This is a genomic window from Paenibacillus sp. J22R232, assembly GCF_056269165.1.
In genome coordinates this window covers 173015-270617 of sequence record NZ_JBWDNK010000008.1, presented here as the reverse complement: position 1 = coordinate 270617, position 97603 = coordinate 173015, and the positions used below count along the sequence as shown (strand labels likewise).

General features: G+C 50.3%; 83 protein-coding genes and 1 pseudogene (1 of these 84 only partly in view). 57 read left to right on the top strand and 27 right to left on the bottom strand.

What is annotated here, in order from left to right; all coding sequences use genetic code 11:
* The 3 genes from AC0YN3_RS22595 to AC0YN3_RS22585 all read left to right on the top strand — a co-directional run.
* Window positions 1-588 (top strand): IMP dehydrogenase (locus AC0YN3_RS22595; protein ID WP_475777206.1); only part of this gene is annotated, 588 nt, incomplete at its 5' end.
* 265 nt (window positions 589-853) lie between these two features.
* Window positions 854-1537, top strand: a complete 684-nt coding sequence (msrA, locus tag AC0YN3_RS22590; protein WP_475777217.1) for a peptide-methionine (S)-S-oxide reductase MsrA — start codon at window positions 854-856, stop codon at window positions 1535-1537.
* A 96-nt stretch (window positions 1538-1633) separates the two neighbouring features.
* The gene (locus AC0YN3_RS22585; RefSeq protein ID WP_475777205.1) at window positions 1634-2551 is read left to right on the top strand and encodes an aldo/keto reductase; all 918 of its coding nucleotides are present in this window, start codon (window positions 1634-1636) and stop codon (window positions 2549-2551) included.
* A 111-nt stretch (window positions 2552-2662) separates the two neighbouring features.
* Here AC0YN3_RS22585 and hflX read toward each other — a convergent pair whose 3' ends face one another.
* The 3 genes from hflX to AC0YN3_RS22570 form a co-directional block, all read right to left on the bottom strand.
* Complete coding sequence (gene hflX, locus AC0YN3_RS22580) at window positions 2663-3928, bottom strand: GTPase HflX (protein WP_475777204.1); 1266 nt, start codon at window positions 3926-3928, stop codon at window positions 2663-2665.
* A 483-nt stretch (window positions 3929-4411) separates the two neighbouring features.
* Window positions 4412-7360, bottom strand: coding sequence for a DEAD/DEAH box helicase (locus AC0YN3_RS22575; RefSeq protein ID WP_475777203.1), 2949 nt, complete (start codon window positions 7358-7360; stop codon window positions 4412-4414).
* Window positions 7357-8559, bottom strand: a complete 1203-nt coding sequence (locus AC0YN3_RS22570) for an SWIM zinc finger family protein (protein ID WP_475777202.1) — start codon at window positions 8557-8559, stop codon at window positions 7357-7359. Before AC0YN3_RS22570 ends, AC0YN3_RS22575 begins: the two co-directional genes overlap by 4 nt.
* Before the next feature lie 171 nt (window positions 8560-8730).
* On the opposite strand from AC0YN3_RS22570, the gene AC0YN3_RS22565 reads away from it, so the two are divergent.
* From AC0YN3_RS22565 to AC0YN3_RS22535, 7 genes are all read left to right on the top strand, one after another.
* On the top strand, window positions 8731-10044 hold the full coding sequence (locus AC0YN3_RS22565; protein WP_475777201.1) for an ATP-binding protein: 1314 nt from the start codon (window positions 8731-8733) through the stop codon (window positions 10042-10044).
* A 125-nt stretch (window positions 10045-10169) separates the two neighbouring features.
* Window positions 10170-10400 carry a DNA-binding protein gene (locus tag AC0YN3_RS22560; protein ID WP_138755052.1) on the top strand — a complete coding sequence of 77 codons (231 nt, stop codon included), beginning with the start codon at window positions 10170-10172 and terminating at the stop codon, window positions 10398-10400.
* 141 nt (window positions 10401-10541) lie between these two features.
* Window positions 10542-10832, top strand: coding sequence for a hypothetical protein (locus AC0YN3_RS22555; RefSeq protein ID WP_475777200.1), 291 nt, complete (start codon window positions 10542-10544; stop codon window positions 10830-10832).
* 8 nt (window positions 10833-10840) lie between these two features.
* Window positions 10841-11926, top strand: coding sequence for a GerAB/ArcD/ProY family transporter (locus AC0YN3_RS22550; protein ID WP_475777199.1), 1086 nt, complete (start codon window positions 10841-10843; stop codon window positions 11924-11926).
* The gene (locus tag AC0YN3_RS22545) at window positions 11923-13407 is read left to right on the top strand and encodes a spore germination protein (protein WP_475777198.1); all 1485 of its coding nucleotides are present in this window, start codon (window positions 11923-11925) and stop codon (window positions 13405-13407) included. The genes AC0YN3_RS22550 and AC0YN3_RS22545 overlap by 4 nt, the downstream gene beginning before the upstream one ends.
* Entirely contained in the window at window positions 13400-14596 is a 1197-nt protein-coding gene (locus tag AC0YN3_RS22540; RefSeq protein WP_475777197.1) for a Ger(x)C family spore germination protein, read from the top strand. The genes AC0YN3_RS22545 and AC0YN3_RS22540 overlap by 8 nt, the downstream gene beginning before the upstream one ends.
* 210 nt (window positions 14597-14806) lie before the next feature.
* Entirely contained in the window at window positions 14807-14986 is a 180-nt protein-coding gene (locus tag AC0YN3_RS22535) for a hypothetical protein (RefSeq protein ID WP_475777218.1), read from the top strand.
* A gap of 95 nt (window positions 14987-15081) precedes the next feature.
* Here the strand turns inward: AC0YN3_RS22535 and AC0YN3_RS22530 are convergent, their stop codons facing one another.
* Entirely contained in the window at window positions 15082-15204 is a 123-nt protein-coding gene (locus AC0YN3_RS22530) for a hypothetical protein (protein ID WP_475777196.1), read from the bottom strand.
* A gap of 178 nt (window positions 15205-15382) precedes the next feature.
* Between AC0YN3_RS22530 and AC0YN3_RS22525 the strand changes: the two genes are divergently transcribed.
* Window positions 15383-16042 carry a polysaccharide deacetylase family protein gene (locus tag AC0YN3_RS22525; RefSeq protein WP_475777195.1) on the top strand — a complete coding sequence of 220 codons (660 nt, stop codon included), beginning with the start codon at window positions 15383-15385 and terminating at the stop codon, window positions 16040-16042.
* A gap of 142 nt (window positions 16043-16184) precedes the next feature.
* Here AC0YN3_RS22525 and AC0YN3_RS22520 read toward each other — a convergent pair whose 3' ends face one another.
* Together AC0YN3_RS22520 and AC0YN3_RS22515 are read right to left on the bottom strand one after the other, a co-directional pair.
* Window positions 16185-17195 (bottom strand): GtrA family protein, encoded by a 1011-nt coding sequence (locus tag AC0YN3_RS22520; RefSeq protein WP_475777194.1) that lies wholly within the window; start codon window positions 17193-17195, stop codon window positions 16185-16187.
* A gap of 36 nt (window positions 17196-17231) precedes the next feature.
* Complete coding sequence (locus AC0YN3_RS22515) at window positions 17232-18143, bottom strand: phosphodiester glycosidase family protein (protein ID WP_475777193.1); 912 nt, start codon at window positions 18141-18143, stop codon at window positions 17232-17234.
* Between the two features lie 299 nt (window positions 18144-18442).
* On the opposite strand from AC0YN3_RS22515, the gene AC0YN3_RS22510 reads away from it, so the two are divergent.
* From AC0YN3_RS22510 to AC0YN3_RS22485, 6 genes are all read left to right on the top strand, one after another.
* Window positions 18443-18742, top strand: coding sequence for a hypothetical protein (locus AC0YN3_RS22510; protein WP_475777192.1), 300 nt, complete (start codon window positions 18443-18445; stop codon window positions 18740-18742).
* Window positions 18743-19061: 319 nt separating this feature from the next.
* Window positions 19062-19451, top strand: a complete 390-nt coding sequence (locus AC0YN3_RS22505; RefSeq protein WP_475777191.1) for a hypothetical protein — start codon at window positions 19062-19064, stop codon at window positions 19449-19451.
* Between the two features lie 29 nt (window positions 19452-19480).
* The gene (locus tag AC0YN3_RS22500) at window positions 19481-19975 is read left to right on the top strand and encodes a GNAT family N-acetyltransferase (protein ID WP_475777190.1); all 495 of its coding nucleotides are present in this window, start codon (window positions 19481-19483) and stop codon (window positions 19973-19975) included.
* A 114-nt stretch (window positions 19976-20089) separates the two neighbouring features.
* Window positions 20090-21076, top strand: coding sequence for a cation diffusion facilitator family transporter (locus AC0YN3_RS22495; RefSeq protein ID WP_475777189.1), 987 nt, complete (start codon window positions 20090-20092; stop codon window positions 21074-21076).
* 216 nt (window positions 21077-21292) lie between these two features.
* Complete coding sequence (locus tag AC0YN3_RS22490) at window positions 21293-21718, top strand: helix-turn-helix domain-containing protein (protein WP_475777188.1); 426 nt, start codon at window positions 21293-21295, stop codon at window positions 21716-21718.
* 8 nt (window positions 21719-21726) lie between these two features.
* A complete protein-coding gene (locus AC0YN3_RS22485) occupies window positions 21727-23148 on the top strand; it encodes an MDR family MFS transporter (protein WP_475777187.1) in 1422 nt (473 codons plus the stop codon).
* 44 nt (window positions 23149-23192) lie between these two features.
* Here the strand turns inward: AC0YN3_RS22485 and AC0YN3_RS22480 are convergent, their stop codons facing one another.
* From AC0YN3_RS22480 to pyk, 5 genes are all read right to left on the bottom strand, one after another.
* Window positions 23193-23567, bottom strand: a complete 375-nt coding sequence (locus AC0YN3_RS22480) for a hypothetical protein (protein WP_475777186.1) — start codon at window positions 23565-23567, stop codon at window positions 23193-23195.
* A gap of 156 nt (window positions 23568-23723) precedes the next feature.
* Complete coding sequence (locus tag AC0YN3_RS22475; RefSeq protein ID WP_475777185.1) at window positions 23724-24020, bottom strand: hypothetical protein; 297 nt, start codon at window positions 24018-24020, stop codon at window positions 23724-23726.
* 191 nt (window positions 24021-24211) lie between these two features.
* Window positions 24212-25144 carry an NADP-dependent oxidoreductase gene (locus AC0YN3_RS22470; protein WP_475777184.1) on the bottom strand — a complete coding sequence of 311 codons (933 nt, stop codon included), beginning with the start codon at window positions 25142-25144 and terminating at the stop codon, window positions 24212-24214.
* A gap of 2 nt (window positions 25145-25146) precedes the next feature.
* Entirely contained in the window at window positions 25147-25647 is a 501-nt protein-coding gene (locus AC0YN3_RS22465) for a MarR family winged helix-turn-helix transcriptional regulator (RefSeq protein WP_475777183.1), read from the bottom strand.
* Window positions 25648-25933: 286 nt separating this feature from the next.
* A complete protein-coding gene (gene pyk / locus AC0YN3_RS22460; RefSeq protein ID WP_475777182.1) occupies window positions 25934-27349 on the bottom strand; it encodes a pyruvate kinase in 1416 nt (471 codons plus the stop codon).
* A gap of 105 nt (window positions 27350-27454) precedes the next feature.
* Here pyk and AC0YN3_RS22455 point away from each other — a divergent pair, with 105 nt between their 5' ends.
* The 5 genes from AC0YN3_RS22455 to AC0YN3_RS22435 all read left to right on the top strand — a co-directional run bounded on the left by AC0YN3_RS22455 (window position 27455) and on the right by AC0YN3_RS22435 (window position 33539).
* Window positions 27455-28237 carry a helix-turn-helix domain-containing protein gene (locus AC0YN3_RS22455; RefSeq protein ID WP_475777181.1) on the top strand — a complete coding sequence of 261 codons (783 nt, stop codon included), beginning with the start codon at window positions 27455-27457 and terminating at the stop codon, window positions 28235-28237.
* Between the two features lie 382 nt (window positions 28238-28619).
* Entirely contained in the window at window positions 28620-30533 is a 1914-nt protein-coding gene (thrS, locus tag AC0YN3_RS22450) for a threonine--tRNA ligase (protein ID WP_475777180.1), read from the top strand.
* A gap of 411 nt (window positions 30534-30944) precedes the next feature.
* On the top strand, window positions 30945-31772 hold the full coding sequence (locus AC0YN3_RS22445) for a MetQ/NlpA family ABC transporter substrate-binding protein (RefSeq protein ID WP_475777179.1): 828 nt from the start codon (window positions 30945-30947) through the stop codon (window positions 31770-31772).
* A gap of 74 nt (window positions 31773-31846) precedes the next feature.
* Window positions 31847-32875, top strand: coding sequence for a methionine ABC transporter ATP-binding protein (locus AC0YN3_RS22440; RefSeq protein WP_475777178.1), 1029 nt, complete (start codon window positions 31847-31849; stop codon window positions 32873-32875).
* Entirely contained in the window at window positions 32865-33539 is a 675-nt protein-coding gene (locus AC0YN3_RS22435) for a methionine ABC transporter permease (RefSeq protein ID WP_475777177.1), read from the top strand. Before AC0YN3_RS22440 ends, AC0YN3_RS22435 begins: the two co-directional genes overlap by 11 nt.
* A 76-nt stretch (window positions 33540-33615) precedes the next feature.
* On the opposite strand, the gene AC0YN3_RS22430 is transcribed toward AC0YN3_RS22435, so the two are convergent.
* On the bottom strand, window positions 33616-35067 hold the full coding sequence (locus AC0YN3_RS22430; RefSeq protein WP_475777176.1) for a DHA2 family efflux MFS transporter permease subunit: 1452 nt from the start codon (window positions 35065-35067) through the stop codon (window positions 33616-33618).
* Between the two features lie 281 nt (window positions 35068-35348).
* Here AC0YN3_RS22430 and AC0YN3_RS22425 point away from each other — a divergent pair, with 281 nt between their 5' ends.
* The 5 genes from AC0YN3_RS22425 to AC0YN3_RS22405 all read left to right on the top strand — a co-directional run bounded on the left by AC0YN3_RS22425 (window position 35349) and on the right by AC0YN3_RS22405 (window position 41467).
* A complete protein-coding gene (locus tag AC0YN3_RS22425; protein ID WP_475777175.1) occupies window positions 35349-36272 on the top strand; it encodes a PLP-dependent cysteine synthase family protein in 924 nt (307 codons plus the stop codon).
* A gap of 1 nt (window position 36273) precedes the next feature.
* On the top strand, window positions 36274-37410 hold the full coding sequence (locus AC0YN3_RS22420) for a bifunctional cystathionine gamma-lyase/homocysteine desulfhydrase (protein WP_475777216.1): 1137 nt from the start codon (window positions 36274-36276) through the stop codon (window positions 37408-37410).
* Between the two features lie 128 nt (window positions 37411-37538).
* The gene (locus AC0YN3_RS22415) at window positions 37539-38663 is read left to right on the top strand and encodes a copper amine oxidase N-terminal domain-containing protein (protein ID WP_475777174.1); all 1125 of its coding nucleotides are present in this window, start codon (window positions 37539-37541) and stop codon (window positions 38661-38663) included.
* Window positions 38664-38841: 178 nt separating this feature from the next.
* The gene (locus AC0YN3_RS22410; RefSeq protein WP_475777173.1) at window positions 38842-40482 is read left to right on the top strand and encodes an ATP-binding protein; all 1641 of its coding nucleotides are present in this window, start codon (window positions 38842-38844) and stop codon (window positions 40480-40482) included.
* 163 nt (window positions 40483-40645) lie between these two features.
* Complete coding sequence (locus AC0YN3_RS22405) at window positions 40646-41467, top strand: methyl-accepting chemotaxis protein (RefSeq protein WP_475777172.1); 822 nt, start codon at window positions 40646-40648, stop codon at window positions 41465-41467.
* Between the two features lie 65 nt (window positions 41468-41532).
* Here AC0YN3_RS22405 and AC0YN3_RS22400 read toward each other — a convergent pair whose 3' ends face one another.
* Genes AC0YN3_RS22400 through AC0YN3_RS22390 form a run of 3 tightly spaced genes read right to left on the bottom strand, consistent with a single transcriptional unit; the run spans window position 41533 to window position 43928 of the window.
* Window positions 41533-42492 carry a hypothetical protein gene (locus tag AC0YN3_RS22400; RefSeq protein ID WP_475777171.1) on the bottom strand — a complete coding sequence of 320 codons (960 nt, stop codon included), beginning with the start codon at window positions 42490-42492 and terminating at the stop codon, window positions 41533-41535.
* Entirely contained in the window at window positions 42485-43045 is a 561-nt protein-coding gene (locus AC0YN3_RS22395; protein WP_475777170.1) for an RNA polymerase sigma factor, read from the bottom strand. Before AC0YN3_RS22395 ends, AC0YN3_RS22400 begins: the two co-directional genes overlap by 8 nt.
* A gap of 58 nt (window positions 43046-43103) precedes the next feature.
* A complete protein-coding gene (locus AC0YN3_RS22390) occupies window positions 43104-43928 on the bottom strand; it encodes a hypothetical protein (RefSeq protein WP_475777169.1) in 825 nt (274 codons plus the stop codon).
* Between the two features lie 311 nt (window positions 43929-44239).
* Here AC0YN3_RS22390 and AC0YN3_RS22385 point away from each other — a divergent pair, with 311 nt between their 5' ends.
* The 5 genes and pseudogenes from AC0YN3_RS22385 (at window position 44240) to AC0YN3_RS22365 (ending at window position 47924) form a co-directional block, all read left to right on the top strand.
* Window positions 44240-45019 carry a Cof-type HAD-IIB family hydrolase gene (locus AC0YN3_RS22385; protein WP_475777168.1) on the top strand — a complete coding sequence of 260 codons (780 nt, stop codon included), beginning with the start codon at window positions 44240-44242 and terminating at the stop codon, window positions 45017-45019.
* A gap of 174 nt (window positions 45020-45193) precedes the next feature.
* Complete coding sequence (locus tag AC0YN3_RS22380) at window positions 45194-45928, top strand: ABC transporter ATP-binding protein (protein ID WP_475777167.1); 735 nt, start codon at window positions 45194-45196, stop codon at window positions 45926-45928.
* 13 nt (window positions 45929-45941) lie between these two features.
* Complete coding sequence (locus tag AC0YN3_RS22375) at window positions 45942-47183, top strand: ABC transporter permease (protein WP_475777166.1); 1242 nt, start codon at window positions 45942-45944, stop codon at window positions 47181-47183.
* 44 nt (window positions 47184-47227) lie between these two features.
* Window positions 47228-47422, top strand: a pseudogene (locus tag AC0YN3_RS22370) (AraC family transcriptional regulator); the annotation flags it as partial.
* Between the two features lie 118 nt (window positions 47423-47540).
* Complete coding sequence (locus AC0YN3_RS22365) at window positions 47541-47924, top strand: GNAT family N-acetyltransferase (RefSeq protein WP_475777165.1); 384 nt, start codon at window positions 47541-47543, stop codon at window positions 47922-47924.
* Window positions 47925-48247: 323 nt separating this feature from the next.
* Here the strand turns inward: AC0YN3_RS22365 and AC0YN3_RS22360 are convergent, their stop codons facing one another.
* Entirely contained in the window at window positions 48248-50407 is a 2160-nt protein-coding gene (locus AC0YN3_RS22360; protein ID WP_475777164.1) for an ABC transporter transmembrane domain-containing protein, read from the bottom strand.
* Window positions 50408-50849: 442 nt separating this feature from the next.
* On the opposite strand from AC0YN3_RS22360, the gene AC0YN3_RS22355 reads away from it, so the two are divergent.
* From AC0YN3_RS22355 to AC0YN3_RS22320, 8 genes are all read left to right on the top strand, one after another.
* Window positions 50850-51668, top strand: a complete 819-nt coding sequence (locus tag AC0YN3_RS22355) for a protein-glutamine gamma-glutamyltransferase (protein ID WP_475777163.1) — start codon at window positions 50850-50852, stop codon at window positions 51666-51668.
* Between the two features lie 215 nt (window positions 51669-51883).
* The gene (locus tag AC0YN3_RS22350) at window positions 51884-52759 is read left to right on the top strand and encodes a helix-turn-helix domain-containing protein (protein ID WP_475777162.1); all 876 of its coding nucleotides are present in this window, start codon (window positions 51884-51886) and stop codon (window positions 52757-52759) included.
* Between the two features lie 129 nt (window positions 52760-52888).
* The gene (locus AC0YN3_RS22345) at window positions 52889-53842 is read left to right on the top strand and encodes an ABC transporter permease (protein ID WP_475777161.1); all 954 of its coding nucleotides are present in this window, start codon (window positions 52889-52891) and stop codon (window positions 53840-53842) included.
* A gap of 22 nt (window positions 53843-53864) precedes the next feature.
* Window positions 53865-54758 (top strand): carbohydrate ABC transporter permease, encoded by an 894-nt coding sequence (locus AC0YN3_RS22340; protein ID WP_475777160.1) that lies wholly within the window; start codon window positions 53865-53867, stop codon window positions 54756-54758.
* A 59-nt stretch (window positions 54759-54817) separates the two neighbouring features.
* A complete protein-coding gene (locus AC0YN3_RS22335) occupies window positions 54818-56464 on the top strand; it encodes an extracellular solute-binding protein (protein WP_475777159.1) in 1647 nt (548 codons plus the stop codon).
* 154 nt (window positions 56465-56618) lie between these two features.
* Window positions 56619-57614 (top strand): N-acetylglucosamine kinase, encoded by a 996-nt coding sequence (locus tag AC0YN3_RS22330; RefSeq protein WP_475777158.1) that lies wholly within the window; start codon window positions 56619-56621, stop codon window positions 57612-57614.
* A complete protein-coding gene (locus tag AC0YN3_RS22325) occupies window positions 57599-58900 on the top strand; it encodes a 6-phospho-beta-glucosidase (protein ID WP_475777157.1) in 1302 nt (433 codons plus the stop codon). The genes AC0YN3_RS22330 and AC0YN3_RS22325 overlap by 16 nt, the downstream gene beginning before the upstream one ends.
* Window positions 58901-59071: 171 nt before the next feature.
* Window positions 59072-60058, top strand: coding sequence for an oxidoreductase (locus AC0YN3_RS22320; protein ID WP_475777156.1), 987 nt, complete (start codon window positions 59072-59074; stop codon window positions 60056-60058).
* 57 nt (window positions 60059-60115) lie between these two features.
* On the opposite strand, the gene AC0YN3_RS22315 is transcribed toward AC0YN3_RS22320, so the two are convergent.
* Window positions 60116-60538, bottom strand: coding sequence for a DUF4395 domain-containing protein (locus tag AC0YN3_RS22315; protein WP_475777155.1), 423 nt, complete (start codon window positions 60536-60538; stop codon window positions 60116-60118).
* Window positions 60539-60739: 201 nt separating this feature from the next.
* Between AC0YN3_RS22315 and AC0YN3_RS22310 the strand changes: the two genes are divergently transcribed.
* From AC0YN3_RS22310 to AC0YN3_RS22260, 11 genes are all read left to right on the top strand, one after another.
* The gene (locus AC0YN3_RS22310; RefSeq protein WP_475777154.1) at window positions 60740-63355 is read left to right on the top strand and encodes an SLC13 family permease; all 2616 of its coding nucleotides are present in this window, start codon (window positions 60740-60742) and stop codon (window positions 63353-63355) included.
* A gap of 18 nt (window positions 63356-63373) precedes the next feature.
* Complete coding sequence (locus AC0YN3_RS22305) at window positions 63374-65137, top strand: CHASE2 domain-containing protein (RefSeq protein ID WP_475777153.1); 1764 nt, start codon at window positions 63374-63376, stop codon at window positions 65135-65137.
* A complete protein-coding gene (locus AC0YN3_RS22300; protein ID WP_475777152.1) occupies window positions 65134-67518 on the top strand; it encodes a FecR family protein in 2385 nt (794 codons plus the stop codon). Before AC0YN3_RS22305 ends, AC0YN3_RS22300 begins: the two co-directional genes overlap by 4 nt.
* Window positions 67519-67540: 22 nt before the next feature.
* Window positions 67541-69007, top strand: coding sequence for an NHL domain-containing protein (locus AC0YN3_RS22295; RefSeq protein WP_475777151.1), 1467 nt, complete (start codon window positions 67541-67543; stop codon window positions 69005-69007).
* Window positions 69008-69045: 38 nt separating this feature from the next.
* Window positions 69046-69867 carry a class I SAM-dependent methyltransferase gene (locus tag AC0YN3_RS22290; RefSeq protein WP_475777150.1) on the top strand — a complete coding sequence of 274 codons (822 nt, stop codon included), beginning with the start codon at window positions 69046-69048 and terminating at the stop codon, window positions 69865-69867.
* A gap of 347 nt (window positions 69868-70214) precedes the next feature.
* On the top strand, window positions 70215-70820 hold the full coding sequence (locus AC0YN3_RS22285; RefSeq protein ID WP_475777149.1) for a TetR/AcrR family transcriptional regulator: 606 nt from the start codon (window positions 70215-70217) through the stop codon (window positions 70818-70820).
* Between the two features lie 224 nt (window positions 70821-71044).
* Complete coding sequence (locus tag AC0YN3_RS22280; protein ID WP_475777148.1) at window positions 71045-71821, top strand: ABC transporter ATP-binding protein; 777 nt, start codon at window positions 71045-71047, stop codon at window positions 71819-71821.
* Between the two features lie 35 nt (window positions 71822-71856).
* A complete protein-coding gene (locus AC0YN3_RS22275; protein ID WP_475777147.1) occupies window positions 71857-72882 on the top strand; it encodes an aliphatic sulfonate ABC transporter substrate-binding protein in 1026 nt (341 codons plus the stop codon).
* Between the two features lie 32 nt (window positions 72883-72914).
* Window positions 72915-73769, top strand: a complete 855-nt coding sequence (locus AC0YN3_RS22270) for an ABC transporter permease (protein ID WP_475777146.1) — start codon at window positions 72915-72917, stop codon at window positions 73767-73769.
* Window positions 73766-74587 (top strand): ABC transporter permease, encoded by an 822-nt coding sequence (locus AC0YN3_RS22265; protein ID WP_475777145.1) that lies wholly within the window; start codon window positions 73766-73768, stop codon window positions 74585-74587. Before AC0YN3_RS22270 ends, AC0YN3_RS22265 begins: the two co-directional genes overlap by 4 nt.
* A 33-nt stretch (window positions 74588-74620) precedes the next feature.
* Window positions 74621-75976 (top strand): LLM class flavin-dependent oxidoreductase, encoded by a 1356-nt coding sequence (locus AC0YN3_RS22260; RefSeq protein WP_475777144.1) that lies wholly within the window; start codon window positions 74621-74623, stop codon window positions 75974-75976.
* Between the two features lie 403 nt (window positions 75977-76379).
* Here AC0YN3_RS22260 and AC0YN3_RS22255 read toward each other — a convergent pair whose 3' ends face one another.
* The gene (locus tag AC0YN3_RS22255) at window positions 76380-76574 is read right to left on the bottom strand and encodes a sporulation protein Cse60 (protein WP_441946026.1); all 195 of its coding nucleotides are present in this window, start codon (window positions 76572-76574) and stop codon (window positions 76380-76382) included.
* Window positions 76575-77183: 609 nt separating this feature from the next.
* Between AC0YN3_RS22255 and AC0YN3_RS22250 the strand changes: the two genes are divergently transcribed.
* Both AC0YN3_RS22250 and AC0YN3_RS22245 read left to right on the top strand, forming a co-directional pair.
* Window positions 77184-78554 (top strand): asparaginase, encoded by a 1371-nt coding sequence (locus AC0YN3_RS22250; RefSeq protein WP_475777143.1) that lies wholly within the window; start codon window positions 77184-77186, stop codon window positions 78552-78554.
* 20 nt (window positions 78555-78574) lie between these two features.
* Complete coding sequence (locus AC0YN3_RS22245) at window positions 78575-80761, top strand: asparaginase domain-containing protein (RefSeq protein WP_475777142.1); 2187 nt, start codon at window positions 78575-78577, stop codon at window positions 80759-80761.
* A gap of 177 nt (window positions 80762-80938) precedes the next feature.
* On the opposite strand, the gene AC0YN3_RS22240 is transcribed toward AC0YN3_RS22245, so the two are convergent.
* The 4 genes from AC0YN3_RS22240 to AC0YN3_RS22225 all read right to left on the bottom strand — a co-directional run bounded on the left by AC0YN3_RS22240 (window position 80939) and on the right by AC0YN3_RS22225 (window position 84944).
* Window positions 80939-82768, bottom strand: coding sequence for an alpha/beta fold hydrolase (locus AC0YN3_RS22240; protein WP_475777141.1), 1830 nt, complete (start codon window positions 82766-82768; stop codon window positions 80939-80941).
* Between the two features lie 58 nt (window positions 82769-82826).
* Window positions 82827-83408 carry a TetR/AcrR family transcriptional regulator gene (locus tag AC0YN3_RS22235; RefSeq protein WP_475777140.1) on the bottom strand — a complete coding sequence of 194 codons (582 nt, stop codon included), beginning with the start codon at window positions 83406-83408 and terminating at the stop codon, window positions 82827-82829.
* 54 nt (window positions 83409-83462) lie between these two features.
* Complete coding sequence (locus AC0YN3_RS22230; RefSeq protein WP_475777139.1) at window positions 83463-84056, bottom strand: DUF6143 family protein; 594 nt, start codon at window positions 84054-84056, stop codon at window positions 83463-83465.
* 171 nt (window positions 84057-84227) lie between these two features.
* Entirely contained in the window at window positions 84228-84944 is a 717-nt protein-coding gene (locus AC0YN3_RS22225) for a peptidylprolyl isomerase (RefSeq protein ID WP_475777138.1), read from the bottom strand.
* Between the two features lie 743 nt (window positions 84945-85687).
* On the opposite strand from AC0YN3_RS22225, the gene AC0YN3_RS22220 reads away from it, so the two are divergent.
* Window positions 85688-89833 (top strand): glycosyl hydrolase, encoded by a 4146-nt coding sequence (locus AC0YN3_RS22220; protein ID WP_475777137.1) that lies wholly within the window; start codon window positions 85688-85690, stop codon window positions 89831-89833.
* A 73-nt stretch (window positions 89834-89906) separates the two neighbouring features.
* Here AC0YN3_RS22220 and AC0YN3_RS22215 read toward each other — a convergent pair whose 3' ends face one another.
* A complete protein-coding gene (locus AC0YN3_RS22215; protein WP_475777215.1) occupies window positions 89907-91748 on the bottom strand; it encodes an AbfB domain-containing protein in 1842 nt (613 codons plus the stop codon).
* A gap of 364 nt (window positions 91749-92112) precedes the next feature.
* On the opposite strand from AC0YN3_RS22215, the gene AC0YN3_RS22210 reads away from it, so the two are divergent.
* Window positions 92113-92895 carry a CPBP family glutamic-type intramembrane protease gene (locus AC0YN3_RS22210; RefSeq protein WP_475777136.1) on the top strand — a complete coding sequence of 261 codons (783 nt, stop codon included), beginning with the start codon at window positions 92113-92115 and terminating at the stop codon, window positions 92893-92895.
* A 272-nt stretch (window positions 92896-93167) separates the two neighbouring features.
* The gene (locus AC0YN3_RS22205; RefSeq protein WP_475777214.1) at window positions 93168-94331 is read left to right on the top strand and encodes an ATP phosphoribosyltransferase regulatory subunit; all 1164 of its coding nucleotides are present in this window, start codon (window positions 93168-93170) and stop codon (window positions 94329-94331) included.
* A gap of 122 nt (window positions 94332-94453) precedes the next feature.
* Here the strand turns inward: AC0YN3_RS22205 and AC0YN3_RS22200 are convergent, their stop codons facing one another.
* From AC0YN3_RS22200 to AC0YN3_RS22185, 4 genes are all read right to left on the bottom strand, one after another.
* Window positions 94454-94948, bottom strand: a complete 495-nt coding sequence (locus tag AC0YN3_RS22200; RefSeq protein WP_475777135.1) for a glutathione peroxidase — start codon at window positions 94946-94948, stop codon at window positions 94454-94456.
* Between the two features lie 133 nt (window positions 94949-95081).
* Entirely contained in the window at window positions 95082-95573 is a 492-nt protein-coding gene (locus AC0YN3_RS22195; RefSeq protein WP_475777134.1) for a hypothetical protein, read from the bottom strand.
* 108 nt (window positions 95574-95681) lie between these two features.
* Entirely contained in the window at window positions 95682-96662 is a 981-nt protein-coding gene (locus AC0YN3_RS22190) for an aldo/keto reductase (RefSeq protein ID WP_475777133.1), read from the bottom strand.
* A 55-nt stretch (window positions 96663-96717) separates the two neighbouring features.
* Window positions 96718-97170 carry a MarR family winged helix-turn-helix transcriptional regulator gene (locus AC0YN3_RS22185; RefSeq protein ID WP_475777132.1) on the bottom strand — a complete coding sequence of 151 codons (453 nt, stop codon included), beginning with the start codon at window positions 97168-97170 and terminating at the stop codon, window positions 96718-96720.
* A 205-nt stretch (window positions 97171-97375) separates the two neighbouring features.
* Between AC0YN3_RS22185 and AC0YN3_RS22180 the strand changes: the two genes are divergently transcribed.
* Window positions 97376-97603 carry the 5' portion of a DUF6953 family protein gene (locus tag AC0YN3_RS22180; RefSeq protein WP_475777131.1) on the top strand. It continues 9 nt past the right edge of the window, so 228 of the gene's 237 nt are visible here — the first part of the coding sequence; the start codon lies at window positions 97376-97378; the stop codon falls past the right edge of the window.

Genomic DNA, 97603 nt, shown 5'->3' with positions numbered 1-97603 from the left:
GCTGCGAAATATGTAACTGAGCCCGTATCGGTAGCACCGGCAGCAGCAACAATCACGGCATCGAACAACAAAGTAGGCGTGAGCGATACAGTGGTTGTTACAGGTCTTGCTAAAGGCGATGTAGTGAATGTGTACAAAGCGGCAACAGGCGGAGCGGCAATCGGAACGGCAACAGTAGCTGAAGGAGCAACATCAGCAACGGTAACGATTGAGCAACTGGGCGCTGCTGCAGGTAGCGTGTATGTGAGCGTGACAAAAGAAGGTCAACTAGAAAGCGTAAGAACGGTTAAAGCTTACGAAACAGAGATTACTGCTCCAGCATTGGCGGCTAACATTGTCGTATTGAACAATGATGGCGCATCGGATATCGTGAGAGTAACAGGTCTAACAGCAGGCGATGTTGTCAATGTATACACTGTCGCAGCAGATGGTTCTGTTGTAGGTACAGCTACAGTAGGGGATGGTAAAACATCCGTTAACGTGAGTATCGAACAGCTTTCAGTAGGTGCAGGCAAAGTATATGTAACGATTACAAAAGCAAGCAAGCAAGAAAGCACTCGCGTAGCTAAAGATTATATCGCGGAGTAATTATTTTTAAATCATAGCTGCAAGGGCTGTCTTCAAGGTCTATGGCCTTAAGGGACAGCCCTTGTTTTATAACACGTTAACAAAAGAAACTGATCTCTGCTAAAATGGATGTGAAAAGCATTCATCAAGCATTAGGAAAGGTTTCTTTTTCCTGTTATTTATGCCTAAGCTATCGATACCAACAAAATGCTTTTTTGAACATATATATGAGAGCATTAATCCATTTATCATACTGAAGGCTATCTTGGATTAGAAGAAAGGATGTATTAAGATAAGCGAAAAAGCTGGACTGATAAAATCGCTTCACTCTATTTTTTTATCAAGTGAGCTTCAGCATGCAGCACTCGGGATGGGCTGCTTTTGGAGCCCAGAAGCTTTATTCGGCCAACTGCCAGGCGTCATACGAACCTGTGTTGGCTATGCGGGAGGCACAACTGAGAGTCCGACATACCGTGATATGGGTGACCACACGGAGACGGTTCAGCTTATTTTTGATCCTCATATTATTAGCTTTGAAGAAATTGTAGAGATATTCTGGGACAGTCATAACCCATTAAATATTAACGATTACAAGGGCAATCAGTATAGGTCCCTGTTGTTTTACGCGGATGAGCACCAACTGGCAGCGATTCGTCGGGTTTTGCAGAGGCGGATAGAGCGGGGAGAGGATGAGCCTGCAACGGAAATTATGCCAGTATCTCCTTTCTATCTTGCCGAGGATCGACATCAGAAGTATTATCTCAAAAGGTTTCCAGACGCTATGGAGAAGCTGGGAAACTTGTTCGAGACAAAGGAGGAGATACAAAATGCTACTTTGGCCGCTAGGCTGAACGGATTGGCAAAAGGATATACGAATATGGCGCTCATTGTGTCTGAATTGGAGAAATGGGCGATAAGGCGTGACGATCAGCAGCGCTTGATCAAGCTGGTCAAAAGTATAAAGTGGTAGCTTGCGCGAATAGGAGTTACGCAGCATTTTCTATTTAAGGCATAGAGGGTTAAAATAAAGGGGACAAGCCATAACGCAATGGGAGGAGTGTTGTTCATGAAATATAGGAGACTCGGCAGTACGGGGCTAAATGTATCGGTCATCGGTCTTGGAACGTGGCAGTTCGGAGGCGAGTGGGGCAGGGAATATACGCAGGAGGAAGCAGATGCGATTCTGGATAAAGGCCATGAGCTTGGCATTAATCTCATCGATACTGCGGAATGTTACGGCGATCATCTCTCCGAATCCCTCATTGGCGACTATATTAGCCGCCGCAAGCGTGAGGACTGGATCATTGCAACGAAGTTTGGCCATCACTTCCACGAGCGCTTCTCGCGCACCGATTCCTTCGATGCAGAAGGTGTCGTGGCGCAGCTTGATGCTTCCCTTAAGGCGCTGAAGACAGATTACATCGACCTCTATCAATTTCATTCGGGGCCGGACCAAGCCTTCGATAATGATGAGCTATGGACAACGCTGGACAAACAAATTGAAGCCGGCAAAATCCGCTTTCTCGGTACTTCCATTGGCAGCAACGACAACTTGCACCAGACGGAAGCATCCACGAGAGTGAACGCCCGCGCCATTCAGGTCGTATACAACAGGCTGGACCGCGCCCCTGAGGAGCGGGTATTCCCTTCCTGCCAGCAGCAGGATTTGGGCGTGCTTGCGCGCGTGCCGCTAGCGAGCGGCTACCTTAGCGGCAAATATAAGCCAGGCGCAGTCTTCGGCGATACCGATGTTCGCCATAGGCATGACAAGGAGAGCACCAGGCTAAAGCTGCTCGAAGTGGAGCATATTCAGCGGGAGGAAGTTCCTCAGGGCATTGCTATGGCGAGCTGGGCGCTTGCATGGTGCTTGAAGCATTCGGCTGTTACTGCCGTCATCCCCGGCTGCAAGGATCCCGAGCAGGTTGAAGCGAACGCGAAAGCGGTAGATCTGATTGCCGAGCCGCATCCTCAGGATGTTGTCTGATCAGATTGACGCTTTGTATAGACAGACAGGTGAAGAATAAACAAAGAGCTGCTTCCACTTAGATGGAAAGCAGCTCTTATTTTAGTTAACGGCAAGGGTCAACGAGGAAGCTTATAGCACGGTAACATGCTGACGATGCTTCTCGAAGTCGGATACGCGGCATTCCAGCTTCATTCTTGTGCCCTCTGCCTCATACTCCGTCGCTTCCACATGAGCGTGCTCGTTGAAATAGGCGACAAGTCGGCCTTGGCTAAACGGAATGAGCAGCTCGCATTTCATATAATCGTCGAATATATGATCGCGGATCACCTGTATCAGTTCATCCAAGCCGCTTCTGTCCCTTGCAGATAGAAAGACATTGCTGTCGTTAACGGCGGGATAAGGATGGTCGGTTAGGTCACATTTGTTATAGGCATATATTGTCGGGATATCGTAGGCGCGCAGATCCTTAAGCGTCTCATTCGTTACGGCGATATTTTGCTCATATTCCTCATGGGCGTAATCTACGACATGAACGAGCAGATCCGCTTCGGTCACTTCCTCCAAGGTCGAGCGGAAGGCTTTGACAAGGTGATGGGGCAGCTGACTGACGAACCCTACGGTATCCGTAAGCAGGAAAGATTTGTTATCCGGCATGTCGATGCTTCTAACAGACGTCTCCAGCGTTGCAAACAGCATATCTTTCGCGAATACCTGCTTCGTTGTCTCTGGATTGAATTTCTCCAGCAAAGCGTTCATCAAGCTGGATTTGCCCGTATTGGTATATCCGACAAGGCAGACGACTGGCATCTCGTTCTTCTGCCGCTGCTTCCGCTGAATCTGGCGCCTAGCTACGAGCTTATCCAGCTCAGCCTGCAGCGCGGTGATTCTCTCCTCGATCCGGCGGCGATCGAGCTCAAGCTTCGTCTCCCCGGCTCCTCTATTCTTGAGGCCGGCACCGCCCCCTTGGCGGCCAAGCGACGCGCGAAGTCCTACGAGCCGCGGAAGCATGTATTGCAGCCTTGCAACTTCAACCTGAAGCTGGGCTTCACGCGTTTTGGCGCGTTCCGCGAAGATATCTAGGATCAGAATCGTCCGGTCGATAACCGTTCGCTCCAAGGCAGCTTCGAGATTGCGGATTTGAGAGTGGGAGAGCTCATCGTTGAAAATAACGACGTGAGCATCATGCGCTTCGAGCAGCGCGAGCAGCTCTTGGATCTTGCCGGTCCCGATATAATGGGTAGGGTTGATGCGTGCCGCCTTCTGGCTCAGCTCGTCAACGACCTCGATGCTGTTGGCTGCCGCAAGATTGCGCAGCTCTTCCATGGAATAGGCAAAGTCGGTTTGGTTCTGAAGCTGAACGCCGACGATGACCGCTTTTTGATTCGGTTGTTCCATTATTCATCATCCTCTTAAGGTTATTTGGAATACAAAAAAACACAGGCAGCGCTGCCTGTGTCAGAGAAGAGGAGATCAGGATGATCCGCAGGGAAAGCAATGCCTTTCCTTGCGCTAATGGATCGGTGGTCCTCCTTGGGCATAGAACGCGAGGCTATCATATAGGAAAGGGAACCCCCCCTTCGTACAATAGCCGTTGTCGTTTCATTCTATACACGTATGAAGCTTCCGTTCTAAAGGCAAATACGCGTGTAGGGATCATGCTGATCCCGTCGGCGTACTTGTTCCATCTATGGGTTACCTTCAAAATGGCAGACCTATCCTGAGTCCTCTGCACACAGGCAGAGCTTTGGCGCTATTCAATTAGCAGCTGCGCAAAGACCTAACTCGGATAAAGTCTATCACATGTAACCCTCCGTTCATCTAAAGTAGCACCAGTGTAGCACAACATGGAAGCTGCGGCAAGCATCTACTCGCCGGCTGCTACGTTTGGCTCCAATCCTGCCGCAATGTGAAGAGCTCTTTCAGCGCTTCCGTAGAAAGCTCGGTTATCCATCCCTCGGAGCTTGAGATCACGTTTTCGCTAAGCTGCTGCTTGTTCTCCAGCATCTCATCGATCCTCTCCTCCAGCGTTCCGAGCGAGATAAACTTATGAACCTGCACGTCGCGGGTTTGCCCCATCCGATAGGCGCGGTCAGTCGCTTGGTTCTCGACGGCGGGATTCCACCACCGGTCGAAATGGAATACATGGTTCGCCGCTGTTAGATTCAAGCCGACTCCGCCCGCCTTGATGGATAGAATGAACACGCTTGGCTGCTCGTCCGGCGATAGCGATGTCGATTGGAATTTATCGATCATACGATCACGCGCGAGCTTGGAGGTGCTGCCGTTCAAATACAGGACAGGCTCTTGCAGCTCCTGCTGCAGCACCGATTGAAGCAGCTGGCCCATACCGATATATTGCGTGAAAATCAGGCAGCGCTCGCCTTCATCGCGCAGCTCTCGTACCATCGCGAGCAATCTTTCCAGCTTGGCGGAGCGGCTCACCAATCCTTCGGCGTCCAGCTCTTCGTCCCCGGCATCGGTAAGGCCCGGAACGGGCTCCTTCGTCAACAGCACCGGATGGTCGCATATTTGCTTAAGCTGCATGATCGCGGATAAGATTGCTCCTTTGCGTTCAATGCCTTCAAGCTTCTGCATGCGGTCCATCAGCTGATTGACAGCTTGGTTATACAGCGCCCCTTGCTCGGCTGTTAGATGGATGTAGGTTTTCATTTCGTTTTTGTCCGGCAAATCAAGCTGGATGGACGGGTCCTTCTTTTTGCGGCGGAGCATGAACGGCTTCACGAGCTTCTGAAGATCAACCGTTCGCTCCTTGTTATGCTCCTTCTCGATCGGATTGCCGAACCGCTGCTGAAAGCCGTGCGCGGTGCCTAAAAATCCAGGATTCATGAAATCATAAATCGACCAGAGCTCTGACAATCGGTTTTCGATCGGCGTTCCGGTCAACGCAATGCGATGCTTCGACGCAAAGCTGCGAACGGCTGCCGACTGTTTGGTTTGCGCGTTTTTAATATTTTGGGCTTCATCCAAGCAGATCGCTGACCAGGTAGGGCGCTGCAGCAGCTCTTGGTCAAGGGTTGCGGTCGCGAATGAGGTCAGGATGACGTCGGCTTGCTGGATATCCGCAAGGAAATCATCGCCTGTGAGACGCTTGCTGCCATAGTGGAGCATGACTTTAAGCGTTGGAGCGAAGCGGCTGATCTCCTTCTGCCAATTGCCTAGAACGGATGTCGGGCAAATAATGAGGGCAGGAGTGCCTGTCTCGGTGCTCGCGCTGCTCTCCTTCAGGCTCAGCAGATAGGCGATAAGCTGGACGGTCTTGCCGAGCCCCATATCATCGGCTAGACATGCTCCAAGACCGAATCGCCGCAAGAAGGACAGCCAAGCGAAGCCTTCCTGCTGATAGGTCCGGAGCTCTGCCTTTAAGCCTGCGGGTACGGGAAGCAGCGGCCATTCTGAACGCTGGCTGAGCTGGCTGACGAGCTTCATTAGATGCTCGTTCAGCTCGACCTCAAGCTGGATGCGCTGTTCCTGCGCTGCCTCCCGCTCTAGTTGTTCCTCCTCCGCACGGTCGCTTTCTCCTAGCAGATGGAGCTGCAGCACGTCTTGGAAGGATAATCCCTGTGAGCGGTCGATGCCAGACATCGCTTTGCGGATTTGCGAGAGCAGGCTTGGGTCCAGCGCAATCCACTGTCCACGGAATCGCACCAGCCGCTCGTTGCGGTCTACCAGCTCATTGAATTCGGATTCGGTCAGGCTAGTCTCGCCGATTGCGATGCGCCAGTCAAAGTCGATTAACGTATCCAGTCCGAACAATGACTCGCCGTTGCTCTCTGCGGGCGTGCTGACCTTGGCCCGCAGCTTTGGCTTCTTGCGGCTAGCCGTCTCCCACCATGCGGGGAGCAGCACCTGCCAGCCGGCAGCCAGCAGCCGCGGGCTGTCTATGGCAAGAAATTGCCATGCAGCATCGTTCCCCAAATCTGCATGCAGTACATCCTCGCGCGGTCCGGCAAACCGCGCGGCGGATAAGCAGGCCCGCAGCCGGTCAAGCCAGCCCGATGAACGTTCACGGACAGCGGCAGTCCAAGACGATGGCCAAGCACCGGAGGCTTCGCCGGTATCCGAGAGCCGGACAGGCACAAGCACGGCTGCATCCTGCTTGTCCTGCAGCACGAGCTTGAGCTGCCACGAATCTTCGATCTGCTGCGGCTCAGCTAGCTGAAGCAGCGGGCGGAAGAGGGCTTGATCGGCTTTCCAGCCGGATGCAACGAGCCAAGTTTGCGCGTCTAGTCCGGCAACGGCTGCATGATTCTTCGCAAAGAGCAGCGGAAATTCTCTTCGCAAATCGGCTGATTCGGTTTCGGTGCCGTACCAGGTTTCGAATACGGCTGCAGAGAACGCGGCCTGCAAGCCGTCTAGAAAACCGGCTTCATCATCGGAAGATGCAAGCTCAGCCTGTATTTGTCGCTGCAGCACAGGGTTGTCCCAGGTCCATTGCAGCTTGCCATTGCGATAGGCAGAGAAGCTCGGCATATAGCGGCGAGCTTTGATGTCTTCGGCAAGGAAAGGTGCGAGCTTGACCAGCGGTTCAGCATGCTCTCCCCAATTCCATGCAATATGAGCAAGCGTATGATTGTCGGCAAAGAAAGGGATGACCTGCTCTGCGGGAAGGAGCACGAGTTCCAGATCCTGTACCTGCTGGATCTCAAGCTCCGTTCCATAGTAGGAGGCGATGTGCCAGGCGAACAGGCGATGCTTCAGGCTTACGCCGCTCAAAAACTCTCCCGTTTCATCGACCCCATAGAGAAGCGCATCTCCGTGGCTCGTTAAATTAAGGTGTACCGACAAGGATTTGATATAGGTGCTCATGTGATCAGCTTTCCTTTCCGAAGCTCCTCATGCAGGGCGCGAAGCCTGCTGTGCCGAGAAGCGAAGGCATCGATAAAGGTTTCCCACCGCTGCTCTTCTTTCCGTTTTTTATACAGCTTAGCCAGTCGCTTCAGCAGCTTGACGGCAGCTTTGTAGCCGCCTCTGTTTTTAAGCAGCACATTGCTTTCTACCGCCTGATGGTAGAAGGGCAGCAGCAGCTCCGGCGCGTCTTTCTCAATAGGCGCGAAGACGCTCACCCGATAATCGAACGGATCTGTTCCTAGGCTGATCTGGTAATCGATCCAAAGCTTCCACTTTCCATGAACGAGCAGTTTTTTCTCGTATAGGGACGGGGAAAGCTGAAAAAGCGGTTCCCACATATGCTGCTCGGCGCTCGAATGCTGAGGGATGACTTGATCCCAATAGCGATAGAAAATGTCCAAGCTATTTATTCGCTTACCCGCCATTAAGGGTGCTGCGCTCACAAGCCATTCCGAAAGCCGCGGCCATTCCTGCGCTTCCGATATCGTTTCCAGCACAAGGAACAAATCATCTGGACGCAGCTTCAGGCTATTGTTGATCTCGGTGAACAGCTCCAGCGCTTCCTGGTCGCGCCGCAGAAAACTGAGCATCCACGCTTGCGCTGCCAGCCAGGGATAGCGGGATAGGTCAAAGCCAAGCTTTTCCTTGGCGGTTTGCAGCAGCAGCAACTCCTGTGCATATAAGCTTGCACCGCGTTGATCCGGCTGCGTCCAGTTACGCCATACGCCGAAGTAAATATCGGAGAAATAAGCTTTTTCTCCCACTTCTTTCAACATGAGTTGGCGTATGATGGAAACGGACTCCTCGAACAGCTGCGGGCAATTCGCCTCTAAGGAAGCGGCGCGCTGCTGATGCAGGCTGCCGACGATCTGCTCCTGTACTTCGGAGATAGCCGTATGGGTATGAAATCCGATGAAAGCCCCATGCCTAGGCGCTTGATCGGGAGTGGCATTAACGAGCAGCATAAGAATATGAAGATGAGCATGCAAGTCGAATATAAGCTCTTCTTGAGGCGTTAGTTCCGGCTTAACCTGCCGAATCGCCGATAAGGCGGATTTTACGAAATCAAGGTTTTTGATATGCTCGGAAAAAATCGCCGTGCAGGAGCGGAATACGGTATGCCACTCGGATATATTCATCGTATGGATAGCTTTCATAAGGATGGTCTCCTGTAACAATCGTTTGTTTTTGGGATACTTTGAGAACCAGCTTATTATATCATTTATTGGGGACAGTACCGCAGGTTTCTTCGTCCTTTACGGGGGACGGATTTCCTATTATTTCATGTCACTAGCATTCTCTTTTATGTTATATTATGGAGAATGGCAATGCGAAGGAAAAGAACGTTGCTGATAGAGATGAGCGATTCGGTGGAGGCCATTAGAATGGGTTATTTAAAGGATCTGTTGTTGAACATTTTCATCATTTGCTCTCCGCTTGTTTTCTACCCGTATATTCATAAAGTCAAAAATAACACGAAGCTGTTTCGGCTGTTTTTGTTTATTCTCTTCGCAATTGCCATCATAACGACGATGTCGTTCCCCATCAATCTAAATGGCTTGCTGTACGATTTCCGTTCCATTCCTTTGGCAATCGGCTCTTTGTTCGGAGGCATTCAGGTTTCGATTCTTTTGTACATAACGCTGCTCTTGTACCGTTATTTTATCGGGAGCCCGAACGACTGGATATATGTCTTGTCTCTTGTACCAAGCTTCATGGTGTTCCTCTATATCTATAAACGATACAGCGCTCTGACGCTAACCCGTAAAATATCGGTTGCCATTATATATTGTACCCTCATTAAACTTATGACCTTCACCATTTACCTTTCAATAGTCGGTCAGCTGGAGCTCCTGCTTAACAATCCGTGGGAAACGCTGCAAACGTATGTGATACAGGGAATTATTGCCGGCATATGCGTCTATGTCATTGAATTGCTGCATACATTTTTTCAGATGCAAGAGGAGATTATAAGAAGCGAGAAGATGAAGATCGTTGGGGATATGGCTGCATCGGTAGCACATGAAATTAGAAATCCGCTCACGACGATTAAAGGATTTATTCAGCTGTTCGCTACGGCAGACCTTGATAAGGAAAAGAAGCTGCTTTATCAGAGAATCTGCTTTGAGGAATTGGAGCGTGCAGAGCTCATTATTGCGGATTACCTCTCGCTTGCCAAGCCGGATCCTGAAGTCATCGAAGCGATTGATATTCATCATGAAATGCATCATTTGTCTAATGTACTGATGACATATGCGAACTATAACAATATTCAAATTCAAGTAGCGACCGAGGATGAGCACGCTTTCCTCATTCAGGGTGACCGATATAAGCTAAGGCAGGCGCTAATCAATCTCGGCAAAAATGCGATTGAAGCCATGCCGGGCGGCGGCCTGCTGGAGTTGAAAACGGTCATTCGCGAGCAGCAAGCATGGGTCATATTAAGCGATAATGGAAGCGGTATGTCATCGGAGCAGGTGAAGCGCCTCGGTACTCCTTATTATTCGACGAAGGAAAAAGGAACAGGGCTCGGAGTTATGGTTTCCTTCGGCATTATCAAAAAAATGAACGGGAAAATTACGATTAAAAGCGAACCGGGCGAAGGAACAGCATTTCATCTTATTTTTCCAAAGGCGAACTAGTATTTGCTATTATTCGATTACTTTTCCACAAATTTTGCATCAAGGTAAGATTATGCGGCTGTTCGTGTTATAATTAAGAGGTGCAGTCAATAAAGATCATTGACTATGATAAAGGAGTCGGAAATATGCAGGTAGTATTTGAAGACTGGGATCAAAAGGTGAAGAAAACGTTTAATGCAACGAGCAAGCAGGAGGTATTAACGGTTACCGAGGCTGGCGATCTACTAGGCATGACGAAAGACCAAATGAAGGTATACGTGCTAAAGCATAACCTGACCAAGGTTGCGATTAACCGCAGCGTCCACAGATATCTATTACTGAAAAGCGAAATAGATGAGATCTTAGGCAAAGCTTAACCTTTACGATGAACCACAGTCTCCTTGCGAGGCTGTGGTTTTTTGTTGTCTATTTCCGAGCTTTTTGTCATGCCCGTTCGTTCTTGGGCCTCTCCTTTACATAATTTCAGATAGATATGCGAAAAATAGATCAGTAAATAAATGAATGCAGAAACGGAGCTGTTCAAAATGACGACGGTAGGCGTTTTAGCAGCTTTACTTTTGGCATCTCTGTTGATCGCTCTTCTGGATATGAGCCTTTACAAAGAAAGCTTTGGCGCAGCACTGGGCAAACAGGGCTTTAACTATAACGATTTTAAAACTTATCTCTTGCTTGCTGCAGCGTTAGGCTTATCCTTATTCCGTGATATGAGAAGCTTCCGACGCATGAGAAGCCGAAAAGGGCGGCTGTCTGCAGGCGGAGATCCACGCAGCAATCGGACCAAGAGATGATGAATAAAATGAGCACATTCCAAATGTATAGCTTGATGCTGGTTCTGCTGCTCGGAACTTCTATTATTTTTGGGACGCCGAAGCTCGTACCGGATGTATGGCTAGTCCCCCTCTTTACCATTCTCCCTGCGGCCCTTTTGTTTCTATGCTATACCGCCTTGGTTTCCTCTGAATCAAGAAAAGGCCTCTATGTTGTCTTAATCAAGGCATGGGGGAGCGTGATCGGCAAAGCGCTCGTACTCGGTTATGCCGTCTATTTTCTTTATATTGCGGCTCGTAACGTGCGGGATATGCTGGAACTGGTGATGACGACTCTTCTGCGCATAACCCCTCTTGAGATCGTTGTCGTGTTGTTTGTTCTTATCGTTGCTTATGCAGCGCACGGCGGCGCACGGGCATTAGGAAAATTATCGGAGGCTATCATTGGGCTGATTTTCTTGTTTTTTATTTGCATAGCAATCTTGCTGGTGATGAGCGGATCGCTCGAACCGCAAAGGATGCTTCCCTTTTTGTCCAAAGGCGTCGCGCCTCTTCTGCAGACGGCCTTTTCAAGCTCCTTGTGGGTTCCTTATGGGGAATTAATCGTTTTTTTAGTGATGTTTCCGCAGATGGGGAAGAAGGCTGCGTTCCGCAAAGCAGGAATGACAGCGATCGTATCGGCTGGTGTAATTCTCTCTTTCTCCGATTTGCTCCAGATCTGGTCGATGGGCATGGAATATGAGAAATATTCTACCTTTCCCTTATTGGATGCGGCGAGGCTCATTAACATTTCGGATTTCATCAATCGAATGGATGCGCTTGTTGCATTGATCATTATTTTTGGCGTTTTTCTCAAATGCGCCATTTTCTTGTATGCGGGAGCAAAAGGAATCTCTGTCATTTTCGGAAAACCGAGTAAAACCTACATCTATCCCCTTGCTTTGATGATTGGAGCGCTGTCGCTGCTAGTCTCACATAATTTTGCCGAACACACGGAAGAGGGGCTTCACCTTGTCATTCAGTACCTCCATATTCCGTTTCAGCTGATCATTCCCCTTTTGACAGGTATATGGATATGGATTCTTTCTAAGCGAAAGAGAGGTAGCAGCGAATGAACGAACGAGATCATACTTTGCGAAATGATTCGAATAGCTTGCCGATTCAATCGCTGGAGCATATTCGCGCCCATTTGAAGCATGTATTCGGCAATACGGCTGATCTTGCGGTCGTAGAGGTTTGCGTTGGCGAGCAAAAGGGATTGCTCTGCTATTTAGAAACGATGACGAACGTGCCTTTTATGATGGACAATATCGTTCGGCCGCTTTCCCATGTCAGTATGAATCAACCCTTTGGAAGTGCTGACGCATGGCTGGAGCATATGAACGAGAAATATTATGGCGGATTATCCGGTATTTATATCGGCGATTTAAAAGAATTTACGCAAAAGCTGGCTGTTGGCCAAGCGGGGCTAGCATTGGAAGGAGCATCCTTCACGCTTATGCTCGATGTGAAGCAGCTGGATACCAGAGCGGTAGCGGAGCCGACTACGCAGACGGTTGTAAGGGGCCCGAAGGACGGCTTTACGGAATCGGTGGATACGAATATGAGCTTAATTCGCAGACGTCTCATTAATGAGCAGCTGCGCTTTGAGAAATATACCTTAGGAGATCAATCACAAACTTCCGTTTACTTAGCCTATATAAATGGGAGGCTGGATGCGGAGCTGCTGCGAAGGATCCGAGCCAGATTGCAAACGAACCGCATGTCCAGCGTGCTTGATTCCGGAAGCATAGAGGAGCTTCTTAGGCCGAAAAGGTTTTCTTTGTTCCCAACGGTATACAGCAGCGAGCGGCCGGATGCGGTATGCGCCTCTATTCTGGAGGCAAAAGCTGCCATTATCGTTAACGGCAGCCCGTTTGTCCTCGTCGTTCCCGCGGTTATGAACGATTTTTTCAAATCGCCTGAGGATCACTATCAGTGGTTTGCGTTCGGCACCTTTACTCGGCTGCTGCGCTACCTTGCATTCTTCTTTTCTTTGTTCGTCCCTTGTCTCTATATCGCAGTAACGACCTTTCACGCGGAGTTGGTTCCGACGGTTCTGCTTACAAGCATTTTGGCGCAACGGGAAGGGATTCCTTTTCCTGCGGTTATTGAAATACTCTTAATGGAAATTACCTTCGAAATTTTACGTGAGGCAGGCACCCGGATGCCTCGTGTTGTAGGTCCTGCGATTTCTATCGTCGGTGCACTAGTGCTCGGCGAAGCAGCCGTACAGGCAGGCATTGTCTCCAACATTAACGTAATCGTAGTCGCGTTAACGGCTATTTCGGGGTTCGTAGCTCCGATATTCACATTTGGCGCGAACATACGCCTATTCCGGTTCGGCTTTATTTTTCTGGCAGCGGTGCTTGGTTTTTACGGCGTCATTCTTGGTTCGGCTTTTCTGCTGATCCATCTGGTCAGGCTGCATTCTTTCGGGGTGTCCTACCTTTCCCCGTTTGTTCCCTTTCGTTTGCGCGAGCAAAAGGATGCGATTCTCGTCTTTCAAACACCTTTGTCGAATGATGAAGGGGGAGGGAGCGAAAGCCGTGAATAAAAGGAATAGGCTCATGCTTGGCATATGGATCGCAGCACTTCCTTTTCTCTTATCCGGTTGCTGGGACAACGTGGAGTTGAATAAAACATCTCTAATTACAGGCGCGGCATTGGAGCCGGGGAGCAATGGCAAACTTCGTCTTACCATCGAGACGATGATTGCCGACCAATTGGAAGGAAATAAGGATACGGTGCCTGCTGTTATACAATCGATTGAGGGAACTACATTGGCAGAAATGATTACGCGCTTTAATGAAAGCATAGACCGGACGCTGCTTATCTCGCATATCGGCGTATTCATCGTTGATGAACGATTGGCTAGAAAAGGCCTTTCGGATCTTTTGGATCCGCTGCAGCGGACAAGATACATTCGGGAGGATGTTCTTGTCTTAATTTCGAAAGATGTTCCTGCTGCTCAACTGTTAAAGGTGCTATACCCGCGCGGGACGCTCACCTCGTCTAAAATTACCGCCCAAGTGAAAAGCTACCGTTTCTCATGGGGAGGAATACCAGAGTCCCGATTATTCGACATTTCAGAGGCTCTTCTTACCGAAGGCAGGGAGCTTGCGCTCGGGGCAATCTCGCTTAAGGGAGCCTTCAAAGACGCGAATACGCTGCAGAGCATCAAGTCGGTCACGCCTAGGGCTTCAATCGTCATTGCCGGAACGGGCGTTTTTTCGGAGGATAAGCTTCTCGGATTTCTTTCTTTGGAAGAAAGCCGGATGCTCTCGCTGGCAAGGAATCAGGTTAAAGGGACAACGGTCGGGATTCCAACTTATGACAACACCGCGATTCGTCTCTATCATTTAAAAGCAGCGCTTCAAGCGGAAATGGAGAAGGGCGAGCTGGTTCTTCGTTTAAGCCTGGAAGGGGACGGTATAGTTGCAAGCGTAGACGAATCCATTCGTTTAACATCGATTGCTGGCTATGAGCAGTTGGAGAAACTCGGCGCTGAGTATTTGGAGCAGCAAATGAGCGCAACGATTAAAAGCATACAGAAAAGGTTCGGAGTAGATGTATTTGGATTTGGCGAGCAGATGTATCGGAAGCAATACGCACAGTTTATGCCGATCTCAGGGAGCTGGAATGAACGATTTGCGAGGACGCCTATAACTGTAAAAGCCAAGATTAAACTTTATCGCTCCGAATTGAAAACAAATCATATCCGAAATGAGGGAGTCGGACCTTAACTGTATCGGTTTTACCTGACATGTGGTGATAGGGTCGTTATATGGAGGATATGGAAGGATGTTTCCGAACGGGCAGGGGTGGTCTTGGCTCAGTCCGGCTTAGGCGAAATTACCGGAAATAGCGCCGCCTGCCGCTGTTTTTCAATGGGTGTAGCATTCGTTATACTTGAATAGACCGATTGGAAAACATAAGCTGGAGGGTGAATTTCATTGACTTACATGGACATGTTAGGACGTCGGAGCATTATTTTGAAACGCAATATCGGTAACTTAATCGTCAAGGACAACAAGCAGGGGCTAAGCCCGCAGGAGAGCAACTTCTATCAGAGCATGGTGAAAGAATGGCATCAGAATGAGAACGAATTGAATGCTGCAAGGAAACAGCCCTAATGAATAGTTGAGAAAGCCTCATAGGCAGGCGTTCAGAACAGTCGCAGAACAGACTGTTCTGAACGCCTGTTTTAACGTTTTAGGCGCAAGAAGGTTCAAGGACGAAGCGCGGATGCCTTCGGCGGTTGCGCAAGCTCGATGAGAAAGCCCGACAGCATAAGGATGGCCACCGAAATCGATAGCTTCAGCCAGTAATGGCGCTTATGCTTGAGTGTCATTTGGAGGTTCACCTCCTTCCCCATCCGTTATTACCCAGTAACGCGAATCAAATGGTGTTTTGGAACACATGTTTCATAAATAACCCTTTTGCCGCACAATCAAACAAAATGTTTATTATCGGGTATAATAGAGGAATGATTAATGTGGGGAGCAATAAATTAACGGAGGTTCTTTGTTATGTTAGCGGCGGAAAGAGCGGCGTACCTTACGATTGACGAAGGTCCGGCCGAGGAGTTTATGCAGAAGGTTGATTATTTGAATGCCAGAGGCGTACGCGCCATTTGGTTTTGTTTGGGTGAAGCACTGGAACGCTTCTCAGATGCAGCAGTGCATGCGATTCGTTCAGGGCATATTATTGGGAACCGAAGCTATGATCACGCGGATTTCTCCTCTATTTCTTGGGATGACGCTAGAGGCCAGGTGGAGCGGGCGGATCAGGTGATCAATGGGCTTTATGCCAAAGCGGAGGCCGTCAGGCCTGCGAAGGTTTTTCGGTTTCCCTATTCCGAAGACGAATCGAGGCATGAGCATTTCGCCGGTATCCAGCGGATGCTTGAACAGTTGGGGTATGAGCAGCCTTCCTTTGATCATATACACTATGCAGAGCAGGACGAATCGAGCATGAAGCAGGGATTACACGTGTCCTATACGCTCGATACGTTCGATTTGGGGGCGGAAGCCCATTCGCAGGATGAAGGAAGAGTCGGCAACGAGATCATTCTTATCCATGATTGGATTGCATTAGAGCCATTCAAGTCCTTGCTTGACCGTCTTTTGACAAAGGGCATGACCTTCACGGTACCAAAAGAATGGGGCCAGGCCAGTACGGTGGTTTAAACGAATAGTCGTTCCAAAACAATCAGGCACGGCCAATCGCAATGGTGGATCATACCATCGCAATCGGCTGTGCCTGTTGCTATCAACCTTCCCGAGCGATTAGGCGATCGCTCTCCAATCTTCGCCAATATGCTTGCCGATTTCAGTACACGAATTTACGCTGGGCCCAGTAGCTTAACAGAAACAACGTTCCCTCAGTGAGCAGCTTCGCGACGAGCAGCTGCATGCCTAGCCGTTCATTAAAGAGGTGCATCAAGCCATAATTCAGTACGAAAATGATGATGACCAGCGCAAAGTATTTAGGCATGGAGGTATGCATTGCTGTTCGTCTCCCCGATGCGAATACAAACCGTTTATTCATTGAATAATTAAAAACAGAACTCGCAAGCCTTGCGCCAAGCACAGCCAATAGAAGGTTTGAGCTGAAAATATGAATCAGCGCGAGCAGCAAGTAGTCAATCGCCGCAGAAGATAGGGAGGTCGCGCTGAATTTGAGAAACGGAGCATAGATTCTGGTTGAGTCGGCAATCGGACGAAAATGAGAGGATTGATTATGATTGAGATATACCGTGTCTATCGGGACCTGATGAAAATCATATCCGGCAGCAGGAGCTTCGAGCAGCAGATTCATTTCATACTCAAAGCGTTCGCCTGGAATGCGGCAAAGCCAGTCTAGCATGTCGGCAGAATAGCCGCGCAATCCTGTCTGCGTATCCATGACGCGCCTGCCTGTCGCTAACGCATAAACGAGCCGCGTAGCTGCGTTTCCGAAGCGGCTGCGCAGAGGGACTTTGCCCGAGAAATGACGGCAGCCGAGCACGATATGCTGTTTATTCTCCTGCAGGCTGGCGGCAATTCTCATAATATCGCGGGGGAGATGCTGACCGTCGCTATCCGCGCATACGATGCCATGGGTAGTCCCCTTCTGTTTAAAATATTGAAAGCCCGACTTCAGGGCATGTCCTTTCCCTTTGTTCTCGCTATGCGTGATGATCGTGCAGCCGAGCTCGCTTGCCGTGCGGAATAAGTGGCCATAAGCCTGACCGCTTCCGTCATCGACGATGACGATTGGGAACGTGCCCAGCTCTCTCAGCTCCATAATGAGCATGATCAGCCTCTCATCCGGCTCATACGAAGGGATTAATAGATTCACCGCTGTCAGCCTCCTTGTTGTCGTTGTACTTGTTCGTTATTCTGCGATGTAGAGGATGTCACTGACGCCGCGCTCTTGCTGGCGGCCTTGCGGATTGTTAACGACGCGTCCCATGAAATACATGGTGGAGGAGCCGCCGCCGTCCAGGTTATAAGCCTCCGTTGCGCCAAGCTCTTTGAATACTTGCGCGAATTCGGTTAAGGTCATGCCTTTGCTGTAATTATCCTTGCGTCCGTCTACGACAACGAGCACATAGTGGTTAGGTGCGATCATTCCGATGCCCGTACGAGGATTCGAGCCTTGGATGGAGCGGTTCCCGAAATTGGTGTCGATGGCAACTTTGTCGAAATCGTCCGTGACCGCTCGGTCCTTCACGAGCGTCGGACCGAACGAATAGGTCTGGGTTACGCCCATCTCCAGCAGGACCGAGGATGAAACCTCCTCCTCGTTATAAGACTTCATCGTACCGTCGGATAACAGGGCGACCGCATCACGGACAGGCTCGTCCCGATAAACGGTGCCGTTGCGGATAATTACTCCGTCACTGCGGAATCCATAATAATCACCGTTGATGGCGAGTATGGCATTATTGGCAGCAGCGATCGTAGATGTGTTTTCAGTAATGTTGCGGCCGAACGCGTTTTTGGCAAAAGCGGATTGCAGCAAGCTTGCCTGCTTTAACTGGACATCGGCGACAAAGTAAGTAATTTTGTCTTCGCCGGAGCCTGTTTCGATCTTTTCAATGCGTATGCTCGTATCGGCACTGCTGTAGTTCCAGTCATCCTGTTCAATCTGCTCGGAGCTGCCCGAGTCTTGGCCGCTATCCGATTCGGGAATTGCTGTCGCCTGCGCAGCAATTTTCACCTCAACATGCTCGATCAGGTAACGGTCTGCCAGCACATAGAGGGCGCCTCCGATTACGAGCAGGAGCAAGGCGGCAAAAAGCATTATTTTTTTTCGTTTCGATAAACGTATGATGACGATCAACTCCTGTGAATGGGATAAAGCATGATTAGCCCTCTAGCTATTGCGCAAGCTTTTCATTGAATATGGTTATTGTCGTATGCTTACGTTAAGCACATATGAAGCCGGACTGAGCGTTTACTGAAAGTCCGCGAGCTGAGGGGTGCAGCCCCTGCTGCAGCGGCAAGTGAGGTTGTTTTTGCGTGGCAAATGATTGTACAATGGGTGGAAGAAGTTGTATCCAAGCGCCTCATAACTAAGCGTATACGAAGGGAATAGTGCCCATGAATGATCGACTGCAGCAGCTAGAGAGCAGACTAGCCAACCAACACCACAAAGATTTGTTTCTTCAAAGCGTACATACGCTCAAAGCGATTGACGATCTAGCTGATCACCACCGGAAATTCCAGTCGATGCAGGCGATTAGCGGCGTAAAGATCGTAGGCTCGGAAGAGGCTCTATTCTATGAAACGCTGGCGCAGGTGAAGGAAGAAATCGTAACGACACTGGAGAAAACGCTGAATGACCTTGAGCACAAAGGCGATAAAAACTACGATAAAAACTTTAAAGACGGCGTAGAGTAGCGTGCACATGCTATGACCGCGTAGGAAAAGAGCTGAACGGAATCCAACCTTCCGTTCGGCTCTTTTTAATGCAAGAGAATTGCAGTTTATATATTTCATAATCGCTGAGTGATATAATCACAAAGGAAAATAAGCTGATCGCTGGATAGGAGCATCATTTATCAGGATTAAAATAAGGAAAACTCTATGCAGTTGTTTAATATAGATAGTAAAAAGGATTTTAGCGGAATTGGGATAACTGGCAATGAGCTGCCGAAACAAAGTAAGCGCTTTATTCGTTAATATAAACAAAACGTATATCCGAGAGGGGTTAATTCGAATGCGCTGGATTCCTGCGGTAAGAAGCGCCGGGTGGTGGCTGTTGGCTGGTGCGTCCTCGCTGCTGTTTAGTATTTTGTTATGGGTTATTCGTTTTCTCGTTTTAGGCCAGCCATTCACGGGTATGCATGCTTTTCGATTTATGGTGCTTGCTGTCGTATTATCCTTTTTATTTAGCTTTACGGGCTGGCTGGGAGCAAAAAAACTATGGCTATTTTCTAATATAGGCACATTGGTCGGGCTGGTGTTAATGGCTTTCTACTCGCGTAATATGACGGGCTGGGAAGACTTGGTCAGCTTTCTTGTCTTTTTGGAAGCGGTAGCTGCAGGCTTTATTCTTGGGATAATTGTGGAAGTTATTTTTCTCGCGATAAGGCTTTCGAAGAAATAAAGATAATGCGTTGACAGAGGAGACCGTTTATGGCAAGGGTCATACAAGGGCAGTTTGAAATTTTTGAGTTGAGGGATAAGATGGCGTTTTTCAATGAAGCCGTTCACATGTTCTGGGAGCAATGGGGGAGCGAGACGAATTACCGCTTTTATTATGATTGCATGCTGCATGCATGCGACACGGGAAGCGATCTGCCTCGGTTTTACTTGGTCATGCAGAATGACGCGATTATGGGCACTTATGCGTTATTGCGCAATGATTTAATCAGCCGTCAGGACATTTTTCCATGGCTGGCTTGCTTATACGTGGCACCCGAGCATAGAGGAAACCGAATCGGCTCTGCATTAATGGAGCATGCACTTCGTGAGACAGGGAAGATAGGCTATCAAAGGCTTTATTTGTGCACCGATTTAGACGGTTATTACGAGAAAAACGGCTGGTCCCTCGAAGGAAAAGGTTACTTGTTCAACGGGGAAGAAACGAAAATTTATGGACGGTCAACCGATCGAATAGCATCTGTTTAATTGGCTTACACGATTCGCTTGTATAAACAATATCTTCATTCTGCTGGCCGAGCCTGAATCAAATCTGGCTAATGGTGGTAAGGTAACAGTAAAAAGTTGCCGCAGGAGGAGATTATGGAATCTAAAGTGGAGCGTCTAGGGCTATTGGCTTTAATCAAGAAAGGCAACAAATCTTCTGCGATTGCAATGATAGGGAATGCGATCATAGCTGCGATTAAAGCTTTTGCAGCAGCATTTAGCGGCAGCGGGGCCATGTTCGCCTCCGCCATGCATTCCTTAGCGGATGCCATTAATCAGGGCTTCGTTTTTGTCGGAAGCATTCTCTCCGAGAAGCGGCCGACGCCGCGGTTTCCGACGGGCTTTGGCCGCGTTATCAATTTATTTTGCATGGTTGCCGTCATTGTCGTTACCATCATGGCGTATGAAACGATCCATGAAGGCTGGCATTTATTCAACCATCCAGCCGAGAGCGAAGGCATTTGGCTTAATATCGGCGTTTTAATTATTAATTTGGTTGTAGACGGATTCATACTGATCAAAGCGATGAAAGAGATTTTGCATGAAGCGAAGGTCGAGGCACGAGGCTTCAAGATTGCTTCGGCTGCTTTCAAAAACGTAGGCCGCTCGGCACCGGCAACGCGATTGGTCTTTTATGAGGATATCGTTGCCGTTACCGGCGCTCTGCTGGCGATGATTGCCGTGATCGTTGTCTATTTCACAACTTTCGACCGCATGGACGGTTTAGTTACGATACTCATTGGATTGCTGATGTTTGGCGTGGCCTTCCGCGTAGGTTACGACAATATGATTGGTCTAATCGGCGTGTCGGCACCGAAAGAGGTCGCGGACAAAGTATCGCAGATCATTTTCTCGGAGCCGTTGGTCACCGATATTTATCAAATGCGCATCCTGCAGGAGGGCCGGTACTATCATGTGGAAGCATTGATGGAGCTGAAGGCGGGATTATCGCTTGCAGATGCCGATGATATCAAGTTCAAGGTTCGCGACAAGCTTCTCTTGGATACCGATATTACGGACGCAACGCTTGGCATTATTGAGGATGACGGCGTGAAAAGCTGGCTGCCGATCGATAAACGTTAGTGCGGCAGACGAGGACGATAGGGCTGTCTCAAGGGGATTAGATCCCGGAGAGGCGGCCTTTTCCGTTGGCTAGGAGGGGAATGCCTCATGTAGCACAATGCTGCCCGGTTTGGTTACAAAAAAACGGATTCGGTCTTTCATGAGATAAAGTTAACGTTGACGTTAACTGTCATCAAGCGTATGCTAATGGCATAGGATTAACGGAGGTGCGGAGCTGTGCAGTTATTGAAAATCGAAGAAGTGGCAAAGCGTACCGGCTTAACGAAGCGAGCGATCAGGTACTATGAGGATTTCGGCTTAATTCCACCTCCGGAAAGAACGCAGGGCGGCATCCGTCTATACTCCGAGGACGATATTGAGAAAATTAATAAAATTATGCTGGCCAAAGAGGTGCTGGGTTTTTCCCTTGCCGAGCTTCAGCAATACATGACGTTTCAAGCCATTATTGAGCAGCAGAAAACCGAGTACCGTACGACAGAGGACAGGGAGGCTCGTAGAAGCAAGCTCATGGAGATAGCGAGCATTTTGCAAAAAGAAAAGGACATGATCGATACCAAAATTGCCCGGATGGAGCAGTTTAAAAACGAATTGATCGGATACGAGAGCCGGGTAACGAAGGCGCTCAATCAATTAAACGATTAGTTAGGAGCATGAACGTGGATACCTCACAGAAAGCAGCAACGTCATTTTGGACCGTAATGATCGCCGTTTTTTTCGGCAACTTTATGGCCTCTTTGAGTACAACTACGATAAATGTGGCATTGCCTATATTCATGGACGATTTTCAAGCAAGCCTTAATACGGTGCAATGGATGTTGTCGGGCTTTATGATGGCGACGGGCATTATTGCGCCGATTATCGGTTTCATGGGAGACAAATGGAGCTACAAAAGGCTGTATGTGTTTGCGCTCGCAGGCTTTACGTTGGCTTCGGTACTATGCATCTTTGCATGGAGCATCGAATCGCTTATCGCGTTTCGTATTCTTCAAGGTTTTTTTAGCGGCATTATTATGCCCACGACGATGACAATCATTTATCAGACGATCGAAAAGTCGAAGCAGGCCGTAGCCGTCAGCTTCTGGAGCGTGTCGGCAATGCTGGCGCCGGCGCTGGGACCGACAGTAGGAGGGTGGCTGGCAGAGAGCTATGGGTGGAAGTCGTTGTTTCTGCTAAATGTGCCGATCGGCATAATCGCGGTGATCGTAGCGGCCAAATATATCCCTCATTATCGGTTAAGCAGCGGAATTAAGCTCGATTGGATCGGCTTCGGATCGGTACTGATCGGCACAAGCGCGCTGCTCGTTGCCTTCAGCGAGGCACATAGCTGGGGCTGGGCAGGCTGGCAGACGCTCGGGATGATTGCCGCAGGCATCGTCGTGCTTACCTATTTCGTAAAAAGGACGCTGCGTGTCGAGAACCCGTTGCTGAATTTGCGCGTTTTGAAAATACCCCGTTTCACGTATGGCCTTATCGTGAATTGCTGCATCACGATTTCCTTATATGCGGGAACTTTATTGGTACCGATTTTCATGCAAAATATAAAAGGGGAATCCAGCTTCGCAACGGGCCTGGTCATGCTGCCGGGTACGCTCGCGATGGTGCTGGTTTCACTGGCAGTGGGCAGGCTGTACGGGAAAATCGGGCCCTCCAGGCTAATCTTTATCGGTCTGCTGCTCATGGGCATCGCGACATGGGAGCTTAGTCATGCCGGCATTGCCACAAGCGCCTTATTCATTACGGTATGGGTGGCGATTCGTTATATGGGCATAGGCTTTAGCAATATGCCGGTCACGAACGCCGCTATGTCGGCAGTGCCAAGCGTAAACTCAGGCCATGCGTCTGCAGTCATGAATTGGATTAGGCAGGGCACCTCGGCGCTGTCCATCAGTTTGTTCAGCTCTATTCTGTCGGCGCAGACGATCGTGCATCTGGCAGGCGGGAATGTATCCCCAAAGGCAGCGCTCTCGTTCAGCGTACAGGATGTGTTCCACGTAGGGACCGTCATCATTATCGTCTCCTTGCCGCTCACGCTGCTGCTGCGCAAGCCAAAGAAGCTAACTGCTGCTCAATAAGAAAGAGCGCCTGCAAAAGGCGCTCTTTCTATGTAAGTCATGTATTAGAATACATGGGCGCCTTCAAGCGCAACCTTGATTTTGCCATCCAGCTCCAGCACCTTAACCTTCACTTTGCGTCCGGGCTGGTACTGCGGAATATTGACCATATAAATAACGGTTTTGATGATGGTGCGATGCGGCTCGGCATGCTCTCTCGGAATCGTTAAACCGATAAATACCTCGGGATGACCGTTAATCTCCGTGTCGGTTTGCCGTATGGAGCTTACAGTCGCATCAAATGCCATACCGTTCTTCAAGATATGTTTGATTTCCCGATTTGCTTGGAACGATTGCCGTATGACCATGAAGGCGAGTAAGAGAAGCGGCAATGAAATAAGAATGACGACAACGATGATGATGCTCTCGCCTGTACTCATGATTCACCAACTTTCAAGGAACATAATGGGAGGTCTGGAATGCTATGCGTTTACATTTTGTTCATTCTATGGAAAGCATAGCACAACCGCATCATTATGAAAATATTTCCAAGGTCTTAGTCGGGAATAGGTACTTTAGCTACTGTTTAAGTCAAATTAAAGGAATGGCGTTCTTTTTACGAAGCTTTGGGCCAAATGGTCCGCATGCAAATCCTTGTCGTTTTTCCTGTAGTTTTCGAGCACGTCGATAAGATAGTCGTCATTCGGGTTATTGGACCGGAATATAAATTGCTCATGGTTTTCAATATGTACATCATGGCCGCACTGTTTTAAACAAGCCTCGTAGTCCTGCGCGGTTGGCTGCGTATTTTCCTCCAGATAGATGAGGCCGGTCAGCAATTTGGCTTCCTTTCCGTGCATCACTTTAAAATAGACAGTATGTTCTTTTTTCATACCCGTACCCTCCTACGCTTCCTAGTAAAGTCTCTTTATTCTTATAATATGCTCCAAAAGTCATGCGGAAACATCCATATTGTGAAAGGTTCATGAAAGTCCGTCTTTTTGACCCGCTGAACGGCCCTTTGACACCATTATTCATCACAGGTTTTACTCAAACAAAGAAGCGATAGGAGGAATCAACCAGGTTATTGCACCTTTAACAGAATTCTTCCGCGTCCGTGCCTCGATTCGCTCTTCCCATGAGCCTGAGCAGCCTCGCTTAACGGATATAGAGAATCAATTTGCGCGGTTATCGTGCCGTCGGCAAGCAATTGCGCGATGCATTGCAAGTCTTCAGAGGTTGGAAACTTGGTATTGAACATGGCTTTAATGCCATATTGCTCAGCCTGCTGGGCCGAAGGAGCCTGCGTTAAGGCGACAAGCTTCCCGCCCTGCTTTATGACGGGCCACGACCGTTCCTCCGTATCACCTCCGACCGAATCCACGACTAAATCTACGTTCTTGGCGACGTTCTCGAATGGCGTTGCGGTGTAATCGATCACCTCGTCCGCACCCAAAGCTTTCACGAAATCCAAATTGCGGGAAGAGGCGGTTGCAATAACGGTAGCCCCTTTCCATTTGGCTAGCTGAACGGCGAATTGTCCTACTCCGCCGGCGGCTGCATGAATAAGCACCGTTTGGCCGGCTTCCAATTCACCTTCCGAGAATAAAGCTTTCCAAGCGGATTCTGCTCCCCCTTTAATGGTCGCGGCGTCCTCAAAGGATAAATGCGAAGGCATGAGCACCAAATCATGAGCAGGGGCGATTCCATATTCCGCATAGCCGCCATTGACGTTGCCAAAAACGCGGTCGCCCGGCTGAAAACCAGAGACGCCTTCGCCTGCCGCCTCCACAATGCCGGATACCGAGGTGCCAGGCGTGTAAGGCATCGTTTTGACGAAAACGCGCTGCAGCCAGCCCTTGCGGATTTTCCAATCCAGCGGAATGGCTGCAGCATAAGCGATTCGCACAAGAACTTCTCCCGCAAGCGGTTGTGGCCGGCTGATTTCTTCGAGCTTCAGTACTTCCGGACCGCCATATTCCCGAACTTGAATGGCTTTCATCATTGGTGTTGTCATATTCATCTCTCCCCATGCTTATTGATGTGCGCATCTAACGAAAATGCTATTTTTTGCGATAATGCCTGGAGCATTGCCTTTTCTTCCCCGTTGAGGCTTTCTGTCGTGATCTGCTCCAGTTTGTCCCAAGTCCCTGCTACATAAGGCTGTAATTTCCATCCTGCCTCCGTTAAGTGCACGAGCGTCACTCGGCCGTCCTCAGCGGAGCGGCTGCGGGTAATAAGCCCGGCATCGGCTAGTCTACGGATAGATTTGGCGATCGTGGAATGGTCTAAACGAAGCGTTCGGCTCAGGCTGTTCTGCGATTGGCCATCCTGACGGAAAAGCTGCATAAGGATAATTTCCTGGCCTGGGAAAAGTCCAGCCTCACGAATCAGTTGGGAAGCCAAACCGCGATGCGAGCGGGCTAGGGCGAAGATGGCGAAGCTGATCGGATATTCGCTTACGGCTGCATTTGCTTCATCCGTTAATTCCGCGCTTCGGGCATTTTTATTTAAATTCAAGTCAATCCTCTACTCTCTCTTGGATATTGGACGGAAAGCGGTAAGTGATGTGGATGATGACAATTAAATGTTGCCGGCAACATAAATATAACATCTACATATGTGGTCGGCAACATTTATTTTGCATATCGGTAGAAGGGCTGTTATTCGTGCTGCAGATGCAGGAGCCTGACCATGCCAAAAAAGCCGCAGCGTCGTAAAACGCTGCGGCTTGAATCTATTTGCGTGATTTCAAATGGGCTTTAGAAATGCACGGCGTATGGTGAGGAGTCATGTGTGGCGGGTACTAAACCTGCGTAACCTTGATCAGGTTAGTTGCGCCAGCTTGGCCGATCGGCACCCCTGCAGACAGGACGATGATATCGCCAGTGTCGATAAGACCAGTTAGCTTCGCATTGCGCGTTGCGGATTCGAACATTTCGTCCGTCGTCGTAACGGGATCGCCCTTCACGGGAATAACTCCGGAGAGCAGGCAAATTTTCGGAAGCACATGGTCATGCTGCGTAATCGCGATGATCGGGGCGCTCGGGCGGTATTTGGACACCATACGCGCGGTAAAGCCGCTTTCCGTTGAGGTGAGAATGGCTCTTGCATTCAGCTCAAGCGAGGAGCTGACGACGCCTTGACTGATAACCTCTGTAATGTTAGTGCTCTGCTGTGCTCTTCTTTTGTCGAATTGTTCTTTGTAATCAATCATGGATTCCGCTTTTTTCGCGATGGAAGCCATCGTCCGAACGGAAGGAATCGGATATTTCCCGGCTGCCGTCTCGCCCGAAAGCATGACGACGTCCGCGCCTTGAATGACCGCGTTCGCTACGTCGCTGACCTCGGCTCTTGTCGGGCGGGGGTTTACCTGCATGGACTCAAGCATATGGGTAGCAACGATTACGGGCTTGCCTACCAGGTTGCATTTGTTGATCATTTCGCGCTGCATCATCGGCACGTCCTCGATCGGCACTTCAACGCCAAGGTCGCCGCGGGCAACCATAATGCCGTCGGACGCTTCGATGATGGCATCAAGGTTAAGCATGCCCTCTTCGTTCTCGATTTTGGAGATGATTTGGACATGGCTCGCGTTAGCTTCTTCGAGAATATTGCGGATCTCCAGAATGTCCTCGGCTTTGCGGACGAAAGATGCGGCAATAATCTCGACGTTATGCTTGACGCCGAAATGGATATGCACGACATCGCGCTCCGTTACGCCTGGCAAGGTCGTTTTGATGCCTGGCAGGTTAACGCCTTTGCGCGGCTTCAGCGTGCCGCCGCTGATGATGCGGCAGCGAATCTCAGTGCCTTCCACGGAAAGTACCGTCAGATCGACAAGTCCGTCGTCAATCAGGATGCGGTCGCCGGGTTTCACCACTAATGGCAGCTCATTGTAGTTAACAGGCAGGCGCGTCGCGTCGCCAAGCACATCCTCTGTCGTTAGGGCCAGCTCTTCGCCGATCACAAGCTCGCAGGAAGCTTCCTTCAGCTTGCCGATGCGCACTTCAGGTCCTTTAATATCCATCATAATCGGCACGAAAGTGTTAAGCTCGCGCGCTGCTTGCCGTATATTGTTCATTCGCATGACGTGGTCTTCTAATTCGCCGTGAGCCATATTCAGTCTACCAACGGTCATCCCTGCTTGGATCATTTCTTTAATCGTGGAAACGGAGTCGCAAGCGGGACCCATTGTACAAATAATTTTTGTTTTTAGCATGTTGTAGGCCTCCTCGTTTTTCTCATTGTAACGCGGGAGCTCGAAACCGTATAAGAACTATAGTACAATGAATGTACAATAGTACTGGATTGAGGAGCGGTAAGGATGCTGGCAATTTCGGATGTCCATCAGGACAACGGCGCGGATTGGTACGAGGAGGGGGAGGGACGCAAGTTATCCTTTCACCTGCTGCTGGTCACCTATGGCAAATGTGTATATTGGGTGAACGAGGAGAAGGCCATTCTAGAGAAGGGCGACCTGCTGCTGATTCCCGGTCATATTGCCTACTATGGCAAAAGCATTCCAACGCTCGTGCACACCAAGTACGTGATCAACTTTCGCAGAACCGCAACGGAATGCGCCTTGCCGATTCTTCAGTTACGGGAGCCGCTGCGGGTACGGCTGGGCTGCTTTGAGGTTGTGCAGGAACGTCTCCGCGCTATTCTGACGCAATATAAGGAGAGGCCGTCCTATTTCGAATTGATGGCGCAGTCCCTTCTGATGGAGGCTCTGATCTATATTAACCAGGAGCGGGACCGTGGAATAATCCCATCGGAGAAGCATCGCCGGGTAGACAGCATGAGGCAATACATATCTACCCACTATCGCGAGCGGGTGACGAAGGATGAGCTGGGTGACGTGATTAACACAACGCCCAATTACGCCGCAACTTTATTCAAAACGGTCACGGGCCAGACGATTAGCGAATATGTTCATAATCATCGGATGAAAACAGCGGTTTATATGCTGACGGAATCACAGCTGATGATCAGCGAGATTGCCGATTATTTGGGCTATAACGACGTGTCCTATTTCTACCGTATTTTCAAGCGGAGCACGGGCCGCTCGCCCTCCGATTTCCTGCATGAGCGCTCTTCAACCGTGTAAAGCGGAGATTCGCCATGGTTGACATCCTTAGAACTTAGGATTACAATTTAGCCAGAAATAGGCTTTGACCAAAGACATGATTACCTTTACGGGCTGTCCAGAGAATGAGGCGATTGCTGAGAGCCTCTCCAGCTGACGATTGCGTAGTTACCCCTTTGCAGCCGTGTTATGGAACCCGCTGCTTGCCTTGGCGGTTGTAAATAACACCGAATCATCCCCGTTACCGGATGCTCAATAAGGATCTTGCTTTTGCTGATGAATGGCGCAGCCATGAATATAGCGGCAGATCGAATGAGGGTGGAACCACGAGCTGAACGCACTCGTCCCTTTCTGGGAGAGATGTGTTTTTTTGCGTTCCACTAATTCGATCGGAGGCTGCATAATGAGTATTGAAATTACATTACCGGATGGAACAGTCAAGGAGTACCAGAGTGGCACGACACTTGCGCAAATCGCGGAATCCATCAGCATGGGGCTTGCCAAAAACGCAGTCGCAGGCAAAGTAGACGGGAAGCTGGTCGATCTGCAACGAGAGGTCAACCAGAACAGCCAAGTCGAAATCGTGACGCTCGACAGCCCGGAAGGGCTAGAAGTGTACCGTCACAGCACAGCTCACGTTATGGCGCAAGCGCTCAAACGAATTTACGGGGAGCAGGCTGTGAAGCTGGGCATTGGCCCGGTGATCGAAGACGGGTTCTATTACGACATTGATATTGAGAAGCCGCTATCGAGTGATGATCTATCGGCGATCGAAGCCGAAATGGGTCGAATTATTCAAGAGAATTTGCCGATCGTGCGCAGCGAGGTTAGCCGCGAAGATGCGGCGGCGTTATTTGCCCGGCAGGAGGAGCCGCTCAAGCTGGAGCTGATCCGCGATTTGCCCGAGGGCGCAGTCATTACGCTGTATGAGCAAGGCGAATTCGTTGATCTGTGCCGCGGCCCGCATTTGCCGTCAACAGGACGGATCAAAGCATTCAAGCTGCAAAATGTAGCCGGTGCCTACTGGCGCGGCAATTCGGACAACAAAATGCTGCAGCGGATTTATGGCACATCGTTTCCGAAGAAGGCACAGCTGGATGAACATCTGGAGATGCTGGAGGAAGCGAAGAAGCGCGATCACCGCAAGCTCGGCAAGGAGTTGGAGCTGTTTATGTTCTCGGAGGAAGCGCCGGGCATGCCCTTCTATCTGCCTAATGGCATGACTATCCGTACGGAGCTGGAAAATCTTATCCGCGGCCTGCAGCGGCAGCGCGATTATGATGAAGTGCGTACGCCGTTCATGATGAACAGGCGGATGTGGGAGCAATCGGGCCATTGGGACCACTATAAAGACAATATGTATTTTACGGACGTTGACGATACGCCTTATGCGCTCAAGCCGATGAACTGTCCGGGGCATATGCTTATTTTCAAAAACAGCCTGCACTCCTACAGGGAGCTGCCGATCCGCATGGCGGAATTCGGCCAGGTGCACCGGCATGAGTATTCGGGAGCCCTCAATGGCATGATGCGTGTCCGGACGTTCTGCCAGGATGATGCGCATATCTTCGTCCGGCCGGACCAAATCGAAGAAGAGATCAACAAGGCGATCGCGCTGATCGACCATGTGTACAACGTGTTTGGCTTTGAATTCAAGATCGAGCTGTCGACAAGACCGGACGATTCCATGGGCTCGGAAGAACTGTGGGACCAGGCGGAGCAATCGCTGCGGAGCGTGCTGGACAACCGCAACATTGCGTATCACGTGAATGAGGGCGACGGCGCGTTCTACGGCCCGAAGATCGATTTCCATATTCTCGATGCGCTGAAGCGCAGCTGGCAGTGCGGCACGATTCAGCTCGACTTCCAGATGCCGGAGAAGTTCGACCTCTCCTACATCGGCGAGGACAACCAGAAGCACCGTCCGGTCGTTATCCACCGCGCGGTATACGGCTCCATTGACCGTTTTATCGGCATATTAACAGAGCATTTCTCGGGCGCGTTCCCGCTTTGGCTGGCTCCCGTTCAAGTGAAGCTGCTGCCGGTATCGGAGAAATACATCGATTATGCCCTTCAAGTGAAGCAAGCGCTGGCGGAAGCCGGCATACGGACAGTGGTGGATTCGCGCAATGAAAAGCTGGGCTACAAAATCCGCGAGGCGGGGCTTGAGAAGGTTCCTTATACGCTGGTGGTAGGCGAGAGCGAGAAAAATGCGGGGACGGCCGCGGTTAGGAAACGGGGCGAGGGTGATCTTGGCTTGTTGCAGGTCGATGCTTTCGTGGAGCGAATTTTGCGGGAAATAGCTTCAAAGTCTTGAACAGCAGACCTACGGGAATAGCGTGGCAAGCCCAAAGGGATTCGAAGGCTAACGTTTGTGTATCGTACCGGTTAGCTTGCGGAAGCTGCTTGCGGTATTTTGCAATGCATATGATAAAACGATACTAACAATAGACCAAATAGAAAGGAGAGCGAGCCCAGTCTTGCTCTCCTTTCTATTTGGTCATTCATGGAAGCGCTAGCCTATGAATTGAAAATAAATCGTTGACAGTATGCTAACGTTTAAACTATATTAATCTCATCGGAATAATAAGTTATTGAGCTGATTAGACGACTAAAGGCTCTTATTTCAAACTGCGGCATACTTGGCCGTTTGCGTTGGAATAAGAGCTTTTTTATGTTTAGGAGAGCTTGATCCGCTTTAAACCAATTGGAGCAGGGGGAACCAAGCATGAAACGGAAAATCGTACTCATTATGCTGACACTCGTCTTATCGGCGGTGCTCGCAGCTTGCGGCAGCAACAAATCAGATTCGAACGAAGCGGCAGAGGATAGCGAAAAAGCGAAGCTGAAGGTTGGCATATCGGCAGGTGTCGAGGAGGAAATCTGGAAGCAGGTGCAGGAGGTTGCCGCCAAGGACAATCTAGAGATTGAGCTGGTTGTATTCAATGACTATGTACAGCCGAATAAAGTGCTTGCTGAAGGCGAGCTAGATGCGAACGCATTCCAGCATGAGCCTTATCTCGATCAATTCAAGAAGGACAACAATTTGGACATCGTGAAAATTGCCAATACGCTTAACTTCCCGATCGGCTTCTATTCCGAGAAGATCAAAGACGTTTCCGAAATCAAGGACGGCGACGTAATCGGCTTGCCGAATGATCCGACCAATGGCGCGCGTGCGTTGATTTTGTTTGAAAACGCGGGTCTAATCAAACTCAAAGAGGGCGTGGGCATTACGGCAACCGTACGCGATATTGCCGAGAACAAGCTGAACCTGAAGTTCGAGGAGCTGGACGCGGCCTTTATTCCGAAAGCGCTTGGCGATTTGACGGCAGCGGTTATTAATACGAACTATGCGGTGGAAGCGGGCTTCGTGCCAACGAAGGATGCGATTTTTATCGAGCCGAAGGATTCGCCTTGGGTGAACATCATCGCCGTAAGAACGGAGGATAAGGATAAACCGGTGTTCCAACGGCTTATCAAGGCTTATCACTCCGATCAGGTGAAGAAATTTGTCGAAGAAAAATACGGTACTTATATCGTAGCATCCTGGTAGTCGTTGCAGAAAGCCCGGGTCTCTTCTTAGCGGAAGAGACCTTTTACCATTTCAATGGAGGCGGAGGAACTATCGTGATTTGGATGGAGAAGGTTAGCAAGACGTACCAGCAAGGCAAGCAGGAAATCCATGCGGTAAAAGATGCCAGCCTGCATATCCGCAAAGGGGAAATCTTCGGCATTATCGGTTACAGCGGAGCGGGCAAAAGCTCGCTGCTTCGCTGCATCAACTATTTGGAGAGGCCGACGTCGGGCCGCGTGCGAATCCAAGACACGGAGCTCGCCGGCCTAAGCGAGCACCAGCTTCGGATGATGCGGCGAAAAATCGGCATGATTTTTCAAAACTTCAATTTGCTGATGTCAAGTACCGTCTATCAAAATATTGCCGCGCCGCTGGCGCTTGCAGGCGCAGCGAAGCAGCAGATTCAGGCGAGGGTCGGCGAGCTGCTCTCGCTTGTTGGTCTGGAGGACAAGAAGGACGCGTATCCTGCTCAATTGTCGGGCGGCCAGAAGCAGCGCGTAGCCATTGCCAGGGCGCTGGCCAACGAGCCGGAAATCTTGTTATGCGATGAGGCGACATCCGCGCTCGATCCGCAAACAACCGATTCCATTTTGCATTTGCTGCTCGATATTCATCGCTCCTACGGCATCACGATCGTGCTCATTACCCATGAAATGTATGTCGTCAAGAAGATATGCGATCGTGTGGCAGTGATGGAGGGCGGAGCCATCGTAGAGCAGGGTACGGTGCTGGAGCTGTTTACGAAGCCAAAGACGGAAACAACGAGGAAATTTATCAAAAGCGTGTTTGACGCCGACTTGCCTAGCGAACTGCTGCAGCGGGCCGCGAACGAGGCCGCACCAAGGCGATTGCTGCGTATTTCATTCGTAGGCGAAACGGTAAGCGAGCCCATTTTGGCTGATTTGACGCTGCGTTATCAGCTGCGGCCCAGCATTTTGTACGGGAATATAACGAAAATAAAGGATAGCGTATTTGGTTTTCTCGTTATTAGCCTGCCGGGCGAGCCGTCTGTCATTCAGGAAGGCATGGCCTACATGGAACAAAACGGCATACAGGTGGAGGTGCTGGAGCATGCTGAATAGCTTTATTAACAGTTTCATAGATAATTATGATTTGTATCTGGAGTCGCTTGGGGAAACGGCGGCAATGGTCATTTATTCGTTTTTTTTCTCCGCGCTTATCGGCCTATTTCTAGGCGTTTGCCTAGTGGTTCTGCGACCTAACCATATCTATGCGAACAAGGTGCTTTATCCGGTCTTGAATGCGGTCATTAACGTGCTGCGCTCCGTCCCGTTCATCATCATACTCATTGCCATCATTCCGATTACGAAATGGATTGTGGATACGACTATCGGCGTAAAAGGAGCCATCGTGCCGCTCGTCTTCTACACCGCGCCTTATATTGCGAGGCTGATTGAGTCTGCTTTGCTGGAAGTGAACCCCGGCGTCATTGAGGCCTTTCAGGCGATGGGCGCTTCTAGACGGCAGATTATTTGGAAGGTGCTGCTGAAGGAGGCGAGGCCGGGAATCGTGCTGGGCCTGACGATTGCGACCATTGGCCTGATAGGCGCTACGGCGATGGCCGGCGTACTTGGGGCGGGCGGGCTTGGCGATGTGGCTATCCGTTATGGCTATCAGCGCTGGCAGCCCGACGTCATGTACGTGTGCGTCATCATCCTAATCTTGCTCGTGCAGTTGATGCAGACGGCCGGAAACCGGATCTCAAAGAAGCTGCGCAAGCATTAGGGAAACATTTACCAGATTATTATGAATAAAGTATTACCGAGTAATGCTTGGTATTGCTTGAAGACTGGCCCCGACATTAGATTTCCCGATTGCGATCCCCCTTTTGCGGCTTGCGAAGCAGCAAGGCAAGCGGCAGCGCAGACAGAATAATGATCGCGGAAAATAAGAAGGCGTCGTTAATGCTTAGCGTATATGCCGAGGGATAAACAGCATCGCTTTTTCCAAGCTGCTCTTGATGAACGGCCAACCTTGCGTAGAATAACGATGTGAACAAGCCCAGTGCCATCGCGCTGAATATTTGCCGCAGCCAGTTGATGAGCGCCGAGGCGTGGCCGGAGAGCTCCTTGGGAACCGCCATCATGCCAGCGTTGGTCACAGGCGTCAGGGCGAGGCCGGTTCCCGTATTGCGGATCGCGATAATGATCATAATGGCCAGCAGGCTCGTGCTGACTTGAAGCCTGCTGAACAGATATGTAGTGGCAATAAGGATAGAGGTGCCGACAATGGCGAGTACAGCCGGTCCGAACTTATGATAATACCGTCCGGAGAAGAAGGTGGCGCAAGTTAAGCAGGCGGCTCCCGGCAAAAACAACAGCCCGATATGAAAAGAGCTGAGTCCGTGGATTTGCGATAGATACAGCGGTACAAAATAAATGCCTGAGTAGAGAGCAACGGAAAGGATCAGGGAAACGACCAAGCTGATGGTGAACGTGCGGTTGCGGAACAAGCGCAGCTGCAGCAGTGGCGCCTTTGTCCTTAGCTGGTGGATAACGAACCAAACCGCACTGCCAACCCCTATGATCAAGCACACCCAAAAAGCAGCGGATTTCCAGCCCCAGGCGTATATATTCCCGAATAAAAGCAGCAGCGAAAGGCTGCCTGAAGCCGCAAGCGCAAGCCCGAGGCGATCCAGCTTGGTTTCCTTGTTAACGGGATTGGTAGGAAGAATTCGGCTGCCGATCACGAGCGCTAGGATGCCGACAGGCACCGTTACGAGAAAGATATAATGCCAATCGTAGCCCTGCAGCCAGCCGCTGACCGATGGGGCAAGCGCCGTTCCGAGTATGGTGGAGAACGACCAGACACTGACCGCAAGGGGCTGCTTGTCGGCTGGAACAGTCCGGTAGATCAAAGCCAGCGAAACGGGCTGGATTAGTCCGCAAAACACCCCTTGCAATATACGGAAGGCAATAAGCGCGTAAATATTCCAAGAAAAGGCGCAGAGCACCGAGGTAACCGTAATGCCCGCTAGGCAAAATAAGAAAACGTGCTTTCCCCCGAAACGATCTCCCGCATAGCCGCTGGCCGGAGCAATGACGCCGCAGGCGAGCGAAAACCCAGTAATAATCCACTGCACCTTTCCTAAATCGGTATGGAAAATGCCGATGAAGCCCGGCAGCGATACATTCAGTGAAACGACATGGTACATGCCAACGAACGAGCCGAAGAAAAGCGTCGCTAAGGCAGGCCAAAACGACGGTTTGGCAATGATCGGTTTGCTAAGCTTTTCGGTTAGTCCTGCTGACAACCGCTCACCTCCTATTTATCACGTTTGCTCATGTTTAAGAATAACGTATATCATTAAAACCAGTATAGCACATCGGAATAATGGATTATTATTGAAATATTGTATTAAGCGATAGAACGATTTGTTGGTACACTAGCCTTGGAGGCAGGAAGAAAGCGGAGTAATCCTTCAATCAGACGGCGGCAGGCGCAAACACAAAGCAGGGCTGCTTCATATAATGCAGGGTATAGACCCATTAAGGAAATGCGTCAAAATATCGCATATCGTGGGAGGGACTGCAGATGGCTAGGTTTCAACATATCCACGAGCTTATTGGCAACACGCCCCTGGTCGAGCTTAAAGGTTATGCGCTGCCGGATGGAGTAAGGCTGTATGCAAAGCTGGAGTATAAAAACCCGGGAGGCAGCGTCAAAGACCGACTCGGCGTCGAGCTGCTGAATCATGCGTTTGCCAGCGGGCAGTTAGCCCCTGGCGGCACGGTTATCGAGGCAACGGCTGGCAATACAGGGATCGGGCTTGCTTTGGCGGCAATCGGGCGCGGCGTTTCGACGCTGTTCGTCGTACCGGAGAAATTCAGCATCGAGAAGCAGCAGCTTATGAAGGCGCTTGGGGCGACCATCGTGAATACGCCGTCCGAGCTTGGAATAGTAGGCGCGGTGGAGAAGGCGGAAGAGCTGCTCAAAGCCATTCCAGGCGCATACTCGCCAAGGCAGTTCTCCAATGCGGCTAATCCGGAAACGTATTATAAAACGCTGGGTCCCGAGCTTTGGAATGATTTGTATGGCGAAATCGATGTGTTTGTCGCTGGTGCAGGCACCGGAGGCACTTTTATGGGAACGGCGCGTTATTTGAAGGAGCGCAATCCGGATATAAAGACCGTGATTGTCGAGCCGGAAGGCTCCATTCTGGGCGGAGGCCCGCTCGGCCCGCATCGGACGGAAGGCATCGGCGTTGAGAAGCTCGCGCCGTTCATGGACATCGCTTATTTCGAAGCGATTCATACGGTGACGGATGAGCAGGCTTTTGCAAGGGTAACGGAGCTGGCGCGGCTAGAGGGTATGCTGGTCGGAAGCTCCTCGGGGGCGGCACTGCATGCAGCGCTTCTTGAAGCGGCGTCGGCAAAGCCGAACAGCCGAATCGTTACGGTATTCCCAGACGGCAGCGAGCGGTATTTGAGCAAACAGATTTATGGCGGGGGTGCTTAAGCTGAAGCGAAAAACAAAGCTTATCCATGGCGGAAGTCCGTTTGATCCGCATACGGGAGCAGTAAGCGTCCCGATTTATCAGGTTAGTACGTATAAACAGGATGATATAGGCGTTCATAAAGGCTATGAATACTCACGTACAGGCAATCCAACGCGCCATGCACTCGAGCAGTATATTGCTGATTTGGAGGAAGGTGCAAGAGGGTTTGCGTTCAGCTCGGGAATGGCTGCGATCCATGCCGTATTTTCCTTGCTGAAAGCAGGCGACCATATCATTCTAACTGACGATGTATATGGGGGAACGTATCGCATCGCCACAAAGGTTCTGAATCGGCTAGGGATCGACACGACCTTTGCGGATACGACAAGCTTGGAAGGGGTCGCAAAAGCGCTGAAACCCAATACGAAAGCATTATTCGTCGAAACGCCTACAAATCCGCTGCTTAAAGTATCCGATATCGCAGCGCTAGCCGCATGGTGCAAAGCCGAGGAGCTTCTCTTCATTGTCGATAATACGTTCAGCACCCCCTATTGGCAGAACCCGCTGGCGTTAGGGGCGGATATTGTGCTGCATTCGGCGACGAAGTACATCGGCGGGCATAGCGACGTGGTGGCGGGGCTCGCTGTCGTGAAGAACGACAAGCTGGGCGAGGAGCTGCATTTTGTGCAAAATGCAACGGGCGGCGTGCTTGGCCCGCAGGACGCATGGCTCCTCATGCGAGGCTTGAAGACACTCGGCTTGCGGATGGAGGCGCATGAGGAAAACGCTCTTGCTATTGTCGATTATTTGTCGGGACTGAATGCGATCGAAAGCATTTATTATCCGGGATTGCTGAGCCATCCGCAGCATGAGCTTGCTAAACGCCAGGCTCGCGGCTTCGGCGGCATTGTCTCCTTTGATGTAGGCAGCGGCGAGAAGGCAGCTGATCTGATCCGCAGGCTGAAATACTTTACGCTGGCTGAAAGCTTGGGAGCCGTGGAGAGTCTCATATCCGTGCCGGCAAGAATGACGCATGCTTCCATTCCAAGGGAAAGGCGGTCGTTGCTTGGCATTACCGATGGCTTGATCCGCATTTCCGTCGGTATTGAGGATCGCGAGGATTTGATCGCGGATTTGGATCAGGCTTTGGGGGAATAAGCTCTTTGAACGGTATTGGTAATATTAAGATAGGCTGAAGCGGTCTGCCTCTTTGCAACTTAAACCATTGCGGACTCGTTAGGAGTGTACATGCAACAATACTTCTAACGACAAAGGATGGTAGACATATGAAACTCAAGAAGCTATTGAACAAAAATATAATGGTGGCCTCTATGGCGACGGCGGTGCTTCTTAGCGCTGTAGCACCGGGAGCTGTATCTTATGGGGCAGCAGCTGCAAATACCCCTCTTCAATTCCAAATCGGCAGCAAAAAGGCAACGGACTACCGCGGGGAATATACGTTGGCTGTAGCTCCTTACATCTTGAATGGCGTAACGATGGTGCCGGTGCGAGCTTTGGCTGAAGGTCTTCAAGCTTCGATTCATTTGGATTCGGCGACCAAAAAAATTACTTTAGCGAAGGACGGCTTAACGGTAACGGTAACGCTGAATAGTAATGAGGTTATAGGCACTTACATTAAAAACGTGAAGCTGCCGGCTAAAGTAACCGCTGTGAAGGGCACCACCTTTGTTCCTGCCAAAAGCGTGGCACAGCTCCTTGGAGCTGCTACCCTTTGGAACGCAAAAGAGAAGAAGATTACGCTGCAAGCGGGAGAGCGCGCGCAATCGTTCCAATTCAACTTTGATCAAGGAGAAGATGGTTGGAAGGGAGATTTCGCGGATCTGCCAGTTGACTACGATCCAGCGATCTACGAGCTGAAATACGCAAGGGAGCTGCTTCCTACCGCAGCGAACAAAACAAACTACGGATTGAAGCTGAACGGCATGAACCGCAGCGATGATTTGTTTATGTACGTGACGAAGAAGCTGGACGGCCTAAAACCGAATACGACGTATGAAGCTTCATTATCGTTCAAGCTTTATACCGACCAATCGGGCGGCATGATGGGAGTAGGCGGCGCACCAGGAGAAGCGGTCAGCATCAAAGCCGGTTTTGTCAGCAAAGAGCCTGCCAAGGCGCAAGTGGATGAAGGCGGACACCTGTATTATAAAGTGAATGTCGACAAGGGCAACCAGAGCACAGAAGGCACAGACATGAAAATCGTTGGAAATATGGTACAGCCAAACAGTGATCTGACGGGCTTTCAGCCGGTTGCGATGGAATATTCGGCCGTGCTTAAAACCAATGAAAAAGGCGAGCTTTACGTTATAGTGGGAAGCGACTCCGGTTATGAGGGATTAACCACTTTATATCTCGATGACATGAACGTAAAGCTGCTGCCTAAGAATTAAATACGTGGCAGAGGGCTGCTAGCTTAAACGCAGTGCAACGCGTGATACACATGACATGAGAGGCTGTTCTTCAAGGTTACCGACCTTGGAGGACAGTCTTATTTATTTTTTTGATAATATAAGCGATTTTTAATAAAAATGGGAAGGATTGTGAGCCTTACAGCTAGAATAAAGGATAATGTCCAACAATATGGAAACAAGCCATCCCGGAAAGGTTAATTGGTACAACAACATGATAAAAAACGATATGATAGCAGAAGCACATAAACAATGTCGGTTGCGAGGCCTGAATCCGGATGAGCTACCTATATATACTGAATGGCTTTCAAGCGAAGCGCTGGCAAGTCAGCAAAACCACTACAAGGACATTATCGAAGTCATAAGCGTATTCGTAGATAAATTTTTGTCCTCTGTCGCGGAGGATCCTTTTTTCGCTGCGATAACCGATCATCAAGGACATATTCTTGAGTTCAGGGGCAATCCCGCAATCATAAACACGGCCCGCCAATTGGGAATTACCGAGGGCGTGCGCTTCTGCGAGGAGCTCGGGCCAAACGCGATCGATATGTCCCTGCGCAGCAATAGCCCGATTGAGCTTAAGGGGGAGGATCATTATCATCATGTTCTCCACCAGCTAGCTTGCTATACGGCACCTTTCCATTTGGAGGATAACGGCCAACTGCTGGGAACGCTCTCGATTATGACGGATACCCATTCCGCGCATCCGCATTTGCTAGCCTTATTATGCACCATTGTTGATTCGATCGAGCGCGAGCTTCTGCTCCGTAAGCATAACACGCAGCTGCAGATTCTGAATCAAGTGCTGCTGGATACGAACTATTACGGTGTCATTATTACGGATGCGCTTGGCACCATACTAGAAATAAACGATTACAGCACCTTCATATTAAATAAAGTGAGCAATGACAACCGTAGGTGCGTAGGGGAGAAAGTTTTTGATTTGAAAATGATCGGACCTTATTTCGAACGGTTTATCCTGCATGGCGAGACCTGCGTAGGCATAGAGGTTTCGGTCAAGATTGAAGATGGGCACCATTACTATATGCTCGATGTCGTACCGATTTATGACAAAGAGAATGAGCTCATACGGGTTGTCGGAAGCCTAAGGGATATTACCGAGATGAAGGTGGCAGAAGAACTGCTGCGAAATAGCGAGAAGCTGGGATTCGCAGGCCAGCTTGCCGTAAGCATTGCGCATGAAATTCGCAATCCGATGACGACGGTTAAAGGAATGCTGCAGCTATCGAGCAAAACAACGAACCCCCACTATTACAATGTGATGATGTCCGAGCTCGATCGCATGAACGCGATCGTGGGCGAGTTTTTAATTTTGGGGAGGCCGCAGGCGCTCCAATATAAAGAAGAGCAATGCGCCGATATTTTGCAGGAGGTTCTATCCGTATTCGAAATGCAGTTCGAGATGAATGGCATTATTATTCGGACCGAATATAAAGAAATGGCAATCGTTCACTGCGACCGGGATCAGATCAAGCAGGTGTTTTTGAACATTTTGAAAAACGCCATGGAAGCTTTGCCTTTCGGAGGAGAGGTAAGCATTCAATTGGATATCGTCGATTCTTATCAAAGGGTCCTGTTCAAGGATAATGGCGTAGGCATGACGGATGAGGTCAAGCGTCGCATCGGACAGCCATTCCATACGACTCGCCGCGACGGGAACGGGCTTGGCATGATGATCGTAGACAAAATCATTTCCTCGCATGATGGTCGGCTGGTCGTTTCCAGCGAGCTTGGAACAGGCACCACCGTTGAGATTTGGCTGCCCAAAACGTATGAATGATTCTTTTATTATTAGCCGAATGAAAGACAGGGATTGCTCCTGTTCTTCGCTTGGCTTTTTCTTTTCTTGCGTATTTAAAGTACGATGGTTACTAAAGACGGAAACGTCGGACGAGCATGGTTTTGCTTTTAAAAGGGATTAGAGAAATGGAGACATGATTACTGTGAACAATAACATTGATTCTTTGGACAAGCTTGTCTCGTTCATTCCTATTATCAAATCAGCGATACCGGCTGATTTATCAATAGCGATATGTGATTTGGAACGGTTTGTTGCGTATTTCCCCGGAGAAACCATTAATTTAAACATTAAAGAAGGACAGCTTTTGCATAAGGAGGAGCCGCTTTTCTTAGCCTTGCGGGACAACCGGGCGCTAAGATCGGATGTACCTGCGAGCTTCTATGGTTACGAGTTCACGGGAACGGCAACGCCTCTTCATGATGAGGCCGGCCATGTCATAGGCGGTATAGCTGTTCAAATTCGGAGGCAAAGTGAACTAAAAGCCATTGCAGAGCAGATTGCAGCCTCGCTATCGCAAGCTAATGAGCAAATCAGCAGCATCTCTAATGGCTCGCAATCGCTTGCGGGTTTCTCTAAGCAGCTGCTTGTTCAATCTCACCAGGCTGGCAAAGACGTAGAAGATTCAACCGAAGTTTTATCCATTATTAAAAGAGTGGCTGACCAGACGAATCTACTCGGGCTAAACGCCGCCATAGAAGCAGCGCATGCGGGGGAGAAAGGAAGAGGCTTCGAGGTCGTTGCCAAAGAAATACGGAGATTCTCAAAGGAAACCGTAGCATCGACCCAAAACATAAATGAAACGATGCTGCAAATCAAGGACGTTACGAGCCAAATGGCTATTTCCATAGAAAAAATAGCGGCGATTGGCCAAGAACAGGCGGATTCGGTTCAGCATACCTCTACCTTTATCGAAGAAATAAAAAAAATGTCCGAAAAGCTAACCGAGTTCGCGAATAAATTATAGCGAAATACGCGTAACGTTAACGAGCCATAAGGTCCGGTCAACCGGTCTTTATGGCTCGTTATCGATCATTTTACTTCTACAACAATGGTATCCAATAATCGCCCGCGTACATAAGGCAGCAATCGCCAAACCCCTTTTTCCGGCAATTTCATAGACGTAACGGCGTGCCGGTCAGCTCCGTTTAACTCGCCGCCCAATGCGTTCGATGAGAGCAGCGGATTGGTGGAGAATACGTCGATGATACGATCAGAGCCTTCTTTCACGGCTTTGACGTCGAATGGACCGTTTAATTGCTTGTCGCTTCCCCAGAAATGCCACATGTACTTTTGCGCTTTCCCAGCCAGGAACCCGGCATTTATGAAGCCGACTTGATTGCTAATGCCACGCATCAAATAGGAACCGGATCGGAAATCGGGACTGATTGTCCACGAAGGGTCGAGCAAGGAAAGCACCACATTGCCATACTTTTGATCATCTAGCAGTACCTCCAATGTCCAAGCCCCTCCGAGCGGCAGCGCAAAACGCGCGGTCAGGCGCTCAAGGGTCTCATAACCGCTGCTTGGTCCCGCAATCTCACCCAATGAAATGGTTTCCCGCTGACCCGATCTCATATGCTGCGCTTGAATCGCCATGGTTTTCCCCTTAAAGGTATCTATTGGCTCTTCGAAGTGAAAGATATAACCTGCCATTACCCCAGCCCTGACATCAGACTGCGGATAAACGGTGAATAATAACCGATCCTGTTTATAATAGGCCGTTCGTTCCATATCTGCCGCATTTGGCTGATTGCCCATATACGGAGTACGGGAAGGCAAAGTCCAATTCAGTTGGTTGGACAAACCGACCAGGAGAATTACGAATGCTAACGGTATAATAATGATGACTGCTATACGGGGGAGCTTGAGCGTACGGCGGGTGGCTTTGGCGCGCTTGAGCACCTGCTGCTTCAGCTCCGCTGAGAATGGGCTGCTGCGGAAAGGCGAGTTCTCCATTTGCTTTGCCCAGGTCGGCCTTTCTTCACTCATAACCTAACGCCTCCTCATCATTACGGGTCAGCAGTTTGCTCATTAACTTCTTTGCCCGATGCGCTCTTGTTTTAACGGTACCTTCCGAAATACGGATTAATTGTGCTATTTCTTTCACTTTAAGGCCATAATGGTAGTCTAGCACCAGTACTTCCCTGTATTTGCGAGGCAGCCGCATAACCGTATCCCATAGGTCACGGTTATCCAGACGGTCAAATACGATCTGTTCTGCCGCTGGCGAGACGCCCCTAATCAATCGATCGGTAAGGGTTACTTTGCGGATAAAGGCACTTTGCAAATAATGCAGCGCTTTATTCCGCGTTATGGTAAGCAGCCAGCTTTTAATCGTACACTCGCCGCGAAAGCCATATAACCCGTTGAATGCCGCCAAGAATACTTCTTGCGAGATATCGTCTGCGGCGTCCGATTTATGGGTTAAAAAGAAGGCGAAGCTCCATACGTCGTGACCGAACGTTTCCATCAAATCCCGCAGTACGGCAGCCCTGTCATAGCCTGGCGCCAAATATTTCAAGTAATCCAATCGATCCTCCAATGCGTTCACCTCTGTCCATTAGACCGCATTGGAGACAAAAGGTTCCCGTTTCAGCTCATTATTTTTTTAACGATACAATTTGAGCATCCACCTTTGCGATGATTGCCATCGTTTGCTGCTCATACGAATAGGTTTTTTGCTTTTGTTCGTTGATTTGTTTGATATAAGCTAGCATTCGGGCAAGGGAATTTGATGTACCTGCTGCATCGCCTTTTTTTACGGCTTGATTCAGAAGGGATGTCTCGGTGGAAAATTGTTTTTTAACGGTGCTGACGGCGCTTTTGGCAGCTTTTATTTTCACCTTCAGGGGATCGATGCCGCTAAGCTGATTCCGCAGCTTTTTTATCGTACTGGCCGTGTTTGCCTTGGCTGATTTAAGCGTGGCCTCCTTGCTGCGGATGTCCAGCTTCGCAAGCTGCACGGCCGCCTTAGCGGTCTCAACCTGCGGCTTCAATATGCTTATGGAAAGCTTGTCTTTGAATGACTTCGCAATGCTGAGCTGCTGGTTTAATGAATCATAAAGCTGGAATAAAGGTTCATATTTCTTCTTTGCCTGCACGACAGCCGATTCAAGCTTCAGGAGCTTGTCCGCGTCTATTTCCTTGATGCCTTTACGCGTTGCGAGTACGGCTTCCTCGTTCTGGTAATGAAGCTTATCGATGCGGGTATCCCAGTCGATAAGCAGCTTCTGCGTACTTTGCAGCTCCGAGTATTGAGCGGACAGCTTGGCTGCGGTCGTCTTATCCGCTGCTCCCCTCATTTTGTCGAAAGCAGTCTTGGCGGTGACGCTGAACTCGAAAGACGCGGCGAAAACGGCGATTGGGCTTGCGAGCAGGAGCATGACAGCAAGCCAGAATGCGGTAAGCTTTGGAACGGTTTTCATGAATAATGAAGCCTCCTTTAATTGTGGCGAACAACGCAAAAAAAGCACCAGCAAGATAGGCGTTAAACGCCATCTCTTACGGGTGCTTCCATCGTAAGCCGTTCTTATTATGTTGCTTCCATTAATATACAGGAAGCCTTCAATTGCAGTCAAGCACCGAATGGCCTATAAGAAAAGCGGTATTTTCGATTACGGATGATCAATTTTGATCAATGAGGCCGCAATGATTTCTTTTCGGAGCCTGATTCTTTATACTATTAGAAAAGGACAGGCGGCAGACGTCTGCAGCAAGGGACAGGAGAGAAATAACAATGGCTTATAAAATTGTGTTTTTTGACATCGATGGCACGTTAATCAACGAACAGAAGGAAATACCGGCGGATACCATTAAAGCGATTGCGGAGCTGAAGGAAAGCGGGGTAGAACCGGTTATTGCGACCGGTCGTGCTCCTTATTTCATTAAACCGCTTGCGGAGCAGCTTGGCATTGAATCTTTCGTATGCTTGAATGGCGGCTATGTCGTCTATAAAGGCGTGCCACTCTATAAACGAGAAATCGAAAAACATCGGTTGGAGGCGCTCGTAAAGGTTGCAGCCGAGCATAATCACGGACTTGTCTTCGAAGGCGAGCATAACTTCTTTGCCGATAAGGAGGACCATCCTTTTATTATTGATTCGGTTAATTCCTTGAAGGTTGACCTTCCGGGCTACAACCCGGAGTTCTGGAAAACAGACGGCATTTATCAAGTGTTCCTTCACTGTGAAAGCCATGAGGAGCATCTCTATGACGGCTTGCATTCGGAGCTGAAGCTGATTCGCTGGCATCCGCAGGCCATTGACGTGCTTCCGGCTGGCGGATCGAAAGCGCAGGGCATTGAAGCGCTGCTGGACAAGCTCGGCTTAACGGCGGCCGATGCGGTTGCTTTTGGCGACGGCCTTAATGATAAAGAGATGCTCGAGACGGTGGGTTTCGGCGTTGCCATGGGCAATTCCCATCCCGAGTTGCTTCCGTTTGCGGATTACGTGACGACGCATGTTGATGAACAGGGCATTCGCAACGGCTTGGTGGAAGCAGGACTATTAGAGCGCTAAGCCGTAATATGGTTTGTGTGTATTTGTGCAAAAGTTAAATGTCGAAAGAAGCTGGTATCGCATGCTGCGGTATCGGCTTTTTTCAAAACCGGCTGGCTATTGGACGTGCTTTGGTCATGAATAGCTGGAACATTGATGGCGATTGAATCGTAGAAGCATACGGATGATTCGATCATGAGAGGCGGTCAGCAACTGATGGAGAACGGGAATTATGTGCTGCGGGCAGCGATAAAGGAAGCTGGATACGAAGAGGATAAGCCGACAATCCGCCAGATTGTGCTGGAGGTTGCGCCGGGAGAGCTGGTTGGGCTCATTGGACCAAACGGAGCGGGCAAGAGCACGACAATCAAAACGATACTTGGCTTAATGGCTTACGTGAATGGGGAAATCGTGCTCGGAGGTAAAAATAAACGGTACGCTTATGTGCCGGAGCAGCCGATTTTTTATGAGTATATGACGTTGTGGGAGCATCTGCATTTGGCTGCATCGGCATTCGAGATCGAGGAGCGGCAGTTTGCCGCCAGAGCAGAGGAGCTTCTGGAGCGTTTCAGGCTGACGGAGGAAAAGCATCATTATCCGTCGCATTTCTCCAAGGGCATGCAGCAAAAGCTCATGCTGATTATCGCCTTTCTACTCGAGCCGGATGTGTATATCGTGGACGAGCCTTTTGTCGGGCTGGATCCGCGCGCAACGACGGATTTCCTAAAGCTGCTTGAGGGAGAACGGGAGCGTGGAGCGGGAGTTCTTATGTCGACGCATGTTCTGGATACCGCAGAGCGTATCTGTACCGGCTTTGTACTGATAAACAATGGTTCGGTCGTGGCGCGGGGCTCTTTGGATGATGTAAGAAACGATGCGGGCTGTGCGAAGGAAGCGACGTTGTTCGAATGCTTCCACGCATTGACATAGGGGGAGGAATGGCATGGTAACGCCTCGCCAATTATTTTGGATCAGGCTGAAACGCAACCAGAGAGACCAGCTTCGCGCATGGAGCAGCGTACTGGATTGGACGGTGTGGCTGTACTTGCTTCTGCCCGGCTTATTTATTGGGGGCGGTCTATACCGTGAAGTATTAATGGATATGCCGGAGTGGGCGATGAAGCTGCCTTGGGCGACGTTATATCCGATAGCATTGTTAATGGTTCTGTTCATGGGTCAGATCCGCATATTCGTCGAGGAGGCAGACAGGTTATTCCTGCTGCAGCGTCCGGAGTGGCTGCAAAGCATCAAGCGCTGCGGAATCGGTTTTACGCTGATTAAGAAAGCAATCACGGTTGCGCTGCCGTATTTGCTGCTGCTGCCCTTTCTAAGGCATGCAGAGTCGATGTCTTGGTTACAGCTGTTGCTCGCTTATGGCTTCACGATCGTAATGGGTATGGTGCTTGCACTTGGCATTCAGCTGGCGAACGGCAAGCTGAAGGGTCGGCGCAAGTGGGCGTTTGAAATATTCGGATTTCTTTGTTTTGGCGCTCTATATTTGATGCCCATGTTGAGATGGGAGAGAAATGAAGGCTTCTTAGGTCTTTCTCTTTCAGCGGCAGCGATCATGATGCTCGTTCTCCTATGGGCAGGATGGAGAACGCCCATACAATTCGAAGCTGAGGTGAAGACGGAGAATGCGGCGCGTCTGCGAAGCACGGAGCTGCTCATGAGCCAAGTTATTGAGTCAAAGCCGGTTGTCCGCCTCAAACGGCCCTATCTGTTTCGCACCTCACAGCGTCTATTCCGCAAGTCGGATGCAGCAACGATGCTGGCAGAGCTGAGAATAAAAGCCTTCCTGCGCGGTATGGCGCATATTCGCGTATGGCTTGGCTTTATGTCGGCTGCAACCTATGCCGTATCGCTTGTGCCCGGCCCGATTGCTTTGTTTCTCGTTGCGGCTCTTACTGCAATCGGGATGTCTTGGCTGCACATGCAATGGAAGCAATGGTTTTCAGAAGCCTTTATCGCGCAATTTCCGTGGTCGAAGACAGACGCTCGCAGCGCCGCCATACTATCCCGGTTTTGGCTGCTGCTTCCGCTAATGCTCGTCTGGTCGGCTATTGCCGGTTATAAGCTTGCGGGAATCATCGGCATTCTTGCAGCCGTATTGCTATGCGCAGCCCTTTGGACCACCATTAGCCTATACGACCATAACAAGGCGAAAATGAATGCCGCTGAATAGATACCCTGCAAAAGCAATCACTAATCGTTGGACTCCCTGCATCCGGTGCAGCTTCATCGGAAGCAAGGAGCGACAGCCATTTATTGAAAGCCTATCCGCGGATACCCTTTCATTTATCTATTAAAGGAGGCATTCCATTGAACTATCGGATTGTAGAAAAAGAGGCATTCCGCATTGTCGGTTTGAAGAAGCGTGTTGCCATAGTTTTTGAAGGCGTGAATCCTGAAATTGCCGCCATGTAGCAAAGCTTGTGAAACACTCCTGAGGTTCAGAGCTTGCCCGTTGGGGTAAGAAGATGTAGACCCGCAGCTTGACCGGAAGAGGGTTCATGACTATTCCCAGGAGGTGCAAGCAGATATGAGTACGGATAAGGATTTGTACGGAGCGGTTGAAGAGGAAATATATGCGCAAAAGCAAGGGAACAGCTATGTATTAACCACGACGAAGGGTACGATTGGCGAAATTACGTTCACGATGGTTGACGTGGACACTTGGGTAATCGACCATACGCATGTGGATGGAGAATACCGCGGCCGAGAGTTAGGGAAGCAGCTTCTTGATTTCGTGGTCGAGGAGGCCAGGGAGAAGGGACGTAAAATAGTGCCTTCTTGCTCTTATGCGCTTGCGCAATTCAAGAAGCATCCCTCTTACGCGGATGTGTGGGAGAGAACAAATACGGAGTATTCGGATCCGTACAGCTCAAGCGGCGCGGGTACGGCTGGCGGAAATATGAGGAAATAATACGTGCTCACACAAAAAAAAGAGCGCCGTGGACGAGTAGTCTGCGGCGCTCTTTTTTGCGCCAATGCCGGATTTACTTGCCGCCGTTTGTTTATCCGATACCCTCGGCGAATATGGATTATAGTTTATTTAAATAGGCATAGCTTCGAGAGCATAATCTTCGATTGCTCCAAGGACTCGAGCGCATGCAGCGACGTGTCTGATAACGAGAAGCTATTGCTGAATTCAGAACGATTCTTAATGAAGTAACGGAGAAATTCCGCAAGGTCGGCATTCGTTTGACAGACGTGCAATTGCGCAGACATGGTTTATGCCAACTTCCATTACTTACGTTCCCGCAGCGTTTTTCTTACGCGGTCATTGATTTCCGGATGTCTTGACAGCACGTAATGAAGCCCTTTCCGCTGCAGCGTCAGAAACACGCAGGTGGTTAAGGTTGTTATGTCAGCCGTCCGCGGCACGTTGTTAAGCAGCGCGATTTCGCCGAAATGGTCGCCGTCCTCCAGGATCGCAAGATGCTGTTTTCCGCCTTCGACGTTCGTATTTTTGCGAGATACCTCGACACGGCCCCGCGCAATTAAATAAAACTTTTCGCCCTGCTCGCCGGCTTGAATAACCTGCTGCTTCGCGGCGAAGCTCTCTGTATTGAAGAGACTGCGTATTTCCTTCAAAATCTCCGTATCCACGCCATGAAAGAATGGCAGCTTCGCAAGTCTTTCCTCGTTAATATCGGCTTCCTGCCCATTGCTTGAAACCTGCATGCCGTTCTGCTTGTCCCAAAGCTCCTTATAATAGCCGCCTGCTGCCAGCAACTCATGGTGCGTGCCGCTGCCTACTAACTCGCCTTTATCGAATACGTAAATCCGGTTAGCGTGGGTGATGGAAGCAAGGCGGTGGGTAACCGTAATGACTGTTCGGTTTTGCGCAAGCTCCTTAAAGGTTCGATTGATGGAAGCCTCGGATATCGGATCCAGCGCCGACGTGGCTTCGTCCAGCAGCAGGATTTGCGGGTTTTTCAAAATGGCGCGGGCAATGGCGAGCCTTTGCCGCTGGCCTCCGGAGAAGTTGGAGCCTTCATCCTGCACCATGGTCTCATAGCCACCGGAGAGGGTCATGATGTACACGTGAATTTCCGCTTTTTTAGCTGCTTCGATGACCTCTTCCTTAGTGGCGCTCGGCTTACTAATGCGAATATTGTCTAGAATTGTTCCACGAAACAGAAAGTTTTCTTGGAATACGGAGCCAATCTGCTCCCGGTAGGAGCCCAGGTCTATATCATGCATCGGAATTCCGCTAATTTCGATGTGGCCGGAGCTTGGTTGATAGAAGCCCAGCACCAATTGGACGAGCGTGCTTTTGCCTGAACCGCTTGACCCTACGAATGCGGCAGTCGTGCCTGCGGCAATGCGCAGGTCGATCCGTTTGAGCGCCTCCTGCTCCTCGTTATACCGAAATGAAACATTGGAGAACCGAATCTCCGGTTTTGAATCGGTTCCAGCTGGTAATGAGAGGCTGCCTGACGATTCTTTGGGGGCATGGAGAAGGCTGTTCATTCGGTCTATGCTGACGGATGCATCCGTGAATACCGGGTTGATAAAGGTTAAGTTGAATACTGAGTTGCCCATTGACGTGTACATAGTGAAAAAAGCCACCAAGGCTCCTAGCGTAATATGTCCGCGAAGCGCTAAGTAGGAGCCGAAGCCGATAATCGACAAATTAACAAGTAGCAGACTAAACATAGGCAAGCGTTTTAATTGTGAGCCAATGATGTTTTTTCGATAATGGATCAAAAACATCGCTTGCAGCCGTTTGGCGAACTTGTCCGTCATCGCCTGCTGTAGATTGAACCCCTTAATCACCTTCTGTGCTTTAATGTTTTCTTGGATATCGCCGAGCAATAGGTCCAGCTGTTCCTTGTGGCTAACGTTGATGGCCTCGGCACGGCCGCCTAGCAGGTACGGGCCCGCAAATATAATAGCGGCACCCAGGACGATGACCAGCGCCATGCTCCATTGCAAATAGAATAAGACGATTGTACTGATAGATACGACCGTAACGGACTGCATGCCAACGGTCAATATGGCGTTCATAGCCCTTTCAATCGAAGGCAAATCTACGGTGAAATAAGAAAGCAGCTCGCTTGACCGCTTTTTCTCGAAGAAACCCATATTAACCTGCTGCATATGCTCGAAAAGACGCTTCCGCATATCCTGCTGGATATGCGCGCTCAGCTTGGCGAGAACGCGGTCGCTGACCACGCCTGCGCTTAAACACAGGACGCCGCTGACGGCAAGTACCGTTAGAATGAGCGTAAAAGCATTCATGTCCTTCGGTAGAATAGCCCGATCAATAAGCAGCTGGAAGCTTAAAGGGGCAAGAGAAATAAAAGCGAGGTCGAGCAGCAGCAGAGTGAAAAACAATGCGGCTAGCGATTTATAAGCACGCATGCAGCTTGCCATGTATTTCAAAACGGTAAGCATCATGTTAAGGTCTGCTCCTTCTGAGCTTAATAGTATATTTCATGAGGATACCTCATAACGGCGGCATGCCAGCTGGCATAGTCCATCCGATATTCCTCGATTTCGCCGTACTCTGAAAATATAGCTGAGAGAGGTCTGAAAGAAATAAGGGAGGTTTCATTGCTCAAAATGCCCAAGCAAAAAGCTGATATAGGTTTCCTGATAGTTAACCGTGGAACTTACCGAGAAATAGTTGCTCATCAATAGGATTACCTTTCATTGGGGATGTGGACAAATTATAACACGGTCAGACAAACAACAGAAGATGAAACGCGGATTCGACAGAAAACGAAGCGGGCATGACGCTTTACGCGACAGGCAGAAGCGTTCGATCACGACTCACAAAAATCATTTTCACACGTACAATAACCCAGGTACATGATGAGTGAGAAGGAGGAGCATAAGGATGATACTTGTTGCGGGCAATCAAATGTTCTCCATGAATCCGCTGACGCTAACGGAGCTGGAGCGGAAAATATTGCAGGATAAGCGGCAAAGCCAGGTCGTATATCGCTATCCTTCAGTGGAAGCCTTGGAGTTCGAGCTGAAGATGCGAACGCATATCGTAGAGGCGGCCAAAGCGCTCTATGCCAGCGGCGTAAGCTTCGCGACCTTTGCCGGATCAAAGTGCAACGAACAGTACTGGACGCGTACGGAAAACGGAGGCTTTCAATTGAAAGGAGGCGTTCTGCCGTCCGTAGGCATTAACGATATATTCGAGAACGGGCATTTATACGGATTTGAATGCGCCGGTGCAATCATCATTATTTTGTACAAAGCGGTGCTTGATACGGTTGGCGATGCCGTGTTTAATGCTTACTTTAAAAACCTGTTTTTGAGAGACTGGCAGTATGACCGCGATTTAAGCTTGATAACCGCCTATAACAAAAACGAAGCTTATCCCGGTGACGTACTATATTTCAAAAACCCGGAGCATGATCCGGAGACGCCTGAGTGGCAGGGCGAGAACGTCGTCATGCTGGACGATAATCTCTATTTCGGACATGGGATTGGCATTGAAACGGGCCAAGACATCATTCAAGCGTTGAATCGCATGCGAAAAGAGAACAGTACCATTTCTGCTTATTTGCAGGATTTGGTCGTATACCCCGATTTTGAGTATTTGCGGGGCTTATCCGTTCGGGATGCCTGGTGGGATGAGGGTGGTCAGCCCGAGTACACGGGAATTGCAGGCAGAATCGGATTAGGCGCCATTAGATACTAATGACTGCGTCATGAAAGCTAAAGGACGGAAGCGTCTTTTCCTGATAAACACAGGGGAAGGCGTTTTTTTGCGGAAATAACCGAATATTGTGTAAGGATATTTGACATAAGATGAGGTAATATGAACGGAAGAAAAGAAATACAACGAATAATGCGTGATGTTTGTGTTATGTATTTGTAATAAGTTAGATAATTTTGATTAAAGGAGAGGTTGTTATGACCGTTGTGCGGGGCTCGGATATTCCGAGAGAAAAGCTTGCTTTGGCCAAGCATTATCCGATCCAGGTGGTGGATACGATAGGTGTTACTGCGTATTATCAGAAGCTTCACTGGCATGATGTGCTTGAGATTAATTGGATCAAATCCGGCACGGGCTATTACATCATCAACGGCCAAACGTTCGAATTTCAAGAAGGGGACATTCTTCTCATTAATTCGAATGATCTCCACTGCGCATACGAGACGAAGGATCTGGTCATGCAGGTCATTTCCTTTGATGCCAGTTGGTTCATGAACTCACTCCGTTATGATCCTGAGATCCTGTGCCCCTTCAAGGATATGGGCGTTCATTTCACGAACCTGCTCGATCGGAACGAGCCTCATATCGATGAGCTTAGAGGGCTGCTTAAGGAGCTTCAAGATGAGCATCTCAAAGGTGAAGCCTCATACGGATCGATTGTATTCGCCAATATGCTCCGTTTCCTGGCTTGCGTGAATCGTTATTTTCGCAGGGAGGGAGTAGGCAAGGAGAAGGATAGCATGGGTGCGAGGCAGCTGGAGAAAATGCGCAAGGTCATCTACGATATGGAGCAAAGTTTCGCTTATCCGTGGACGTTGGAAGAGCTGGCAGGGCTTGTCTATCTAAGTCCTTCGAGGTTCAGTGATTTGTTCCGGCGGGCCGTAGGCACACCGCCTCTGCTTTACTTGATCCATATCCGTCTGGAGCATGCGGTCACGCTGCTTGAGACCAGCGACATGAAAATTACGGACATTGCCATGGAATGCGGGTTTCGAAGCTTGTCCAACTTTAATCGGTTATTTAAAAAGCATATTGGCTCCTCTCCCAAAATCTCAAGAAGCCGCACGGGATGAAAACAGTAAGATAGTGCCAGTTATCAATCGTTTAAGAGGAGAATGCGGTCAGTCAGCACGGTAGAATGAGGATATAGTAAAACATGACACGATGAGTAATTAAACCTAACATACAAAAGGAGGGGTACCATGCTCGATACTGAAATTAGAAAACCGCAGCATGTGTTCAAGCAGCCAGGGCTTGCGAAACGATTCATTAAGCAATGGGATATTCAACTAATGGTCATTCCCGCGCTGCTCTTCATTTTTGTATTCAGCTACATTCCGATGTACGGCGTGCTGATGGCTTTTCAAGATTACAGCATTTTCAAAGGTTTCCTGAACAGTCCTTGGGTAGGCTTCAAGCATTTCGAAATGTTCTTCAATGCCCCTGAGTTTTGGACGGTTATGCGGAATACCTTGATCATTAGCCTGCTCAAGCTTGGCATAGGTTTCCCGGCGCCGATCCTGCTCGCGCTTATGCTGAACGAGGTTCATAACCGTACCTTTAAACGGATCGTTCAGACCATCAGCTATTTGCCGCATTTTCTATCCTGGGTTATCGTATCCGGCTTCGTCGTCTCGATGCTCTCCACGGATAACGGTAGCTTGAATATTCTGCTGGAGTCGCTGCATCTCATTAAGGAGCCGATTAACTTCCTATCCTTACCCGAATATTTCTGGGCCATACTCGTCACAACCGGCGTTTGGAAGGAGATTGGATTTGCTTCCATCGTGTACTTGGCTGCGATAGCCGGCATTAATCCACATTTGTACGAGGCGGCCTCTATAGACGGGGCGAGCAGGGTAAGGCAGATTTTCTCGATTACGATTCCGTCCATTCTGCCGGTCGTCGTCGTCTTCTCCATCCTAGCGATCGGCAATCTGCTGAATGCCGGCTTCGAGGACATCTTGCTTCTGGCGGGAAATCCCGTGCTGCGTGACGTGAGCGACGTTATCGATACTTATGTATACCGGGTGGGTATCCAAAATTCCCGATTCTCCTATGCGACAGCCGCCGGTCTGTTCAAAGCCGTAATCAGCGTAGGCTTGCTGGCAGGCGCGAACTATATGGCTCGCAGGTCGGGCAACAGCTTGTGGTAAAGAGAGAAAGGGAGGCGCAGCGATGAAATTATCCTTTGGCGATAAAACCTTTGTAACGGTCAACTATCTTCTATTGTTTATACTCGGCTTTACTGCCTTCTATCCCTTCTGGAACGCTGCGGTTATTTCGTTTAACGCGGGAACCGACACGATGCTCGGTGGCATTACCTTCTGGCCGCGGGTGTTCTCCTTGGACAACTATGAGGTGGTTTTCAAGGACAAGCGCCTGGTCAACGGCTTCATCATCTCGGTGCTTCGGACGGTTGTCGGAACGGTCTTGTCGATTGCGGCCACGGCGATCTTCGCATACGGCATGACGAAGAAAAATCTGATCGGCAAAAAATTCTATATGGTCTTTTGCATATTGACGATGTATTTCAGCGGTGGATTGATCCCGAGCTATCTGCTCATTCGTGAGCTTGATCTGATGAATTCGTTCTGGGTTATGGTTATCCCCGGGATAATCAGCGTGTGGAACATGATTATATTCCGGACCTTCTTCATGGGCATTCCCGGCGGTCTTGAGGAATCGGCCCAGATTGACGGCTCCAGCAATTGGGGCATCCTGTTCCGGATTATTTTCCCCCTATCGGGGCCTGTTATTGCGACGCTTTCCTTATTCACGGCGGTGTACCACTGGAATGACTGGTTCTCGCCGAGCCTGTACATTTCCAACGTCGATTTGCTTCCCATTCAGACCAAGCTGCAACAAATATTGAACTCCAATATTATGCTCGAGCAGATGTCTCAGATGGATTCTGCGGCGCAGGGCCGAATGAGCTCGATGCGAGCTGTTACGACGAAGTCGCTGTCGATGGCTACGATGATGGTGGCGACTGTCCCTATCCTATGCGTGTATCCTTTTGTGCAAAAGTATTTCGTAAAAGGCGTTCTTATCGGTTCCTTGAAGGAATAACCACGGGTTCAAGGCGTTAGCTTTAACCATAGATAAATAGGCGGAAGGGAGTTTGAGCGATGACTAAATTCAGTAAAGCGTTTCAAGCGGCATTGTCAGTCACGGTTGTCTTGGGTCTGGTATTAACGGGGTGCGCAAGCAATAAGGAGGCAAATTCAGAATCGGGGGAGGGAGAGAGCAATGCCCCTGAGTCCACCGCTGCCGCATATGTTTTGGGTGAGCAGCCGCTCGAATTCTCTTTTTACGGACATTATGACTGGTACACGATGCCGCCTTGGGGCGAGGATCTAGCTACCAAGTGGATTCAAGACAATAAAAAAGTAAACGTGGTTCCGGTTAGCTCTGGCGGTGCCGCGAAGCAGAAGCTGAACACGATGATCGTCTCGCAGGAGCTTCCTGACGTAATCTGGATGGAGCGCGACGCGGATGTGGAGAAGCTTCGTTCCGAAGGGCTGCTGGTTCCGTTTGATGACTACTTGGATAAATACCCGAATTTGAAAAAATGGGCGGGAGAAGCGACGCTGGACATGCTGCGCTCACCTGACGGCAAGCTGTACCAATTTCCGAACTGGTACACAACGCAGCCGAACGGCAACGCCGGATACTTGGTAAACAAGAAGATTTACGAGGAACTTGGCTCTCCTAGTCTCGAAACAACGGATGACCTGTATGCATATTTGACACAGGTTAAGGGGAAATACCCGGATGTCGTTCCGCTTGAAGTAGGACAAAGCGCATCAGGTATCGATATATTGGTGTCGGCGTTCGGCGAGAACCGTCCTTATACGTATAATGCGATGAAGGCCGTGCCGAACGGCGATACGCTAAGCTCAATCTTCACGGATCCCGTCTACCGCGAATCCATTCAATATGCCAGCAAGCTGTACCGCGAGAAGCTAATCTCGCAAGATTCCTTCACGCAAAAGCTGGAGCAGGTTGAACAGAAGGTCGTAACGGGCAAAATCGCGGTGTACGCTGCTTCCAGCCCGACGGAGTTCGGTGCGAAGGGGAATGCGCTGCTGAAAGCGGCAGATCCAAGCGCAGGCTACATCATGGTATGGCCGGTTCATAAAGCGGGTCTCGACAAAAATAAAATTTTCCCGGGCGATTACAAGCAGCTTGGTTGGAACGTGAGCGTGATTACGAAAGCGGCCAAAGATCCGGAAGCTATCTTCGCGTTTTTGGATTGGTTCACGGGCCCGGAAGGCCAACGTACCATTATGTGGGGACCTGAAGGTCTGTATTGGGACGGAGCGGATGCGGACGAAGTTCCGTTATTCACTGAAAAATTCACATCGGACATTGAAGGGCGCGAAGCGCTTATGGCAGCTACCGTCAATTTCCAATGGAATGGGAATACCGTTTATGTGGATAATTCCAAAATGAAATTCGAATCCACGCTTCCTGCGGAGAAACGCAGCTGGGAAACGTACTGGCAATCGGAAATAACGTGGAAGACGCAGTACAATACGACGGAATTCGTTAACCTGGATCCGGCGGGAGATACCGACGAAGGCATCGTAGCCCAAAGCGTGCATGATATTTACGAGAAAGCGAGAGCTAAAGCCATTATGAACGCAGCATCGGATGAAGAAGTGGCGAGCATATTGGACAAGGCTGAAGCAGATGCGCAAAAAGCGGGCTATGAGCGGCTATTGAAATACAAAACCGAGAAGTGGCAAGAGAATGTAAGCAAGCTGAAATAAACAAACGAGCAGTCAGCGCTACGCGCTAAATGCAATCTGCTGCAACGGTTTGGAGGCTGCGCGCTTTGCGGGAATTGCTCCTGCAAGGCGTGCTCCCTGCAAGGGGAGTATGCGCAGTCTCCTAAACCAAGCATTCACATGGGAGCGATTATATTTGACATATTATTTGGGTGTTGATGGCGGAGGGAGCAAGACGATTGCTGTTGTGACGGATCAGACCGGGCGCGTCATCGGCCTTGGCGAGAGCGGCTGCGGCAATCATCAATTAGGCGTGGAGCTGGCAAAAGGAAATATCAAAGCTGCTGTGATGCAGGCATTGCGGCAGGCTGCGATTGCAAAGCCGGACATTGCCTATGCGGTATTTGGGCTGGCGGGAGCGGATCGCGAGGCGGATTTTACGGTTTTGCGGCCGATGATCGCTCAGCTAGGCTTTGCGCACCATGACATTGTATGCGATACGGTTATCGGTTTAAGGGCTGGAACGAAGCAGCCTGATGGCGTTGTCGTCATTTGCGGAAGCGGCACGAACAGCTACGGCATCAACAAGCGTGGCGATCACGTGCAGTGCGGCGGTTTTGGTTATGCCTATGGTGATTTTGGCGGGGGCAGCAATCTTGCGGTAGAAGTATTTCGCTCGGTTATTCGGGCGTGGGAAGGCCGGGAGCGGGAGACGCTGCTTACGGATTTAACGCTGCACATGCTGAATTATGCATCGGTAGAGCTTATGTTCCATGACTTCCTCGATGAAAGCAGAAGCATTCCCCATATGCTTGCGAAGCTGTTATTTGAAGCGGCTGAGCAAGGCGATGCAGTTGCCTGCAAGATTTTACAACGGCAGGGCGAGGAGCTCGGCTTGGCAGCCGGTGCCGTTATTCGAAAGCTAAGCATGCAGAATGACGTATTTGATCTTGTAATGGTTGGCAGTGTGCTCACTCGGGGCGACAGCCGTTATATTGCTCCTTTTATTGAACGAACTGTACGGCAGGCAGCTCCGAATTGCAGCTTGTCCGTATTGGCGATGGAGCCTGCGGCAGGCGCGATATTATTAGCTATGGAAAAAACGGCTCCCGCTATAGAAGAATCTGTATACGCAAGCTTGTACAAGTATCTGGCCGTAAAGGAGGCTCCTCTAGAATGGGTGCTGGACTAAAAGTAGTTGTAATCGGCGGCGGGTCATCCTATACGCCGGAATTAATTGAAGGCTTCATCTTGAACCATGAAACCTTTCCGGTTACGGAGATTGTGCTGGTTGATATTGAAGCGGGCCGCAATAAGCTGGCGATCGTAGGGCAGTTGGCCATTCGCATGATTGAGAAATCAGGGTTGCCCATTAAGCTGAATCTGACGCTGGACCGGCGATCGGTGCTCGCGGGCGCCGATTTCGTCACGACGCAAATGCGCGTCGGAAGGCTGGAGGCACGAGGCTGGGACGAGTCGATTCCGCTGAAGTACAAGATGATCGGACAAGAGACGACAGGTGCCGGAGGCATGATGAAGGCGCTGCGCACGATTCCCGTCCTGCTTGAGATTTGCAAGGACATGGAGGAGCTTTGCCCGGATGCGTGGCTGCTTAATTTCACGAATCCAGCCGGTATGGTTACGGAAGCGATCCACAAGCATGCGAAGATTAAGTCGGTCGGTTTATGCAACTCTCCCATTGCGGCATACAAATGGCTGAAAAACGTGTACAAAGTACCGATCGAAAACATATATTGCGAGTTTGCGGGCCTTAACCACCTGCATTGGATCAGCACCATTACGGTAAACGGAGAATCCAAGCTGGAGGAGCTGTTGAACAACGAGGACGGCTATTCGGCCAAAAACGTACCGCAATACGCATGGAACGGCAGCTTGCTTCGTTCGCTGGGAGCGATTCCTTCGTATTACCTGAAATATTTTTACCTAAAGCGCGAAATATTGGCCGAGCAGCAGGCTGCGGCTGCCAAGGGGGAGACGCGTGCGGAGACCGTCCAGCGGCTTGAGGACGAGCTGTTTGACATATACAAGGACCCGGACTTGTCGGAAAAGCCGAAGCAGCTTGAACAGCGCGGCGGGGCTTATTATTCCGAGGCGGCGGTTAAGTTGATGAACTCGCTGTACAATGACAGCGGCGATATTCAAACGTTGAACGTTCCGAACCAAGGCGTGCTTGATTTTCTTCCGGATGACGCATGCATCGAGGTGAATTGCATCGTAACCAAGAATGGACCGATTCCGCAGAAGGTAGCGATCGTGCCTGCCGCTGCCAAGGGGCTAATCCATGCGGTCAAGGTGTATGAGCAGCTTGCCATAGAGGCGGCCGTTACGGGCAATAGGGACACTGCGCTGCTGGCGCTTGCGCATCATCCGCTAGTGGATTCAACGAATGACGCCCAGCTTATGCTTGATGAGATGCTGGAGCGGAACAAGGCTTATTTACCGCAGTTTTTTCGCTAAATAATAGAATGACGCATGTTAGGGATGCTCGCTGCCAATCGGCTGCGGCATCCTTTTGCATGCTTAGCCGGCAAGTCGCATTTCACTATGAAAACTGCTAGTGTAGAGGAGAACGAGGGTGAGTAAACGGCTCGGTGGAAGCTCTCTGAATAGTCGGATGGAGGAATGCGCATGTCTGGTTTCAAAGCGTTAGTAATCGATCAAATAGATGGCAAAGTTGCTGCCGGAATCAAGCGGTTGGAGGTTAAGGACCTGCCTGAAGGCGAGCTGCTCATACGAGTGGCGTATTCAAGCGTAAACTACAAGGATGCGCTGGCGTGCATGGCGGGCGGAGGCGTTGTGAAGAGCTATCCCTTCGTGCCGGGCATTGACCTTGCGGGTACGGTTGTCGCAAGCGAAGACGACGGATTCCGGCCTGGCGAACAAATTATAGTAACCGGTTATGGTCTTGGAGTCAGCCATTACGGCGGATACAGCGAATACGCAAGGGTGCCTGCTGAGTGGGCGGTAAAGCTGCCTGATAATTTGTCGATGAAAGAAGCAATGATACTGGGGACGGCGGGTTTTACGGCAGCCTTGTCGGTATACGAGCTGCAGCAAAACGGCGTTCGTCCAGAGGATGGCGCTATTCTGGTAACGGGAGCGACGGGCGGAGTAGGGAGCGTCGCAGCCGCCATTGCGGCCAAGCTCGGATACGAGGTAGCTGCAAGCACCGGCAAAGCGGATAAGCATACCTATCTGCAAGAGCTAGGCGTGAAGCGTATTCTTACGCGTGAGGAGTTTGGGACAGGCGCGAAGCGGGCGCTGGACAAGCAGCAATGGGCGGGAGCGATTGATTGCGTCGGCGGTGAGACGCTGGCAGTGCTTCTGTCCCAAATGAAATACGGCGGCGTTGTCGCGGCGAGCGGCTTGACCGGAGGCTCCGGGCTGCCTGCAACCGTATTTCCGTTCATTATTAGGGCGGTTCGATTAATCGGGATTGATTCGGTTATGGCTGCCATGGATAAGAGGCGCAAGGTTTGGGAACTGCTTGCGGGCGAATATAAGCCAAGCGTGCTGGGTGGGCTATTCACGGAAATCGGGCTGGAGCAGGTGAACGCTCAAGTCGATGCCCTGCTGGCTGGACAGTCCAGCGGCAGGGCGATTATTAAGCTGTAGCGGAGAGGCATCGGGCCATATGGATTTGCGGCATCTAGGGCAGCGGTTCGGGCGGCGTTAGCTTCGTTTTAAGCGTCGCGCGCGAAATTGCTTGTACTGGAAGTAAATCGTGCAGCCGATGCAATAGCCGAGAATGGCTGCAAGAGCCGCAGCGCCCATCATCCCGGCGAAAATATAACCGGCTGCAGTCCAGCCGAATGCAAAGCTAAGCAGCGACAAGGTAAGGAAGCTAACGCCGAGCGAGTTGTTGAAGCGCTGCAGCTCGGCTGCTTCTGTCTGCGCTGTAGGCAAAAAGCGAGTTAGGAAAGGGCGGGCTGCTAGAATGAATGCATTTGCTTTCGGGCCGGCAAGAAGGCCAATGATTTGGATAATAAACAAGACCGCTATGAGCCAAGGCAGCTGCAGTCCGATTGCAATCAGCAGAAAGATAACGATGCCCGTCTGGTTGCTGCGGACGTAAGGAATCGGAATTTCTTTCATCTAAATACCAACTTTCCTTATTGGATTTGTTTAATTTCATAGTAGTGAATGGCTGAGCATTTAGCAACAGATATTTCGAGACATTTAATAAAAAATATTTTTTGATAACTTTCGACAACTATCCATTATTTTCGCTATTCATATATAATAGACCTTGTGAAACTAAAGAACTAGTTTAGCTGATATGAGGTAGATTAATAGGTGAATCTTACAGGTATTGATATGTTTAAAGGATTATCCAATATGGAGCTGGCGAAGCTTCCCGGCATGATGGAGAAACGGGAAGTTGCCAGCGGTACGAGGTTGTTCCGCCAAGGCGACCCTGGCGATTGCATGTATATTGTAGAAAGCGGATCGATCGAGCTTTTCTCTCATGCGGATGGGCAGGTGAGGAGATCCCTTGCCGTACTCGGAGCTGGCGAGGTCGTCGGAGAGATGGCGCTCCTTACCGGTGAAGCTAGGTCCGCGGAAGCCGTAACTGCGGAGCAATCCGTGCTTTATGTCATTGACGGCTTCATGTTCGAGCGATTAGTCGCGGAGAATTCCGTTTTTTCCGCCTATTTCATTAAACTGCTCTCGCAGCGATTAATTTCGACAAACGGCAGACTGCAAGCCGCGAAGAAGAGCGAAACCGAACGCATTCTCCATGAGCTTAGCCAAATGCGGGAACGGACATCACGGTTTCTGCTGTGGTGCGCGCACGTTCCGCTTGTTAACAGAGAGCTTGCCGAGCATACCTTCCAATTTTCAATAGACAACGAACTTTTGCACAATCCCTTCCTAGAGCAATGCTTTCAAGACCATCCAAGAACATCAGAATGGCTTACCCTAACGAGCGGACTTAAGCCTGTGTTGAACGATATTAGCAAGGAACGCTACGGATATGAAGAAATGGCTTCTTGGGTAGACAAGGCTGTGTCTTGGTATGTAGCAAGGAATGACTGGGCCGCTTTTATTATCGTACAGGGAGACAAGGGGAATTGGCCCGTAGCCCTAGATACATATGCACGGGTAGCGGGCAATGTGACAGACCAACAGAAAACGGATCTATTTCGCACCATTAACCGCTGCCCAAGAGATTTGTTAGCCGTTAACTATCCTGTTCTCCAGCATTTTTTGCCATATTGCGAAAGAAACGCTCCTGAGACGGGCTTGTCCGCCGTAGAGGCGGCATTAGGTCATAGGCATGCCTTCCGGCCGCAGGAACTGTTATTTCTGTATGAGCGCGGAACTGAGCTTTGCAGGGCGGCGGGCAGAAATAATCAAGCGCTGGAGTATTTGCAGCTTGCTGACACGCTAGCGGGCACGCTGTCGTCGAAAGGCGGAGGGCTGAACGCGGACCGGGCATACGGGCTAGCTAAGCAAAAGCTCGCGAAAAGGCGCAGCGACCTGCTCGTTCAAGGTGCTGGAAGGCTGCTCAAGGGCAATCGCGCCGCAGAGGCGGCAGCCGTAATCCTATCGATTCTATGCATTGTTTTGTCTTATATGCTTGAGCCGGTTGGCGGATTATCCGAAGCTGGAATGCGCTTTATTGGCATTGCAATAGCGGCAGTCGTGATGTGGATCGTGCCGGTCTTGCCCGATTATGTAGTGGCTCTCGGCATGATTATGTTATGGGTGCTGGGCGGGGTGGCCTCGCCTGAGGTAGCGTTATCCGGCTTTGGCTCAAGCTCGTGGCTGTTCATGATTTTCATCATGGCGATCAGTGCGGTCATTACAAAGTCAGGCATATCCTACCGCTTTGCGCTGCATGCGCTCAAACGGTTTCCGGCCAGCTACCGCGGCCAGCTCTGGGGCATCGTTGCTGGGGGCGTGCTGCTGAATCCTATGCTTCCTTCCTCTTCCGCCAAAGCTTCGATCGGCGTACCGATGGCACAGACGCTTGCGGAGTCGCTCGGTTATGGCGAGAAAAGCAAAGGAGCCGCGGGGCTTGGGCTCGTTGCTATGATCTTCTTTGGATTCACTGCTCCCTTTGTCATGACGGGCTCCTATACGAATGTAATGGCCTATGGCCTTGCGGCGTCGGACAAAGGGATATCCTGGCTGCAATGGCTGCTCTATGCTCTGCCTGCTTTTATCGTGTTCGGCGTCTTTATGCTTGCCGTTCTTCTCTTCATGTTCCGCAAGCTGGAGCCTGCCAAGCTTGTTACGGGTGAGGTGTTAAGTGAGCAGCTGCGCGTGCTGGGGCCGCTTACGAAGGATGAGCGGGTGTCCATGTGGACGGTGATAAGCTGTATTGGGCTTATGGTTCTTCAGCCGTTGCATGGCATGGACGGCACTTGGATTATGCTGCTTGGCTTCGCAGTGCTAGTGGCTAGCGGCGTGCTGGATAAGCAAACGATAGCGACGGGTATCGATTGGACATTCCTGCTCTTTCTAGGCGCGGCATTCAGCTTTGCGGGGGTTGCTGGACAGCTTGGCATCGCTGAGCTTCTATCTGGATTCCTTGGCGAGCATATGTCCGTTTTTATGGACAATCCGGCTTTATTTATTGCAGCGGTTATTCTGGTTTCCTTTGCTATAACGTTCGTCATTCGCGACGATCCGGCAGTTATTCTATTGGTAACGGCGTTAGTCCCTTTGGGAGAAATGGTTGGCATCCATCCGTGGGTGCTTGTATTCGTAATATTGCTCGCAACCGACCCGTTTTTCTTTGCTTATCAGTCTCCGACGTATTTAACGGCTTATTACAGCGCGGAGGGAAAAGCGTTCTCGCACCGGCAGGCACAGAAGGTTGCTTTATGGTATGGGCTGGCAGTGCTGCTGGCTGCGGCTCTCAGCGTGCCTTATTGGAAGTGGCTTGATCTTATTTCGTAGCGGCAAGGAGGGATTGTGATGAAAATAAAGCTGGTCCATATTATGGCGGTCCTGACCGCCTTATCCATGTTCCTGATGTACCGGGGCACGATGGATACGATGGACTACTTCTTCGAAGACCGCTTTATGCAGAAGGAAGGCGATATTGATACGCGCATTGCGATTATTGCAATCGATGACGAGAGCGTAACGGATTATGGGAGCTGGCCGTGGAACCGGAATGTCCATGCGCAGCTTATTGAAACGCTTGATGCTGGCGACCCTGCGGTCATCGCGTTCGACGTCACGTTCCCGGCTCCTTCGGCAGACGATCCTTCGTCGGATGAAGCGTTAATTAGCGCGACTAAGAATGCGGGCAATGTGGTCATGCCGGTGTACGGGACGTTCGCTTCCTCTGCCAAGGAGGGGGAGATCGAGGCGCTTGAAATGTCAGAGCCTTTCCCGGAGCTTAAGGCAGCGGCGGCAGCAGTCGGGCATATCAATACGATACCTGACCGGGATCACGTCGTACGCAATTCCTTATACAGCTTCATGGACGAAGGGGAACGGGTAGAGAGCTTTTCCTGGGTTATCTACCGTATGTTTAAGGAGCGGCTCGGGGAGACCGCGAATGCGGATGTGCTTCCGCTTGACGCATTTGGCCAATTTCCTATTTCGTACACGGGCCGCCCTGGCCAATATGAGGCCATTCCTTATTCGGCGGTGCTGAACGGCGATGTTCCTGCTGAATATTTCAAGGATAGAATCGTGCTGATTGGTCCTTATGCCACGGGATTCAAGGATGATTACCTTACGCCGCTGCAGGTGAAGAGCCTAATGTACGGGGTGGAAATCCACGCTAATATTATTCAAGCGCTGCTGGATGAGAATCTGAAGCAGAGGCTGGATTGGAAGTGGAACGAGCTCGTTCTATTGCTTGCGGCAGCGCTTGCGTTCTTCATATTCCGGAAATGGAATATGGTTATTTCTTTCTCGGCGGTTGCCGCCATCATCGCTTTATTTGTGCTTGGGGGCCGCTATTTATATGAAAAAGGCCTCATTATTTCGGTCGGTTACGCCGTTCCGCTGCTCGTTGTTAGCTGTATAGTCGTCGTTGGCTTTCATTACGTGGAAGAGCTGTTCGAGCGCCGCCGTGTTACCGATATATTTGGTAGGTATGTCGCGCCGGAGGTTGTGAACCAAATTCTGAAAAACGGCGAGGATGGCCTTAAGCTAGGCGGTACGCGCAGGGAGTTAACCGTGTTGTTTGTTGATATCCGCGGCTTTACCCCGCTCTCGGAGAAGGCGGAGCCGGAGGAAATCGTAGAAATATTAAATGAGTACCTCGATCTTGCAGCTAATTGCATCTTTAAATTCGACGGCACGCTGGACAAGTTCATAGGGGACGCGGCCATGGCTATCTTCAACGCTCCTCTGCTTCTGGAGGACCATCCGATGCGTGCGGTAGAAGCGGCCTGGGCCATGAAGGAAGGCTCGGCTGCGCTTGAGCGCAAGCTGATAGAGCGGTTCGGCTTTGGCGTGAAGTTTGGTCTTGGTATCCATACCGGACCGGCCGTCTTTGGCAATATCGGATCGAAGAGCAGGATGGACTACACGGCGATAGGCGACACGGTCAATACGGCGGCGAGGCTGGAGAGCAACGCGAAGCCGGGCCAAATTATTGTGAGCGATGCCGTATACCAAAGGGTGAAGGAGCGAATTCATGCGGCCCCGCTTGGCGAGATCAAGGTAAAAGGCAAGGAGCAGGGCATTACAATCTATGAGTTGGAGGGAATACAATGAAGACATTAAAGCTGCTGTTTATTTCGCTGCTAGTGCTGGCTATCGTTATGCCAACGACAGTCATGGCGAAGGATACGGACAAGGCTGGTAAAATTACAGCGACTGCGGGCAAGGCGGAAGTGAAAAAGGGCGGCGGCTCAAAGAAGTTTAATGCGTTCAAAGGGATGGCTTTAACGCAAGGCGATACGGTTATAACGGGCAGTGACGGCAAAGTAACGCTGGATCTGGACAGCGATAAGCAGGTTACGATTGGTTCCGGTACGACGCTTGTGATCAGCGAGCTGGTCAAAAGTGCGAAGGCGCTGGGCGGTAAGACGAGCCTGAGCTTATTGAAGGGCAAAGTGCTTATTACGATCAAGGAAAAGCTGGATGGGGATTCGCGTTTTGAGATTGAGACGCCTACCGCTATCATGGGCGTGATGGGGACGCAATTCACGGTTCAATACGAGGAAGGCGAGAGCTATATGGGCGTTTTCGAAGGAGCAGTGAAGACGAAACACGGCGAGCAGCTGAAGGAAGAGACTGTCGTTAACCCGAACGAGCAGCTCGGCATGGATGGTAACGGCGACGGCAATAAAGAGAAGCTGGATTTCCGCGATCTTCCGTTAGTCGGACTGGAGCATTACCTTGCCTTGCTGCAGCGGGATCCGAAAGCAGACAAGGCGCTAGTGGAGCAAGTCAAACAGCTGATTGCGGTCAAAAAGCAAGAGGAAGCGGCAGCTGCATTAAAGGATAACGGAAGTGCGCCGAGTGACACCAAAATCGTCTACGAGGACGGTTCGGGTCAAACCGGAGGGGGCGGCAGTATAGTGGTGCCGACGCCTGCGCCGACAGCAACGGCGACACCAACGCCAACGCCGATAGCGACGGAGACGCCGGCTCCTACAGAGATGCCGACACCGGCGGTGCCGGTGCTTGATCAGCAGATGTTTTATAGTCATCTTCAATCTTTCATGATAGACGATAAAAATTTCATTTTACCATTTACAACTTCCGTTGCTTATAATGGCGAATCGAATACTTCTTTCCCTGCTGACGGTTCCGAGATCGTGAGCTTGGAAGTCTACGATGAAGAATCTGATCGTTTTATATACCAAGAAGGTGCGGTTGACGCAGTTAAATTGGATGAAGAGCATTCGGATCGTTTGGTCATTACTCTCGATGAGCCGGTAAGCTACGGTTCGATGTTGAGGCTCACTGTTCTGGGAGGTAGCTTAAAAAACCCGATTACAGGTGGAGTTCAGACCGAAAACCAAGCAACTGCAAATGGATTTATGTTCAAACACGACACGATTAACCAATTCGTATCGTTTAAGCGTGGCTCCATCCCGCTAGAGGATGACAAGTTCGTAATTTTTAATTCGTTAGGGTATGGTTTCCCCTATGTTAGCAGCGGCGATTCCATCCATCCGGATGTGTCGATAAGAAAAGTGTGTCCTGAAGTAAGTGAGACCGAAGAATCAGATTGTTATCCTATTTTCGAATATTACTTAGGCGGCATTTTGGATATTGCTGAGGTGGATAATCAAGTGATTGTCACACTCAAGGCGGAATATTTTAATGCGGATTATGTAGACTCAGGCGTGTATGAGATTGGAATTGATTTTTATTCAGACGAGCATGAAGTGGTGGATAACGTAAAATTATACGTGCAGGTATGGGAGGGACAAGTAGATTCTGCTCCGGTTCCTCTTGTTAGAAATGAGCGAATGAAGGATGCCCACACGCTCATCATTCCTTTTAATACTGATCTTGCGTTTACGGACGAGTATCCGAATACCAAGGATATGGTTACCATTAGCGTTTTGGAAAATTCGCCGGCCAAAGAACTTAATATTGCCAGTGTAACCATTGATGCCAATGATTCAAGCAAACTCAATGTTACGCTTGAGGAGCCGGCAGACTATAACAAGTTTTTGCAAGTCGTAATCAAACCTAATAGCTTGAAGAATGCGCAGAGCGGTGTTGTGCAGACGGAGCGGTACACACTCATGTCTATCAACCGGTCATCAGTAAGTGATAATTTCGTTACGTTTGATTATTTGGATGTAGAATCCGAAGATGCTGATGTGACGCTTCAATTGCGCGGCAATAAGACGGGTGATATCGTGTTCGGAAAAAATTGCAACCAATTTAATGAGGAATGTCTCGCATATGAACCACCTTCGGATTCAGATACGGTATATGAACTCGTAGATAATGAAAATGAAGATGAAGTTGTGATTAGACTCAAAGCATCATTTTTTACTTTATCGGGCAATGAGGAGCAAGAGGTTGCTGAACCTGGAGACTATAAGCTTACGATTCCGATTCTTAATCCGGCTGGACAAGAAATAGATCAATTATATGTATATGTGTTTGTGAATTTAATTCCAGCTTAAAGCGAAGGAAGGGAGCAACACGATGAAAACGAACTTTCGTGTATTAGCAGCAGGGACGGTGCTTGCGACGGCATTGGTCCTGCTTAATGGGAGTGCATATGCGGCGACCGCTGTGGAGCCGGCCTTAATAACCGAGCAGGCGAGTGCTGCGATGGTCGTTCAAGCCATCGGGAAAATCAGCCAGCCGTGGGGGCTGGCCGAGGCAGAAGGCGGCGGGTTGATCGTCGTGAGCGCAGGAAGCAACCAAATCAGCAAGTGGCAGGATAACGAGCTGACTGCGCTTACGACACAGACGGCAAGCGGGTATTTGGATGGAACGACGGTTAATTCTACGTTTAATTATCCGTCCTACTCCGCGGTAAGCAGCAAAGGTGTTATCTATGTGAGCGACACGAACAATCATGTAGTGCGCAGAGTAGTAAAGGAGAAAGTGTATACGGCTGCAGGTAACGGCAAGTCCGGCTATAAGGATGGCAAATTCGGCGAGGCGCAGTTCCATGCTCCGGCTGGCCTTGCGATAGACGCTAAGGATAATGTCTATGTAGCGGATACGCTCAACAATGTCATTCGCGTGATCTCCCCTGAAGGCGTAACGACGACTTTTGCTGGAGTGGCTGGCGAAGCGGGCGGTTACAAGGATGGGGGCGCGGCTGAAGCTAAATTCAACGAGCCGATGGGCCTTGCTTTCGATGAGAAAGGCGGCTTGTACGTTGCAGACAGCGGCAATCATTTGATTCGTTATATTCGGGATGGCAAAGTAACGACGGTTGCGGGCAAACCGACAAAGGCTGATGCAACCACAGGTTATATGGCAGGCGGCTACGTGAATGGCGCAAGCGTTGATGCGCGTTTCGATCGTCCTAGAGGGCTCGCTTATGCGGATGGCGTCCTATACGTCGCGGACAGTCTTAATAACCGCATTCGGGCCGTACGGGCGGGGAAAGTTATTTCCATTGCAGGCCAAAGCGCGCCTGGCGACGTGGTCGGGGGCGCAGACGCCGCACAATTCAATCAGCCTTCCTCGCTGCTTTATTCAGCAGGCAAGCTATACATTGCTGACACGCTGAACGACAGCGTGAAGCAGCTTGAAGTTGACGCGAAGACGCTTAAACCGATTCTCACCAAACAAGAGTTAGTGGAGGGTACTGAACTGCTCCCTGCTGGCAAGGATGTTCAGGTATGGCTGGAAGGCAAGCAGGTCAAGTTCGCGAACGCCCAAAAGCCGTTTAAGAAAGGCGATAAGACGTATTTGCCTGTTAGGGCGGTATTCGCGTCTTGGGGTGCGGAGGTCAAATGGAACGCGGCTGCGCAGGAAGTGCAGCTTGCGAAGCAATCGTGGAAGCTGACACTCAAGGTAAATGCCAAACGCACCGTTATATTGGAAAAAGGCGCATTGTATGTCGAGGCAGACTATTTGGCGGATGCTGCTACCTTCCTGCTAGCGCATGACTCGGAATTTAATGCTATCATTATGGCTAGTGGGCAATAAACCGCCTAACTCCCTTTAGCTGGAATGGAGGCAGTGCCATGACTTCAGGAAGCCATTCGCAAAATAATGTAGACCGATTCTCGGGATTCGAAAATGATTATGATCAGCATCGGCCGAAAGCGCCGCAAGCCGTCATTGATATTTTGACGAGCTATCTCGGCCGCAGGCCTAACTTGGTAGCTGATGTCGGCTGTGGGACGGGGTTGTCATCCTATGCGTGGCTGGGCCATGCCGATCGGATCATCGGCTTTGAGCCGAATGACGATATGAGAGGCAAAGCGATTTCGAGGCTGCCGGAGCCAGGCGGCGAAGCGTCAATATCGTTTGTCAAAGGTTATTCGGACAAGCTTGCTTTGGATGCGGAGAGCGTTGACGTGCTGACCTGCTCGCAATCCTTCCACTGGATGGAGCCGGTTAGCACGCTGCGGGAATTCGCCCGTGTGCTTAAGCCGGAAGGGGTATTCGCAGCTTACGATTGCGATTGGCCGCCAACGCTGCACTGGGCAGTCGAAGCAGATTACAAGAAGCTAATCAAACGATCAGAGGAAATTATCAATAAGCATGTGGCGGAGAAGGATCGGGCGAGCAAGCGCGATAAGGAAAAGCATTTGGCGCATATCCACAATAGCGGCTTGTTCCGCTTCTCGAAGGAAATCGTCTTTCATAACTTGGAGACCTGCGACGCCAAGAGGTATGTTGGTCTAGCCGTTAGCCAAGGCGGCATTCAGACGGTGTTTAAGCTGGGCTCGACGGAGCTGGATGAACAGCTGCGGCAATTCCGGAGCAGCGTCGAGCATTATTTTGCAGGAAGAACCTTGGAAGTTAGATTTAGCTATAGGATGCGCTTGGGCGTTAAATAACGAGGCGGAATAAAAATGCTGTCCGAATGGGTGCAAAACCCTTCAGACAGCATTTTTTGACGTATAGGAAAGGATATGGGTTTGCTCATCCTTTCTCCTTACGTTTCGTCGAAGCGATGGTATCTAATTAAAGGACGGCGACAGCCGTTTCACCTTGAAATATAGGAAAGGATATCTTTTCGCCAACTTTCTCTATATTTCTACGCGAAACGTAAGCTTAGCCGCCAGAGGACGGCGACAGCCGTTTGCGCTTGTTGCGCGGAAATGACTGCCTATCGTATTTCCATGTATAATGGCAGGATGAACGGAGAGGTAAAGCAATTATGAATCCATGAGGAGGACGCGGCTTGTCACCAAGAAACGTAGAAAAAGACAAATTAATGCGCGAGAAGCGCATGCAGCATATTCTGGACAGCGCTTTGAAGGTTATGGCGATAAACGGATTCCAGTTAACGAGCATACAAGACATTGCCAAGGAAGCGAAGGTAAGCGTAGGAAACGTATACCATTATTACGAGTCGAAGGAAGAAATATTCAGCGAGGTGCTTCGCTCGGGGCAGACGAGCTATGGAGCGCATGTTACTGAACTGGCAGCAATGGATATGGACCCCGTTGAGAAGCTTAGGACACTGCTTTCTACATGGCTGGCGCTGCGCACCAACTGGGCCTTCACGATTCTGATGCATACGGCACGGCTATCGGAATCGACGCCTCCGGAAATCAAGAAAGCAATTACCGACCGATTCACGGCTAATCTGGCGCCTGTTGCAGGCATTATGGAGGAAGGTATCCGGATGGGGAGAATCATTGACGAGGATCCGCTGCAGTTGGCCTTTTATTACGTTAGCCTCATACAAGGCCTGACACTCCAGCGCCCGCCAGATTACGAAGTCCCGGTGGAGATGAATGTGGAGGCTATGATCCGGCTTTTTGAGATCAAACAACCGAAGTAAACAATCGAGGAAAAAAAGCATTGACAAAAAATAATCGATGCCGCAAAATAAGCAACATAACAAACCGAATTTATATTCGGATTGTACATTGGCTTTGCATATGAACGAATCGACCAGACAACTGGAGATTTAACGTTTGTAACCATACGCGTTAGATCTTTTTATTTTAGCATAATTCCTAGTAAACAGGTATTAATAATGTATTTAGTGAGGGGGAGCAGCAAATGGCCACAGATATGCTCGTTGTACATGAACTTAATAAAACATTCGCTACGCCTTCGGGTGACGTTATCGCGCTTAATCGCATCGGCCTTCAGGTGAAGCAAGGGGAATTTATTACGATTATTGGACCGAGCGGCTGCGGCAAAAGCACATTGCTCAAAATCGTGGCGGGCCTCGATACGAAATACGAAGGCACGGTGCTGCTGAACGGAAAACCGATAGACGGTCCGAGTATCGAGAAGGGCTTTATATTTCAAGAACCGAGGCTGTTTCCTTGGTTGACCGTGGAGAAAAACATTGCGGCGAATTTATCTCTCCGGAAGCCGGAGGTTCGGAAGCGCGTGGATGAGCTTATTGAGCTCGTAAGGCTGAAGGGCTTTGAGCAATCGTATCCGCGTGAATTGTCGGGCGGTATGGCTCAGCGTGTCGCCATTGCAAGAGCGCTGCTTCGGAGCCCGGATATATTGCTGCTGGATGAGCCGTTCGGCGCGCTAGACGCTTTTACCCGTTCGCATATGCAAGAGGTGCTGCTGGATATCTGGCAGAAGAACCGGACAACGATGCTGTTCGTGACCCATGATCTCGATGAGGCGGTATTTCTGGGCGAGCGCGTCGTCATTATGAATCCCCGTCCGGGACATATTCGCAGCATTTTGCCGATTGATTTGCCTTATCCGCGAAAACGGGCAGCCCATACCTTCCAGGAGCTTCGTCATAAGGTGCTTAACGAGTTCGAGAAGGTGGAAGGGCCGGACGTGGACGAAGGCGCGAATATTTAAGCAAGAACCAAATGAATGCTTGGGAGAGATGAGAGATGAAATCATTACGCTTACTTACGGCAGCCATCCTTGTATTGGCGGTATTTATTAGCGGCTGCGCGGCAGCGGATAACAATAAAGCGGGGAATGAGAAATCGAATAACGTTAGCGGCACGGATGTTAAAAGCTATGACGGCGTTGCGGTGAAAATCGGGTACCAAGGCAGCGGCGGTTTAATGGGGAAAGCGATTGAAGAGAAATGGTTCGAAGAGGAGTTCGGCAAGCTTGGCGTGAAGGTGGAGTATGCGGAATTTCAAAGCGGACCGCCTATGACCGAAGCGATTGCGTCCAATCGTCTAGATTTTGCGGGTCTCGGCAATATGCCGATCATCGCGGCGCAGGCGGCGGATATTAAATTCACGGTCATTTCGCAAGCGCTTGAAGGTAAAAACAACGTCGCGATTATTGTGCCGAAGGATAGCGCGTTGCAGACGGTTGCTGATCTGAAAGGTAAAAAGGTCGCCGTGGCAAAAGGCAGCAATGCTTACAACTTCTTGTACCGCGGACTCGGGGAGGCGGGCCTCAAGGCATCGGATTTGGAAATAATTCAATTGCAGCCCGATGAAGCCCAGCCTGCATTCGAAACGGGCAAGGTGGATGCTTGGGCGACATGGGATCCGAATATTACGCTCAATACGCTGCAAGACAAAGCCAAAGTGCTTGCCGACGGTGAACAGCTGGGCGTTCTGTCGCCATCGTTCAATATCGTTAGGAAGCAGTTGGCTGATGAATATCCAGAGCTGGTGACGCTATACCTGAAGGTTTGGAACAAAGCGCTCGCTTGGGAAAATGACAACTGGGATGAAGCGATCGAACGATACGCCTCGGAGCGGAGCGTGCCGGCACCGGTAATTGAGGCGATCTTCACACGTTCCAAATCGATCAGCATTCCGGTAACGGATGAAATTATTGCGGAGCAGCAGAAAACGGCAGATTTCCAATTCGAGATAAAAACCATTCGCAAAAAAATCGATGTTTCCGAAGTGTTTGACAATCAATTTATTGAAGAGGCGTTGAAATAATTTTATTCTTTTGAAGAAATGAGGCGTTCGCAATGATTGGATCTGGAGGGGTGGAAAGCACGCTGCGCAAGCCTCTTGAAACGGCGAAGAAGCGGCAAAGAAGCCGCTTCTCCATTCAAGCTGTGAATGTGCTGCTTAGCCTGCTTATTCCCATTGGCTTGCTGGTTGTTTGGCAGATTGCCGGAATGATGGGCAAGTTGAATCCTACGCTGCTTCCTACGCCGGGATTGATAGTGGAAGAGTTTGTGAATCTGACGCTGTCAGGGGAGTTGTTCTATCATCTTGGCGTATCCACCTGGCGTGCGCTGCTTGGGTTCCTGCTAGGAGGCGGAATTGGGCTTGCAGCTGGCTTGTGGGTAGGCTTCTCGCATAGAACGGAGAGATTGCTCGATCCTTCGCTGCAAATGCTTCGTACGCTGCCCCATCTGGCCGTAGCCCCTTTATTTATTCTGTGGTTCGGATTTGATGAATCGTCGAAAATTTTATTGATCGCAAAGGGTGCTTTTTTTCCGCTTTACGTCAATACCTTTCTCGGTATTCGTTCGGTAGACGGCAAGCTGTTTGATGTTGCCCGGGTGCTGCAGTTCAGCCGCTTGCAGATGATTACGAAGCTTGTGCTGCCGGCGGCGCTCCCTAACGTCTTTCTTGGCGTAAGGTTATCCATTGGAATTGCGTGGCTTGGCTTGGTCGTTGCGGAAATGATGGGATCGAGCTCAGGTATCGGATTTTTAATCAATGATGCCCGTTATCTGATGATTACTTCCGTCGTCTTTGTCGGCATTATCATTTTCGCGGCCGTCGGCAAGCTGACGGATTCACTCGTGAAGCTGCTGGAAAAACGGCTTCTGCGTTGGCAGGACAGCTACAAGGGGGAGGGGATGTCATGAGCGAACATTCTATCATTCGTGAAACGGCAGAGAAACCCGTCAGGAAGGATTGGCTGAGCTACATCCCCAAACCGCTTCATGGGTGGATCGTTCCTATCTTTATTGTCTTGCTTTGGCAAATCGTTAGCAGTTTAGGCGTCCTATCCGAGACGCTGCTTCCTTCACCGCTGAGCATCGTGAAAAGCTTTGCCGCATTGTGCGCAAGCGGAGAAATGGGCAAGCATTTGGGTATCAGCTTCTACCGCGCGGGCTTTGGTTTTCTGCTTGGCGCAACGCTTGGCTTATTACTCGGATTATCTGCCGGGCTTGGGAAAATCGTGGAGAAGACACTTGATCCATCGCTGCAAATGCTTCGGACCGTGCCGCTGCTCTCTGTGATCCCTTTGTTTATTTTATGGTTTGGCATTGGCGAATTCTCGAAGGTGCTGCTGATCGGGTTAGGCGCGTTTTTCCCGGTATACGTCAATACCTTCCTTGGTATTCGCAGCACGGACGTGAAGCTGTATGAGGTATCTCGCATTTTTCAATATACGCGGCTGCAGCAGGTGACGAAGCTCATTATTCCGGCTGCGCTCCCTAATATACTTTTGGGCGTAAGGTTGTCGTTGGGTGCCTCATGGCTGCTTCTGGTTGTGGCTGAAATGATGGGCACAAGCGCCGGCATTGGCTACATGATCCAAGATGCAAGGGCGTATTCGGAGACGGAAATCGTTTTTGTCGGCATTATTTTGTTTGCGGTATTCGGGAAGTTGTCCGATTCGGCGGTAAGGCTCCTTGAAATCAGGTGGCTCCGCTGGCGCGATACGTATAAAGGTTAACTCATTCAAGTTCGGAGAGGCAGGTCATCGATTATGGGGAAACGGCACGAGCAGCTCCATCTCGGCGCTTTCATTTATTATGCAGGGCATCATCACGCTGGCTGGCGTCATCCGGATTCCGGCGTAGAGGGCATGTTTGATGTCGGCTTTTATCGGAAGCTGGCGCAAACGGCGGAACGCGGCAAGTTCGATATGCTCTTTTTTGCGGATTTGCTGTATGCGACCAATGTAGGGCAGGCCGTTGCGGGAATGCTGGAGCCGCTTACGCTGCTGTCGGCGTTATCGGCCGCGACGGAGAAAATAGGTTTAACGGCAACGGTGTCAACGACTTATAACGAGCCTTTTAATGTCGCGCGCAAGTTTTCTTCCCTTGATCATATTAGCGGAGGACGGGCGGGCTGGAACATCGTTACCTCGCAGCTTGATCTTGAGGCGCATAATTACGGCAGGCCGAAGCATCCGGAACACGGATTAAGGTACGAAATGGCGAGGGAATTCGTTGATGTAGTCACTCGTCTGTGGGACAGCTGGGAGGATGGCGCGCTGGTGCTTGACCGGGAAGCTGGCCAGTTTGCTGATGAGGCGAAGGTTAAGCCGGTCGATTACGCCGGAACGTATTATTCTACGAAGGGGCCTTTGAACGTTCCGAGATCTCCGCAAGGGTATCCGGTGCTTATTCAGGCAGGATCGTCTGGTCCGGGACAGGATTTCGCCGCCAGCACGGGTGAAGTTATTTTCACGGCGCAGCAGTCATTGGAGGCTGCCAAAGCATTCTATGACAGCGTGAACGGCAAGCTTGGAAATTACGGGAGAAAGCGCGGCAGTTTAAAAATCATGCCAGGGCTATCGCCGATTCTTGGTGCTACCGAAGAAGAAGCGAAGCTTAGGCACAAGCAGCTGCAGGAGCTCATTCCGGAGGCGCATATTGCTGCTTTTCTGTCAGGTTTCCTGGGTGTGGATTTAACGAAGTATTCGCTGGATGAACAGCTTCCCGATATTCCGGATCCCGTCGAAGCGTCCAATGGAATGAAAAGCCGAGTCCAGCTAGTGATGGATATGGCGCGTAATGAAAAGCTGTCCATGCTGGAGCTAGGCAGAAGAATGCTGGGTGCAAGGGGGCATCTTCAATTCGTTGGAACTCCCGTTCAGCTGGCTGATCTGATTCAGCATTGGTTTGAGGAATACGGCTGTGACGGATTTAATATTATGGCTCCGGTTTTGCCGGGCGGACTTGATGACTTTGTGGATCAGGTTGTGCCGATCTTGCAACAACGCGGTTTGTTCCGGGAAGATTATACGGGCAACACGCTTCGTGAGCATCTCGGGTTGGAGCGTCCGGTTGAAGGTCATTTCCGTCATGCGCGCCCTGCGGTACAGGGGCACGCGTAATCATATGGCAACAATGCAAAAAGCAAGCTGTTAGTGCCATTAGGGCACAAGCAGCTTGCTTTTTGCATTTCTAAAAAAAAGGGGTGAGGAGGACTATGGTTTTGTGAATATTCCGCTTTTCAACATAAACAGTCTATCGTTAGTAGTGTCGTTCATGGCTAACCTCCGGGCTTCAGTGAGTGTTAACATATTCATGACAGTTATTGTTTAATTACCAGATAAACGGTGTAGCCGATTGCTGCGGCTATCAGTCCGACTGCTGCCGTACAAGATAAAAGCCGAAAGAAAACTTCCCACTTATCTTTTTGGATACCTCGAATGTCCTGTTCCTCGTTCCCCTGCGTCTCTTGTGGCCCAAAATGATCCTGACGGGGCTTAATGATGGATCACCCGCTTTCTTTTATTACTTTTCTGCAAGCTGCTTATATACGACCAGAATGGTGCTCCGTTGGTACGTATTGCCGGACGTAGCGGTCTTGATCATGGAGCCGTAACAAATATTAATGACTTGATCATCGTTTAGCTCCGCCAGAAACTCATTGGCTCTCTTCTCGGCAAATACCGTATCCGTATCAATAAATTCTTTCACTTGAATCATGCTGACTTCTCCCCTCCTTCATTTCCAAATAGACAGATAGGCACCCCGCCAAAGTAGCGGAATGCCTGCTCACGTCCACCATAGCATTGGGGAATGAGGGTGTCAACCAGAACGAGGGGAAAGCTGTGGCGTATAAAAAGGATGCTAATGGCGCGAAAGGGAGTTCGGAAATTAAATTTATGTTATGTACATGTTACATATTGAGTGGTGGAATGTAATGGGATTCATAATTTGAAAATAGTTTGCCTAATATTTACTAAAAGCAATTCGGGACAGGGGAGGCGTGGATATCCCGTCTCTTACAAAAGAAAAACAAGAAATAATAGGGAAATAAATTCAAATGTATCTATTAATACAACGATAAATTATCAATACTAATATAGTATAAACGTAATAGAATGAATGACCGCCACTTCTAGATTTAGGGAGATAAATATAAGAAATGTATCATTTAATATAGTGAGATAACGGGTAAAAATAGCGGTAAAAAGAAGTTAAAAGCAGATGTATGCGCTTTTTTGGCCTATTTTTAACTTGTTAGAATATCTGACGTAAAATAGACTGATTAAGTAGATCAGAGAGAAATATATAACATTGGAGGAGAATAACATGACACAAATTGTTAAGAGTGAGTTAGCTAAAAAGGTGCTCGTTCCATTGCTGGTGCTTTCGCTGTTAGCGGCGATGGTGGGCGTGCTGGCGAAAAATAACTTCGTCCGCGCTGAGGAAGCGCCGGGACTTCCAACCTTTGATATTCCAGCTCTTTCATCTGAACATCAAACATCAAGCTTGCCTAATGTTATCGTAGTTGCAACAGGGGGTACGCTTGCCGGTAAAGCGAGAAACGATGACCCAACCAATTTCCAAAACTATGCAGCGGGCACATTCAAGATGGCTGATCTAGTTGCCCAGCTTCCGAAACATAAAACGGCAGACGTATCCACTTTCCAGTTCGGCAATAAAGGATCGGGCGGATATACGATCAAAGAGCTTTACGATCTATCGTTAGCGGTAGATGCGGCGCTCGAAATATACGATAGCGCTGTCGTAACGACAGGTACGGATACAATGGAAGAAATCGCGTACTTCCTAGACCTAACGGTACGCAGCGAGAAGCCGGTCGTTGTGACAGGCGCCATGAGACCGTGGGATGTTATCGGAACAGACGGTCCTGCCAATCTATACCAAGCCATTAAAGTGGCGGGCAGCGACAAAACAAAATGGTTCGGTACCGTTGTTATGCTGAATGATGTCATTTATGCGGCGCGTGAGGTTACAAAAACGAATGCACACCGCAATGATACGTTTGATGCTCCGATGTTCGGTGCGCTAGGTTATGTGGATGATCCAGCGGTTCGCATTTACCGTGCTCCTGCAAGAGCGGCGAAAGCAGGCAAATCTACTTGGGCATCACCGTTTGATCTAAGAACGATTTCAAAAGACAGCCTGCCTATCGTAGAAATCGTATACAGCTACCAAGAAGCTGGCGGCGGCTCGATTCGCGGCCTTGTAGCAGACGGGGCAAAAGGTATCGTAACAGCAGGTACGGGTGCGGGCGGCATTTCTTCGCAGCTAAGCGCAGCGCGTTCAGCGGCTATCAAAGATAACGGTGTCGTGTTCGTATCGACGACTAGAACGGGTTCGGGCTCCATCTATGACGGCGGCACCGGCAACGTAATTGGCGGGGACAACCTTAATGCGGCGCATGCTCGCATGATGCTGTTGCTTTCACTCGCATTTACGAATGACGTAAGCACAATCAGAAATTGGTTTACGACTTTCGGTACGCAGGACGTCGAAATTTCCGTTGATGAGAACACAGTATTGAGCACGTCCGTAGAAGAACCGATCGTGACGGAACCGACTCCTGAAGCTGAGCTTCCAACGGCTACTGCTACTCCGACAACGGAGCCTGCAATTGAACCAACTACTGAGCCTACAACAGAGCCAACCACTGAAACAGTACCGGTGACGCCATAAATTCGGAGAGGAGTACGGTTATGAACATAATAAACCATTCGAAAACAACGAAGAAAATTTTCGTTCCTCTCCTCATTACGGCACTCCTCAGTACGCTGCTGATCGGCTACACTAGCTCAGCCCGTGCGGAGGAAGCGCCGGTGCTCCCGACCTTCGACATTCCGGCTTTGTCCGCGGAGCATAAAGCTTCCGCGCTGCCCAATGTCATTGTTGTGGCGACGGGAGGCACGCTTGCCGGTCAGGTGAGAGGCAACGATCCTACTAATTTCCAGAATTACGCTGCCGGTACTTATAAGATGGCGGATATGGTAGCGGAGCTTCCGAAACATAAAACGGCAGATGTGTCCACCTTTCAATTCGGCAACAAAGGATCAGGCGGATACACGATGAAAGAGCTTTATGATCTGTCGCTAGCGGTAGATGCGGCGCTCGAAATATACGATAGCGCGGTTGTAACAACAGGCACGGATACGATGGAGGAAATCGCTTATTTCCTTGATCTGACCGTGCAAAGCGAGAAGCCCGTTGTTGTAACGGGGGCGATGCGGCCTTGGGATGCCATCGGAACAGACGGGCCCGCTAACCTGTATCAAGCCATTAAGGTCGCAGGAAGCAACAAAACCAAATGGTATGGTACGGTTGTCATGCTGAATGATGTCATTCATGCGGCGCGTGAGGTGACCAAAAGCAACGCGCACCGGATGGATACGTTTGAAACGCCGATGTTCGGCGCGCTCGGCTATGTTGACGATCCGGCAGTACGCATTTACCGTTTGAATGCACGGGCGTTAAAAGCTGGCGAAGCGGATTGGAAATCGCCGTTTAATCTCAAAACGATTTCGAAGGACAGCCTGCCGAAGGTTGAAATTGTTTACAGCTATCAAGAAGCTGGCGGCGGAGCGATTCGCGCATCGGTTGAGGAAGGCGCAAAAGGCATCGTGACTGCGGGTACTGGCGCTGCGGGTATCTCGTCCAAGATGAGCGCGGCACGTGCTGCGGCTATTAAAGATCATGGCGTTACGTTCGTTTCGACGACAAGAACGGGTTCCGGTACGATAACGGGCGGCAGTGACGGCATTATTGCCGGGGACAACCTCAATCCGCAGCATGCCCGCATCATGTTGATGTTGTCATTGGCATTCTCGAATGATTTCAAAACCGTTAAGGGCTGGTTCGAGACGGTGGGCACGCAGGATATTACGGTAGATGTGGATGAAACGCCTACAACGCCTACAAATCCAGGAGGGAATAACGGTGGATCCGGCGGCGTCTCCAATTCGGGCGAGGTTACGATCGGCGCTGGAAGCTCGGGTACATTAGGCCTTGATGACAGCGTAACGGTATCTATACCTGCCGGGGCGACGAAGGAACAGATGAAGCTGTCCATCACGAAGCTGACGGGCACTGGCGGAATTGTGGATTCAACGAGTCAGCTGTTATCTCCGCTGTTCGAAATATTGAAATCCATTCCTGACAATTTCATTGTTCCGGCTACGTTAACCTTTAAATTTGATCCGACTCTCATTAAGGAAGGCAAAAAAGCTTCCGTGTTCTACTACGATGAGACGAAGAAGCAGTGGATCGAAATGGGCGGAACGGTGAGTGGAAACATCATTACCGTGAAAACCGATCATTTCACGAAGTTTGCCGTATTCGCGGTGGATGAAGTGGGGGCAAGCTTTACGGATATATCCGGGCACTGGGCAGAAGCGGCTATTAAGAAAGCTGTTGCTGCAGGTATCGTGAAAGGGTATGTGGATGGTACCTTTAAGCCTAACAACACCGTTACGCGTGCGGAGTTCTCCGTTATGCTGATGGGCGCCTTGAAAGCGGAGGGCGTAGGTGAGGCGCTTGCTTTTGCCGATCAAGCAAGCATTGCGGCTTGGGCCAAAGATGCGGTTGCGCAAGCGGTTAAGGCAGGTATTATTAGCGGATATCCGGACGATACATTCCGTCCAAGCGCTAATATATTGCGGATGGAGATGGTGTCGATGATTGCCAAGGGATCGAAGTTAACCTTAGACCCGGATGCAATTACAAGCTTTGCCGACAACAAGGAAATCCCTGCTTGGGCAATGAGCGCCGTGAAAGCAGTGAGCGACAAAGGCATCATACAAGGGCGGACGGGCAATCTGTTCGCGCCAAAAGCCACCGCTTCGAGAGCGGATGCGATTACCGTCATTATGAATATGCTCGAAAGCAAATAGCGGTACGGCGCGGTTAGCAAATAGACGGCTCCTAAGGTCTGAATAGACCTTGTGGAGCCGTCTTTTTTGACGTATAGGAAAGGATAGGGGTTTGGTCATCCTTTCTCTATACGTTTCGCCGAAACGATGGCGTCTATTGAACGGACGCTTCTTTTTGCATTAAACAATAATGGGGCTTTACAGCCCGGCTTGGAGCAGCAGCTGTGCAGTCTCGGCTGGATGCGAAATAGGAAAATGATGACCGCGCTTCAGCCGTTTAACGGGAAGATGGCTGTAAGACTGGGGCAAAGTATAATAACGATCCAGAATGCCCCACAGGATATGGGTTGGGACGGTATTCCAGTTGGCTGGCCGGAGCTTGAAGGCATCGGCTTTGGTCAAAGCGGACAGCGTGTCAGCCAGCGTTGCCCTTACTCGCGGAGACTTAAGCTCGTCTAATATATAGCTTGTATAGCTGATAGGGATTTGCTCATGGGAATCGAAACAGCCCTGATTAATGAGCGAATGATTCAATGCATGTCGGGACAGCTTGGAGAGCATGAACCGGTTAATGCCGGGCAGGCGGTAACGCGCGTACGTTGGATGGAGTGCGGGCTGCAGCATATGCAAGGCTTGGATGCGTTCCGGGATAGCCTCCATCACTTTCGCTGCCAGCAGGGCGCCGTAAGAATGTCCGATTAGCGTAACGGGCTGAGATTGCTCGGTAATCGCTGCTATTATCGATTGGACATGACCCTCGATGACTCCGCCGGGGTGGTGATGATAGGGGCTGCGTCCAAAGCCGGGCAAATCAGCGATCCAAACATGGCGCCCGTGAAGCTCCGAAGCCAGCGGCAGCAGGCAATCTGCCCCGCTGAAGGTGCCGGGCAGCAATAATAGCGGATTGCCGCCTCCTTTTCTCTCCAGCGTAGCGAGCGGGCCGCGCTTTCCGCGCGAAAAACCGGGGTGAATGGATTCTTTATGCGCTAGGCGATAATCGAGATCGGCTACGACATAAGGGAGTATGTCGGTATTTGTTGATGCAGGCAGCTTATGCGCGAGCTGCATGCGCTTTGTCGCTTCTGCGGGAAAAGGCGTATCCACGATGAAACTGAGCGATTGCTGCGGGATGCCGAGCTTGCTTCCCAATGGGCTGCCCAGGAGCTTGTTCAGCAAGGGCAAGGGGATAGAGCCAAAAGGTGCTCGCAGGCGGAGCTCCTTGTTAATTTCTTGAATGAGCTCGGTCATATTAGGGCTCCTGCCTTGCTCGTCTAACAGGTAATATGTCTCGCTAACGGGTTGCTGCTCTTCGGCCAGTGCTGTGATGAATGCTGCAACGTGATCGACATGGACGAGCGGGAGCCAGTAGCTGCCGCCGCCGGGGACGGTCCCCATAAGCTTGCGCCGCGCGGCAGCGACGAGAATTCCGAGTCCGCCTGTTTGTTCGGTATTTCCGGTTTTGGAGTCTCCAATGACGACGCTGGGATTAACGACGGAAAGGGGATAGCCGTGCAGCTTGGCTTGCTCCCGAATATGGAGGTCAGCTATTATTTTCATGCGCTCATAGGGGGATTCATGCTCCAGCAGTTTATGAATGGCGGCTGGCTGATCCATATTCTGATCGGTAACGGGGCTTTTGAAGCCGACGACATGTATGAAATGCCGCAGCTTTCCGTTTATAAACGCGTCTGAGGCTAACTTGCTCAAATGGTCGGCAGCATCTAGAAACACCTGCTTGGCTTGCGACTCGCTCAGCATAATATCCATTGGGCCGCCGGCATGTATGATGACGTCGACTTGGCGTATGACTCGAAGGCTGGCCTCAGCTAAACCTAGTCCGGGCTTCGTCAAATCTCCGATTACCGCAGATACCAAGCGGGAGGCCTCTTTGTCCAGCTGGTCATGGAGTACGGATAGCCGCTGAGCAGAGCGCATTAGGGCAGTAATCTGATGGCCGTTCGCTGCCAGTTGTTTAATGGCTTGGGTGCCGACAAAGCCGGTTCCTCCGGTTATGAATATATGGGCCATGGCGTTTCAGCTCCTTTTTAATTTATAGTACTAATTAGTACTAAAATGGTCAAAAAAATTACTTTAGCATGGAAGCTAAAGTATGAAGCGATTGCTGCAAAATGTTCGATTCCGGCTGGGCATGCTGCAGGAAAAGTCCGCCCTCGATCGTAGACAAGATTAAAGCGGCCGTCTGCTGCGGGTGCAGGCTATCGTTGAATTCTTTGGTCTCTTTGCCTTCTGCAAGCAGCCCCTCCAGAACGGTCAGCTGCTTCGCGAAGAATAAGCTGATTTGGCTGCGGACGGCAATCGAATCAAGAGGCGTCTGTGTGTAGAGCGTTAAAAAGGGACAGCCTCCCAGACAATCGATGTCCTGCTCGATAAGCACCTGCATCAGCCTCGTAAGCCGCTCCATGACAGGCAGCTCCGCCTGGGATGCGATATGGGCGATGAGGGCGTCGTACCGGGAGGTTAACCGTTCGATAATAGCGGAGAGCAGCTCCTCTTTGCTTTTGAAGTAATAATAGATATTCGTTTTGGAAACTTTGCTCTCCGCGACGATATCATCCATGCTCGTGACGAGATAGCCTTTGCTTAGGAATAGGGCTGTTGCGGCTTGCAATGCGATTTCGCGGTTGGAGTTTTTAGGTTTGGTATTCATAATTAGTACTATATAGTACTAATTATGAATATGTCAATGGGTAGGTTTGATTGGCTAATACAGGTTATGGCGCTCTTCCCACCATCCGACCGAAATGACCGCGGGTGCAGGGTGGTTCATTGCGCTCGTTAGCGTGAATAAAATCGCTTTGCCGGGTCCGATAATCCAGTGGCCGGCTTTCTCGCTGGAAATGCTCGAATAGGAGGGGATTACCCGAGTGGAAACGGGCGTAGCGGCAAGTGAAGTAGTATCGAGGCCGCTTCCGAATTGAATTTGCCCGAGCGGCAGCGGCGCGGGCTGTAGGGTGAGGTTCGCTGATGCGACCTCATGCGATTGCATGCCATGTGAGGGCAAGCTTGAACAGAAGCATATTTGCGATACAAGCTTGTCGTCCGATAAGTTGCTAAGGACAAACAGGTCCAAATAAAGATGAACGCCGGAATGAAGCGGGTTGACCAGCGCGCCCCAAGTGCGGTTGGCGTCAGTCGGATTCAATTGATCGGTTTCTCCTACGAAATATTTTCCTTGCAGCGAGTGATTGAGGGAATTCGCGACATGGACTACGCTGGCAGGCCCATAACCATACATGTCTTCACCATCCTTTGCGGCGGACTTATACTTCACCATATGACGAGATTTCGGTAACATGCCTCCGCCCAGCTCAGGTTATGCGACATGGGCTTGGACGCGTAAGGTAAGATGTTTTCTAGGGCATGGGCAACAAAAAGAGGATGACTGAAACGAAACGGGTACCTATAGCTGAGTACACTTTTTCAAGTGTCCTCGGCTATAGGTACCCGTTTGGAGCCGTCCTCTTTTTTATTCCGTTTTCTTCGGTTCCTCGAACGTCATGCCAAGCGTATCAACCGTCACCTTTTTCATGGAAATCGGCGTTTCTGGTTTATCGTTTGCTCCGGTCGTTTGATTAACGATCTCATCAACCGCTTCCATGCCCTCCGTTACTTTGCCGAAGGCTGCATACTCGTTGTCGAGTGAAGGCGCGTCTGCGACCATGATGAAAAATTGTGAGCCGCCGGTATCCGGATCCTGCGTGCGAGCCATGGACAATACGCCTCGCGTATGCTTCAGCTTGTTCTCGAAGCCGTTGCTGTTGAACTCGCCGGGTATGCTGTAGCCAGGGCCGCCCATGCCGGTTCCGTCCGGATCGCCGCCCTGAATCATGAAGCCTGGGATGACGCGGTGGAATATAACGCCGTCATAAAAGCTTTTATTAATAAGAGAAATAAAGTTGTTAACCGAATTCGGAGCAACCTCAGGGTAAAGCTCTAGCTTGATGATTTTGTCATTGCTAAGCTGGATCGTTATGACAGGATGCTTGTCCGAACCTAAAAGCTCAGGACCTTCTTCGGCAGGGGCTTCAGTAGGCGGGTTTGTGGCGGTAGCGGCGTTCCCGCCGTCTGATCCCGTTGTCGCGCCGTTATTCGTGCCTTTCGTTCCGCCGCAGCCAGCCGCTACTAGCATCAAAGCGAGAGTAAGGAGCAGCATCATGCCAAAGCGTTTGTTTTTCAACAACATTTCCATATCCTCCTCAAATGTGCGAATATTGCACAGCCTCCAGAACATGCTGATTGCTTACATTCGCCTTTTTTAAAAATATAAGAATATATAAGTTCGGAGACTTAAATGCTTCTTATATTATGCTGCGCAACGTGCTTGAATCGTCGGATGACGGCAACAGCCGTTTACGCTTGAAATATAGGAAAGTATATCCTTGGGCTATACTTTTTCTATATTTCTCGGAATGAAACGCGCCGCGCCGCCAAAGGATGGCGATGACCGTTTCACCTTAAAATATAGGAAAGTATACGATTTCGCCAACTTTCTCTATATTTCTACGCGAAACGTAAGCTTAGCCGCCAAAGGATGGCAACAGCCGTTTACGCTTGAAATATAGGAAAGTATATCCTTTCGCCAACTTTCTCTATATTTCTACGCGAAACGTAAGCTTAGCCGCCAAAGGACGGCAACAGCCGTTTACGCTTGTCCAAATAGTATAATAGCATATTGCTGGATTTAATTGCGAATATGTTGCGGTTTGCTCAGGCTGAGCGAATGTGGGAATGAGGAGAATGGGTCCGCGCAGCAGAAAGATGACATAACAACATAACAAAATAAATAATAATAAAATCATTTTAAGCCTATAAAAGCTAGTTTAAACCATTTTTTTCTACAGAAACGAGCGATATACTTCTTATAAAGCGCTTACATAACCAAAATGTAAGCAATAACAAAAATAACAAATTAATAGGAGGATTCGGATGAAAAAAGTACGTAAATGGGTGGCTGGTGCGATTGCCCCTGTTCTGGTCCTGTCGCTTGCCATGCCTGTATTCGCTCAGACGACAATAACGGACACGCAAGGGCATTGGGCGAAGGCGGCCATTGAGAGATGGCAGTCTAACGGGGTTATAAAGGGCTATTCCGATGGCTCCTTTGCGCCGAACAAGACAATAAACCGGGCAGAGCTGGTGACGATCATTAATGCCTCACTAGGCTTTCGATCGCAATCAGAGCAGCCGTTCTCGGATGTCGCAGCCTCTGCGTGGTATGCAGAAGCGGTCTCTGCCGCGCGCGAAGCGGGTTATTTTGAAGGATTTCCGTCGAATCTGGCGAAGCCGCTGGATGCGGTAACGAGGCAGGATGCCGTCGTGCTTCTGGCAAAGGCTTTCCGGTTGAAAGAAGTTGGCAGCGCTTCCTTTAAGGACGAAGCAGACATCGCCGTGTATGCGAAAGAAGCGGTGGATGCTCTATCCTCCGTGCTCGAGGGGTATCGTGATGGCTCGTTCAAGCCTCGCAATCCATTGACGAGAGCGGAGCTGGTAGCAGTCATCGACAAGCTGGTCGTAGGGTATTACCCCAAAGCAGGGGAGTTTGCAGGCGGGGCAATCTCGGGCAACGTCGTTGTGAATCAAGCGGATGTGGTGCTGAAGGATATGACGATAAACGGCAATCTGTACGTAACCTCTGCGGTGGCGGACGGTGATGCCAAGCTGGTAAACGTCACGGTGAAAGGCGAAACATACGTGTGGGGCGGGGGAGAAAATACGGTATCGTTTTATCATTCCGCGCTTGCGGGTGTAGAGGTGGAGCGTAAGGATGGGCCCGTACGCGTACATTTCAGCCAAGGCTCGACCGCTCGGCGTATGAGTGCGAACGGCATCTTTACGCTGGAGCTTGATGCTGGGACGGATGTGGGGGAGCTGACGTTGCTTGCGGGTGCCAAGGGCAGCGCTATTAAAGGGTTAGGCGATGTGAAAAAAGCGGTCGTTCAAGCGGATGACGTCAAGCTGAATGGAGCAAGCCTTCCGAAAGGAGAAGCTGCCATTAAGGATGGGAAGGCGGTAAATGCCTCAAGCGGCGGAACCGGATCTGGCGGCAGCGGCGGGGATAACGGAGGAGGATCGGCAGAGCGGGTGGAGGATTTGGTAGACCCGGATGCTACTCAATTCACAAAGTCATTGTTTGCCTACTTGGATGATGTGCGCGGCCAGCAGGTGCTCTTTGGCCAGCAGCATGTGACGACAGAGGGCATATCCTTTATAAATACGACAGAGACGAAATCGGATGTGAAGAAGGCGGTAGGCGATTTCCCTGCTGTTTTTGGCTGGGATACCGGCAGTCTTGAAGGAAAAGAGAAGCCGGGGGTAACAGGCGATACGGAGCAGAGCCGAATCAACCTAGCGGCAAAAATGAAGGAAGCGCATGAGCTTGGCGGCATAGTCGCGTTAAGCACCCACTTTCCGAACTTCGTAACGGGCGGCGGCTTTAACGATACGGCGGGCTCTGTCGTGAGGCATATATTGCCGGGAGGCGACAAAAATAGCGAGTTCAATGCCTATTTGGATCTAATCGCCGAGCTGGCAAACAGCCTTAAGGATGATAACGGAGAGCTGATACCGATTCTGTTCCGTCCTTTCCACGAGCAGAATGGCGGCTGGTTCTGGTGGGGGGCCAAGACGACGACAGTTAGCGAATATGTTGAAATATATCGATATACCGTCGAATATTTGCGGGATAAGAAAAATGTGCACAGTTTGTTGTATGTGTACTCGCCGAACGGTGCGTTTTCCGGAAGCGAAGACGCTTATTTAACGACCTATCCCGGCGATGACTACGTGGATATTCTGGGCATGGATCAATATGACAACCAGCAAAATCCGGGAAGCGATACCTTCCTAAGCTTGTTGGTCAATGATCTGGCTATGATCTCGAGGCTGGCGGATGCCAAAGGGAAAATTGCTACATTTTCTGAATTCGGCTATAGTCCGCAAGGAATGCTGACACAGGGGAACATGGATTTGAATTGGTTTACGAAGGTGCTCGCCGCCATCAAGGCAGACCCGGATGCTAGAAGGATCTCATACATGCAGACGTGGGCCAATTTTCATCTGAACGGAAATTTATTCGTGCCTTATCGCGATGCGCCGGCGCTTGGCGATCATGAGCTGCTTGACGACTTAGTCGCTTATTATAATGATCCGTATACCGCATTCGCGGCAGAAGTCGGCAATGTATATGGCAAGCAGGTTAAAGCGGCGGAAGAAAAGCCTTCCCTGCATATCGTGTCGCCTATCGATCAAAGCACGGTCAAAGAAGCGGATACGCTAATTCGGGCTAGGGTGCTGCATGCGGCGCCGTCCAAGGTTGTGTATGTAGCGGAGGGCTCTGCGTCGGAAATACCGATGGTCTTGGATGACGACGGCTATTATTCAGCAAGCTGGTCGCCTGCAGGCGAGCAGAATGGTAAAACGGCATCGGTTACGGTAAAGGCGTATAAGCAAGATAACGTTGTATTGGAGCAGTCGGTACTCGCTTACGTTAAGGTGGATGAGCTTCCGCTCCGCTCGTATGCATTCGACGATCAAATCAACGGTATTCAAAATAACGGAACCTGGCCAGCTGAAATGGGACTTTCGCTTGCGCATGCAGCGATAGGCGGCAATGGCGTGCTTCAGCTGAATGTAACGGGAGCCGTGCCGAGCGACAATTGGCAGGAATTCAAATTGGAGCTGACAGATGCGGCAAGCGCAGTACCTTTGGCATCCGTAAACCGCGTGAAATGGGATGTGTGGATTCCTGCATCAGCCGGTGCGGCGGGCGCGAATGCCAGCCTGCGAACGGTCGTAATGCTCCCGCCGGATTGGTCGGATGAAGGCAAATATGGCATGCTGACGACGGAAGAGAAACTGTCGGAGCTAGACACCGTGACGATAGACGGCGTTGCGTATGCGCGTTATACAGCCGTGGTCAACTTGAATGATGCTGCCAAATCGGCAGAGGCGACGAGCATTGCCATATCCTTGATCGGCAGCGGTTTGCAGCTTGACGGTCCGATTTATGTAGATAATATAGAGCTAATCAGCAGTTATTTCGAAGCGCCGGTCATCCCGTCACTCGTTGATGATTTTGAAGGCTACCAAGGCGTGAACGCTGCACTGCAAGCCAAGTTCGTGAAAGCGGGAGGTGACACGGTTGCGGTAAGCCTGGACCCTTCGCATGAGAGCGGCGGCGAATATGCCATGAAATTCGATTATACGCTTGGAGGGTCGGGTTATGCGGGCATTACCAAAGGGCTCGGAGGCGTGGATTGGTCGGCCTTTAATAAGCTGAGGTTCTGGATCGTTCCGGATGGTTCTGATCAGAAGCTTGTTATCCAGCTGAGGGTAGACGGCGTTTCGTACGAGGCTTACCCATCGCTTGCGGGTACAACGGGAGAGTGGGTGTCGCTGCACTTTAATGAGTTTGCGGTTGCGCCTTGGGATACGGGCAATGCCGGCAAAAAAATCAATAAGGCAAGCCTCAAAAACGTACAGGATTTCAATATCTACGTGAACGCGGTATCGGGAGCGACGCTTAGCAGCAGCTTGTATTTCGATGATATCGAGGCAATTAATGACGGAGGTGGCGGCGTTCCGAACGGAGGGGACGGAGCGGGCAGCACGCCTTCGCCTGCGGGAGTATTGTACGATTTCGAGAGTGAAACCTTTGGTTTTAACGTGGAATCTAACGAAGCAAGCGCTATGGCTCCGGCAATAACGGCGGATGCCGCGACATCGGGGGCGTATTCGCTGAGCTCCTCCTTCAGCTTAACGGGAACGGGCTTCGAGCTTGCGAAGGTATCGGCGCTGGATCTATCGGCGGTGGATGCAGTCAGCGCTAAGGTGAAGCTATCCGCGGGAACGGCAAATGTACGGCTGTATATTAAGGTGGGAGCGGGCTGGAGCTGGTATGACAGCGGAACGGCGGTAAGCGTAGACTCAACCGGGTTCAAGACGCTCTACATTCCGTTAAACGGCATAGCTGACCTTGATGCGGTGAAAGCGATCGGCATTAAGATTGAGCCGACAGGCGGCTCGGGCGAGGCGTTTGTTTATGTGGATGAAATTACACTTAACGTAAGTTAGCCGTATACGAAAGAGAGAGGAAGAACCCCGGAAGCGAATGGCGCAAGCCAAAGCTTCCGGGGTTTTTCGGCTTTTAGTAGTTGTAGCGTTTGAAGGTGGCGTCGCTCTTCAGCGTTGCCGCGCTTGCTGCATTGACGGCAGACAGCTGAAGCACATAATTATAGTGTCGTATGAAGTAACCGGGCTGGCTGTATGATTCATAGGAGGCTTTGGTGCTGTCCGCCCAGCCGGCGACTTGGTTGAAGGTCGCATCGCCCTTGAAGGCGGCGGTTCCGGTGAATGGCTGCAGCACGATCTGGTTGCTTGCGTTGCGAATCAGGTAATACCCCGGCAGGTTCATCAACTCAAAGGAAACGCCGGATGCGCTTGCCAGCCCCGGCACGATGCGGAACTGGGAATCCAGTGCGGGAGTTACGTTCTCATCGATGCGGGCAGCGTAATTGTAGTGTCGAACGTAACGGGTGGAGAAATTGTGGGATTCCAGCCTGCTATAGCCGGTCGCGTCGGCAGTTGCTGGACCGAGCAGCCGGATTTCATGCACCGTAGGCGTGTACCAGTTGTTAGGGTTGTTGAAGAGAACGGCGTTCACAAGGTTGATGCGCACGTAGCGGGCGGTGAAGCGGACGGCGTCTGTCGTGAAACCGTATTTCGTATTGCCGGTCCGGTCAATCGCTGAATAATTGACGCCATCGTTGCTGACCTCGATTTTATATTTGTAGTACGCCTCAGAGCCTTTATACAGGAACCACGAAATGTCGACCTCTGTAATGGTCTTCGGTGCGCCGAAGTCGACCTGCCACCATGCAGGCCACGTGCTGCTTGAAGCTGCCCAGCTTGTCTGGGCATTGCCGTCACTGGCATTCGAGGCGGAAGAGCCCGTGCCCGTTGAGCTGGCGGTCGCTGTCTTGCCTTGCGCGTGGTTGACTAAGGATGGCAGTGTTACGGAGCCGGTTGCGGCATCAATGCTCCAGGAGCTGTACCAATTCAGCGAGGCGGTTGCGCTCGTGTCGTTCAAGGTAAGCGGCAGCCAAATATAATGATGGTCGCTTAAATCGAGAGGGTTCCAGCGGTCGCCCATATAAATGTAGGAGGTTGTACTGCTGCCGGAAATGGTGGCGATGCTGTGTATTTGCGAGCCGTAGGCGGCGGGATCGCCAAATGGCGATAGGGCCGACCAAGAGCCGTTCATCGATGTGGAGGTGGCGTAGCTGCCTTGATTCGGATACCAGCCCGAGGCTTGCGAGGTGAACAAATAATACGTATTGTTCTTTTTCACAACGGCAGGGGCTTCGCGGTATCCGTTCTCGAATACCCAGCCTACGAAGGATTGGACATTCGTATAGCTGCTATTGAGCTGAAAAATAGCCATCGTATCATTCGTACCGCCGTTTTTCTTCGATGCGGTAACCAAATAGCCGGTACCGTTCGTGTCGACGAAGACGGTCATGTCCCGGGACTCATAATCAAGCGGGCGGAAGCTACCTTGGTAAGTGAAATTGCCGTCGGGCGTGCTGCTTGTCGCAACCGCTATGCGGCCGAGCGAATAATCAGTGCCGTTCTCATAATGCATCCAAAGCACGTATTTGTTGGTGGCCGCGTTATAAATAACTTTCGGCCTTTCGATTTTGCTGGAATTTAGCTCAGGTGCGGAGGTTTTGGTCAAAATGCTGTTGCCAAGCGTCCAATTTTTCAAATCGGTTGAAGTGTACACGTTTACCCGGTCGAACGTCCAATTTACTGCTTTCTCGCCATACATGTAGTAGGTGGAGCCTACCTTCAAAATATTGCCGCTGTGAGCGTCGATCGGATTGCCGGCTGTATCTAGCCATTCGGTACCATTCGTTATGCTGACACTTGCTGCGTCTGCTTGCTCAAGCTTGATTCCGGCATACGTGAATACGAGAAGCAAACACATGATGAGCATAGAGAGTAATCTTTTTTGGACTGTACGCATCCTTCATTTCCCTCCTACAAGAAATAGATGATCCGCTGCCTGCGGCGTCCCATCGCATATTGCGGCAAGTCACGGCGCGCATGGGGATCTCAATATCAAGGTAGTCCATTTTGTAAACGCTTACAAGTGAATAAAGTAAACATTTGTGAAAAAAATGGTCGTGCACAAAGTGAACGATTTGTTTTGCGCGGAAGAAGGCGCTTGGGTAGGCGGATAAGCAGGGGAATAAGCGGGACTATGGTGAATATAATGGAATGGATAAGCTGTGGGGACACGTAGATTGGACGAGCCGGCATGGCTAATTGAGAGAGAAAGGATTATTGCTATGAAGATATTGTTTGGAATAATGGGCTTCCTAATTATTGATTTATATATGAACCTCATCCCGCAATTGTTCGATCTCCGCCAGGCGGCGCCGTGGCTGCTATATGCAAGCTTATTTTTTGTGTTGGTTCATTGGGTGGCTAAGCTGACTGGTCTCAGAGGGGTAGGAGAGCTAGGTTTAACGGGCCATTACGGTTGGAAAAGAAATGTGCGGATCGGCTTCCTGCTCGGAGCCTCGGCTTGGGCGGCGATGTATGGCTTGCTGGCAGTATCGGAGACTATTCATATAGCGGGCATGCGAGGCGCGAATGGCGCTGCGGCATTCCTGTTAAAGGCATTCGCTGTCGCCTTTCTGGGCTCGTTAATGAATGAGCTGGTGGTCAGGGGATATATATTTGCACATCTTAAAGGCAAAATAGGCAATGGATATTTATTAATGCTTGCAGCATGCCTTTATGCGCTCGACGACATTTGGCTTGCGGGTTTCCGCGCTCCGCAAATACTGGCTTCGATTATGCTCGGCCTTTCGCTTGGCTTCGTGCTTCTGCGAACGAATTCCATCTGGATGAGCGCGGGAATCTCCACGGGCGTGAGCTTTGTGTCTAGTTTGATTTTTGGAATTCCGGGCCATTCCGAAGGCAAGGGGCTGCTAGTCGTGACGGATGCGGCATCTGCTAGCCTTATTGACCATGCGCAAAGCTATGCTGCTCTTATGCTGCTGTTCATTATCATGCTGGCTTTTCGCAGATTGCGCATGAATAAGGTAGCCATAGAGCGGCTATGAGACTGGAATAGGAATGTGATTTTGAAACAGGGTGTTGCGTGATCTAGCGTTATTCGCTATAATCACTTTAATTCAGACGAAGGGGTGAAGCATCATGTACAAATTCCAATTCAACCAGCTTCATCATTTCATTAGGCGTTAGCACACCTGATCAACATTCAGGGTGGGCTAGCGCTTCTCGCGTTGGCCCCCCTGCAGCATACGATGCGCGCAGGACCATGGGGTCCTGCGCGTTTTTTTTATTCCATTTACCATAGAGAGGAATGATCGTGATGCGGGATGTAAAGGGAGACTATGGCTATTGCGGCAAGGAGCGGGCCCTCATAAGGAAAATTCAAGCGACGCTTCGCGAGAGGCTCGAGCTCTATGATTTCGATGAGAGAGCTTTACGGCCTGGGCTAGCCTTGCCCATCAAGCGCTATGCGGTAGGGAAAGTGCTTCGTGACGGGCCGGATAAGCGCGGCAGGCAGAGGGAGTTTCTACAATGCGATGTCGATGTTGTGGGGGTTGAGGGCCCGGAAGCGGAGATCGAGCTGATGCAGCTGGCGTTGGATGCGTTCCGGTCGCTTGGCATTAACGGCAGGTTGAAATGGAACAACCGGCGCTTTTTGAGAGAACTGCTGGAGGCTGCTGCCGTACCTGTCTCCGAAATCGGCACCGTGCTGCTTGCGCTGGAAGGCCTTGCGAGGACCGGGACAACTGGTGTGAAGAAGCAGCTCCAGATGAGTGGACTGACGGATACCGCAGTGTCCGCGGTTATGGCACTGCTCGCAAATAACGAGTCAGGCTTGGAGCAATTGCTGGAGGCGTATAACCTAGAAGGCAGCGCGGGAGCTAAAGAGGCGCTGGCTGTACGGCATATTTTGCGCACAATCGGACTGGAAAAGGAATGCGTGTTTGACCCTTTTCTCTCCCGTGATCCATCCGGCTATACCGGAACGGTATATGAAATATTTGATGCTTCGGATAACTTTGCGACAAGCTTGGGCGGGGGTGGAAGGTACGGAGACGCGATTACCTGGCAGCTGATCGGCAGAGACGAGGCGGCATACGACTCAGCCCGGTTGTCCTTCGAGGTAGAAGCAATTGTGGCGCTGCTTGAGAATCGCGCGGTAGAGCCGGGTTTGGCGCCCGCTGTTCTCATTCCGTTAGGCGTGACGGCGGGTGAGCTGCTGCAGACGGCTGCGGAGCTGCGTGGCAACGGCGTTAGGGTAAGACTTGATAGGAGTGGGCGGAAGCTGGACAATATTTTGGCATCGCTGACTGAAGATGGTGTTCGCTACGCGGTGCTGCTTGGTGAGCGCAATGGGCAGGCGGGAATGGTGCGTGTGCTGGATTTGGAGGAGCAAACAGAGAAGGAAGTGTGCGTAGACGAGGCTATCTATATTATCGGTGACTGTTACGGCTCGCGATATGAGCCATTGTTCAGCTGTTAAGCGATGTGGGACGGATATTGCTTATTCGACGGGGCATTATGAGGGTGCTGGCTATACATAAAAGAACGGAAAAAAGCTGCCGGTGCTTGCCGGCAGCTTTGGACTTGTGAAGCGCTATGAGATTAAGCGTGCGTTGGAACCTTCAGCAGCTTCTGAATATGGCTTTCGATTTGCTCGGGCGTATCCTTGGAGCCAAAGCGCTTCAACACCTTTCCGTTCTGATCGACGAGGAACTTCGTGAAGTTCCATTTGATCGATCGCGAACCAAGGAAACCGCGGGCTTCGCTTGTCAGGCGCTGGAATAACGGGTGTGCCGTGCTGCCGTTTACGTCGATTTTGGCATAAAGCGGGAAGGATACGCCGAAATTGATTTCACAAGCCTCGGCAACCTTGCTGTCCTCGCTAAGCTCTTGGTTAGCGAATTGCGAGGAGGGAAATCCTAATACGGAGAAGCCTTGCTTGTTATACGTATCATGAAGCTTTTGGAGACCCTTGAACTGGTTGGCGAAGCCGCATTTGGTAGCCGTATTGACGATGAGCATAACCTTCCCTTTGTAAGGGGCGAGAGTTTGTGCTTCACCTCTGATCGTTTTCACTTCGATATCGTACAAGGACATAATAAAACCTCCAATGACTTTTATTTATATTTTTTATGATTTAATTGTACACAATGTAAAAAGTGATGTCAATCCAAAAAAGGAGACCGCCCATTAAAAATGGGCAGCCTCCGTATTTCAATTCTTTTCGAGATTAATAAATGACGTCAGCAGCGCCGGCTTGGATGAGCAGCGCTTTTGCTTCTTCTTCGTAATCCGTATCGGCAGAAAGCAGGTAGCGTCCTTGCTCAATAGCGTCTCCGGCAGCTTTGGCATGCTTATCGGGAACGCCAATGCCCTGCAGAACGTCTTCCGTTCGGGTGTCGTTGTCGGCATCAAGCGCGCCAGTAACAAATCCGGCTGGACTTCCGCCTACGGCGCCCGTTCCTCCGGCAGCATAACCGCCAGATGCCAGCGGCGCAGCGCCAAGCGGAGCAACGACTCTCTCGCCGTTTCGCTCTTGCGCTTCCCTAATGTCGTAAACTTCGTCAACCGGAATGTCGGTCTGGCCTGCCAGCAAAGGGGCGGCTTCCTTATTTTTCACAATAATTTGAAGATTTTGTTTGTCTGTCCGTGCGGCTTGGAGCAATCTAATCGCTTCTAAGACGTTTTCTTCCTTCTCAAAAATACCGATGGTCACCGTCATGGGTGAGCCCTCCTCTCGCTTCTAAGCAAATATGAGGTTACATCTTCTTATACCCTTCCCTCAATGCTTTGAATCGAGAAGCCGCTGCGATTAGCGATACTGAGCTTCTTACTTGGACGCGGCAAAATGCGAAACCTCGTTTATTTCCGCAATTTCATCTACAGACAGCCGGAAATGCATCGCTTTCACGTTTTGCTCGGCGTGATGGATTTTGGAAGCGCCCGGGATAGCGAATACGGTATCGCCATGCGCGTGGATGAGCCAGTTGAGAGCGACCTGGGTGGCGGTAGCGTCGTAAGCGATGGCAATTTGCTCAAGCAAATCAATAAGCGGTCTTGAACGGTTCAGGCTTTTGGCTTGAAAAGCAGCGCTCCATTTGCGGGGGCCTTTGATGGCCTTGACCAGTGCCTGATCATGATGGAACTTCCCGCTTAGTATGCCCTGCTCAAGCGGAGAATAGGCAATAATCGCACAGCCAAGCTGCCGGGCAGTTTCTAGAATGCCGTTTTGCTCAATTCGTCGGTCGAGCAGGCTGTATTTCACCTGATTGGAGGCAAGGCGCAAGCCATGCTCGCGCAGAACGCGATCAGCTTCGATCATTTGCTTGGCGGAGAAGTTGCTCACCCCGACGTGCTGGATTTTTCCTGCCGCCGCAAGCTTGGCCATTTCCTTCATCTCACTGCTGACGGAGGAGAGGGAGAAGGGTTGATGAACCTGATGCAGATGAATCGTTCTGCCTTCCAGCAGCCTGATGCGCTCTTCGATCGTCGTACCGATGCTGCTGGCAGTCCGGAATAGCGGCCACCATTTGGTTGCGATATAAACAGGGTTATCCGAATGAATCGTTTCTCGTAAGGCGCGTGCGAGCAATTGCTCGGATTGTCCGTTCCCATAGATCTCAGCGGTGTCAAACCAATTGATTCCGCCCTCGAAGCTCGTTCTCACGATGTCATTAATAAGGCTGTCCTCTAGAGCGGGCCAGAACTTCCCTACAAGCCCCTTGCCATTGCTGAACTGCCAGCAGCCTAGCCCAAGCGGGGATAATTGCAACTTCGTTGGACCGAATGGCCTTAGAACGGTTTGATTCATCGCTATTCCTCCTGTTTTGCTAATCGCTATTGGCGGCTGTTATCGTGGCGCTACGTTACTCTTTTTTACTGCTGCTATGCTGCATTTTTTGTAAAAATTGATGCGTGATCGCAAGCAGCCCGGCTGCTTCCTCAGGCGTGCCATCCAGCATGCAAGCCAGCTGATTAGGGAAGTCGATTGCCTGCTCCCGCAGCGCTCTGCCTTGTGCGGTCAGCTCTACCAGAACGCTACGCTCGTCATTGCGGTCACGCGTGCGCGTCAGATGGCCTGCAGCCTCCAGCTTTTTGAGCAGCGGCGTCAATGTGCCGGAGTCCAAGTAAAGCTTGTTGCCTAATGCAGTAACCGTTACGTGATCCTCTTCCCACAAGGCGAGCATCGTAACGTACTGCGTGTAGGTAAGGTCTATTTTTTCCAGCATGGGCCGGTATAGCTTGGTGATTTCCCGGGAACATGCGTAGAACGCAAAGCAGATTTGATTATCCAGTTTCAATATATCTTGGTTGTCCATGTTGTTATCCTCCGCTCGAAGGCATGTGCCTAGAGTTGCTGGTCATTTATCGGAATTCCTAAGTTTAACAAAATTAAATTGTGATAAATATAATAATAAAGTTTGCTTCAGGGGCTGTCAATCAAAGCGAAGCAGCGTTATATTGAAGAAAGAGACGGAAGTATGCGATACGTACTGCGTTTATTCAAGTGAAGGAGTGATAGCGATGTCCCGTACCGCAGAAGAGGTTGCAGCATGGATGCTCGGCGAGTTGAAGGAAAAAGGAATTTTGCATCAGGGTGAAGCTGTGGCGCATATTAAAAGCCAATTCGGTGAATCGTTTATCTATGTGAATGAGCATGGCAACCCATCGATCGATAAAGAGGTCAAGAAGATATTCCGCAAGCTGCATAAGGGGAAAGCGGCGTGGGAGAGAGACGGCTTCTTCTGGGGC

Excerpts from the sequence above, each read along its gene's own strand:
- AC0YN3_RS22565 (WP_475777201.1), top strand. The coding sequence starts at position 8,731 with ATGCGAAGGAAAAGAACGTTGCTGATAGAGATGAGCGATTCGGTGGAG.
- AC0YN3_RS22340 (WP_475777160.1), top strand. The coding sequence starts at position 53,865 with ATGAAATTATCCTTTGGCGATAAAACCTTTGTAACGGTCAACTATCTT.
- AC0YN3_RS22240 (WP_475777141.1), bottom strand. The coding sequence starts at position 82,768 with ATGGCCCATATATTCATAACCGGAGGAACCGGCTTTGTCGGCACCCAA.
- AC0YN3_RS22550 (WP_475777199.1), top strand. The coding sequence starts at position 10,841 with ATGAGCACATTCCAAATGTATAGCTTGATGCTGGTTCTGCTGCTCGGA.
- AC0YN3_RS22350 (WP_475777162.1), top strand. The coding sequence starts at position 51,884 with ATGACCGTTGTGCGGGGCTCGGATATTCCGAGAGAAAAGCTTGCTTTG.
- AC0YN3_RS22200 (WP_475777135.1), bottom strand. The coding sequence starts at position 94,948 with ATGTCCTTGTACGATATCGAAGTGAAAACGATCAGAGGTGAAGCACAA.
- AC0YN3_RS22425 (WP_475777175.1), top strand. The coding sequence starts at position 35,349 with ATGGCTAGGTTTCAACATATCCACGAGCTTATTGGCAACACGCCCCTG.
- AC0YN3_RS22295 (WP_475777151.1), top strand. The coding sequence starts at position 67,541 with ATGAAAACGAACTTTCGTGTATTAGCAGCAGGGACGGTGCTTGCGACG.
- AC0YN3_RS22475 (WP_475777185.1), bottom strand. The coding sequence starts at position 24,020 with ATGAAAAAAGAACATACTGTCTATTTTAAAGTGATGCACGGAAAGGAA.
- AC0YN3_RS22570 (WP_475777202.1), bottom strand. The coding sequence starts at position 8,559 with ATGAAAGCTATCCATACGATGAATATATCCGAGTGGCATACCGTATTC.
- AC0YN3_RS22205 (WP_475777214.1), top strand. The coding sequence starts at position 93,168 with ATGCGGGATGTAAAGGGAGACTATGGCTATTGCGGCAAGGAGCGGGCC.
- AC0YN3_RS22335 (WP_475777159.1), top strand. The coding sequence starts at position 54,818 with ATGACTAAATTCAGTAAAGCGTTTCAAGCGGCATTGTCAGTCACGGTT.
- AC0YN3_RS22385 (WP_475777168.1), top strand. The coding sequence starts at position 44,240 with ATGGCTTATAAAATTGTGTTTTTTGACATCGATGGCACGTTAATCAAC.
- AC0YN3_RS22485 (WP_475777187.1), top strand. The coding sequence starts at position 21,727 with ATGAACGTGGATACCTCACAGAAAGCAGCAACGTCATTTTGGACCGTA.
- AC0YN3_RS22375 (WP_475777166.1), top strand. The coding sequence starts at position 45,942 with ATGGTAACGCCTCGCCAATTATTTTGGATCAGGCTGAAACGCAACCAG.
- AC0YN3_RS22190 (WP_475777133.1), bottom strand. The coding sequence starts at position 96,662 with ATGAATCAAACCGTTCTAAGGCCATTCGGTCCAACGAAGTTGCAATTA.
- AC0YN3_RS22235 (WP_475777140.1), bottom strand. The coding sequence starts at position 83,408 with ATGAATACCAAACCTAAAAACTCCAACCGCGAAATCGCATTGCAAGCC.
- AC0YN3_RS22470 (WP_475777184.1), bottom strand. The coding sequence starts at position 25,144 with ATGACAACACCAATGATGAAAGCCATTCAAGTTCGGGAATATGGCGGT.
- AC0YN3_RS22575 (WP_475777203.1), bottom strand. The coding sequence starts at position 7,360 with ATGAGCACCTATATCAAATCCTTGTCGGTACACCTTAATTTAACGAGC.
- AC0YN3_RS22505 (WP_475777191.1), top strand. The coding sequence starts at position 19,062 with ATGCGCTGGATTCCTGCGGTAAGAAGCGCCGGGTGGTGGCTGTTGGCT.
- hflX (WP_475777204.1), bottom strand. The coding sequence starts at position 3,928 with ATGGAACAACCGAATCAAAAAGCGGTCATCGTCGGCGTTCAGCTTCAG.
- AC0YN3_RS22355 (WP_475777163.1), top strand. The coding sequence starts at position 50,850 with ATGATACTTGTTGCGGGCAATCAAATGTTCTCCATGAATCCGCTGACG.
- AC0YN3_RS22195 (WP_475777134.1), bottom strand. The coding sequence starts at position 95,573 with ATGACGGTGACCATCGGTATTTTTGAGAAGGAAGAAAACGTCTTAGAA.
- AC0YN3_RS22325 (WP_475777157.1), top strand. The coding sequence starts at position 57,599 with ATGGGTGCTGGACTAAAAGTAGTTGTAATCGGCGGCGGGTCATCCTAT.
- AC0YN3_RS22435 (WP_475777177.1), top strand. The coding sequence starts at position 32,865 with ATGCTGAATAGCTTTATTAACAGTTTCATAGATAATTATGATTTGTAT.
- AC0YN3_RS22480 (WP_475777186.1), bottom strand. The coding sequence starts at position 23,567 with ATGAGTACAGGCGAGAGCATCATCATCGTTGTCGTCATTCTTATTTCA.
- AC0YN3_RS22495 (WP_475777189.1), top strand. The coding sequence starts at position 20,090 with ATGGAATCTAAAGTGGAGCGTCTAGGGCTATTGGCTTTAATCAAGAAA.
- AC0YN3_RS22230 (WP_475777139.1), bottom strand. The coding sequence starts at position 84,056 with ATGTTACCGAAATCTCGTCATATGGTGAAGTATAAGTCCGCCGCAAAG.
- AC0YN3_RS22245 (WP_475777142.1), top strand. The coding sequence starts at position 78,575 with ATGAACATAATAAACCATTCGAAAACAACGAAGAAAATTTTCGTTCCT.
- AC0YN3_RS22380 (WP_475777167.1), top strand. The coding sequence starts at position 45,194 with ATGAGAGGCGGTCAGCAACTGATGGAGAACGGGAATTATGTGCTGCGG.
- AC0YN3_RS22360 (WP_475777164.1), bottom strand. The coding sequence starts at position 50,407 with ATGATGCTTACCGTTTTGAAATACATGGCAAGCTGCATGCGTGCTTAT.
- AC0YN3_RS22315 (WP_475777155.1), bottom strand. The coding sequence starts at position 60,538 with ATGAAAGAAATTCCGATTCCTTACGTCCGCAGCAACCAGACGGGCATC.
- AC0YN3_RS22445 (WP_475777179.1), top strand. The coding sequence starts at position 30,945 with ATGAAACGGAAAATCGTACTCATTATGCTGACACTCGTCTTATCGGCG.
- AC0YN3_RS22270 (WP_475777146.1), top strand. The coding sequence starts at position 72,915 with ATGATTGGATCTGGAGGGGTGGAAAGCACGCTGCGCAAGCCTCTTGAA.
- thrS (WP_475777180.1), top strand. The coding sequence starts at position 28,620 with ATGAGTATTGAAATTACATTACCGGATGGAACAGTCAAGGAGTACCAG.
- AC0YN3_RS22510 (WP_475777192.1), top strand. The coding sequence starts at position 18,443 with ATGAATGATCGACTGCAGCAGCTAGAGAGCAGACTAGCCAACCAACAC.
- AC0YN3_RS22280 (WP_475777148.1), top strand. The coding sequence starts at position 71,045 with ATGGCCACAGATATGCTCGTTGTACATGAACTTAATAAAACATTCGCT.
- AC0YN3_RS22305 (WP_475777153.1), top strand. The coding sequence starts at position 63,374 with ATGAAAATAAAGCTGGTCCATATTATGGCGGTCCTGACCGCCTTATCC.
- AC0YN3_RS22365 (WP_475777165.1), top strand. The coding sequence starts at position 47,541 with ATGAGTACGGATAAGGATTTGTACGGAGCGGTTGAAGAGGAAATATAT.
- pyk (WP_475777182.1), bottom strand. The coding sequence starts at position 27,349 with ATGCTAAAAACAAAAATTATTTGTACAATGGGTCCCGCTTGCGACTCC.
- AC0YN3_RS22220 (WP_475777137.1), top strand. The coding sequence starts at position 85,688 with ATGAAAAAAGTACGTAAATGGGTGGCTGGTGCGATTGCCCCTGTTCTG.
- AC0YN3_RS22300 (WP_475777152.1), top strand. The coding sequence starts at position 65,134 with ATGAAGACATTAAAGCTGCTGTTTATTTCGCTGCTAGTGCTGGCTATC.
- AC0YN3_RS22585 (WP_475777205.1), top strand. The coding sequence starts at position 1,634 with ATGAAATATAGGAGACTCGGCAGTACGGGGCTAAATGTATCGGTCATC.
- AC0YN3_RS22275 (WP_475777147.1), top strand. The coding sequence starts at position 71,857 with ATGAAATCATTACGCTTACTTACGGCAGCCATCCTTGTATTGGCGGTA.
- AC0YN3_RS22210 (WP_475777136.1), top strand. The coding sequence starts at position 92,113 with ATGAAGATATTGTTTGGAATAATGGGCTTCCTAATTATTGATTTATAT.
- AC0YN3_RS22400 (WP_475777171.1), bottom strand. The coding sequence starts at position 42,492 with ATGAGTGAAGAAAGGCCGACCTGGGCAAAGCAAATGGAGAACTCGCCT.
- AC0YN3_RS22410 (WP_475777173.1), top strand. The coding sequence starts at position 38,842 with ATGTCCAACAATATGGAAACAAGCCATCCCGGAAAGGTTAATTGGTAC.
- AC0YN3_RS22290 (WP_475777150.1), top strand. The coding sequence starts at position 69,046 with ATGACTTCAGGAAGCCATTCGCAAAATAATGTAGACCGATTCTCGGGA.
- AC0YN3_RS22215 (WP_475777215.1), bottom strand. The coding sequence starts at position 91,748 with ATGTGTTTGCTTCTCGTATTCACGTATGCCGGAATCAAGCTTGAGCAA.
- AC0YN3_RS22345 (WP_475777161.1), top strand. The coding sequence starts at position 52,889 with ATGCTCGATACTGAAATTAGAAAACCGCAGCATGTGTTCAAGCAGCCA.
- AC0YN3_RS22545 (WP_475777198.1), top strand. The coding sequence starts at position 11,923 with ATGAACGAACGAGATCATACTTTGCGAAATGATTCGAATAGCTTGCCG.
- AC0YN3_RS22260 (WP_475777144.1), top strand. The coding sequence starts at position 74,621 with ATGGGGAAACGGCACGAGCAGCTCCATCTCGGCGCTTTCATTTATTAT.
- AC0YN3_RS22415 (WP_475777174.1), top strand. The coding sequence starts at position 37,539 with ATGAAACTCAAGAAGCTATTGAACAAAAATATAATGGTGGCCTCTATG.
- AC0YN3_RS22560 (WP_138755052.1), top strand. The coding sequence starts at position 10,170 with ATGCAGGTAGTATTTGAAGACTGGGATCAAAAGGTGAAGAAAACGTTT.
- AC0YN3_RS22515 (WP_475777193.1), bottom strand. The coding sequence starts at position 18,143 with ATGCTTTTTGCCGCCTTGCTCCTGCTCGTAATCGGAGGCGCCCTCTAT.
- AC0YN3_RS22255 (WP_441946026.1), bottom strand. The coding sequence starts at position 76,574 with ATGATTCAAGTGAAAGAATTTATTGATACGGATACGGTATTTGCCGAG.
- AC0YN3_RS22250 (WP_475777143.1), top strand. The coding sequence starts at position 77,184 with ATGACACAAATTGTTAAGAGTGAGTTAGCTAAAAAGGTGCTCGTTCCA.
- AC0YN3_RS22530 (WP_475777196.1), bottom strand. The coding sequence starts at position 15,204 with ATGACACTCAAGCATAAGCGCCATTACTGGCTGAAGCTATCGATTTCG.
- AC0YN3_RS22555 (WP_475777200.1), top strand. The coding sequence starts at position 10,542 with ATGAATGCAGAAACGGAGCTGTTCAAAATGACGACGGTAGGCGTTTTA.
- AC0YN3_RS22390 (WP_475777169.1), bottom strand. The coding sequence starts at position 43,928 with ATGAAAACCGTTCCAAAGCTTACCGCATTCTGGCTTGCTGTCATGCTC.
- AC0YN3_RS22265 (WP_475777145.1), top strand. The coding sequence starts at position 73,766 with ATGAGCGAACATTCTATCATTCGTGAAACGGCAGAGAAACCCGTCAGG.
- AC0YN3_RS22525 (WP_475777195.1), top strand. The coding sequence starts at position 15,383 with ATGTTAGCGGCGGAAAGAGCGGCGTACCTTACGATTGACGAAGGTCCG.
- AC0YN3_RS22225 (WP_475777138.1), bottom strand. The coding sequence starts at position 84,944 with ATGTTGTTGAAAAACAAACGCTTTGGCATGATGCTGCTCCTTACTCTC.
- AC0YN3_RS22185 (WP_475777132.1), bottom strand. The coding sequence starts at position 97,170 with ATGGACAACCAAGATATATTGAAACTGGATAATCAAATCTGCTTTGCG.
- AC0YN3_RS22455 (WP_475777181.1), top strand. The coding sequence starts at position 27,455 with ATGCTGGCAATTTCGGATGTCCATCAGGACAACGGCGCGGATTGGTAC.
- AC0YN3_RS22500 (WP_475777190.1), top strand. The coding sequence starts at position 19,481 with ATGGCAAGGGTCATACAAGGGCAGTTTGAAATTTTTGAGTTGAGGGAT.
- AC0YN3_RS22320 (WP_475777156.1), top strand. The coding sequence starts at position 59,072 with ATGTCTGGTTTCAAAGCGTTAGTAATCGATCAAATAGATGGCAAAGTT.